An 85,991-nucleotide genomic window follows, 5' to 3' on the forward strand; every position below is an offset into this window, starting at 1 on the left:
ACCCGCCCAGACCGTGGAAGTCACACCATGCGACGAGCCATGACGCTCACCGAGAAGATCCTGTGCCACCACGCCGTGGGGCTTCGTCGGCCGTGGGTGGAACCGGGGGAGGTCGTGCGGATTCGCGTCGACTGGACGCTGGCGTCTGAACTGGCGTGGAACGGAATGAACGCCACCTACGAAATGCTCGGGCGACCTGGTGTGTCTGACCGGGACCGGTTCTATCTGGCCATCGACCATACTGTGGATCCCGTCACGCTGGCCGGAGACAAGCGCACGCGGCGGCTGGTGGATCTGTCTCAGCGATTCGCGAAGGAGGCGGGGCTTCGCCACTTTTACGACTCCAATGTGACCATCTTGCACACCCAGTTCTACCGGGATCTCGTGCAACCCGGGCAGACGGTGATCGGCGCGGACTCGCACTCGTCGAGTCATGGCGGGATGGGCGCCTTCTCGATCGGGCTGGGTGGTGCGGATGTCTGCGTGGCGATGGTGCTTGGCGAGACATGGATTCAGGTTCCCGAGGCCATTCAGGTGGCGTATCGCGGCCGGTTGCCCTTCGGCATGACGGGGAAGGATGTCATCCTGAAGACGCTGGGTGAGTTGGGTCGCAACACGACGGCCATGGAACGCAGCGTGGAATATGTGGGCGACGCGCTGGAGCACTTCTCCATCGACTTCCGCTTCACGGTCGCGAACATGACGGCGGAGTTCGGTGGGCTCAACGGGATCTTCCCGGCGGACGAGCGCACGGCGGCCGCGCTGGCCGGGAGGTCGTCGGAGCGGGACGACGCGCTCTTCTTCCGGGCGGACGAAGACGCCGGGTATGTCGCGCGGCACTCGTTGGAGCTGCCGGGGGTCGGCCCGCAGGTGGCGAAGCCGTACTCGCCGGATCATGTCGTACCCGTGGAGGAAGTGGCGGGGCAGGAGATGGACGGGGCCTTTATCGGCGCATGCACGACCAGCGAGGAGGAACTGGTCCTCGGGGCACTCGTGCTGGACCGGGCAATGGCGGACGGAGCGCGGCCCGTGCCGTCGGACAAGCGTCTCGTCGTGCCGGGGTCCGTCGACATGACGGAGAACCTCCGCGCACACGGGATTCTCGGGATCTACGAGCGCGCCGGGTTCCGAATCGGCGTGCCGGGGTGCTCCATGTGCCTCGGGATCGCCAGCGACAGGGCGGCTCCGGGCGAGAACTGGCTCTCCAGCCAGAACCGGAACTTCCGGAACCGCATGGGACCGGGTTCGCACGCATGGCTCGCGAGCGGCCCGACGGTTGCTGCGAGTTCGCTGGAAATGAAGATCACGGACCCGCGGCCCTGGTTCGAGGGACTCGGGCCGGAGGATGTGGACCGCGTGCTGGGCGGGCGGGGCGGTGCGCCTTCGGTCACTATTGTGGAGCCGAGCGTGGAGAGCGCGGAAGAAGCCGCACCGGAGGGTGTCGCCGTGGACGCGGCGGTGGCGTCGGGGGCTGTCGAAGGCAAAGCGCAACTCTTCGGCGATCATGTGGACACCGACGCCATCATCCCGGGGGAGCACTGCCACCTGACGGACCCGAAGGAGATTGCGGGCGTCGCCTTCTGCCATGTGCGCCCGGACTTTGCGGAGCGGATTGCGCGCGGGGAGAGCATCCTCGTGGCGGGCGAAGGCTGGGGATCGGGGAGTTCCCGAGAGCACGCGGCGTGGGCGCTCAAGTACTCCGGCGTGACGGCGGTCGTGGCGAAATCGTTCGCGTTTATTCACAAGCGGAACCTCGTGAACGAGGCGATTCCCTACCTCGTCGTGACAGATCCCTGCTTCCACGACGCGGTGGAGGACGGAACGCCGCTGGCGCTGGACTTTGCGCGAGGGGTCGTCCGGGTCGGGGAGCGGGAGTTTGAAGCCACCGCCCCATCCGGGATCGCGCGGTGCATCCAGTCGGCGGGGGGGATCGTTCCCGCTGTCCGGGAGCACGGGGCGCACACCTTCGATGTGCTGACTTCCGGGGTGGCTGCCGGGTGACACAACCGGGTGATGTTGACGCTCCGGGAACGGGCGAATAGCTTGGGTCGCCGGTTGCATCGCGGTGGCGAACGGACGCCCCCGCGCCACGATCGGCCATACAGAGCCTGACGCATCACCATCCGGGACCATCCCCATGGACTCCACGGGAAAAGGACGCCTGCTCGCCTGGCTGAGAGGCACCACCGGTCGCCGCCGCCACCGCGTCTTCCGGGCGCGGCGCCTGGTTCAGGGGTTCTTCACCGCGGTCACGCTCTTTGTGGGCTACCGGTTTGCGGTGTTCATCAACGCGGCACGGGATGGCGCGGCATCCATTCCGGAGCGTCCGCCGGGCGTGGAGGCTTTCCTTCCCATCAGCGGCCTCATGGGCGTGCTGGACGCGTTCCATCAGGGCGGGCTGAATCGGATCCACCCCGCCGCTTCCGTGCTCGTGGTGCTCTTTCTGGTGATGGCGCTGCTCCTTCGGAAGGCGTTCTGCTCGTGGGTGTGTCCCGTGGGGCTCCTGTCGGACGGGCTGGCCGTTCTCGGACGGAAACTCGCCGGAAGGAACTTTCGGCCAATCCGGTGGGTGGACTTCCCGCTGCGCGGACTGAAGCACGCGCTTCTCTTCTTCTTCGTGGGGTCCATTCTCGCGATGAGTCCGGAGGCGCTCGTCGCCTTCATCGACTCTCCGTACAACCGTGTTGCGGATGTGAAGATGTACTTCTTCTTCGCGCGGCTCGGGGCCACCGGAGCGTGGGTCATTGCCGCTCTCGCGCTGGCTTCGGTGTTCGTGACCGGTGTGTGGTGCCGCTATCTCTGTCCGTACGGGGCGTTGCTCGGGTACTTCTCGGTCCTGTCGCCGCTGAGGATTCGCCGATCCGCCATGACCTGCACATCCTGCGGGCTGTGCGACGCGGCCTGCATGGCGCGCATTCCCATCTCCGGGAAGCCGGGCATCATCAGTCAGGAGTGCACCGGCTGCTACGACTGCATCGCGGTCTGTCCCGTCCCCGGAACGCTCACGATGGGCACTCGAAAGCGAAGCGCGAGCGTGGCCGCCTTTGCCGCGGCGGTGGTGCTGGTCTTTGCGGTGGGGTACGGCGGAGCACGCGTCGCGGGAATCTGGAAGAACGACATCTCCGACGCGGAGTACGGCGAGCGAATCCGGGAGATCGACGACCCGGCCTATGGACACCCCGGCGGGAGCGGAGAGGTCGAGGGTGAAAGCGGGCGCCGTCAGAGCAGCGTCAGTCCCTGCCCGCGACCCTCTCCATGACGGACACGCGGTAGAGGGCGTCGGCCAGCTCTTCGCCGCGGCCCTCTTCGCTTCGAAGCGCCTCGACGGTTTCCCGCGCCCCCGTGAGATCTACGGCATCCACTTCTGACGCGGAATCCGTCAGCACCGTGACCCGGTTCTGGCGGACCTCTACAAACCCGCCTTCCACGAACCAGCGGGAGACTTCGGAGCCCCGCGCAACACGAAGCTCTCCGATACCAATCCGCGCGAGGAAGCTGGCATGTCCGGGAAGGATGCCGACCTCTCCGTCGTGCGCGGGAACGACGACTCCGTCGACCACTTCATCGAAGAAGGCGCGCTCGGGAGTGACAATGCTGCACCGCAGCGGACTCTCGGTCATGAGTGCATCTCCCGCCTAGTCGGCAGCCTGCAGTGTCTTCGCCTTCTCGACGGCATCTTCGATGGTGCCGACATACATGAAGGCCTGTTCGGGAAGGTGGTCCCACTTGCCGTCCACGACTTCCTTGAACGAACGAACCGTGTCCTCCAGCTTGACATACCTGCCGGGGAATCCGGTGAACTGCTCGGCGACATGGAAGGGCTGAGAGAGGAACCTCTCGATCTTCCGCGCGCGCTGGACGAGGACCTTGTCGTCCTCGGAGAGTTCGTCCATGCCGAGAATGGCGATGATGTCCTGCAGGTCCTTGTAACGCTGGAGCGTCTGCTGGATTTCGCGGGCCACGCTGTAGTGCTCTTCGCCGAGGATGGTCGGGTCCATGATGCGGCTGGTGGACTCCAGCGGATCGACGGCCGGGTAGATTCCCTTCTCGGCGATGGGCCGGGAGAGGTTTGTCGTGGCGTCGAGGTGCGTAAAGGCCGCGGCGGGCGCGGGGTCCGTGTAGTCATCTGCCGGAACATAAATGGCCTGGATGGAGGTCACCGATCCGTGCCTCGTGGAGGTGATGCGCTCCTGGAGGTCACCCATCTCCGTGCCGAGCGTCGGCTGGTAGCCGACCGCCGAGGGCATCCGGCCAAGCAGCGCAGACACTTCCGAACCGGCCTGCGTGAACCGGAAGATGTTGTCGATGAACAGGAGGACATCCGCCCCGGCTTCATCGCGGAAGTACTCCGCCATGGTCAGTGCGGACAGACCTACGCGCAGTCTTGCCCCGGGCGGCTCGTTCATCTGGCCGAAGACGAGCGTCGTCTTGTCGATGACGCCGGACTCCTGCATCTCGCGCCAGAGATCGTTGCCTTCGCGGGTGCGTTCGCCGACGCCCGCAAACACCGACGATCCACCATGGACGGACGCGATGTTGTGGATGAGTTCCTGGATGATGACAGTCTTGCCGACACCGGCCCCCCCGAAGAGGCCCGTCTTGCCGCCCTTCACATACGGAGCGAGAAGATCCACGACCTTGATCCCGGTCTCGAAGATCTGAGTCTTCGGCTCCAGATCCTTGAACTCCGGCGGGGGCTGGTGGATGGGGCGCCGCTCCTTCGCGTCGACGGGACCCTTCTTGTCCACCGGTTCACCGAGGAGGTTGAAGACCCGGCCCAGCGTCGCCTCTCCGACCGGTACCGTCACGGGGCTTCCCGTGTTCAGGATCTTCGTCCCGCGGACCAGTCCGTCCGTCGAGCCGAGTGCGACGGCGCGCACGCGGTTGTCGCCTAGATGCTGCTGAACTTCGCAGGTGAGCCGTGAGGTCTCTCCCGCCGCCTCGAAGTCCACGATCAGTGCGTCGTAGATCTCCGGGAGTTGGTCTTTCGGGTACTCGGCGTCGAGTGTGGACCCGATCACCTGAACGATCTTACCTTCAACCATGCCACTCATCGGCCAGTTCTCCGTCGTCTCAAAGTAGACTTCATTACTTCAATGCTTCCACGCCACCCATGAGCTCCGCGATCTCGTTGGTGATCTGGGACTGGCGTGCGCGGTTGTACATTCCGGTCAGGGACTTGATCAGCTTTTCCGCGGCTTCCGTCGCGTTCTTCATGGCGACCATCCGCGCCAGATGCTCTCCGACGACCGCCTGCAGATAGTCGTTGTAGAGAGTGGTTCGGAAGTACGCCGGGAGTAGTTCTCTCAGTATGGACTCCGGGTCCGGAGAGTAGAGGTAGTCCGTTCCCGCACTGTCGGCCTCTTCGCCGGGCTCTGTCTCCGTCACCGCCGACAGCGGAAGAAGGACTTCCGCCACGGGGGACTGTCTTCCCGCAGACAGGAACTTCTGGTAGATGACCGTCACGCGGTCCACTTCGCCCTCCGTGTAGAGGCGAAGAAAGTCCCCGGCGATCCGATTCACCTGAGCGTATCCGGACTTGTCGTCGAAGTCGTCGTGGGCGGCCGCGAGTTCTCGGTTCCGGTAGCGGAAGAAGGAGATGCCCTTCGTCCCGATGACATGCAGGTCCGTGCGGATTCCCGCGCCTTCCTCTTCGCGAAGGACATCCACCGCCCGGGAGATCAGGTTCGAGTTGTAGCCGCCGCACAGCCCGCGATTGGAGGTGATCAAGAGCACCACCGAGCGCTTCACCGGCCGGGACTCCAGCAGCGGGTGGGAGACCGATTCTCCCGCGCCGCCGAGTCCGGCCATCAGTTCACGGAGCTTCTCCTGGTAAGGGGCGGAGTTCGCGATCCTGGAGTGCGACTGCTTGTACTTGGCGGTCGACACCATTTCCATCGTACGGGTGATCTTCTCCGTATTCCGGACGCTCTTCCGTCTCTTGAGGATGATCTTCGCTTTGGCCATTCCGCTCTCCGGACCCGACCGACCCTATCGGGGGTCGTGGGCCTTGCCTGTCAGCAGGCTGTCGATGATGTCCGTCAACACCGTGCGCAACTTCGTTTCGTTCTCTCCGTCGATGACGCCCGCTTCCGCGATGGCGTCACGCAGACCCGAATGCGTGGACCGGAGAGCGTCCAGAATGAGCCGCTCCGTCTCCAGCACCCGGTTCACGGGAACCTTGTCCAGGAGCCCCTGCGTCCCCGAGAAGATGGAGATGACCTGATCGGTCACATCCATGGGGGAGTACTGATTCTGCTTCAGGAGTTCCACCATGCGTGCGCCCCGATCGAGCTGGGCCTGCGTGGCGTCGTCGAGGTCCGTACCGATCTGCGCAAAGGCCTCCAACTCCCGGAACGATGCCAGATCCAGCCGGAGCGATCCCGCGACCTTCTTCATGCCCTTGATCTGCGCGTTGCCGCCGACCCGGGACACGGAAATCCCGACATCCATGGCGGGGCGAACGCCCGCGAAGAAGAGTTCCGGCACGAGATAGATCTGCCCGTCGGTGATGGAAATCACATTCGTCGGGATGTAGGCCGAGACCTCGCCTTCCTGCGTTTCGATGATGGGAAGCGCGGTCAGGGATCCTCCGCCGTTGTCGTCGGAGAGCTTCACCGCGCGCTCCAGAAGCCGACTGTGCAGGTAGAAGACATCGCCCGGATACGCCTCGCGGCCCGGCGGCCGTCGCAGCAGCAGTGAGAGCTGGCGGTAGGCCTGAGCCTGCTTGGTGAGATCGTCGTAGATGACGAGCGTGTCCTTGCCTTCCCACATGAAGTGCTCGGCCATGGCGCACCCGGAGTACGCCGCGATGTACTGGAGCGGCGCCGGGTCCGAACTGGATGCGTTCACGACGATCGTGTAGTCCATGGCGCCGTGCTCGCGAAGGACATCGACGACGCTCGCGACCGTCGAGGCCTTCTGGCCAATGGCGACATAGACGCAGAGGACCCCCTGGCCCTTCTGATTGATGATCGTGTCGATGGCGATGGTCGTCTTGCCGGTCTTTCGGTCGCCGATGATCAGCTCACGCTGGCCGCGCCCGATGGGCGTCATGGCGTCGATGGCCTTGATCCCGGTCTGGAGCGGAACCTTGACCGGCTGGCGTTCCGCGATTCCGGGCGCGATGACCTCCATCGGCCGGGTCGACTCCGCCTGGATGGGTCCGAGGCCGTCGAGCGGGTTGCCGAGCGGGTCCACCACGCGCCCCACGAGCGCGTTGCCGCTGGGTACGCTGAGAAGGCGGCCCGTGGACTTGACGGACATGCCTTCCTGAATCTCCAGGTAGTCCCCGAGAATCACGGACCCGATGGAGTCTTCCTCCAGGTTGAACACAAGACCGGAGATTCCATTCTCAAACTCCAGCATCTCACCAGCCATGGCACCGGTCAGGCCGTGGATTCGGGCGATTCCGTCGCCGACCTCCAGAACCGTGCCGGTGTCCGACACATCCAGGGTCGAGCGGTAGGTCTCGATCTCCCGGCGTATGACGGAGGCGACTTCCTCAGCCCTGATCTTCATTGCCGTAACTCCTCATGATCCGCTTCCGAAACCGCTGAAGCTGGGATGTGACGCTTCCGTTGTAGACTTTGTCGCCGATGGTGACCACGGCCCCCCCGAGGAGGTCCGGATTCACCTTCCGCTCCAGAACGATCTTCCTGTCCAGCGCACTGCCGAGTGCGCCGGCCATTTCCGACGCGGTGTCATCGGGCACAGGCGCGGCACTGGTCAGCGTGGCCCGGGCCCTTCCCGCGTGTGTGTCCGCGAGTTCACGGAAAGCCTCCGCAACCAGCGGGAGCGACGCGAACCGCCTCTTGTCCACCAGAAGACAGAGGAAGTCGGCGAGCGTGTCGCTTGCGTTTCCTTCCAGAGAGGACCGGATCAGCTCCTTCTTCGACGACTTGTCCACCGTCGGCGAGGTCAGGAACCCGAACGCCTCTTCCTCCCCGGCCAGGATGGCGAAAAATCCGTGCAGTTCCCCGTCCAGGTCGTCGACCGCAGACCGCTCCTTCGCGATTCCGAACAAGGCCTCCGCGTAGACGCGAGCCACGGGGGACGCAGGCATCAGGCCTTTCCTGCCTTTCCGCCGTGGTCTGTCCGCATTTCGGTGATCAGGTTCTCCACCAGACGGCGGTGGTCGTCACCTGTCAGCGACCTTCCGATGACACGGGACGCGAGTTCCGTCGAAAGATCCGCAGCCTGCTCCCAGATCTCACGGACCGCACCGTCCTTTTGAAGCTCAATCTCACGCCGGGCCCGGGCCTTGAACTCGTCGGCCTCCACCAGCGCGGCCTTTCGGATTTCTTCCTGCGCCTGAAGAGAGTCCTTGCGGCCCTCCTCCAGAATGGCGCGGGTTTCGTCCCGGGCCTTGTCGATCATGGTTCGGTAGGTCGCCAGCAGCTCCTCCGCCTCCGACTGGATCCGGCCCGCATCGGCGATGGCTCCCTCGATGCTCTGCTCCCGCTCTTTCAGGGCGCTGAGAATGGGGTTCCACGCGGTCAGGCGAAGCACGATCAGAACCACCACGAAGGTGACGATCGTCCAGATCATCAGCCCCGGATCGACGCTGAAGAGATTGGGCGGGCCATGCGCCGCGCTCTCCGCGGCAGCCCCCCCTTCGTGACCTTCCGTGCCGGTTGCGAGGGCCGCAGACCCCGCCAGCAGAACTCCGGCGAGGGCGGCCGACCATCCGGCTACCGTCTTCTGGATGTCGATGTTCAGCCCTCCCCTTATTCCGAAAGGAGTCGTGGGTCGGCGTGAGCCGAAGGTCAGACCACCTTGCTCTGAATCATGAAGCAGATGGCACAGGCGAACAGCGCGACGCCCTCGATGAGAGCGGCCGTCAGGATCATGCTTCCTCGAATGTCGCCGGTGGCTTCCGGCTGACGAGCGATACTCTCGACTGAACTTGCCGCGATCCGGGAGATTCCCAGGCCCGCGCCGAGCGTGGCGATTCCCGCGCCGATTCCCGCGCCGATCATCGCGAATCCTGCTCCGTCCATGATTCTGTTTCCTCCGTGAATGAGTGGAAGAGCCTCGAAAGGCTAGTGGTCGGGATGGGCAGCCATCCCCATGAAAACCGCCGTGAGAAATGTGAAGACATACGCCTGCAGGACAGCCACAAACAGCTCCAGCATATAGATGGCCGCCGCTCCCGAAACCGAGATGCCGACCACGAACAGATTCTTGAACATGAAGATGAAGCCCAGAAGAACCAGGATCACAATGTGGCCCGCGCTCATGTTCGCCCAGAGTCGGACGGCCAGCGCGAACGGCTTGGCCATGATGCCGACGATCTCCACGACCAGAAGCAGCGGCCAGAGCCACAGAGGGACCGCCGGGACGATCGAGCGCAGATAGCCGAAGAACCCGTTGTTGCGAATGCCCGCCGCGTGAATGGCGAAGAAACTGATGACCGCCAGCGCCGCCGTCACCGAGAGGTTCCCCGTGGCGGTGGCTCCCCCGGGGATGAGTCCGAGCAGATTGCAGAAGAGAATGAAGAAGAACACCGTCCAGAGATAGGGGAGATAGCGGTCCGCGGCATCGTGGAGGTTGGGGACGGCGACTTCGTCACGGATGAAGAGCAGGATGGGCTCCAGGAAGTTGCGGAAACCCCGGGGGACCAGGCCCTTCTGCCGGGACGCCACATTCATCAGGATGATGAGAAGTACCGACGCCAGCCACATCATCCAGACATGCTTGGTGATTCCGTAGCGGCTGAGGTCCAGCCCGAACAGCGTGGGGCTGTCCATCAGGTGGTGCAGGATGTCAATGCGGTCCGGATCCGGCGTGACCAGCAACATCAGTCGAAACTCCTATTCCTCTTCGGTGACTCCCTGTCGGGCAAGGACCCACGCCTCCGCCAGCACCAGCGCCACATAAAACGCAATGAGCCAGAGTACGAATGCCTCCAGCTTCAGCCCGATCTTCGAGAGCCCGATGAGACACAGCACCAGAAGCGCCATTCTCACCATGAACCCGCCAACGACCGTCTGGACCGCCATCCGATCCGGACCTCTGAGTGCCGCGACCACAATCCCGTAGCCGACCAGCACCACGGTCAGCGCGGTTCCCGCACCGACTCCCAACATGGCCAGCCCGTCACGGCCTGCGATCAGGCCCGTCGGGATGGCTGCGACGGCCGCGAGACCCGTCGCCACCAGTGTCAGGATCCTCGGGATCCCGCAGCGAGCCTCCCCGCGTTTCCCGGTAGAGGACATAGAATCCAATCGCCGCTCCAGCAAAGATCGCCAGAAGGGCGATCACGCCGTGACCATCCACGCGTTCATCAAGACGAACGCCGCCGTAGGTGAAGGCGAGGACGATGAGCGCGAACTGAACGCCCACATGGGAATACCGAAATAGGTCTCCGGCTCCCTTTCTCCGCGCGATGGGGCACCTCCCGGTTGTCACCCGGACAGAGTCCGCACCAGGCTTCCCGGCGCATTCCCCAGCTTCACGCAATCGGCAGCGGAGGTTACGGGGACGGCCCGACCCAAGGCAAGCGGTTTTTCTGCGGGGAGGGCGTGTGAAGAGCACCCGGCTTCGGGCCGGATGGGGTAGAATGCGCGGACTGCGAGGAGGTGGCCTGTGCGATGGCAAGGTGCGGCGGTTCTGCTGGGCGCGGTCCTGCTCTGGGCAGGGTGCGAAGGGGACGGCTTCCCGGGTCCCGGCGGGGGCGAGGAGGTCTCGCACCCTTCGTTTACGCTGGATGTTCAGCCGATTCTGGAGTTTCACTGCACCGGCTACAGTTGCCACGCGGGGTCCACCCCCGCTGGCGATCTGCTTCTCGCCGGCGACTCCTACGACCAGCTGGTGGACCAGTATGCCTCCTCCGGGGGCGTTCGTGTGGTTCCGTTCAGTTCGTCGGCCAGCGTGCTCATTCAGATGCTGGAGGGAACCCGGACCCCGCGAATGCCGTTCCTTCAGGACCCCCTGCCGGACGGCACGCTGGCCACGCTGCGCAACTGGATCGACGACGGAGCTTCGGACAACTGAACACCCGTCCGTTTCACGGTGGCGGGGAGCGTGCCCTTCGCGATAGCCTGACGGGTTCCGCAGTCCGCAGAGGGAGAATCATCGAATGACCCACGCCCCATCCGCCGGAGTTTCGCTGGAGGAGCGCTTCGCGGAGAGGCTTCCGGCGCTGTCGCATCGACAGGCCGCCGCTGAAGCGTCCCGCTGCCTGTATTGCTACGATGCGCCCTGTGTGACCGCCTGCCCCACCTCCATCGATGTGCCGTCCTTCATCCGGATGATCGGCTCCGGCAATCGCGTGGGGGCTGCCCGGAAGATCCTCACCCGCAACCCGCTGGGTGGAACCTGCGCGCGGGCCTGTCCCGTGGAGGAGCTCTGCGAAGGCGCGTGCGTCCGCGCCACGGGGGGCGCGCCGGTCGCGATCGGAAGACTCCAGCGATTCGCCACGGATGTCGTCGGGGAGCGCCCGGGGGGGGTCCTGCCCCGTGTGCTGCCAGCCGCGGCGGACCGCCGCCGGGGGAGCGTGGCCATCGTCGGATCCGGCCCCGCCGGGCTTTCGGCCGCCATCGAGCTGGCGCGAGCCGGAGTCCGGGCCACCGTGTTCGAGTCGTCCGCGGAACCGGGCGGCCTCTGCTCCCACGGCATCATGCCTTATCGCCTCCCGCGCGGGGTGGTTCTCGCCGAGTCGGAGGCGGCCCGGGCACTGGGCGTCGAGATCCGCACGGGCGTCACGGTCGGCCGGGATGTGACTCTGCGCGAACTGGCGGACACCCACGACGCGCTCTTCCTCGCGATCGGACTGGGAGCGGCCCGCCCGCTGGGGGTGCCGGGGGAGGATCTCGACGGCGTACTGGACGCTCTGGCGTTCCTTCGCGCGGTGGTGACCCGGCCGAAGGATCAGGTGGCCATCGGCCGGAGGGTCGTGGTCGTCGGGTGCGGGAATACCGCCATGGATACCGCGTGCTCCGCCGCGCTCCTCGGAGCCGAGGTGACGGTCGCCTATCGCCGTTCGGAAGGGGATGTCACCGCCTATGCATCCGAACTGGAACACGCGAAGTCGCTCGGCGTGCGCTTCCTCTGGCACTGTGCCCCGAGGGCGCTGCTCGGAGGCAGCCGGGTGGAGGAAGTGGAACTCCTGCGGATGGAACCGGGCGCTCCGGATGGAAGCGGGCGCCCGTCTCCCGTGCCGGTCCCGGGGTCCGCGTTCCGGATTCCCGCCGACGCGGTGGTTCCGGCGCTGGGGCAAACCCCGGACGATCGCCCCGCCGGGGAGCTGGGCTTCGCCACCGAACATGGACGCCCGCTGGTGGACTCCGAAGGGCGCACCAGCGTGCCGGGGGTCTATGCGGGGGGAGACTGGACAAATGGCGGGAAGGAGGCGGTCCACGCCGTGGCCGCGGGAAGGGACGCCGCCCATGCGATTCTGGCGGACCTTCCGGCGGAGCCTCCCTCCCGCGGAGAGGAATCCACCGAAAGAGGAGGTTGATCATGGGCGAAAAGAGAATCTGCGTTCGGGGAGGGACCGTGGTGAACGCCGCGGACGAGTTTCGGGCGGACATCCTCCTGGAAGGGGAGCGGATTGCGCTTCTCGGCCGGGATCTGGACATGGACGCGGACGAGACCATCGACGCGACCGGGAAGTATGTCTTCCCCGGCGGGATCGACATGCACACGCATCTGGACATGCCGTTCTTCGCGACCGCCACGAGCGACGACTTCCACACAGGGACGGCCGCCGCCTGCGCGGGCGGGACGACCTCCGTCATCGACTTTGCCATTCAGGCCAAGGGGGAGAGCCTCGCGTCAACGCTCGAGACATGGAAGGCCAAGGCGAAGGGGAAAGCGGTCGGAGATTACGGTTTCCACATGGCCGTGACGGACCTCACGGATGCGGTTCTTGCGGAGATCCCGGAGATGGTGGCCCTTGGCGTGCCCTCGATGAAGCTCTTCCTGGCGTACAAGGGAGCGCTCATGGTCTCCGATGAGGACTTCTTCCGGACGCTGGTCACGGCGGGAGAGAACGGCGCGCTGGTCATGGTGCATGCGGAGAACGGGGATGTGATCGATCACCTCCAGCGCAAGTTTCTCTCCGAAGGGAAGACGGAGCCGCGCTACCATGCGCTGTCACGCCCTCCCGCGATCGAAGGGGAAGCGACCGGCCGCGCCATCGCGCTGGCGGAAGTGGCCGGTGCGCCGCTCTATGTGGTCCATGTGACCTGTCGGGAGGCGGTCGAGCGAATCCGTGAAGCTCAGGACCGCGGGCTTCCTGTGCATGGCGAGACCTGTCCCCAGTATCTCTATCTCAGTTACGAAAACTACCTGGAACCCGGCTTTGAAGGCGCGAAGTATGTCATGAGTCCCCCGCTCCGGGACGCATCGAACCAGGCGGTGCTCTGGAAGGCGCTGGGGGACGGCACGCTGGAGATCCTCTCCTCCGACCACGCTCCGTTCCGAATGGCGGACCAGAAGATCCTGGGGAAGGACGACTTTTCGAAGATCCCCAACGGCGCGGGCGGGATTGAATCCCGGCTCTACCTTCTGTGGACAGGCGGTGTCGAGGAGGGTCGGATTTCGCGGAAGAAGTTCGTGGACCTTGTGTCGGCGGCTCCCGCCCGGCGGTTCGGGCTCTACCCCCGGAAGGGGGTCATTGCGCCGGGGAGCGACGCGGACCTGGTCGTATGGGATCCGACGGTGGAACATGTCCTTTCTGCGGAAGCTCACCACATGGCGGTGGATTTCAATCCGTTTGAGGGGATACGCGTGAAGGGGCGCCCGGAATGGGTGTTTCGCAGGGGCGAGACGGTCGGTCGGAGCGGGAATCCCGTCGGAGAGGCAGGATCCGGGGAGTTTTTGCCGAGATAGCGGAGAGCTGGAAGGCTGTCCGGGCTGAAGTCCACCCCTCCTCCGGCCGATCCTCTGACCAGATCCGGGGGTATTCCGGGAGAACCTTGCCGGTTGTGGCTTTCCGGCGTTCTCCGGCTTGACTCACCTGCCCGGATCTGATAAAGTCCGTCCGTACTCGCGGTTTCGGGGTGCTGTGCTCCGCGCGGGTGCTTGGTACATCTCGCAATGTGAGGGAAAAAACATGAAGCGTTTCATGACCATTCTTGCTGTCCTGTCCGTCCTCGTGCTGGCCACCAGCGCCACCGCGGAAGTCTACGGCTGGACCATCTCGGGCAGCGCCACGGATCCTTTTGTGAACACAGGAACGGCGGCTTTTGGCGTGGGTTTCTTCACGCTCCACTTCGTGTGTGACTCTGACGGCATGTCCGCTGCCGAGTTTGACATTGGCGGAACCATGACCGTTTATGCGTTCACCCCGCTGAACGGTTACCTGAACGCCGGTGGCGCCACCAACCTCATGCTTGCCGTGGGTGGCTGCCCGGTGGGTCCGCTGGCTGCCGGCACCGTCATGGCGCTGGACCTCGGTGGAGCGATCTACCCGATGGACTCCGCCGCGAACGCCCTCAATGTGACGGTGAACTGTGCCGCCACGGATATGTTTGACAACAACTACATCGGCTACTCGACCGACGGTTCGGCTCCCGTGTCGAACGTTGCTGACGCTTCCGCTCTCTGCGTCGGAACCGGTGTGGAGCCCTCCAACTGGGGCGCCATCAAGGGTCTGTATCGCTAGTTGATACGCTCTTTTGTGAAGTATTGGGGGCTTCCTTCGGGGAGCCCCTTTTTTTTGAGTTCGGGCGGGATGAGAGGGGGATGCGCGGGGCGCGCCGGGCTGCTGCCATGCGCCGGTGCACTGGACGAAAGGAGGCGACATGAAGCGTTTCGCGGCTCTTTCCGCAACGCTGCTGGTCCTCATTCTGGCAGGCGGCGCGGCAGCCGAGGTCCACGGCTGGACGATCTCGGGCAGAACGGACGATCCCTTCGCCAACACGGGCCCTCCCGCGAACGGAATCGTCTATCTCACCCTCTGGTATGCCTGCCCGTCCGACGGATGGTCGGCAGCGGAGTTCGATCTCAGCGGATCCATGACCGTCCTCGGATTCATTCCGAACAGCGCATTTTCTGTTCTGAACTCGGGGGGCGCCGAGAATCTGTTTCTGGCGGTCGGTGGTTGTCCGAGCGGCCCCATGCCCGCCGGGTCCATCGTGGCGCTGGACTTCGGCGGGACTCTCTGCATCGTGCCGAGTGCGGCGAACGGGCGCAATGTGACCGTAAACTGCGATCCCACGAATCCGCAGGCGTTCAACAACCTCTACACCGGATACGCCAGCGACGGGTCCACTCCCTGCTACAGCGTGCCGCCTCCGCATGAGGTGTGTATTCCGGTCTTCGCGGAGGAGTCCCGCTGGGGGACGATCAAGAGCCTGTATCGCTGACACGGTGCTCTGAAAGAGGTTGTCGGGGAGTGGATTGGTTGTGTTGCAGAGATTGTTGTCGGGGACCAAGGGCCGGGCTTTCGGGCCGCGAAGAGAGCCGCCGGGGCGCACGACAGCCTACTCAGATGTGTATCTCATTATAAGGCCACAGGTTGGACGCTGCAGAACGCGAGCCCCGGCTCTCAGGCGAACCAGAACCCGCCTGGTCCATCCCCCCGGGGAGGGGGCGTGTCTGGGGAATCCAGTGCTATTGGCATTCAATCCGCCGACAAACCGGCCGATCCGGCCGTTCCCCACCGGATTCGCATGCGCGGTCAACCGTGCGCCGGGCACACGAAAGTGTGTCAGAAAGGGAACTTAGCGCGACGGAGACGCCCGGAGGGCGGCGCGGGGCAGAACAACAATCTTCGCGACACAACTTTCGGGACACAACCCCGGGCTATCGGTGGGAGCCGGGCATGACTTCGCGGAGAGCATACGCCAGCAGGCGCGTCATGCGTTCCATTTGCCGGGCGTGGTACGGTTCGTCGGAGGATGCCCACAGGAACACGGCGGCGGCCGGGACGGGTTCGATGGTCTTCCCCCGGTTCACCCGCGCGGTGAGCAACTCCAGGAGATCCTCGACGGCCCACGCGTCGGGGGGGAGCCGGTCGAGATCCTCCCACACTTCGCGAATGTGATAGACGACCTCCTGAATGTCGTGGAGCGCGGCTCCCTTTCGCAACAGATCCCGGGCAACTCGCTCCACTTCCAGCAGCTCCAGAAAGCTCCCTGCAACGGGGGTCGCACGAACCCGGCCCCGCTTCCGGAACGACTTGGGAAGGGCTGCCATGGCGGCTTCCACCCCCTCGAAACCCAGCCACTTGAACGCCCCGCGGATCGGTCCGCCATCGTAGCCGGTGGACCAGGCCTCGGCATACTCGCTCGGGCCGGAACCGGGGGGAGGCGGTGCCCACGGGGGCGAGACCTTCCCGAACCGGGAGAGCTCGCGCAGGTGTCTGGGCAGCGGCTGGCGCAGGAACGCCTCGACAAGCGGAGGCGATGATCCGCGAGGATTCCGGGTTCGAGGCATATTCCGCTCCTTCCGCGAGTCCAGGGGGCGTACCGGGCCCAAGCCCGCAGCACGCCGTCTGCACCAGCAGAAGCCGCCCGATGCTCCCGAGGGCGGATGAGCCACGAACGGGGCCGAGGGGAGGATTGAGATACCCTCAACGCAAGGCACCCCAACGAGTTGCCGAATCTCAACCGGGGTTTCCCTCGAGTTCGGCCGGTCCGTTCGCCTGAATCAAGAATCCCACGCGACTTGGAAGAGGGCAAGGGAAGATCTGCCTCGCTCCGAGGAGGGAGCGGTTGATCGAAGGGGGAAATCCCGCCTGAACGGGCCGGATTGGCCCAAACCATGCTGTTTCGAAGAATGTGGATCTTCCGGGGCGATCCACTCCGCGTCCTATGGACCGCAACGGGGGAATCCCCTAAAGTGCGGCATGGAGAGCTTCATTACCCCGGAGAAACGATCATGGATACGCGCAACCCTGAGAATAGCGGAAAGATCGGCCCTGTAGAGCCCGATCACGGCCCCGGCTACGGTCGCCTGGACGATATGGACCCGGATCTTCGCCCCCGGGCGGAGTGGGTGGAGGCTCGACGGGGGGATCCCGTCCGAACGCAGATGCACTATGCCCGGAAGGGACTCGTCACCGAGGAAATGTGGGTGGTTGCCGGGCGGGAGCGCCTGGAACCGGAGTTTGTCCGGGATGAAGTCGCCCGTGGACGGATGATCATTCCCTCCAATGGGAACCATCTCAATCTGGTCCCCATGGGGATCGGCATTCACGCCCGATGCAAAATCAACGCGAACATCGGGAACAGCGCGGTGACTTCAGACGCCGACGGGGAAATCGAAAAGCTCCGACGCTGCATTCGCTACAAGGCGGATACGGTGATGGACCTCTCCACAGGCGGGGACATTGCTGGAATCCGCGACGCCATCATCCGCCGCAGCCCCATTCCGGTCGGTACGGTTCCGCTCTATCAGGCCATTCAGGAGGTGCGCGCCGTCGGGGAACTGACGCCGGAAGGGCTCCTTGCCGTGATCAGGTCTCAGGCCGAGCAGGGCGTGGACTACATGACGATCCACTGCGGCCTTCTCCGGGAGCATCTCCCGATGGTGTCGGGGCGGATCACCGGCATTGTGAGTCGCGGCGGGTCGCTCATGGCACAGTGGATGATGGAGCACCACCGCCAGAACCCGCTGTTCGATTGCTACGACGAGATTCTGGAAATCTGCCGGGAGCATGATGTTTCCCTCTCGCTCGGGGACGGGCTTCGCCCGGGGTGCCTGCACGACGCTTCCGATGACGCCCAGTTCGCGGAACTCGAGGTCCTCGGGGATCTCACACGGCGCGCCTGGGCGAAGGATGTCCAGGTGATGGTCGAAGGGCCGGGGCACATTCCCATGGATGAAGTGGTGATGAATGTCGAGCGCCAGCAGGAGTCGTGCGATGAAGCTCCGTTTTATGTGCTGGGCCCCATCGTGACCGATGTCGCCCCCGGATATGATCACATCACCTCCGCGATCGGCGCGGCCATGGCGGGGCAGGCCGGTGCGGCGATGCTCTGCTATGTGACCCCGAAGGAGCATCTGGGGCTTCCGGACGCGGGCGATGTGCACCAGGGGATCATCGCCTACCGGATTGCCGCGCATGCGGCGGATGTCGCGCGCAAGCGCCCGGGCGCACGCGACTGGGACGATGCGCTCTCCCGTGCGCGCTACACCTTCGACTGGAACGAGCAGTTTGATCTGTCGATGGACCCGGACACCGCTCGGTCCATGCACGACGAGACGCTCCCCCAGGATGTATTCAAAGGCGCGGAGTTCTGTTCCATGTGCGGCCCGAAGTTCTGTTCCATGCGGATCTCGCAGCAGGTGGATGAGTACAATGCCCGTCAGGCCGGGATGGAAGCGCCCATGCGGTTCCGGGAGTCTGCGGAGACGGCGCCCTGATCCGGCTGCGTGCTGAGGGGAGGCTTCTCGTGAGCAAGATGCGTCACAGGCACCGGCTGTACGCGTGCGCGCTTCTTGCGTGGGCCGCAGTGCCCTTCGCGGCGGGATGCGGCGGAGACACCTTCGACCCCGGGGGGGTTCCCCCGCCGGACATCTCCACGCCCGGCGGGCTGATCCGCGCGCTGGAAGAGCATTACAGCTACCAGAGACCTGACAACGCGCTGGCGCTGCTTCACCCCGACTACACCTTCACCCCGGCGCGCCCGGATTCCATCGACTGGCTGGCCGGTGCGCCCTCCTGGGACCGGGACGCGGAGGAGAACATCCTGGAGGATCTCCTCGATGGTGTCCGTGAAAGCTGGATCGATCAGGTGCTTCTGGAAGTGGCGGTGGACTCCGTGGCTCCCGCGACGGACCCCGATTCACTTCCGGTCGGGGCCACCGTGAGCGTTCACACGCGGGTGGATCTGTCCCTGCTTCTGCCCGGATCGCACTATCAGGCCGGCCATTCGAAGGTGGTCTTCGTCTGTCGCAGAGAGGACAACGGCGACTTCCTTCTTCTGGAGGAGCGCGAATCCGTGGAACTGGAAGCAGACCGGACGGTCGGGGAACTGAAAGCGGTGTACTACGACACTCCGGAGGGGGGTTGAGCATGGCCGGCATGGGGGCCGTGGTCATGCGCGACTTTGGCGGCCCGGAGGTTCTCGAATGGGCGGAGGTCCCGCGGCCCGTCGCGGAAGGTGATCGTGTTCTGGTGCGCGTCGCCGCATGTGGGCTGAACCATCTGGATCTTTGGACCCGGAGCGGACATCGCGGCCGGTCCATTCCTCTCCCGCACATTCTCGGAAACGAGCCGGTCGGTTTTGTGGAAGAGGTGGGGCCGCGCGCGGAAGGGGTTGCACCGGGCGACTTCGTGGTGGTCGCGCCCGGGTTCCTCGATCGATTCCGTGCCGATCGATCCGGCTGGGACACTCGGTACCCGGAATACGGCGTCATCGGGAACCGCGCCCCGGGCGGCTACGGGGAGTACCTCGCCGTTCGGGCGGAGCATGTCGTGCGCGTGTCGGACCGGTGGTCGCCCGAAGAGTGGGCCGCCACGCCGCTCGTCTTCCTGACCGCATGGCACATGCTGGTCGGTCGCGCGCGCCTCCGGCCGGGGGAGACCGTGCTGGTGGTGGGTGCGGGCAGCGGAGTCGGGTCATCCGCCGTGCAGATCGCCCGGCACTTTGCCTGCCGCGTCATCGCGACCGCGGGCACCAGAGAGAAGCTCTCGGCCGCGAAAGAACTGGGAGCGCACGCGGCCGTTCTCCACGGGCAGGACGCGTGGTCCGCGGAAGTTCGGGAAGCCTCCGGCGGGCGCGGCGTGGATGTGGTCGTGGAGCATGTCGGCGAGGCCATCTTCGAGGACGCCGTGAAGACGCTTGCGCACGGGGGGCGCCTCGTGACCTGCGGAAGCACCACCGGGCCGTCGGCTCACCTCAACCTGACGCACCTTTTCGCGAAGCAGCTCTCCATTCTCGGGAGCTACATGGGCGACCATGCGGAACTGCTCGATGTACTGCGGCTTCTGGATGCCGGGAAGCTGAAACCGGTCGTGGACCGCGTGTTCCCGGTTCGCGAAGCCGCGAAAGCCCACGCCCGCATGGAGAATCGCGAACATTTCGGCAAGATCGTTCTGCGCCACGGGGCCTGACCCGGGAGACCGAATGAACCTCGATCGGATCCTGCGGGACGAAATCCTCCCCCGTGTGCAGAAGCCCAGCCGATACCTGGGAAACGAACTGAACGCCGCGCGCGCGGCTCCCGAACCGGGGGATGTCCGGATTGCGCTGGCATTCCCGGACCTCTACGACGTCGGGCTCTCCAATCTCGGCCTTCTCATTCTCTACGGGATCCTGAACCGCCTGCCCGGGGTCTCCGCGGAGCGCACCTACGCTCCCGCGGCTGACCTCGAGGAGAAGATGCGCGCACGCGGATTGCCGCTCTTCTCATGGGAGTCGCGGACCCCGCTTTCGGATTTCGACGCCATCGGCTTCACCATCCAGTATGAACTCTCCGCGACGAACATTTTGAACATGCTGGACCTCGCCGGGCTTCCCCTTCGCGCGGCGGATCGTACGGATTCGCACCCGCTGGTGCTGGCCGGAGGGCCGTGCGTCTGCAACCCGGAACCGTATGCGTACTTCATGGACGCGTTTGTGATCGGCGACGGGGAGGACGCCGTGGTCGAGCTGGCGCGGTTCCTCCGGGAGACGCGCGGGATGAAGCGGGTCGCGCGTCTGGATGCGCTGGCCGGACTCCCCGGCGTCTATGTCCCCGCGGTTCACCCCACCGTGCGCGGGCCACACGGGCAGGTTCTCCCGGATCCATCCGGGCCGACGATTCGAAAGTCCGTCGTGGCCGATCTGGACGCCGCGCCGTATCCCACCGACTACATCGTTCCCTACACGCAGCAGGTTCACGATCGCGCGTCGCTGGAGGTGCTGCGCGGTTGCACGCAGGGATGCCGGTTCTGTCAGGCGGGCATGACCTATCGCCCCGTGCGAGAGCGCAGTCTCCCGACGCTGGACCGTCTGCTGACAGAGACGGTTCGGAAGACCGGCTACGACGAAATCTCCCTCGCCAGCCTCTCTACCTGCGACTACGGAAAGGTGAAGCACCTCCTCGAACAGTCCGTGCGGAGGCTCACGCCGCAGGGAGTGGCGGTGGCGCTTCCATCGATTCGAACGGATTCCTTCTCGGTGGACCTTTCGGACATGGTGGCCGGGGCGAAGAAGTCCGGCATCACCTTCGCCCCCGAGGCCGCCACTGGGCGTCTGCGTGCATTGATCGACAAGTGGATTCCCGACGAGGAGATTCTCGGCACCACCGAAGCGGTCTTCGCGCGCGGCTGGGAACGCGTGAAGCTGTACTTCATGATCGGGCATCCCACCGAGACCGACGAGGATGTGGAGGCCATTGCGCGACTCTCGCGCGAAGTCCTCGCGCGGGGGCGGACGGTTCAACCGCGGGCGCAGGTGAATGTGAGCGTCTCCACCTTCGTGCCGAAGCCGTTCACGCCGTTCCAGTGGGAGCGGCAGATCGACCTGGAGGAAACGCGCCACCGGCAGGAGATTCTCCGGCGCGGAATGAAGGAGCGCGGGCTGCGGTTTCGTCCGCACGATGCATCGACGAGTTGGCTGGAGGGCATTGTCTCCCGAAACGATCGCCGCGTGGGCGACCTCTTCGAGCACGCATGGCGGGAGGGGTGCCGCCTCGACGGATGGAGCGAGCATTTCGACTTCGCGGCATGGCGCCGCGCACTGGAGAAATGGGGCGGGTCCCCGGAGGAGGCGTTGCGCGAGAGGTCCGTGGAGGAGCCGCTGCCGTGGGACCACATCGACATTCTCGTGAAGAAGGAGTTTCTGGCCGGGGAGCTTGAGAAGGCGAAGAGCGGTGTGCGGGAAGAGGCACTCACCGCGGACTGCCGGAGCGGATGTCACTTGTGCGGCGTGATTGATGAGGAGAAGGAACTCTGCAACCGGATGATCCGCACCGCAAAGGCCGGGAAGAAGGAATCCGCCGAGTGGGTGTCGCGGGGTCCGGTCACCGGGCCGTGGACAGAACCGGTCACGGGCACGATCCGGTTCCGTTTTACGAAGGCTCCCGAGGTGGCGCTTCTGTCGCACCTGGAAGTGCAGACGGCGCTGGGGCGGATGCTGCGCCGCGCGGAGATCCCTGTCGCGTTCACGCAGGGGTATTCGCCGCATCTTCGTCTGGCGCTCTCCGACGCGCTTCCCGTCGGTATGGCCAGCGACGCGGAGTACGGGGATGTGCGCCTGCGTCGGTCCATGTCACCGGACCGCTTCGTGGAGCGCATGCAGGCCGCCGCGTCTCCGGGGCTTGGCGTGTCGGCCGCGCGCACGGTGTCCGCCGACGCGCCGTCGCTCTCCTCCCGCATTGCCGCCGCCCGCTACCGTGTGGGCCTCGGGCGGCTCGGCATCCCGGTCGACGACGCGATGGACAAGGTGGCGGCGTTTCTCGCCCGGGAAGAGGTGGTGGTCGAGAAGCTCGTCATTCGGAAGCGGCGTGAGAAGATCGTCCGCGTGGACATTCGTCCGTTCACGCGGTCTCTGGTCGCCGGTGAGTCGGACGGCGAGGCCGTGCTGGATGTCGTGCTGGGCCGCCGGTCCGGGAACCTCGTCCGGCCGAAGGAGATTCTGGCGGCACTTTTCGGGATCGACGGAGACCGGCTACTCGACGCACGGGTTCACAAGCGCGACTCTCTCGTGGAGTTCGACGGGCGGCTCGTATCCGTCGGGCAGGGGTGGGCTGTGTCGGGCCGATACGACCCCTGGGAGAGGCTGCCGCAGGAAGGGGGCGTGGCGTGAGCCGTGCGCGTGTGCTGGGCTTTGACATTGGCGGGACGAATGCGAAGGCGGTGCTGGCGGACAGGACGGGTCGCGTTCTGGCGCGTTCCAGGCGGGAGACTTCCTCGCTCGGAGCGAAGGGGGTGGAGGTGGCGCCCGCGCTGGCCGAGTGGGCGCGCGAACTCACCGCCCGACACGGCATCCGGCCCCGGGCGGTCGGCGTGGCGTGCGCGGGACTGGTGGACGCGCGTTCGGGGCGTGTGGAGTCTTCGCCGAACCTTCCCCACCTTCGGCGGCTTCGACTGGGCGATGCACTGGCCGGGGAACTCGGACGGCCGGTCCATCTTGAGAACGACGCGAACGCGCTGGCCTGGGCCGAGTTCCGCTTCGGTGCGGGAAGGGGCGCGCGGAATCTCGTGTGCCTCGCGCTCGGGACGGGCGTCGGCGGCGGGCTGGTGATGGACGGGCGGCTGCATCGGGGCGCGCACGGGCTCGGCGCGGAGCTTGGACACATGGTGGTAGAGCGGAATGGTCGCCGCTGTGCCTGCGGGCAGCGCGGGTGCCTGGAAGCGTACGCCGGGGCGTGGGCGATCACGCGGTCCGCCCGTCGTGCGCTGGCCCGGGGTGCTCCCGGGAGCCGGATGCTCGCCGTGCGCCTTCGCGGGGAGGACCCCACACCGGCGGCACTCTCCCGTGCCGCGCGTGACGGCAGCGCGCTGGCCACGGCGCTCTTCGCCGAAGCCGGGCGCGCGCTTGGTGTGGCGGTGGCGTCGCTCGTTCACATCTTCGACCCGGACCGCGTGTTGCTGGCAGGAGGCGTGTCGGCTGCCGGTCGGCTTCTTCTGGACCCGGCGCGGGAGGAAGCGCGAAGCCGCGTCATGGATCCGACGGTGCAAAAGCACGGACTGCGACTGCGGAAACTCGGCGACGACGGGGCGGCACTCGGGGCGGCGCTTCTGGCGATGGAGTGATCGCCCACGACAGGGCCCGGGGCCTGTGCTATCCGCCCGTGACAACCGGCGCGAGCAGCCGGAGCGCCATCAGTGCCAGCACCACGCGGAACATCTTGCGGAACAGCGCGTCCGGCATTCGCCCGAGAAGGCGTGTCCCGATCCATGTGCCCGCGATGACGCAGAGGAGAAGCGGCGCGATCCACTGCAGCCGCGGCACATAGTCGAAGCCCACGGAGAGGAACGCGGGGATCTTGAGCAGATGCCCGAACGACTGGATGGCCGCCTTCGTGGCGACGATCTCCCGGCGCTCCAGATCGTCCCGCAGGAAGAACGCCGCCAGAAACGGACCGGTGGCGCCGAGTGTTACGGTCAGCAGCCCTCCGACAAGCCCGGCAGGCAGGAAGACCCACCGGGGGACCACGATGCGCTTGGGTTTGAAGCGGTCCCACAGGAGGAAGGCCAGCACGAAGGCGCCGATGGCGGGCTTGAACCCGGGCAGGCCTTCGCCGCCGGTGATCCGGATTCCCGCCACGACTCCAAGCACCATCCCCGGGGCGTAGAGTGCCACGATCCGCCAGCACACGCGGGGAAGCAGCGCGAGCATCCGCGAGAAGTTGCTGGTCAGCTGCACCACGCCGTGAACCGGCACAACCTCCGCAACCGGCAGGATGGATGCCATGACGGCCAGAAGGACCACGCCGCCACCCATGCCCAGCATGCCCGAAAGAGCGGAGGCGAGGAGGGCGGCAGGGATCAGAACGGGGAGGATCACGAGCGTCTCCAGTGCGTTTCCGTGCAGAATATGCGCATTTCGCCCCCTTCGGGAACCTCGGATTGGCTGCGGGGTATGGAAGCCGGGTCCATCGGGATGCTTGACCCGACCGGTGGAGCTGCCGATACTCGGCAGGAATGTTGGTTTCTTGCGGGAGATGGCAAATGCCCCTGATGGGAAAGGCCTTCATCTTCGTTCTGGTCGCCGGGCTGACGCTCCCGCTCGGACCGGGTGGAATCTGCTGCTGTCTCCTGGCCGATGACTGCCCCGATGCCGCCCCGAAGGCGGCCCCCGTGGAGTCGTGCTGCTCCTCCGGGGCCGGACCCGATGCGTCGGCCTCTTCCGCCCCGGCGGAGCGCGACTGCTGCGCCTGCCCCGAACTCCAGCCTGCACCATCCTCTTCCGCGACGCTTGCCGTGGTGGCCGCCGCCGGGAGTCCCCTCGCCGCTCCGGAGAGTCAGGTCCGGCTTGCCACTCCGGCTCAGGGCACGGAGGGCTTTCGAGAAGAGACCCACCCGCCCCCTGTCCTCGGGGCGGTCTACCGCACCACCTGCTCCCTGCTCTGCTGAGATTCCCCGTCCGGGTTGAGTGACCCTGACGGCCGGGTATGCCTGTGCCCGGCGACCGGTGATGTCCGCGGCGGAGCGTCCGCGAGCGGCCTGTCCCCGGGGAATCCGCACCTGCAGGAGTGATCATCATGACAGCCCGCTTCCTTCCGGGAGTCCGGCGTGCGGCAGTTGTGGCCGCGCTCTGGATACCGGCCGCTCAGACCGGCGCTGCCTTCGCCACTTCCGAACCCATGGCCCCGGGAGCCGTTCTGGACGAACTTCGGCGAGAGGTTCTTGCCGCCAATCCCCGGCTTGCGGCGGCTCGCCACCGATGGGAGGCCGCGGAGTTCCGCGCTTCCGTTCGCGGTTCCTTTCCGGACCCCCGCGTGAACTGGGTTCGCTTTCTGGAGAGCGTGGAGACGAAAACGGGTCCGCAGACCGACCGCATTGGTGTGCGCCAGCGGATTCCCTGGCCGGGCCGTCTCGACGCCCGGGAGGCCGAAGCTTCGTCGCTTGCGTCCGTGCTTCGTGCCGGGGTCGATGACACGCGTGTCGGTCTCCTGCGCGACATCACTCACGCGTGGGCGGACCTCTATCTGCTGGATCGGGAAGTGGACATCACGCGGGAGAACCTCGACATCCTGATCGAACTCGAACGCGTCCTTCGGCAACGCTACCGCACGGGCACCGCGCGCCACGCGGATCTTGTGAAAGTGCAGGTGGAGCTGGGAGAACTGGAGGACCGCCTGCGAAGTCTGGAGGACCGGCGCCGCCCGGTGCTGGCGCGCATCAACGCGCTTCGCCGGAGTTCGCGTTCGGAGGGGGTTCCCTCCGCCGGAGAGCCGCGCGTCTTCCCGGGTGTCCCTTCGCTGGAAGAGGTGTCGGGAGCGCTTCTCGATCGAGCACCCCGCCTGCGCGCTCGAGACAGGGCCGTGGACGCCGCCGGAGAAGCCGAACGCCTTGCGCGCATGGAAGCGTACCCGGACCTCATCGCGGGCGTGGATTGGATTCGCACGGGTACCGAGTCCGCTTCGTCTGCCGGGGACGCCGGCCGGGACCCCGTGGCCGTGAGCTTCGCCGTGGATCTCCCCGTCTTTCGTGGGCGAATCCGGGACGGAGTCCATGCCGCGGAGGCATCGCTGGAGGAAGCGCGGGCCGCGCGCGTCGCGGAAGAGGACCGGCTCTTCGTGGACGCGGAAGACGCGCTCTATCGACTTCGGGATGCGGTGCGCCGCGAAGAACTCTACCGACAGGGGCTTCTTCCGAAGGCTCGTGAGTCGTGGATTGCATCTCTCACCGCATACGAAGCGGCTCGCGGCGGGTTTCTCGATCTGATGGATGCCCGCCGCACACTGCTCGCTTTCGAACTGGCGCATGCGCGCGCCCGGGCGGATCGTTGTCGCGGTCTTGCCGATCTGGAGGCCATCACCGGCGTTGACTGGGCCGGACGGGAGGAGAACCGATGAACGCGAAGAGAACTGGCGGCCGCCCGGTCGGCAAGCTTGTGGGGATTGCACTGGTGCTGTTCGTGGCGGGGATTCTCGTCGGGCGCGCGTGGCTCGCGCCGTCGTCTCCCGCGCCCGGGACGCACGAAGGACACGAGCAGGAGGAAGCCGCTGAGGTCTGGACCTGCTCCATGCACCCGCAGGTGCGGCTTCCCTCGCCGGGGAAGTGCCCGATCTGTCGCATGGACCTCGTGCAGGTGGAGTCGGGCGCGGCAGGAGAGGACGGCGACGCGCCGCGTCTGGAGATGAGCGAGGCCGCACGGGTTCTGGCGGAGATCGAAACGGCGCCCGTCGTGCGGGATCGCCCGCGACTGGAGATCCGCATGACCGGGAAAGCGGAAGTGGATGAAACGCGCGTCCACGCGCTTTCGGCACGCGTGGCGGGTCGGCTGGATCGGATGTTCGTGGACTACACGGGACTGCCCGTGCGTGCGGGAGATCACCTGGCGGAGATCTACAGCCCCGAACTGCTGGCCGCGCAGGAGGAGTTGCTGCAAGTGGTGGCTTCCCGGGGAGCGCTGTCGGGCGAATCGACCGGGCTTCTTTCCGACACCGCCACCGCAACCGTGGAGGCCGCCCGCGAGAAGCTGCGCCTTTACGGACTCACCGAAGAACAGATCAAGGGAATCGAGCGTCGGGGAGAGACCGAAGACCATGTCACGCTCTTCGCCGACCACGGGGGCATTGTCATCGAGAAGAACGCGGTCGTGGGGGACTATGTCCGCACGGGGACGACTATCTACCGCATCGCGGACTTGTCGCGACTATGGGTGGTGCTCGATGCGCACGAGTCCGATCTGGCGTGGCTTCGTTCCGGGCAGGAGGTGGAGTTTGACGCGGAGTCCCTTCCCGGGCGGATCTTCACCGGGCGCGTTTCGTTCATTGCGCCCGCGGTCGAGGAGGCGTCGCGTACGGTTCGCGTTCGAATCAATGTCGACAACTCCGACGGCTTGCTGAAGCCGGGGATGTTCGTCCGCGCAGTGGTGTATGCGGAAGTCGCGTCCGACGGGACCGTGGTCGCCAGCGAGTTTGCCGGACGCTGGGTCTGCCCGATGCACCCGGAAGTCGTGGGGGACGCCGCCGGATCCTGCGACGAGTGCGGGATGGACCTCGTGCCCGCGGAGGAGATGGGACTGGTGTCGGGAAGCCCGGATGGCGACGGGCCGCTTGTGGTGCCGGTGGAGTCGGTCCTTCGCACCGGGCGGCGCGCGATCGTCTATGTGGAAGTTCCCGATGCGCATCGTCCATCGTACGAGGGACGCGAAGTGGGACTCGGTCCGCGCGCGGGGGATGTGTACATCGTGCAGTGGGGCCTGGAGGAAGGGGAACGCGTGGTGTCTCGCGGGAACTTCAAGATCGACAGTGCGCTGCAGATTCAGGCGAAGCCTTCCATGATGAGTCCCGGGGATGGAACGGATGCGATGGAACCGGAAGGGCCCGTCGCGGACGATGCGCTTCTTCGGATTCTGTCGGATGTGTACTCGACCTACTTCGAACTCCAGATGGCGCTGGCCGGAGATGATGCGACCGTCGCCGCTGCGGCATTCGCCCGGATCGGGACGCTGACGAACGGGAACTTCGACGACATCCGCCCCGGAATCCGACCCGACTGGAAGGAGCGGGCCGTGCGTCTCGGGGAAGCGGTTGCGGCCGCTGAGGGTGTGGACATCGCCGCGATGCGCGTCGCCTTCGAAGACGCATCGAAGGCGATGATCGACCTGGAGCGCACCTTCGGGCATGCCGGTGGCGAGCCGCACCATGTGACCTACTGTCCCATGGCGTTCGACTTCCGCGGGGCCTACTGGCTGCAGGATCACGAACGCATCGACAACCCGTACTTCGGTGCGTCGATGCTTCGGTGCGGGTCCGTCGAAGAGACCGTTCCGGGCGCCGCGTACGCAGGAGGGACGCGATGAACCGGCGACCGCCATCCGGCGGCGACTCCCTGCTGGGGAAAGTCGTCGGGGCCTGTCTCACCAACCGCCTGCCACTGTTCCTTGCGGTCGCGGGGATCGTGCTGTGGGGATACTCGGCCGCGCCCTTCGACTGGAACCTGGGTGGAATCCCGCGTGACCCGGTTCCGGTGGACGCCATTCCCGACCTGGGGGAGAACCAGCAGATCGTCTTCACCGACTGGCCCGGGCGTTCCCCGCGCGATGTCGAGGACCAGGTCACCTATCCGCTGACCGTTTCACTCCTCGGGCTTCCCGGCGTGAAGACGGTGCGGAGTTTCTCCTTCTTCGGGTTCTCTTCCGTCTATGTCATCTTCGAGGAGGGCGTGGACTTCTACTGGTCCCGCTCCCGGATTCTGGAGAAGCTCGCCAGCCTGCCTCGCGGAACACTGCCCGAAGATGTTCGCCCCGCACTCGGCCCGGACGCGACCGGGCTTGGACAGGTCTACTGGTACACGCTGGAAGGCCGCGACGAGGAAGGCAACCCGGCGGGAGGCTGGGGGCTGGAGGAGTTGCGTTCGATCCAGGACTTCCTCGTGCGGTACGCGCTGGCCTCTGCCGACGGTGTCTCCGAGGTCGCGTCCGTCGGAGGCCATGTCCGCGAATACCAGATCGATGTGGACCCCGACGCCATGCGCTCGCGGGGGATTGCGCTTCAGGATGTGTTTCGTGCGGTGAAGCGGTCGAATGTGGATGTCGGTGCGCGGACGATCGAAGTGAATCGCGTCGAGTATGTGGTCCGGGGTACGGGCCTCCTGCAGGACATTCCCGAAATCGAATCCACGGTCGTCAAGTCGGTCGGGAATGTCCCCGTCACGATCGCCGACATCGCACGCGTGACGACCGGCCCGGCCATGCGTCGGGGTGCGCTCGACAAGAACGGTGCGGAGGCGGTCGGCGGGGTGGTGGTGGTTCGGACCGGCGAAAACCCGATGGAGGTCATCTCGAACATCCATCGGAAGGTCGAGGAGATCTCTCCGGGACTTCCATCGAAGACATTGCCCGACGGCACGGTCTCTCATGTGACGATCGTGCCCTTCTACGACCGCACGGGACTCATTCACGAAACGCTCGGCACGCTCGGGACCGCGCTCGAGGAAGAAGCACTGGTCACGATTGTCGTCGTTATGGTGATGGTCGCGCATCTGGCGACTTCGCTGCTGGTGTCGCTGGTGCTTCCGCTGGCGGTGCTTCTGGCATTCATCGCGATGAGAGTCGGCGGCGTGGACGCGAACATCGTGGCGCTCTCCGGGATTGCGATCGCCATCGGGACGATCGTGGATGTCGGGATCGTCATTGCGGAGAACATTCTGCGGCGTCTCCGTGAAGCGGAGCCGGATGAGGACCGGGTTGCCGTCATTCGCTCGGCGACCAGTGAGGTCGGGAGTGCGGTTCTCACGGCGGTGTTCACTACCGTGGCCGGGTTCCTGCCCGTCTTCGCGATGGAAGGCCCGGAGGGGAAGCTCTTCCGGCCGCTTGCGTGGACGAAAACCGCGACGCTGATCGCGTCCATTGTCGTGGCGTTGACGGTACTGCCGGCGATCGCGCGTACGCTTCATGCGAGAAGGAAACCGGTGCGCGGCGCGAAGTGGCTGCCCGCGGCGGCGGCGCTCCTCGCGGGAGTTCTTGTGGCGCGGGGAGTGTCCGTGACCGCCGGGTCGCTTCTGGTGCTTGCCGGCGGCGTGGGGCTGTTCAGGGACCGACTCCCCGCCCGCCTCCGGACCCGCGCGGGAGGGACCGTCAACGCGATGGTGGTGGCCGCGGTCGTCGTGCTTCTCGCGGGGCGATGGCTGCCGCTTGGACCCGAGCCGGGCTTCGCGCGGAATCTGGTGTTCGTGGCGGCGCTTCTCTTCGGCTGGCTTGGTCTTTTCCGCGCATTCGCACGGCACTACGAGTCCGTCCTGCGGTGGTGTCTCGGCCACAAGGCGTACTTCCTGGCGGCGCCCGTGTTTCTGGTGCTGCTGGGCGCGACCATCTGGCGCGGCTGGGAAGGGACGGCGGGGATCATCCCGTCCGGGATGAACCGCCTTCACCTTCCGGGTGACACGCTTCGAGAAACCCGCCTCTGGCGATCCGCAATCGAGGCGTTCCCGGGGCTGGGCCGCGAGTTCATGCCCGACCTCGACGAGGGGTCCTTCCTCTACATGCCGACCACCATGCCGCACGCTTCGATCGGCGAAGCGATGGATGTGCTGGCGAAGCTCGATCTTGCGATCTCCGCCGTCCCGGAGGTGGAGTCCGCGGTGGGGAAGATCGGACGCGTGGAGAGCGCGCTGGATCCGGCGCCGGTGTCCATGGTGGAGATGGTCGTCAATCTGAAGTCGGAATACGCAACGGATGCCGCCGGAACGCGTCTTCGCTTTCGCTGGGATGACGAAGCAGCGGAGTTCGCGCGGGACGAGCGTGGAGAACTTGTGCCGGATCCACGCGGACGGGTCTTCCGCCAGTGGCGGGATGATACTCATTCCTCCGGCGACATCTGGGACGCCATCGTCGCGGCCGGGCGGATTCCCGGGACGACCTCCGCGCCCCGGCTCCAGCCGATCGCCGCCCGGATTGTCATGTTGCAGAGCGGGATGCGCGCGCCCATGGGCATCAAGATTCGCGGCCCGGATCTGGAGACTCTGGAGCGTGTCGGGCTGGATCTTGAGCGCATCCTTCAGACAGTTCCCGGGGTGGAACCCGCCACCGTGCTGGCTGACCGGATGGTGGGGAAGCCGTATCTGGAGATCAATGTGGATCGCGAGGCCATCGCGAGGCACGGGATTCTCGTACGGGATGTCCAGGATGTGATCGAGGTCGCGGTCGGGGGACGACGCGCAACCACGATGATCGAGGGGCGCGAACGCTATGCGGTTCGGATCCGTTACCTGCGCGAACTTCGGGACACGATCGAATCGCTGGGACGCATCCTTGTGCCGACACCGTCCGGGGCGCACATTCCGCTGGAGGAGCTCTCGGACATGGTCTATGTGCGCGGGCCACAGGTGATCAAGAGCGAAGAGACTTTTCTGGTGGCCTATGTGACCTTTGACAAGAAGGCGGGTCTTGCGGAGATCGATGTGGTCGAGGAAGCGCGGACGCGTCTTGCGGTGGCGGTGGAATCGGGAGAACTCATCGTTCCGGCGGGCGTGAGCTGGACCTTCGCCGGGAACTATGAGAACCAGATCCGGTCGGAGAAGAAGCTCCGGGTAATCCTGCCGATTGCACTCGGGATCATCTTCCTGTTGCTCCATTTCCAGTTCCGCTCCATGGCGACGACAGCCCTGGTGTTCTCCGGAGTCCTGGTGGCGTGGTCCGGGGGCTTTCTGATGATCTGGCTCTACGGGCGGCCGGAGTTTCTGGACTTCTCCGTCTTCGGAGTCTCCATGCGCGATCTCTTCCAGATCCACCCGATCAACCTGAGCGTCGCGGTGTGGGTGGGATTCCTGGCGCTGTTCGGGATCGCGACCGACGACGGCGTCATCATGTCCACCTACCTGACGAGCGAGTTCCGGAGGGAACCGCCGAAGACGCCCGAAGAGGTCCGTGACGCCACCGTGCGGGCCGGGTTGCGCCGCATTCGGCCCTGCCTCATGACGGCGGCGACGACCATTCTCGCACTGCTCCCGGTTCTGACTTCGACGGGACGCGGCGCGGATGTCATGATCCCGATGGCGATCCCCTCGTTCGGAGGGATGACGGTTCAGCTGATCACGCTTCTGATCGTGCCGACGGTGTGGTGCTGGATGCACGAGCGAAAGCTGCGGCGTTCGTTCCCGGCGCCGGAAGGAGAGGTCGAGTGAGAGCGCTCTTCGGATTGGACCGACCCCTGTTTGCCATGCTCCATGTTCCGCCGTGCCCGGGCGTTCCCGGGTTCCCGGGGGTGGAGGAAGCCGTGGAGGCGATGACGCGTGATCTGGATGCGTGTCTCGCCGGAGGGATGGATGGGGTCGTGCTTGAGAACATGCACGACTTCCCCTGCGTGCGCGAGGCGGAGATGGGGCCGGAGGTGGCGGCGTACATGACCCGCCTGGCCGTGGCGGCGCGAGCGCGGACGGATGAACTGTCCGAAGGCGCCCGCCGCCCGCCGATCGGGATTCAGGTGCTCTTCGCGGCAAACCGCACGGCTCTGGCGGTGGCGCAGGCGGCGGGACTGGACTTCATCCGTGCGGAGGCGTGGACGCATGCGCACATCAGCGACAAGGGATGGATCGATGCGCAGGGAGGGCGCGTCGTGCGTTACCAACACGCGATCGGCGCGAGCGGCATCCGTGTTTTTGTGGATGTGAAGAAGAAACACGCCAGCCACGCGCTGACCGCGGACCTGGCTCCGGGGGAGGTGGCCGCACTTCAGGAACTGCACCGTGCGGACGGCGTGATCGTGACCGGATCGGTCACGGGGGATGCGCCGGACGCCTCGGAACTCCGGGAGATTCGCGGTCAGACGAAGCTCCCGGTTCTTCTGGGAAGCGGGATCGACGCGTCCAACCTGGCGGAGTTCTTCCCCCTTGCGGACGGGTTCATCGTGGGGACGAGCCTGAAGGAAGGCGGGGAGTGGGATGCGCCGGTGGACAAGCGGCGCGTTCGGGAACTGGCGGAAGAGGCCCGGCGGTTGCGCTAGTGGATGCGGACGGACTTGACGGAGGCGCGTCGTCCTCCGCCCGTGATGTTCAGGAAGTAGACTCCCGCGGGAAGCAGGGTGCCGTCGTCTGCGCGTCCGTCCCAGGTCGTGGTCGAAGCGCCTTCCCGGAATGAGGGGGGCACGAGCGTTCGCACGCATCGCCCCGCGATGTCCATGACGCGCACGGTAAGGCGCGTGCCTTCCGTTCCCGAGAGGCACAGAGTCTGTGTCCGGGAAGCGGGCTGTGGCCGGATGCCGAGTACGGCCCACGCGGCAGGGCCGCCGGTCAGGGCTTCCACCGCCGTGGACGACCCCGGGTCATCTTCCCGCATCGTGTACAATCCGGGTGCCACGCCCTTCCAGACAGTCCGGGTTCCGGATGGCCAGTTCACCACGACCGAGTCCGCGCTTTCCGATTCTTCGATGCCGAGCATGACGCGAAGCGGGTTCATGAAGCCGCGCCACGAGTTCGCGAAGACGCGGCGATGCACCTCGTCATCATCGTGGTAGGCGACGACTTTCGCCCCGACAGCGGCGTGGCCGGAGAGCGTTCCAATCAGATCAAGCCGGATCGAGACTCCCCCGGCGCGGGCATTTCGGTAGTACCGGACCACTCCGTTTGCGCTGTAGGTCTGGGGTCCCGCTCCCTCGCTCAAGAACAACTCCGGAAGTCCGTCTCCGGTCAGGTCTCCCCAGACCGCGCCATCGGCCAGTCCGGTGCTTCCTCCGGGAAGGCCTTCGCTTGCGGTCACATCCGTCAGCGTTCCCCGCTGATTGCGGTAGAGGCGGTCGGGCGCGTTCGGTTGCGCCGAGGTGCCCATGTCCACGACATGGAGGTCAAGATCGCCGTCCGCGTCATAATCCACCCAGGTGATGTGTCGCGGATTGACCATGGCTGACAGCCCCAGACTGCTGGTGACCTCCTGGAATGTCCCGCCGTCGTTGCGCCACACCCGAGGGCTCCCCGGGATGAATCCCGAATCTTCCAGATCGACTCCGGTCGCCTGCAGCGTACTTCCGCCAGCGGTGACCCACCCGTCGAAGGTGTCGAAGTTGATGTCGGGCGTGGAACAGCGGATCTGCCACGGGCCCGACGCAGACTCCCGCCACACCCAGGTTCCGCGCTCCACGCCCGGCTGGAAGTCCGGCTGGCCGATGAACTCGGGCGTCAGGAGAATGGTCTCTCCATTGGGGGGGATCAGTTCGTCCGGCCCCAGAAAGATGCGATTGAGGTTCTGGTAGCCGCGCAGCCGGAACTGAGCGTGCAGCGTGTCGGCCGTCGTGGAGACAGTCAGTCCGTCCAGTCCCAGGTCTCCGTATCGTGTATTGAAGAAGTAGGAGAGCGTATCCCCGATGGTATAGGCGTCAAACACGCCGACCATGCCATCGCAAACGGCCAGATCCAGGTCTCCGTCGTTGTCGTAGTCTCCCCAGTCGGCTCCGGAGATTGTGGGAATGGAAGGGGTGAACACCTCCGACGCATCGACAAAGACTCCGCCGTCGTTGCGGTAGAGTCTGGTCGGTCGCGGGAACTCCTCTCCGCCGACCAGGAGATCCGGGTCTCCGTCGTCGTCGTAGTCTCCCCAGATTCCCCCGACGGTGCCGTCGAACTCCTCCAGTCCGCTCCCGTCCGACACATCCACAAACGAGAACCCTCCGCGATTCCGAAAGAGAGCGTTGCCGTAATTCTCGGACGGGGCGGCTCCAGTCCACAGGTCCGGAAGACCGTCGCCATCGTAGTCGGCGGCGGACACGGCCCGGGTCCGCGTGGGCGGGGAGTCCGCGCCTCCCGCGTCGGGAACCGGAGTGAAGGCTCCGTCGCCCTCGTTCACATACAGTTCGTTGGCCTCCGGGCTGCTTCCTCCGCCCCCTCCGTGGGTGTAGAAGATGTCAGGCAGGGGGCTGCCGTCCAGAGGCAGAGCCACGGCGCCATGCCGGTCCATCGGGCCGACCCAGGGCAGTGGATGCAAGAGGCGGGAGAAGACGCCAGTACCGTCGTTCCAGTAGAGAATGGGGGAGTAGAAGTGGTGTCCGGCGCAGAGATCCAGGTCTCCGTCGAGATCGAGGTCCGAAAGGAAAGCTCCCCAGGTCGGCTGCGTCCAGTTCAGCCCGGACGAAACCGTCTCATCGAAAAAGACGGCCCCGGCCGGGCAGCCGCCGAGGGCGATCCATAGGGCCGCACCGACGGCCAGGAAGTGTGGAATGATTGAATGACGCAACGGATGCCCCACAGAGGAGAATGTTCACGGCGAGTTTATCAAATGTGGGGGTCGGACCTCAAGCGGCTCGGCGCGCGCCCGGGGGAGGCTCCGGCCGGAGTTGACAAGCCCTCCTGTGGGAAGTACCTTGCGTGGGCTGTAACCGATTGAAACTCAATGTGTTCCGGACTCCGCACTCCGGAGTTCCGGTCGTTCCCGGAGAGGGCAGGTCATGATTACCGTCACAGAGGTTGCGTCGGGAAAGATGAAGGAGATTCTCCAGGAGGAAGATCAGGCTGAAAAGGGCATTCGGATCTTCGTGGAGGGCGGCGGGTGCTCCGGTTTCCAGTACGGATTTGCCTTCGACGACGCCAAGGAAGCGGATTTCAAGCTGGAAATGCCCGGCGGTTTCGAAGTGCTCGTGGATGCGTTCAGCATGAACTACCTGAAGGGTGCCACGGTGGATTATGTGGAGACGCTGGAGGCATCCGGCTTCAAGATCACCAACCCCAACGCCACCGGAACCTGCGGTTGCGGGCAGTCGTTCGACAGCTGACGCAGGGCTTCGCGCCACGGGGCGCGGGACCGGGAGAGGCTACCCGGTAGAAAGGGCCCCCGCCTGATCGGCGGAGGCCCTTTTCTTGCGCGTGGCACCTTGTCTATCTCCATGCCCAGTGTCCGCGTACCCGGATGCGGCACCCGGGGGCGACGCGCTTCCAGTGTCCCGGAACCCACACCCTGTGATGGCGCGGGGCTCTCGGTCCGGCGACGACCACGACCCGAGCCGGAGCCGGTCGAGGAGTCCGGATGACAAGCCTCCCCCGAACCCGTGCGGATGCGTCAGTCGGGGCGGCGAGTCCGGCGGAGAGAAGGGCGGCGGTGAGAAGTGCGGGAGCGATGAGTCCGGACAGCGTCTTCATGAGGGTCTCCTTATGGCCGAATCTCCGGCCTGTGTGGGTTGCCCGGCGATACCGCAATGCGTGTGCCAATTGCACGCATTGCGGCGTGATCACCCGCAAGTGTCTGTGTCGACACGGGTTCGGTCCCAGATGGCTGGCCCGTGCCGCCCTCCTTCCTGACGGACCTCTGCGTACATGTTGGACCCCTGCGGCCATGTCCGGCATGATCGACGACGACTGACTCCGGAGGATCGCCTGTGTCGCCCCCTGACTCGGAACAGACTCGCCGCTACGCCCGGCACCTTGTCCTGCCGGAGGTGGGGCGCGAAGGGCAGGAGGCGCTGGGGCGTGCGCGGGTTCTCTGCGTGGGCGCGGGGGGATTGGGTTCGCCGCTTGCGCTTTATCTTGCCGCGGCCGGCATCGGGACGCTGGGGATCATCGATCACGATCGCGTGGACGAAACCAATCTCCAGCGGCAGGTGATTCACGGAACGCCGGATATCGGGCTCCTCAAGACGGACTCCGCCGCATCTGCGATTGACCGCATCAACCCCGGCGTCCGGGTAGTTCGCTATCCGGAACGACTGGATGCATCCAATGTGCTGGAGATTCTTGCCGACTACGATCTGGTGGCGGACGGCACGGACAACTTCCCCACTCGGTATCTGGTGAACGATGCCTGCGTGCTCGCAGGCAAGGCGAATGTCTACGGTTCCGTGTTTCGATTCGAAGGCCAGGCGGCCGTCTTCTGCGACCCGGACGGCCCCTGCTACCGCTGCCTCTACCCGCAACCGCCTCCGCCGGGAATGGTGCCCGACTGTGCGACGGGTGGGGTCCTCGGCGTGCTCCCCGGGCTGATCGGGATGATCCAGGCGACAGAGGTGGTCAAGCGCGTGATCGGAATCGGGGAGCCACTTGTGGGACGGCTCATTCTATACGACGCCCTCTCCATGACCTTTCGCGACATGAAGATTCGCCGGGACCCGGGTTGCCCCGTCTGCGGAAAGTCCCCACGGATCACCCGGGCGGAGGATCTGGCGGACGCCTGCGGGGCCGGCGCTGAATCCCCCTCGGCTGGACCGGACACGGACCTGTCGGTGGAGGAAGTCTCCCGGAGGCTGGAGAGCGGGGAGGATCTGGTTCTGCTGGATGTCCGGATGCCGGAAGAGTGCGGCATCTGCTCGCTGCCGGGTGCGGTGGCCATTCCGCTTCCGCATCTCACGGAGAGGGTCGGGGAACTGGACCCCGCGCGTGAGGTGATCGTCTATTGCCATGTGGGAATCCGGTCCGCGCACGCCGCTGGAATCCTGCGAAGTGCCGGTTTCCGGAAGGTGTGGAATCTTGCCGGCGGGATCGATGCCTGGTCGGACCGGGTGGACGCGACGATCCCGCGCTACTGAGGGAGTGGGCTAGTCTTCCTGTTCGGAGCAGGGGTTTTCCCCGGTCGCGAAGTTGAGGCGGCACCGGCCACCCTCGTACGGAATCACTCCGGAACCGGACCCGTCGAGTTCCAGAGTGAAGGGGAGGATCGTCTCCCCGAACAGGAACGCTCCCATCTCCATCTCTCCCGACGGCCATTGGCCGACCGCGCCCGCGCTGTAGGAGAAGGTCAGATCGAGTTCGTGAATCCAGGAGTAGAGGAGGTTGGTGTCTTCCATCCGGAGAGTCCCTTGAGTCCGGATGCCCGTTCCCGTTTCGGAGGGTCGGCAGCGAATCCCCCCGGAGTCCCAGAGCGTGGGGTGCGCGGACATCGTAAAGGTGCGCCCGAGAGAATCAGGGAGCGTCAGAATGAGTTCCGGCACGGACAGAGTCCAGGAGGGGACCGGGGATGTCTCTTCCACCGTGTAGGACATGGATCCGTCCACGGTGTAGCGGATCCACTCTCCGCAGAGAAGCTTTGCATCTTCGAACGAGGCCTCTCCGGTGGACGGATGCAGCACCCAACTGCCAGCGGGCTCTTCGCAGGTGGTTCCCGTGATGGGGGCGGATGATCCTTCCTCCATGCGGGAAAGAAGCGACTCAGCGAGCGAGTTCTGGAACTGCAGGAAGTCCAGGGCCACGCGGGACGCCAGGAAGATGTCGTCCGAATCCAGCCTGCCGGTCCCGGGATCCGCCAGCGATCCTCGATCGTCTTTGCAGGAAGCGAGCGGCAGCGCCACGAGAAGCACGGCGACTGGTGCGAAGCGACGGAAGAACTGGCGATCACGCGACATTCTGGACCCCTCCAGAAAGAAGAATCGGCCGGGAGAGGGAATCTCCGGACCCGGTGACAGACCCGCCTACATCTAGCAGAAGGAGGGCGGAATGTCCAGCGTGAGCCCATCCATCACGGGGCACGGAAGAAGAGCGTGCCTCCCAGATCGATCCACTTGATCGTGACTCGCCCCGCGATCCCGGTCTCTTCACGAGCGCCGATGTTGAACATCTCCTCGAAGACCACCCCGCCCTTGAAAGTCCGATCCTCCGCGATCAGGAAGTCGAGGAACAGAAGGACCGAGGAGTCCTCATTCCCGACGAGGACATCCGCTCCGTCGGAATAGAGGACATAGGCGGCTTTCCCTTCGCGGCCCTTGCTGCGGATCACCTCAGGAAGGACCTTGTCCCTGCGAACATGGAACTCCGTGAGCGTCGTGGGAGATCCGATGAACCGGCGAAGCTTCCTGGTATTGGACGCCTCGGTCTCGCAGAGATGGACATCGGAGAGGAACTCATCGAAAGGAACTTCCGCATGGCCCAGCAGTTCCGGAAGCCGGAGCTGCACTTTGGTTTCTTCGGAGAAGAGTTCGACGACTTCCTTGCCGTTGTAGATCCGATCCAGGACGAGGTGCGTTCGCGGCTGCTTCCTCTTGCGGACACCCAGCATGGTGCCTCGCTTGACATGTTCGCGGAGGTTCTTCTTGAGGTCCGGTCCCATCATGACCAGGAAAATGTTGCCATCGCGGACGAGTGCCGTGTTCTTCCGGGCGGCGGCGATCTTGGGGACAGGAATGCGATAGGTGTGGGTGCTGCTTTGCACCTGGCCCTTCATCATCTCCTCAAGAGACGCTTCCTTGTACGGATCCTGAAAAGACTCACAGCCCACCAGGGCGAAGGCAACCAACAGGGACGGAATCAGGATACGCAGGGGCTTCATCATGGGACCACCTCTCACCGACCGGAGTGAACTCGAAGGAGGGTCCGCTCCCTCCCGACGACCAATGTTCCCTGTTCGCGGCTTTTCGGCAAGCCCTGCGTTGGGGTAGGATGGACTGGTTCACCCACCCGGAGGAATCCATGCCTGATCTTACGACCGAGTTTGCCGGAGTGGTCTCCCCAAACCCCTTCTGGCTGGCATCTGCCCCGCCCACGAATATGGGGTCCATGGTGTCTCGCGCATTCGACCAGGGCTGGGGGGGGGCGGTCTGGAAGACCCTGGGAGACCCCATCGTGAATGTCTCGTCGCGGCTTGCGGCCAGCGACTACGGTCCGCTTCGCATGATGGCGCTGAACAACATCGAACTCATCACGGACCGTTCGGTGGAGACGAATCTCCGGGAAATCGCCGAGGTGAAGAAGGCCTGGCCGGACCGGGCCGTCATCGTGTCGGTGATGGTCAATCCCGAGCGGGAAGCATGGCACGAGATGGTGGAGCGCGTGGGGGATACCGGGGCGGATGGCGTGGAACTCAACTTCGGCTGTCCGCACGGGATGAGCGAGCGCGGTATGGGCTCCGCGATCGGGCAGGTTCCCGAGTACACGAAAATGATCACCGAGTGGGTCGCGGAAAAGGCCGCGGATGTGAAGAAAGACCGGCCCTTTGCGGTGATCGTGAAGCTGACGCCGAATGTGACGGATGTTGTGCACATTGCGCGTGCGGCGCGCGAGGGGGGCGCGGATGCGGTGGCGCTCATCAACACCATCAACAGCATCATGAGTGTGGATCTGGACACGATGGTTCCCGCGCCGAATGTGAACGGCAAGGCGGCGCACGGTGGCCTCTGCGGTCCGGCGGTGAAGCCGATCGCGCTTCACATGGTCAGTTCCATCGCGCGGGATCCGGGCTGGGACTTGCCGATCTCCGGAATCGGGGGGATTGCTGACTGGCGGGACGCCGCCGAGTTCCTCGCGCTGGGCGCGACCAATGTTCAGGTCTGCACGGCAGTCATGCACTTCGGATACCGGATTGTCGAGGAGATGACTGAAGGGCTGGAGGACTATCTCACGGAAAAGGGACTCGCCTCCGTTTCAGAGATGGTCGGCGCCGCCAACGGGCAGGTCGTGGACTGGGGGGATCTGGATCTCGGCTATCAGATTGTGGCGCGGGTTCATCCGGAGAAGTGCATCCGCTGCAACCTTTGCCATGTGGCCTGTCGCGACGGCGCCCATCAGAGTATCGAACTGGTGTCCGCGGAGACCGGGGCCATCGTCCGTGATCGTCAGGGGGTCGGAGAGGAACCCGCCCCGGATGCCCGGGTTTACCCGCGCGTCGTGGACGATGAGTGTGTGGGATGCAACCTGTGTTCGCTGGTGTGCCCGGAACCGGGGGCGATCACGATGGAGCGCGTGGACGACGGCTCCCGTTCGATCACCTGGCGGGAGTGGACGGAGCGCGGACTCCCGGTGGTGCCCAAGCCCTGACGCTACTGGATGTATCCGAGTGCGCGGAGTTCCTCTCGGATTCTCTCGTCGGCGTCGGTCGCGATTCCTTCCGTCGTTGCGCTGTCCCGGGCGCCGTAGCTCTCCACCATGCGCACCCCGTGTTCCTCAGCCCAGGCTTCTGTGAAGAGATCGGTCAGCACCACGCCCTCCATGTCGGCGGCAGCTGGCGCGCCCAGGAGGTGGAGGATCGTCGGAGTCAGGTCGACCGCCCGCGCCCCGCGGACCCACCCGCCCTTTCGAAAGGGAGGCCCCGCCGCCAGCAGGAACCCGTCCATGGCGTGATCGCCGGAGTGCCCGCTCGGGACGATCGCGCTTCCCGCAGGGAGTCGCCCGTTGCCCAGAGAGAGGGCGGCCCCGGCCAGTCCCCGGTGGAATCGGGCCAGAAGGAATGGCCCGTCCTCATCGCGTCCTGTCGAGAGTCGGCGGAAAACCGCCCCCCCCGCATCGGTGCGTGCCTTGCTCAGCGTTCGCTTTGCCTCTTCCAGCGCCACTTTCCCGTTCGCGGCGGCCCTGCCCGGGCGCAACCGTCGCACGGGGTCGGTGAAACGGTCTGCGTTCGGATCGAAGACCCGGCTGGCCCGCTCATCCACGCTCCCCGGTTCTCCCGGCAGCGAAACAGCCAACCCGGCCGCCGCGAGCAGGTGGTTCATGTGGTAGGCGGTGTCGCGTTCGTTGTTTGCGAGGAATCCGTGATCGGACAGGATGACGATGCTGGTGCGCGGATCCACCATCGCGATCACCTCGCCCACGAGTTCATCGGCGAAGTCGTAGTACCGGTCGATGACCGGAGCGAGGGCACGGACTTCGTCGTCGGCCATGGTGCCGTAGAGCGTTTCGGAGAGCCCCCGCCGCCCGCGTTCCGCCATGCGGTACTTCCAGAAGAGGTGCTGCGTATTGTCGGTGCCGCGGAAGTAGAGTGCGGTCAGGTCCGGTTGTTCTTCGCGAAGGAGAAGCCGCGCGGACTCCAGCGTGAAGAGATCATGGCGCACCACCCGATCGAGCACATCCACGGCACGACGGGTCGGCCCCCATTGCTCGCGCCGGAACACCTCCAGCGAATCGCCGACTTGTGTGAACCTCCCGATGCCGCGCCACGGATGGGTGTCCAGCGTCTGGCGCACCGAATCCACCGCCGCCGTGAGGTGCGCGGGATACACGCGGTCCGACAGGCCGTCGAAGTCCGCCCGGTCGGAGACAATCGTGCCCGCCACCTCCTCCGCAGGCCACGACACATACCAGTTCACGAACGCCACCGTGTAGTCCGCCGGCGCGGCGATGTTCCACAGCGCGGGAACTCGTCGCATCCGGCCTGACACCGGAATGGCCTCACCATCGCGCCGCGTGACAAAGTCCCGAATGCCGTGCGTGGTCGGGAGCATTCCCGTCACGACCGAGGTCCACACCACGGGCGACTTCGGCGTGCGGATGGAACGCAGCGGGCCGGTCGTTCCGTCGCGCAGGAGTCGCGCGAAGTTCGGCAGGCGCCCTTCGGCGATGCCCTCGTCGAGGAGGCCTCGCTCGATTCCGTCGATCGCGAGAATCAGGACGCGCTCGTCGCTGCCCGATCGGGCCGCGCTGGCGACGGTCTCCGCGTCCGGGCGGCGAGGTCCCGGAAGCGAGGTCGTCGCCATTCCCGCGAGAAGAAGGAGCGCCATGGCGGGCAGGCCGAACGCAAGCGCGCGAAGAACCTGCGGGGGGGCCACGCGACTCACGCGGGCACTCACCCATGCGACGGCAAACGCCCCGCTCGCCGCCGCAAGAACGATCCACAGTCCGGGTGCCGCGGGCAGACCCCGGTGAAGCCAGAGCCGTCCGAACGCGGCGGCGTCGATGGCAGCCAGGACGCTCGCGATCGCGGCGGCTCGCGCCAATCCCGCCCGGAGCTTCCCGCGAGCGAGAGTCGCCAGCGCCGCGCCCGCGGCGGCCCCGACCAGCGCATGCATGGCGACATAGGCAGCGGTACCCATGGCGGCGGTATCCAGATGCGTGAGTGTCGGCTCCGAGAGAAGAGGACGGAGTCTGCGGAATGCGAAGTTGAGCAGGTCCGCCCATACATGGAGGTCGCGGGATCTCTCGGCCGCGGCGAATACGGCGCCGGCACCGATCCCCGCGAGGAATCCCTCGATCGCTGCACGCGCTCGGTCGATCTCCCGGGCGGGGAGGCGCGCGTCGCTCAACGGCGCGTCTCGGGATGGGTCGATGCGCGCGTGTCCGCTCCAGTGCGACCCGCACCCTGAGATTCGCCCGGTTCGGTCAGAAGCAGGCGATGAATCTCCTCCACATCGGGCCGTGGAAGGCCGCAATCCATCGCGCGGAAGTCCCGTGGGAGGTTCTCGATGGCCTCTTCCAGCATCGGCCGTCTGCGAACGGAGTGGGCGGACTCATGCGGCGTGCGTCCGGCCAGGTCCTTGTGCGGAAGGTAGACCCACGCTTCCTTGAGAAATCGGCGGGCGAAGTGCGCCGCGTCCAGATATGCGTCGCCCTCATCCTCCAGCGGATGGAGCAGCGCGCCGGGGCGGCGCAGCGCTTCCGCCAGCGGGACGATCCGCGTGGCGTCGGCCACCGTCTTTCCGGAACCGAGCGACTCCACTCTTCTGCGAAGCACCTGCATGCGGTCCTCCGACACCGTATCCAGCAGGATTCCGCGCGGCCAGAGGGTCACCAGCCCGAGAGGCGTTCGGGCGGGTTCCTCTTCGGCCGACCAGCGGATCCACTCCGCACGCATTCCCCGTCCGATGCGCACAGCGCGAAAGAGCGGGCTGGCACAGAGCGCATCGGCCAGGCCCTCGCCGGGCGGGGTGGCGGCCCACGCCTGATGGAAGCAGACGGGGGCGGCGGCCAGCGTCCGCGGATCCGCGTGGCTCCCCGCGGTCATGCCTTCGTTCCCGTGAGGCACCGGTGGGCCTCGGGGATCCACGCGGACAGCAGGTTGACGGACGCCCGAATGTCCTTCTCGTGGCACATCTCGATGTGGGAGTGGACATACCTTGTCGGGATGGAGATGCAACCCGCCGGGATTCCGTGCCCGGCCCGCTGAATGCCAGCGGTGTCCGTGCCGCCTTGCGAGAGGATCTCCATCTGATGCGCAATCTTCTTCTTCTCCGCGACACCCCGCAGCGATCCCACGACGCCCGGATCGCAGATCACGCTGGAATCCATGATCTTGATGGCCGCGCCCTTTCCGAACCGGCAGATCCGGTCCTGCGCGGGCGCTCCCGGGACATCGTTCGCCAGAGTGATGTCGATGGCGAGTCCCAGATCGGGATTCAACTGCCTCGCCACCACCTGCGCTCCACGAAGTCCCACTTCCTCCTGAGTGGTTGCGACGGCAATCAGTTCCACGGAGTGGTTCCGCAGCTTCCGGATGGCCTCGATCATCACAAAAAGGCCCATCCGGTTGTCGAGTGACTTCGAGGTGACCGCGTCTCCGATCCGGGCAAACTCCCGCTCACGGGTGATCATGTCGCCGACGGAAACCAGTTTCGTCACCTTCGATTTCGGAAGTCCCAGATCGATGAAGAAGTCCTTCAGCGCCGGCGGCTTCGCCCTTTCCTCGTCCGACATGATGTGGACCGGCTTCGATCCGATGAGACCGAGAAGATCCTTCTTGCCATGAACCAGGACGCGCTGCGCGGTGAGCGTCTTCGGGTCGAATCCGCCGAGTGTCGTGAACCGGAGGAAGCCGTCGTCGTCGATGTGCGTGACCATCAGCGAGATCTCATCCATGTGCGCGGCCAGCATGAGGCGCAGCGGATCCTTCGGGGCGCTCCGACCACGGGGGCTTCGGACCCCGATCAGGTTCCCCAGTCGATCCACTTTCGTGTGATCCACGAGAGGTTCCAGTTCGCGGGACACGACTTCGCGGATGCGCTCTTCGCGACCCGGTCCACCGGGCACGCGGCAGAGTTCGCTCAGCAGGTCGAGGTTCATGATTCCTCCGAAGGAAATATCCGGGCCTCGGCGCGGGGGATTTCCCCTCCGGGGCCGTAGGGGAAAGATGGTAACTTCGGGACAGTGACGACCCAAGGGATTTCCACGGACGCCGCCGGGTTCTTCCGTCTCGGGCGGGGAGACTGGCGTGTGGATGCGTTGCGGGAAGGGAGCTTGAGATGGCCGGTACCGATCCTCTGGAGATCCGGGCACTCTCTGATGTTCTCCACGCTTCCGGCGAAACCTATCTGAAAGACGGGGATTATACGCGCGCGGCGGAGTTCTTCCGCAAGAGCCTGGACATTCGTGAGCGGATCGGCGAACCGCGCCTGACCGCGGATACGCTTGCGGACCTCGGGCGCGTTCTCATGCTGCTCGGAGAGATGGAAGAGGCGGCGGAGCGCGTCCGGAGCGCGCTGAAGCATCGGGAGGACGCCGGGGACTCCGCCGGGGTGGCCGACTGTCACGATATCCTGGGGAACATCGCCCGGGGGCAGGGGCGACCCGACGAAGCGGAGTCGCACTACGGCCGGGCGCTTGCGTTCAAGCAGGAAGCCGGGGACGAGCGCGGGATGGCCACGACCCTCGCGCTGTACGGGATTCTCCACAACGAACGCGGGGATTATCCGGCGGCTGAAGAGCGCTATCAGGCGGCGCTCGCCATCTTCGATCGTGTCGGGGATCGGGAACAGGTGGCGTCTCTCACCAACAACCTCGGCAATCTCTACCTGCGCAAGGGAGATCCTGGCGCCGCAGCCACGGAACTGGAGAAGGCGCGGGACCTGTTCGAGGAACTCGGCGACCCGCGCGGCGTCGGCAAGTGCCTGAACAACCTTGCGGCCATCTACCGCGCCTTGGGCAAGGACAGCCCGGCGGCGGATTCCTACCGGAAGGCGCTGGGCCTTTTCGAGGAGATCGGCGACAAGCGCGGCGCTGCGATCTCGGCGAACAATCTCGCCGTGATCGAGCAGGACTTCGGGCGATATCGGGAGGCGTCCGAGTACCACGAGCGGAGTCTGGAACTGAAGCGGGAGATGGGGGATCGCACGGGTGAAGCCGTGTCGCTGGGGAATCTCGCGGACATTGCCTTCTTCCGTGGGGAGTGGGAGCGGGCGGACCGCCTGCACCGGCAGGCCCTGGCGATTCAGGAAGAGGTAGGCAATCGAACGGGGGAGGCCCGGCTCAGGAACCGTCGCGCCCGATTGCGACTGGTGCGCGGGGGGCGCGAGGCCGCCGCCCGGGAAGCGGCGACGGCGCGCCGACTGGGGCGCGAAGTTCAGTCGCGCGAGATCCAGGCGGAGGCGCTGCTCATCGAGGTCCGCCTTGCATCGGCAGCGGGCGACACCGGCGGGGCTCGCCGTCTTCTGGAGGAGGCCGAGGAACTCGGCCGGGCCATGCGCAGCCGGGAGACGGAGGCCGCCATCCGCGTGGCGCGCGGGGAGGTTCTGGCGTCGGAGGGAGAGGAAGAGGCGGCTTCCACCATCTTCGACGAAGCCTCCCGGGCCTACAAACGGCTGCGGCGCTCCTTCGATCTGGCGGGGGTGGAGCTGGCGCGCGGCGTCTCGCTGGCGCGGTTCGGGCGGGGGGATCGGTGCATCGAACCGTTCGCCCGGGCCGAGGAGATCCTGGACGGCATGGGTTCCTCGGCGCACATGCTCGCGCCGTTGAGGCAGGCGCTGGAGATTCTCGCGAAGGAGCACCCCGGCGAGGGGGTGGAACTGGCGGAGATGGGGACCCGACTCGCCCATCGCCTGGGGGACTCGGATGCTGCCCGGGACTTTCAGGAGGCGCTCCAGACGCGTGAGAGTGGCGGCGGCGAGAACCCGGCGGAGCATCGGCTGGCGGTTCTCTCGGAGGTGACCCGACACCTTCAGGAGACCCGGCAGGCCGAAGGCGTCGCGGGCTGGATTCTGGAGCGTGTGGTAGAGGAGGTCCGTGCGGATCGCGGCCTGCTGCTGTTGCAGGAACTGGCGGGCGACGGGTTTCAGGCGGCGGCGGTCCTTCGGCTGGAGGATCCCGCGTTGACGGATGCGGTCCGCGCTGCGGAGAGGGCCGGGGAGTCGGGGGAGACGATCCGGGACTTCCAGGGCGGAGGGAGCGCGGGGAGCAGATCGAGACTTGTCGTGCCCTTCGGGGTGCGGGGGGAGGAGGGCGTGGCGGGCGTCATGCATCTGGAGGCGTCGGTCGGTGCGCGCGGGTTCTCTCTGGCGGATGCGCGCTTTGTGAGCAGTTGTCTGGCCGCCTACGCGCTCTTTCTGCGGGGCGGATCCCCCCGGGAGTCCCGGGATCGCGTGGCGGTGGGGTCGGGAAACACCCCGGCGGCCTTCTCGACGATCGTGGGAGATTCGAAGCGCATCCGCGAAGTATTCCACGCGGCCACGCGGGTCGCGGCCGGGAACGCCACCGTGCTCATTCTCGGAGAGAGCGGGACCGGGAAGGAGCTTCTGGCGCGGGGGATTCACGACTCCTCTCCGCGCACGGCGGAGCCCTTTGTGGCGGTCAACTGCCCGTCGATCCCGCGGGACCTGCTGGAGAGCGAGCTTTTCGGGTACGAGAAGGGCGCATTCACCGGCGCCGACTCCCCCAAGGCAGGCAGGCTGGAACTGGCCGACGGAGGGACGCTCTTCCTGGACGAGGTGGCGGACCTGTCGCCGCCCGCCCAGGCGAAAATCCTGCGCGTGCTTCAGGAGCGCACCTTTGAGCGACTCGGCGGGCTGGAGACGAAGGCGGTGGATGTTCGCATCCTCGCGGCCACCTCCACCGACCTGGCCGAAGCTGTCCGAGATCGGCGCTTCCGGGAAGATCTCTACTACCGGATCAATGTGGTTCCGCTCGTACTCCCCGCACTCCGCGATCGAAAGGAGGACATCCCCGCGCTGGTGGACCACTTCCTCGCGAAGTACGCGCGGCCCGAGCGGCCCGTCCGCTTCGTCACGCCGGAGGCACTCCGTCGACTGACCGTCTACCCGTGGCCCGGGAACATTCGGGAGTTGGAGAACGCCATTCAGTACGCGGTGAGCCTCATGGACGGAGAGACCCTGGCACCGGGAGATCTCCCCCGGACCGTTCGGTCCCACGGCGGCGGCGATCTCCGGGGGATCGGGAGCCTCCGTTCGGAACTCGAACGCGTCGAGAAGGAGATCATTCTGGAGATTCTGGAAGAGACCGGATGGAACCGGAGCGAGGCCGCCCGCCGTCTGGGAACTCACGAGAGCAAGATCCGTCAACGCATCCGCAAGTATGGCCTGTCTTCCCCGAAGAAGAGCGAAGAATCCGCTCGCGGAACACGCTCAGACGACCAAGGATTCGTCGATTCTGACGAACACTGATCCTGTGCGAAATCAAGGACTTACGGCCCGATTTCGACAAACTCGCGGATTTCGACGAACTCCGTCCGATCGGCGAGGTTTCCTGCGGGAATTGTCGCAGAATTGAGGCGCCGGAACAGACGCCGGGCCAAGGACTTACAGAGACACTCGCGAAAATCGCCGAACCTGCGAAAGTTGGCATCCGGATTGCAGTAGTCCCTCCCCGTACGCCGGGAACGAGTCCCGGCGGTGGAGAGGAAAGCCGAGATGCAAACTCCAGGAAACACACCCCGAGAGCGAATCACACAGGCTCCGGAGAGCCGAGGAAATCATGGGCGGCACCCATTCCTCGCTACGCTCTCCGTTCTGGCCCTGGTGATCGCTCTGGGGATCCTGGGGGGTTCGAGCCGGGTCACTCCGGTCGCGGCGGAAGCGAATGCCCCGTCCCGAACTCTTCGCGGAGACACCTCCATTCTCCACCGCCAGGACGCTGTTTCCGGCGGAGACCGGTATGAGCGACCCGCATGCCCCGTTCCGTCTCGCGTCGCGGGGAGCGTGCGGGTTCGTATTCCGTAAGTGTTCGAGAGGAGAGCAATCCGCCTCTCAAATGCGGTAGAATGGTGGCAGTGTTACCCCCCTTCGATGCGGGACAGGAGGACTTTCGAAATGCAACTCAAAATGCGCTCACACTTTGCGTCGGCGACTCGGATCGCGTCGCTTCTTCTGCTTGCGGGTTCTCTTGCGCTCCCGGCAGAGGCCGCGGTGATGATCAATGAGTTCGAACGCGCGTCGGGTTCGGACTATGTGGAGCTCTACAACGACGGGACGGTCTCGGTGGATCTCTCCGGTTGGACACTGGAGAGCAAGCTGGGCGTGGTCATTCCTCTGTCCGGTGTCATTTCCGGAGGCGGATACACCACGCACAGCACATCCAATGTCGTGCTCGACGGGGGGGAGATCGAACTTTACGACGGCAGTTACCTCAAGCGTGACGAAGTCGCTTTCGGATCCGCCGGGGGGGCGCCCGCCGTACCGCCGATCGGTTCATACTCCTGCGGTCGCGCCCCGAACGGTACAGACACCGGGAACGACGCCGCCGACTGGAACCTGGCGACCAGCAACTCACTCGGTTTTGCAAATACGCACCCGGTCGCGAATCTGAACGGCTGGGTGGCCATGAACGAAGTGGGCTTCCAGAGGTTCCGCTCCTCCGCGGGGTGTGAACTCGGAGCGACCGTGGTGGAACTGTTCAACTCCACCGGAACCTATGTGGATCTCTACGGGTGGTGGGTGACCAACGGCCGCAAGGTGACCGTTCTCTTCGGGATGATTGCCCCGAACGGATTTGCCGTATTCAATGACCTTGCCACGGGGTTCTGCTTTGACGAGACCGAAGTGATCTATCTCTTCGGACCCACCGGTCGACGCTTCGATCAGTTCGGTACGAAAGGCGCCCGGCTCCCCGACGAGAGCTTTACCTTCCAGCGTGTTCCGGACGGCACGGGCGGACAGGGTCCCTTCGACGGGTTCGACTATGTATCGAGCGGCGGGTCGAGGGTGCTGTTCATGCTCCCGCAAACCTGGAACGACACGAACGATCAGGCCACGCCGATGGCGGCGGACGACCCCGCGATCGAGGCCGGAAGCTGGGGGAGGGTCAAGGCCCTCTACCGCTAGGTTGGTGCGGCTGCGGGCGGGCTTCTCTAAGGTGTGGCGGGTTCGTAGGTTGCGACGACGCCCGGGATTCTGTGGCGCAGCGCTTCTTCCAGCGACTCCTGAATCACATCGCCGGCGAGGTCCGCAGCGAGATCCATCTCATTCAGGGCCAGCATGGTGGGCATGAGGTCGAGCAGGTCCGCGTTCTCGAAGTGGGTGCCCGGAGCGACGCGTCTTCCGCTGAGCACGAGCGCGCCCGTTTCCACCGTGCGGGAACTCTCCTGGAACTCCATGGAGCGAACGAGGTCATCCAGCGGACACCGGCCGCCCTGGAACAGGACGACATCTTCGCTTCCCGGCACGACATCCGGGTGGATCGTGACGACCATATTTCCCCACTCATCCAGACGCGTGACGAACGGCTGAATGTCCGCACGCGCCAGTCGAGCCGTCTGGAAAAGGCGGCGCACGCCGTCCAGGTCCGGTTCGTGGCCATCCCTCATCCGCACATAAGTGCGCAGCCCGAGGTTGGTTGCTTCCACCGCGTTCTTGAGGCGCATCTCCCGCAAGAGCGGCTCCGGCCGGAGCGTCAGGTTCCGGTGGGAGTCCCCGGGGACCGCTTCGGCGCCATGATCCGACACGACGACGACCAGCTCGTCCTCCGCCGCATCGGCGAGGATCTTGCCGATGAACGCATCCGCGAGGCGGTAGGCGTCGTGTACGCTGCCGCCGTAGCGCTCGATGTCCTCCCGGGAGACATCTCCGAAGGAGTCGGGTTCGTGGTACTTCCAGAAGTGCGACTGGGCCACATGGATGATGTTCGTGTGATAGGCGGCGAAGTCCGGTTCAAACTTCCGGCGAAGCTCCACGAAGAAGTCCGAGTTCAGCTTCGCCCGGAGCTTTCGCTTCGTGAAGATCTGCGCCGAGTTCAGCGTTCGCCCGTGGAGGGGGTCGGAGAGAATTTCACCCGCGGCTTCGGAGAGCGTACCGAGCCGCACCCCGTAGCGGATCCCGAGAAATGCGTACCGGCAGTACCTTCCCCAGGTGCGTCTTCGGCGGGTCTTCTCGTTCATGGCGAGTTCGCGGATGAAGCCCAGCCGGGGCGGCCAGGTGTCCGGGCCGGGGTCGGATACGGAGGGAACCACGAAGCCGTCCGTGGCGGTCGGCGGCCATGTGACAGGCCATCCGAAGATGCCCACCGACCATGCGCGTTCGGCGAAGATGTCCCAGATCCGCCGCGTCTGTACATCCTGAGTCGTGGATGCGGCCACGCCGAGGATCCCGTGCTCCCTGGCGGGCCTGCCGGTCGCGACGGAGGTCCAGACGGCGGAGGTGGTGTAGGGCTGAACGGAGTGGACATCTCCCCAGGCGCCTCCCCGGCGGAGCACTTCGAGGTTCGGCATCTCCCCTCGCTCGATCAGTTCCTCCGCGACGGTCCACGACATTCCCGGGAAGGCCAGTATCAGCGCCCGCGAACCCGGTGCCAGCCCACGGCCGGAGGGGGTTGCTCCCGCGAGAATCGCCACCACGGGCAGCGCCGCAAGAAGGGGCCAGACCCAGATTCTGCGGTGAGCGCAGACATAGCGCGCGGTGATGGAGGCTAGCCATCCGAGCCCCATGGCGATCAGGGGTCCGACGCCGTAACGCAGCATCTCCGACGAATGGAAAAGGCTGAGGAGCGGCGGAAGGAAGGGGAGCGTCGCGGCGAAGACTGCGATCCCGGCCACCGACGCCCAGAGGAGTTCATACGCGCGAGGGACATCTTCGCTGGAGCCGATTCCGGCGAGCCAGCGGAGGATCCGGCCGAGCACAAGCCCCAACACCCCCCCCCCGAGGACGGGGAGCACCAGGTAGAAGGTCACGCCCAGGCCCGCCCGGTCCACAAAGCGTGGATTCAGTGCGAACGCTACCGTCGCGACGATGGAGATCCAGAAGAGGGAAACGGCCACACCGGTCCGCGGCCCGGAGGAGAGAAGTCCTCGCGGGTCGGGAGGCGTGTGCCGTCTGGGGGTCGATGGCCTCGTGGTCATACTTCCCGAATCGGATGGATCCACCTGAAAGTTCAGCGATAAGCGACGAAGAGCGGGGGAAGCCTCCGGGTTTCACTCTATTGGATGTGCTCCGAGCGGGTCAAGGACCGCTCACAGCGAGGGGAGCGGACATGGGGAATCCTCCCGGATTCTTGCGGTTCCTGACACGCTCCCCGCGCTCTTTACCGAATGCGAAGGGGTTCCCACGCCCACCGGACCGTCTCGGGTGCGACGCTCCTCTGGAGGGCCTGCCCCGCCTCCTGAATGATGGACGCCTTCCCCAGTTCCAGGATCTCGCCCGAGAGAACCATGTCCGCCAACGACTTCCGCTTCGGGAAGTGCGTCAGCGCGGCTCCTTCCGCCGGGTCCGCTTCCGCGAGCTCCAGCGCCACTTCCACCGCGCGGTCGAATCCGCCCAGATCGTCCACCAGCCCCAGACCCAGCGCCTGACGCCCCGTCCAGACGCGCCCGCGGCCGATCTTGTCCACATCGTCAAAGGACATCCCGCGTGCCTTCGCAATCTCCTCCACCCAGCGGCGATAGGATTCCCAGTGCGTCTTCTTGACGATTTCCCACTCGCTGTCCGTGAAATCGTGGAGCCCGGAGTAGAGGAAGGCGTTCGGCCCGAAGGAAATGTGGTCGTGGCGGACTCCGAGCTTCTCCCAGAACCCGGAGGTGTTGAACTTCCCGGTAATCGACCCGATGGATCCCGTGATCCCCTTTGCGGGGCAGATGATCCGGTCCGCGTTCTGGCTCATCATGTACCCGGCCGACGCCGCGACATCGCCCACGGAGACGACGACGGGCTTCTCCGCTTTCGCGCGTGCCACCGCCCGGGCGATCTTCTCCCCGCCGATCGAAGCCCCGCCGCCCGTGTCCCAGCGGAGGATAATGGCGACGATGTCATCGTCCTCCGCCGCCTCCCGGAGATTGTCCACAATGCGATCCGGCCCGAGGGTCATCCCCAGGACCGGGTCGTAACCATCCTCTCCGCCCGCAGCCACAAACCCCTGCGCGTGGATCACCGCCACGCCGTGTTCGCCCGCGATCCCCGCGTCCCGGGGCGGGATGTCGGCGTACTCGGCAGAGGAGACGGTCGGGAGTTCGTCCTCGCCGCCCAGCAGTGTCTCCAGCTCTTCGCGGTCCACGAGCGCATCCACGAGTCCTGCCGTCAGCGCATCCGAGGCCAGAAAGACGGACTCTTTCCGCATCTCATCCAGCGCACCCTCCGGGAGATCCAGGTCGCGCGTCATCTCTTCGTCCACCGCATCCGAGATCTCCTCCACGAGCCACCGGAGGTTCTCGATGGCCTCGCTGGAGGACCGTTCCCGTGTCATCATCTCCGCGGCGCTCTTGTACTTTCCGATCTGGTGGATCTGATCGTTCACATCCAGCTTGCGGAGCGCACCCTTCACATGCAGGATCGATGCGCCCCGCCCGTGCAGGACGACTTCGCCCTTCGGGAAGAGGAATGTGGAGTCGCACACTCCCGAGACATAGAGACCGCCGCCGGTGAGCATCTCCGCGTGCGCGTGGACGGGCTTGCCGGTTTCACGGACACGAAGGATTCCGCTCCGGAGTTCATCCAGCTTCCCGGGTCCGGCGGAGAAGGAACCGATCTCGAAGAGCACGCCGGCGATTCTCTCGTCCACGGCCGCCTTGTCGAGATTCTCCAGGATCTCCGTAAGGCACGGCGCCGCCTCTCCCGTCACCGATCTGAGCGTGGGGGGCGGATAGTATTCGGGCAGGTCACCGGACAGAGAGATGGTGAGCCAGGAGCCCTCCTCCAGCCCGCCGCCGAAATCCATGGACGAGACCGCAAGGAGCAGCAGAACCGGCAGAATCGCCAGGAATGCCGCAGCCAGAATCACGCCGAGAAAAGTCTGGGCAATGGTCTTCATGGAGTCCTCCTTTTGCCCGGGCGGGGCGATGGTTGTGTTCCGGCTGAGATCGCGTCAACCGGACGCGGGGACCTCGGCCGTCCGGAAGTGCAGGAGGTGGATCTCCACCCCGACTCCGTGGATCGTGAGTTCCAGATTGCGGGTTCCGAAAGAGGCGGACCCGGTGACCTCATATACGCGCCCGTCGTCCACCGGGATGCGTGCGATTTCATCCTCGGGGAGCAGATCGGCCCCGGCGTCCTGCGGGCCGGGGGGTGCCCCGTTCAGCGTGACATGGACGGAGGCGTGTTCCCTGGCGGCCGCCACGATGTGAACCCCCGCCGAGGAGTGCACCACCGCCAGTCCCGTCTCTTCAGAGGCAGTGGTGATCGACTCCGCGCCGACATCCCACGACCCGCGAAGGTAGGCGCGGCCTTCCTCCCGGAGTTCCGGCCAGTCTTCGAAGTGGTGCTGTCCGAGGGTCGATTCCTCCGGCCGGGTGGATGCGCCGTCGTCCCCTGCGTCGGCCCGAAACCGGATCTCCGGTGTGGCGCGCCACCGCAGCACTCCGGGACGAATGAGCCCGGGGGGGAAAACGACCGCGGGCGGAAGGTCCGTCTCCCCGGCCTCCCGCAGCAGGGTCCGCACTCCGGCTTCCACCTCCGGGAGTCCGCCCGCGCCGTGGTGCCAGCCACGGATGGCGCCGCCCGAGTCCAGCAGGAAGCGCGCGGGGAGGTTCCGGTTCTCATAGGCGCGCCATGTGTCGAAGCTCCCGTCATGGGCGATCGGCCACGGGATTCCCCGTCGGAGGACCTCCAGCCGGGCGTCCTCCACGCTTCGCTCGAAGGGGTACGCGGGGATGTGGACCCCCACGACGGACAGCCCGACTCCGGCGTAGCCCTTGGCCAGACTCTCCAGCGCGGGGAGTTCAGCCATTCCTGCCGGGTCCCCGTAGGAAAAGAAGTCCAGCAGGACCACCTGGCCCCGCAGTGCCCCCAGATGGGCGGGTTCGTCGCTCAGCCACGCAGTCGGCGTGAGTTCCGGAGCGGAATAACGGCTTTCTCGAAAGAGTTCCAAGGGTCTTCCTCCTGAATGGACCCCCATGCATGGACCCTGGCGCCTTCGGAGTCAAGAACAGGGAAGGATTGGTCGATGTTGACAGAGGACGGGGTCGCGATCCGGCCCCGGTCCCAGGGGAAGTTCATGCCAGAGGGGGAGGGGTGTCATGCATCGATTCGAGTCGTCCACGCGTCGTACCATTCACGGGCCCGGCGTGGCACGGTATCTCCTGGTCATTGCGGCTCTCGTGGCCGTCGTTCTGGCGCTGGTTCCCACGCTCCGTTCCTCTGCGGAGAAGTCACGGCTGTCCCGCGCGGGCGTGGATGCTCAGAATCTCGCGCATGCGCTGGCCGCCGTTCGCGAAGACACCGGACAGTGGCCTTTTACGATGGCCGGACACCCCTCCGAAGGCAGGCCCGTAGACCGCCTTGTGAGTTCCCCCGCCGTCCCGACGAGGGCCGGTGCCGCCGCCGGGGCAGGCGCGGCAAACTGGGGGTCCTTCGGAGCTTCCATGCAACTGGGAAGCGTGCTTCGCCCTGACGACCGTCTTCAGCGCACGCAGGAAGGCCGCTGGCTCGGCCCGTACACCGATTCGGTGGAGACCACCGATCCGTGGGGAAACGCGTATGTCGTGAATGTGCGTTACCTGCCCGGCGGGGGTTACTCCGGCAAGACGCCGCATCGGGTGCTCGTCCTCAGCGCGGGGCCGGACGGCGTCTGGCAGACTTCCTATCGGGACGACACCACCGAAGCGATTCTGGGTGACGACATCGGGTATGAGGTGCCGATGCCTCGTGAGTCCGGCGTCCTCATCCCGCGCTAGCGTTCCCTCGCCCAGCGCAGCGCCTCCGGAAGTGACGGGCGCTTTCCGTACATCAGGATGCCCACGCGGAAAACACGCGCCGCCACAAAGAACATGCCCGCCGCCGCCGCCACCAACACTGTCCACGCGGCGGCGATCTCCGCAGCCGGAAGCGGCCGGATGGAGTGGCGGAAGAGGATCATGCCCGGGGTGAGCGGCGGGAAGAACGAAAGGACCCGGACCAGTATGTGCCCCGGATCTTCCGCGATGAACACGCCCAGCATCACCGGCAGCACAAGCATGAGCGAGATGGGGCTCAGGAAGGGCTGCGTTTCGCGTTCGCTGTTGCAGACCGACCCGATGGCCCCCAGCACTCCCGCGAAGAGGAAATACCCCGGAAGGAAAAACAGGACGAAGAGTCCTGCCGTGCCGGGGTCGAGAGGAAGCGTTCCCATGCGAAGCGAAAGGAGTCCCGCGCAGGCCGCCCAGGTTCCGATCATCGTCAGGCCGACCGCTCCGAGCCCGAGGATCTTCCCGAGCATGAGTTCCAGCGGACTCACGCTGGAGAGCAGTACTTCGATCACCCGGTTGGATTTCTCCTCGATGACGGAACGCATGAGGATCTGACTGGTGGGCAGCAGGGCGAACAGGAGCATCATGACCACGGCGACGGCCCGCAGATAGACGGCGGTGAAGTCGGCTTCGCGGCCCCCGGTGTTCCCGATGAGAAATGTGCGGGATCGGACGGGTTCCAGCAGCGACTCGATCTCCGCGCGGGACATCCCGCGCCCCGCGGCCTTGTGCACGGCCAGCGCGCGCTGGAATCGCCGTTCCACCCGGTGCAGGACCTCCGGATCCGACAGCGTTGCGGCATGATGCTCCACGGTGCCGTCGGCCGCGAACTCCGGCGGCACGAAGATCCATCCCCGAATCTCCTCCCGGCGAACGCGCTCATCCAGTTCTTCGGCGTTCGCCTCGCCGGCAGTCTCCTCAAAGGCGAACGAGATGCGGGGCGTTTCGTCCGCGTCCGGCGCCTCTCTCGCAAGAAGCGGCGCGATCTCCCCCGTGCCGTCCACCACGAGAAACTTGTGCTCGGTGGGACCGGCCATTCGTGTTCCGAAAACCGGAAGGAAGATCAAGAGCATCATGATGGCCGGCGTGGCCACCAGTCCGAAGAGAAACGACTTCTTCCGGACGCTCTCCAGATACTCGCGGCGGAAAACGAGGAGGATCTTCGCTCGGTTCATCGGTCCGCCCTCCCCGCGGCCGGAAGGGGAGAGACCTCCGGTTCGTCCCTCTCCGGCGCGCGCTGTCCCGACACAAGCCGAACGAAGATCCGGTGGAGGCTCGGGCGCCGCATCTCAAACCGCGTCACCGCAAGGCGCGGCGCGATCTCCGCCAGAATGCCGGAGGCCGAAGCTCCCGGCGCGGGTTCGATCTCCAGAGCGCTGCCGGAAAGTGTAGCGGTCCGGACGGAATCCAGATCCGGCACGAACGAAGCGTCGCCCGTGAACTCCATGCGGATGGAGTCTGTGCCGTATCGCTGCTTCACTTCGGAGAGTTCCCCTTCGATCAGCATGGATCCGGAGTCGAGCAGGGAAAGGTGCGTGCACATTCTCTCGACTTCGTCCATCAGGTGGGTGGACAGGAGAATCGTGACCCCGTCGCCCGCGAGCTCCGTGAGGATCTCGCGGAGAAGATCCTGATTCACCGGGTCCAGTCCGGAGAATGGCTCGTCGAGCGCGATCAGTTCCGGGTTGTGAATCACGGCGGAGATGAACTGCACCTTCTGCTGATTCCCGCGGGAGAGTTCCTGCAGGCGAAGCGAGGATGACGCGGCGATTCCCAGCCGTTCCAGCCAGCGTTGCCCGCTCTCCCGGGCGGCGGTCGCAGAGAGTCCCTTGAGACCTCCGAAGTAGACGAGGTTGTCGAGCACCCGCATGGACCGGTACAGCCCTCTCTCTTCGGGGAGGTAGCCGGTTCGTGCCGTGAGCGATCCGCCCGGCGTCTGTCCGAGGACGCGGATCTCCCCTTCGTCGGGACGGAGGATTCCCATGAGCATGCGAATCGAGGTGGTCTTGCCCGCGCCGTTCGGGCCGAGGAGTCCGTAGATGGAGCCTTGCGGGACACTCAGCGAAAGGCCGTCCACGGCCGGGCGGTCGCCGAAGGTCTTGCGAACGCGGTCGAAGTGGACGGCGGGATCGGGCGCGAGCACGGCGACGCTCCTTGCATGAGTACGCGCAGGCTACCAGAGAAGGCGCGTGCCGGGCGTCTCTTTCTTGCGCGGGGCTTGCGTCGGTGCCAGCTTCCCCGCATTCTCTGCGGCGACCGTCGGGAGGGGATCGCATGGCCGGGGTTCGGACGCTTCTGTCCTTCGTGAAGTTCGAGCACACGCTCTTTTCATTGCCGGTGATCGTGGCCGGTGCGGTGCTCGCGTCCGGCGGGGTGCCGGAAGGGGCCGTGCTTGCGTGGGTTCTGGTTGCCGGGACAGGAGCGAGGACGGTCGCGATGGCGCTCAACCGGCTCATCGACCGGGAGATTGACGCACGGAATCCGCGTACTGCATCCCGTGAGATCCCGGCGGGCAGGATGTCCACGCTTGGCGGCTGGGGCGTGGCGATCGCCGGGTTGGTGCTGTACTTCGGGGCGCTGGCGTTTCTCCCGCCGCTGTGCCTTGCGCTGTCCCCCGTCCCGCTGATGGTGTTCGTGATCTATCCGCTCATGAAGCGATTCACTCCGCTCGCGCACTTCGGCGTGGGAGCCGGGCTTGCGCTGGGACCTCTCGGGGCGTGGGTCGCGGTCACGGGTACGCTGGTTCCCTGGGGGCCGGCGCATACGCTGGCGGTCTTCACGCTCCTGTGGGTGGCCGGATTCGATGTGATCTACGCCACGCTGGATGAAGATTTCGACCGCGCGGAGGGACTCCGCTCGCTGCCCGCGTCATTGGGACGGACGCGCGCGCTTCGAGCGGCACGCGGGGTCCATGTCGCCGCGTTCGTCGCCCTTGCGCTGGTCGCGGCACCCGCGATGCCGGGCGCGGGGTCGTGGTTTCTGCTGGCCGCGGTCGGAGCGATGCTCGTGGCTGAACATGTCCTCGCGGCTCGCGTGGACCTCTCGTTTTTCCGGATCAATGCGGCGCTCGGGTTTGTCGTGCTGGCATTCGTCTGGAGCATCCTTCCCGCAGGCTGAATCCGTCGAGGGGAGAGGGATCATGACGACACAACTCTGGCTGCTCGCGGGAGCGATCCTCGTGGTCAATCTTCCCTTCGGATACTGGCGCGCCGCGTGCCGGAGGCGGAGTGCGGCCTGGTTTCTGGCGATCCACATTCCCGTTCTCCTTGTGATCGGGATGCGCGCGCTCCTCGGCGTATCGCTCCACTACACGACCCTTCCCGTGACCGTGGGAGCGTTTGCCGCCGGGCAGTTTCTCGGCAGCCGTCTTCGCGGGCGCGGCTCCCCGCCTCAGCGGTAGAGCGACTTGACCTGTCCCCAGGAACCCGGGGGGCAGCAGTCTTCCGGCGCGGAGACATCCGGCGACTCCAGCGCCCCGGTGTCGATCCACTCGCGAATCACATCGATCACCGGCTGACTCAAGGGCTGTGCGCCGCGAGGCATCCGCGAACCGACCATCCCCTGACAGAACTCCAGCTTGCAGATGAGGTAGCTGTTGTCCGCGGAGAACGGCTCGACCCGCAGCCACGAGGGAGCCTGCGAACTCCCGATGCCCACGAGCGAAGCCCAGGAGTTGCCGTCGCGAAGATCCAGTGAGGCCTGGGCCGCGCTTCCATGACAGAAGGAGGCGGCGCAACCCGGCGTGAAGACATTCGCCTGGATGGCGGGCAACTCGGGAGGAAAGAACTCCCCGCGGGAAGGCGGGGCTTTGGCATGGGGTTCCGCCCCGGGTTGGGCGGCAGGACCGGCGGACGCGGCGACGGGCAGCAGAGCGACGAACGCGAGGATGGCGAGGATCACGAGGCGCACGCGTCTCTTCCCGGGTTGGGCGTTTCGGACTCTCCGGAGTCGATCTTCGGGAGCGGGGATAGCAGAGATACGGGACTTTACCCCCGGAGCGTAGCTTACTCCGTGGCCGGAAGCCAGCCGTTGGGGAGAGGCCCGGGAACGGGGCTTTCCGTCGCGTTGACGCACTTCCGGGAGCAAGCTAGCCTGCACGCTTCATCCGGCCGCCCTGCAGGCGTCCCCTTTCGGGAGAGAGACCTTGCGCACCGTCGTGGTTGTCACCGGAGCCTCCGGGTCCATCTTTGCGGTCGAGTTGCTGCGGCGGCTTCCCGGCGAGAAGTTCCTGATAACGACGAAGTGGGGGAAGGTCGTCCTGCGGGAGGAGACGGGGCTTGCGGAGGCGGACCTTGGCGAACTGGCGGACGCGGTCTTCCCGGATGACGATCTTGCCTCGCCGCTGTCGTCCGGATCCAATCCGTTCGATGCGGTCGTCGTCCTGCCGGGGAGCGCGGGCTTCCTCGCGAAGGTGGCAAACGGAATGGGCGACACGCTGGGCACTCGCGTCTGTCACATCGCGCTCAAGGAACGGCGGCGCCTCGTCTACTGCCTTCGCGAGAGTCCGCTGACGGCCATCGCGCTGGACAACGCCGCGCGACTTTCCCGGGAGGGCGCGGTACTGATGCCGGTGTCCCCGTTCTTCTACGGCAAGCCGGACTCGCTGGAGCGTCTTGTCGGCGACTTCGTGGATCGCGTCGTGCAGGTGGCCGCGGGCATTCCGCCCGCGGACGGATGGCGTCGCGAGGATCTTTCGTGAGGGCGCCGGACCTGCGTTCGTTCCTCGCGGAAGTGGATCGCGCGGGGGAGCTGCGGCGCGTGACCGCGCGGGTGGATTCGCATCTCGAAATCACGGAGATCTGCCAGCGAATCGTTCGGGAGGAAGGCCCCGCGTTGCTCTTCGAGAATGTGGAGGGGGCGGACTTTCCGCTGGCCATCAATCTGTTCGGGTCTCGGCGCAGGATTGCGATTGCCCTTGGCGGGAAGGAACCGGCGGAGGCAGGCGGGGAGCTTCTTGCGATGGCGGGGGCGTTCATGCCGCCTGAGCCGGGGAAGATCCTCCGCGCCGCTCCGCAACTCGTGCGCGCCCTGGGGATGCGGACTCGCGTGCGTCGCGGGGGGGCTGTGCGGGAGGTGGAGGAAGCGCCGGACCTCACGCGCCTGCCGGTATTGACCTGCTGGCCGGAAGACGGCGGACCGTTCGTGACCTTCCCGCTGGTCGTCACGCGCAGCCTGCGCGACGGAACTCCGAATGTCGGCATCTACCGTATGCAGGTGTTCGGGCCCGATGAGACGGGGATGCACTGGCAGATCGGCAAGGGCGGCGGGTATCACTTCCACGACGCGGAAGGACTCGGGCGCCCGCTGCCTGTCACGGTCGCGCTGGGCGGGGATCCGCTGGTGATGATGGCGGCGATGATGCCGCTTCCGGAGGGGCTGTCCGAGTACGCGTTCGCCGGACTGTTGCGCGGGAAACCCGTGATCCTCAGCCGCAGCGGGGGGCGTGCGCCGGATGTTCCGGCCGGTGCGGAGTTTGCGCTGGAGGGCGTCGTGGAGCCGGGTGTGCGCCGCACGGAAGGTCCATTCGGCGATCACTTCGGGCACTACTCTGCCGCCGCGTCCTTCCCCGTGTTTCGTGTGACGCGAATGACGCGCCGCCGCGACGCCATCTATCCGGCGATCGTGGTCGGGAAGCCGCCACAGGAGGACGGCTTCCTCGGGAATGCCGTGCAGGAGCTCCTCGGTCCGCTCATCCGCATCCCGCACCCGGAGATCCGCGATCTCTGGAGCTGGGAAGCCACCGGGTTCCACCACCTCCTGGTGGCGTCGGCGGAGCAGCGGTTCACGCGCGAGGCCATGCGTTCGGCGTTCGGCCTTCTGGGGCAGGGGCAACTGGGTCTGACGAAGGTGCTCTTGATGGTGGGCCCGGGGGTCGATCCCCGAAACCTCGACGATGTGCTGGAAGCCATCGCCACCGACTTCGACCCGTCGCGGGACTTCATGCTTCTGCCCCGGGTTCCTTTCGACACGCTGGACTTCACCAGCACGACGATGAACCTCGGCAGCAAGATGATCCTGGACGCCACCCCGGGTCCGGGGGATGCGGACGAAGCGCGTCCGGCTCCCACGCCGGACGGACTGGCGCTCGTGCCGGATCTGACCGGCGTGGACCGGCGGATTGTCGGGCAGGCGCTTCTCGGCCGGGCGATCCTCGTGGTGCGCGTGGAGGGGGAGAACCCGCGGGAAGTTCTTGCGAAGGTGCTGGACGCGCTGCGCGGGAGCGAATCGGATGCCGACCTCGTGACTCCGCCGAAGATCGTCGCGGCCGTATCTCCCGACATTCCCGAGAACAACCGGGATCTTCTCCTGTGGGGGATCTTCACGCGCTTTGATCCCGCGCGGGATGTCTTCTTCGAAGAATCTTCGCTGCGCGGCGCGTGGCCGGTTCATCGCGGGCGGATGGCGATCGACGCGACATTCAAGACCGGCTACCCGAACCCGCTGGAAATGTCCCCGGAGGTCGTGGCGAAGGTGGATCGCCGCTGGAGGGAGTACTTTCCAGCGTAGGCCTGCACCGGAACCGCATCGACTCCGGCAGGCCTGCGCGGTACCCTGTGACCTTCCCGCACCAGGAGAGAAGGGCCCATGGTTTCCGACATCCAGGCTGATCGCTTCCAGGACCCGGCGCTGGCACGCGTTGCGGAAAAGGTGGCGTGCGGGGAGCGTCTTGATGAAGCCGACGGCCTGGCGTGTCTCACTACCGCGGACCTCTTCGGGCTGGGGAGAATCGCGGACGCGGCGAAGCGCGCGAAGACCGGAGAGCGCGTCTACTATGTTCTCAATCGCCAGCTGAATCCGACGAATCTCTGCATCCTGACCTGTCGGTTCTGTGACTTTGCCGCGCGCCCCGGCGACGACCATGCCTACGAACTCAGCATGGAGGAGATCCTGGCGCACGGCGGCGACGACATCGACGAGATCCATATCGTCGGCGGGCTTCATCCGAAGTGGAAGTTCGACCGGTATGTCGAGATCACGCGCGGGATTCATGAACGATGGCCGCGGCTGCCCATCAAGGCGTGGACGGCGGTGGAGATCGACTGGTTTGCGAAGATCTCGAAGAAGCCGGTCGAGGACATCCTCCGCGAACTGAAGGCCGCGGGGCTTTCCACCATGCCCGGCGGCGGCGCGGAGGTCTTCTCCGAGAGGATTCGCGCGGAGCTTTATCCCCGGAAGATGGGACACGAACGGTGGTTCGAGATTCATCGCGTCGCGCATTCGATGGGCATCCGCTCCAATGCCACGCTTCTGTACGGACACATCGAAACGCTTCCGGAACGCGTCTCGCATATGCTGCAACTCCGTAGCCTTCAGGACGAGACGCACGGGTTCCACTCCTTCATCCCGCTGGAGTATCAGGTCGGGAACTCGAAGCTTGTCGAGCGGGGCGCGTCCGCACCGGACGGCCTCCGCACCATCGCCACCGCACGGCTCCTGCTGGACAACATCGACCATGTGAAGGCGTACTGGGTCATGCTCGGTGAGGAGACGGCGTCCGCCGCGCTGAACTTCGGCGCCGACGACATGGACGGGACCATCGACGAGGAACGCGTCGCCCACTCTGCGCTTGCGGACTCGCCGGTCGGACTCACGGAGCTGCGAATCCGGCAACTGATCCGGGAAGCCGGAAAGATCCCCACGAGGAGGAATGCACACTACGATGTCCTCGAAACCAAGGACCAGACTGACGCTGGCGCTCATTCCGTATCTCAACTGTGAACCCTTCTACGGGGGGATCGGTGAACTCGGATACGACATCGTGAGGGAACCTCCCCGCGAACTCGGGCGAATGGCTCGCGAGGAGGATCTCACCTGCGGCCCGATGGCGGTCGCGGATCTGTTTCGTCTGGAAAGTCGCTACGAACCGCTCGGAGACTTCGGGATCTCCTGCGAAGGCCCCGCGCATTCGGTGCTGCTCTTCTCGCGCACGGAGATCGGAGACCTCTCCGGTGCCCGCATCGGCCTCACTGCGGAGAGTTCCACTTCGGTGCAACTCCTCCGGCTCGTCCTGGAGTGCAAGTACGAACTGACGGACATCGACTTCATTCGCGGCAAGTCCGAGGACGATGTCGCCCGGCTGCTGATCGGGGACGAAGCTCTCGTGGCAGCATGCGACGGTGGTTCGGAGTTCCCGTTCGTCTACGATCTCGGAGAGGAGTGGCACGGCTGGCAGGCGCTTCCCTTCGTGTTCGCGCGGTGGGCGGTTTCCCGCAAGGTGGCGGAGGAAGACCGGCGGAGAGTGACGGACAGCCTGGAGGAATCGCTGGCCGGGTGGAAGCTCCGCATTCCGGAAATCGCGGCGCGTTGCGGCGCGGCGTTTGGACTGAACGCGGCGGGGGTTCTGCGTTATCTGGAGACCTTCCGTTATCGACTCGGGCCCGTGGAGAGCCTCGGCGAGAACCAGTTTCGCGAGATGCTGAGCGGCCTCCCGGTCGGCGGCCCGGGATAGAGCGATGAGCAGCACTCTCCGACAGAAGACGCACATCCCGCGCGGCGACTCCGTGCGCTTCGCCGAAGTGGAGAGGCGCGTTCTTGCTGGAGACCGGCTGGACGCGGCGTCCGCGCTTTTCCTCTTGCGCGACGCGCGCCTCGGGGATCTTGGATCGCTGGCGCACGAGATGCGCGGCCGTCGCGTTCCCGGGAACGCGGTCACCTTCGTCATCGACACGAACCCGAACTACACGAACGCGTGCGAGACCGACTGCCTCTTCTGTGCGTTCTATCGGAAACCGGGACACGAGGAAGCGTATCGGCACCCGGTGGAGCGAATCGTGGAGAGGGTGGGGCGCGCGGTTGAGCGCGGCGCCACCACGGCCCTTCTGCAGGGTGGGCACAATCCGGAGATTCCGTACGAGTACTACCCGGAAGTCGTACGCGCTTTGACGGACGCGTACCCCGGGTTGTGTACGCATCTGTGGAGTCCTTCGGAGATCACGATGATGGCGAAGGTCTCGGGGCACACTGTACGGCGGGTTCTGGAGGATCTCTGGGAGGCCGGGCAGCGCACCATCCCCGGAGGGGGCGCGGAGATTCTTGTGGAGCGGGTGCGGAAGCGCATCAGTCCTAAAAAGCCCACCTCGGACAGCTGGCTGGGCGTCATGCGAGAGGCGCACCACATCGGTTACCGAACCACCGCGACGATGATGTACGGCCATGTCGAGACGGACGAGGAGATCATCGAACACCTGTTGAAGCTGCGGGACCTTCAACACGAGACGGGCGGGTTCACCGCGTTCATTCCGTGGAGCTTCAAGCCGGGGAATACGCTGCTTCGCAAGTGGGTGCCGGAGGGAGCGGGGCCTGTCCGGTATCTTCGGATCATCGCGGTCGCGCGTCTCGTCCTGGACAACTTCGACCACATTCAGGCGAGCTGGTTCTCCGAAGGGCAGAAGGTGGGGCAGATCGCGCTGCACTGCGGCGGCGACGATTTCGGCGGTACCCTCATCGAGGAGAATGTGCTGCGGCTGGCGGATCATCACAACAGGGCGACCACACCCGACTGCGTGGAGCTCATCCGGGACGCGGGCTTCGATCCCGTGCAGAGAACCACGCTGTACGAGCGCGTGAAGGACTGGTAGCCGTGCCGCGCAAAGGGGCGACGCCTCCAGAGAACCGGGTGACGGTCTGGTGCGCGGATCTGGACGGAGAAGCTGCGCGGAGGGTGTCCGGCGCCGGGCTTCTCTCGGCAGAGGAACGCCGGCGGGCGGGGCGGTTTGCCGGTGTGAAGGGGCGTCGGCGGTGGATCGCCGCGCGGTCGATTCTGCGTGCCATTCTGGGCGAGCGACTCGAAGTGGACCCGGCGGACCTCCGTCTGGAATCGGGGACGCACGGGCGACCATTTCTGGCGGACTCGCCCGACCCCGCGCTCGACTTCAACCTCTCGCATTCGGGTTCCCTTCTGTTGGTGGCGCTGGGGCGGCCCGGTCCGATTGGTGTGGACATCGAACGCGTACGGTCGGGAAGCGCGGCGGAGCGGGTCGCCCGGCGGCACTTTCCCGAGGCGGAGGCGGTGGCACTCTCCGCCCTCCCCGAGGCCCGGAGGGCGCGTGCGTTCCACCGTGCATGGGCGGCCCGTGAGGCGTGGGTGAAGGCACGCGGGGAGCGGATCCTCCGCCATCTTTCACGCGTGGAAGTCCGTGTGGACCCGGACGCGTCCCCGGCATTCCTCTCGGTGGACGGGTGCCCGAATGCTGCCGCCGGGTGGCATCTGGAGGAAGTGCCGGTCGGAGAAGAGTATGCGGCGGTCGTCGCTCGGGAGGGGCTTCCGCCCGCGTCCTTCGTCATCGAGTGGGCGTGACCCGCGACCGCCATCACGCAAAGAGGCCCGCCGTCAAACACGCCCCCCGGACGCGCCCGTGCCGATGACCCGGCTCATTCCGAAGTTGACGGGAGAGCCGTCAGTTCCGTGACTCACGCCCCAAAAGACACGGCGCGGGACCGGGTCAAAGACCGACGACGGATGGGTCCTCTACTCGCCCGCGATCCGGATCCTGGCGTCCACGATCCGGCAGGAATCCGCTTCCGGGGAGACCAGAAACGGGTTCAGGTCGATCTCGGCCACTTCCGGAAGGTCCCCCACCAGCGCCGACAGGCGAAGCAGCGCGTCGTGAAGCACCGGCAGCGCAACGGATTCCTCGCCTCGAACGCCGGTCAGCAATGCATAGCCGCGGATTGACTCCACCATTTCCCCCGCCTCCACATCGGTGATGGGGTGGACGCGGAGTGTGACATCCTGCATGACCTCGACATACTTTCCGCCCAGGCCGAACAGGAGCACCGGGCCGATCGCGGGGTCCGTGCTCATCCCCAGAATGACCTCTCGTGACGCCGTCTCCTGATGCTGCACGAGGCACCCTTCCTCCGCGGGGTCCAGCCCCAGCTCTTCCATGGCACGGCGAATGCGCGCGAAGGCGCCTTCCATCTCCAGCGGGTTGCGGATGCCGAGGACCACTCCCCCGACATCCGACTTGTGGACGATCTTGCGGCCAGCCACCTTGAGAACCGCCGGATAGCCGAGTTCGTTGGAGGCGGTGACGGCTTCCTCTACCGTGGTGACGCGCCGCCACGGCGACAGTGGGAACCCGTATGCGCCAAGCAGCCGGAAGGCGGCGTCCGGATCCAGATACTCACCGGGCGTCCCTTCTTCTTCCACGATGCGCCTTGCCGCGCCGCGATCCGCGTCGATCACGGGGATGCGGCCGGGATCACGACGCGTCCACTTCACATGGTTCCACATTTCCGCGGCGGTGCGCGCGGCTTCTTCCGGGTATCGATAGAGGGGGGGCGCGTCGGGGATCTCGCCCGGAATCCGGCGGTAGTAGTGCTCCTCCGCCATCAGCACCATGAAGATGGGCTTCTTCGAACCGCGCGCCGACTCCGCGATGTGCCTCATCACTTCCATGGGGTTGATCATGACCGGCGGCACAAAGCCGACAATGATCTGGTCCACCTCATCGCATTCGATCAGTACCTTGAGGCAGTGCCCGTAGTTCTCCGCCGTGGCGCCGGCGATCATATCCACGGGGTTGGTGGTCGTCGCTTCCGGCGGCAGCTTCTCCCGAAGCTGCGCCTGCGTCTCTTCGGGCAGCGCCGCCACCGAGAGGCCGTGGCCGATGAGGGCATCGGTCGCCATGATGCCGGGTCCGCCCGCGTTCGTGAGGATGGCGACACGCGGTCCCTCCGGCAGCGGACACTTCGTGAAGCCGAGAATCATGGCCAGCATGTCCCCGATGGCTCGCGCGCGGATGACGCCGGTCTGCCGCAGGAGCGCGTCGGTCGCGTTGTCGAGTCCGGCGAGCGCGCCTGTGTGCGACGACGCCGCCCGCGCTCCGGCGGCGGTTCTCCCCGACTTCACCATGATGATCGGCTTCTGTCGGGTCACTCGCCGCGCGAGTCCGAGGAAGCGTCGCGGATCCCCGAAGCTCTCGATGTACAGCCCGATGACCTGCGTTGCGGGATCGTCCTCCCAGTATTCGATGAGCGCATTCCCCGCGACATCCACCTTGTTCCCGATGGACGCGAACTGCGAGAACCCGACGCCCAGGTTCTGCATCTCCGTCCAGATGGCGATCCCCAGCGCACCACTTTGCGAGACGAAACCGACCTTCCCGTTCCCGGGAATCCCGGGCGCAAAGGTGGCGTTGAGGGAGACGGCCGGATCCGCGTTGAACACGCCCAGGCAGTTCGGGCCGACGAGGCGCATCTTGTACCGGAGGGCGATCTTGCGAAGCGCTTCCTCTCTCGCCAGGCCTTCTTCACCGGTCTCACGGAAGCCCGCGGTGACGACCACCAGTCCCTTCACGCCCTTCCGGCCGCACTCGTCCGCGACTGCGTTGACGGCGGCTGCCGGGATGACAAGGATGGCCAGGTCTACCGGGTCCGGGATGTCGAGAATGGACGGGTACGCCTTGATCGAGTGGATGAACTCCGCCTTCGGGTTCACCGGGAAGAGCTTCCCCCGAAAGTCCCCGACGATCAGGTTGTGGACCATCTCCCGCCCGATGGACCCGGGGCGCGTCGAGGCACCGATGACAGCGACCGACCGGGGCCGGAAGATGGCGTCCAGCGTGGAGGGGTCAGGCCTCTCCCGGTCGGCTGGCTGCGCCGTCTGCGTGGCGTCGGGCGTGGTAGCTGCTTCGGACGAGCGGTCCGGATTCGACGAAGCGGAATCCAAGGTCTTCTGCCTCCTCGCGGATTTCATCGAACTCCGCAGGCGTGTAGTACTTCTCGACCCCGAGGTGCTCCGGGGAGGGACTCAGATACTGACCTATCGTCACAATGTCAACGCCCGAGGAGCGGAGATCCGCCAAGGCGTGCAGGAGCTCGCCTGTGGTTTCACCCAGGCCGACCATCATGCCGGACTTGGTGAGCAACCCGCTCTCCCGGTGTTGCCCCGCGCGGGCCAGCAGGTCCAGTGAACGCCGATAGATCGCACGCGGGCGCACGCGCCGGTAGAGTCGCTCGACGGTCTCCAGGTTGTGATTGAGGATGTCGGGGTTCGCATCGAGGACGATGTCGAGTGCATTTTGATTTCCGTCGAAGTCCGGGATCAGCACCTCCGTCCGGCACTCGGGGTTTCGCTGCCGGATGAGGCGAATGGTCTCCGCGAAGTGCGCGGCACCTCCGTCCGGCAAGTCGTCGCGGTTGACGCTGGTGATGACGGCGTGCGCCAGTTCGAGATGGGCCACCGCTGCGGCGACATTCCCGGGTTCCTCCGCGTCCGGCCGCTGAGGATCGCCCTTTCCGACGGCGCAAAACGAACAGTACCGCGTGCAGATATCGCCCAGGACCATGAAGGTGGCCGTGCGATCCTCCCAGCACTCGTAGATGTTGGGGCAGCGCGCCTCCTGACACACCGTGTGGAGATGGAGTCCGTCGACGAGCTTTCGTACATCTCGAAACTCCCGTCCCGTGGCCATCCGCACCTTGAGCCATTCCGGCCGTCGCGGTTCATCCCGGCGTCGGCCGCGCACCCGGGGGAGCGTGCCGGTCTGTCCGCCGTCCGCGAGCGGGAAGGGTCCGGGCGTTCCCGCGGGAGGCTTGCGCGTCACGAGAGAACCTCCCTGGCGGCGGGGGCGTTCCACGAAAGCGAGGGCGGGGGGGCGGTCCGGCAGACGGCGTCGCGGTCGAGGACTTCCGCCAGTTCCCGTGCGAGGACATCGCGGACTTCCCGGACGGCGACCTCTCGCTCCAGCACACGGGAGAGGCTGGTGACGCCGCGATGGCGAATGCCGCACGGCACGATGTGATCGTACGGGCGCAGATCCGTGGCCACATTGAACGCGAGTCCGTGCGTCGTGACCCATCGCGAAATCCTAACGCCGATGGCTGCAATCTTGAGATCCCCGACCCAGACCCCCGTGAGTCCCGGAATGCGTCCCGCCGTCACGCCCAACCCGGCCAGCGTGCGCAGGACGGCCTCTTCCAGGTCGCGGACGAAGCGTCGCACATCGCGCCGGTCGGGATGGAGGTTCACCACCGGGTACGCGACGACCTGCCCGGGACCGTGGTAGGTGACATCCCCGCCGCGGCCCGTCCGGTGGAACGCAATGCCGTGTTCCCGAAGGCCCTCCGGCGTGGCGAGCAGATGCTTCTCCACGCGCGCGTTCCGGCCCGCTGTCACGACAGGCGGATGCTCCAGCACGAAGAGCTGATCGGGGACGCTTCCGGCAAGGACCGCGTGTCGCGCGGAGTCCATGAGATCCAACCCGTCCTTGTAGGGAACGAGTCCCAGTTGCGTGATCTCCAGCGTCCGTCGGTCCATTGCGTCTCCGGCGCTACAGCGCCGCCTCCGTCATGGCCGCGAGACTGTCTCGCGCCGCTCCCATGAACTGCTCGGCCACCGCACCGTCGATCAGCCGGTGGTCGAACGACAGTCCGAGGTAACACATCGGGCGAATGGCGATGGCATCGTCTATGACGACGGGGCGTTTCTCAATCGCGCCCACGCCGAGAATCCCGGACTGCGGCTGGTTGATGACCGGGCAGCCGAAGAGCCCGCCGTAGATGCCGGGGTTTGTGATGGTGAAGGTGCCGCCGGAGACCTCGTCCGGGGAGAGCTTCTTCGACCGGGCGCGTCCGGAGAGGTCCGCGATGCTCTTCGCGAGTCCGGAGACATTCATGTCTCCGGCGTGACGCACGACCGGGACGATGAGCCCCCAATCCAGCGATACGGCAATCCCGAGGTGGATGGCGCCGTGGTAGTGGATCTCCTCACCCGAGAGGGAGGCGTTCAGGATGGGTACGGCTTTGAGCGCGTCGCAAACCGCCTTCGCGATGAACGCCGTGTACGAGAGCTTCACCCCGTTGCGTGAAAGGAATGCGCTGCCGTGCCGTTCGCGAATCGCGACCAGATTGGACACATCCACTTCCCGGAATGTCTGCACATGCGGACTGATCCTCTTGGAGTCGACCATGTGGTCCGCGATCACCTTCCGCATGGTGGACATGGGTTCCACGCGGTCGCCGAGTTGCGGCGCTGGCGCGGCGGCCGTCGCCGGTGTGGTCGGGACGGCTGCGGGTGCGGCGGGTGCGGGCGGCGACGACACCCCGGATTCGAGGTGCGCCAGCAGGTCGCGCTTCGTGACGCGGCCGTGGATTCCCGTGCCCGAAACGAGCGAGAGGTCCACGCCGTGTTCGGCCGCCATCTTTCGTACGAGCGGCGAAGAGAAGACGCGCACGCGTTCCCACTCGGTCGCTTCCGGGGCACCCGCGGGGATCGGCTGCGGGGCCGGTGCCTCGGTCGGTGCGGCGGGATGTGCGGCGTCCGGTTCCGTCGACTTCGGTTCTGTCGGCGCGGGCGCGGGTTCGACCCGGACGCTCGCATCCGTCTCGATTCGAGCAACGACCGTGTTCACCTCGACGGTGTTGCCTTCGTCCACGATGATCTCCGCAATCACCCCCGCCGCGGGCGAGGGGATCTCCGCGTCCACCTTGTCGGTGGAGATCTCGAAGAGAGGATCGTCCTTCGCGACGGGTTCCCCGGCCTTCTTCAACCACTTCGTAATGGTGCCTTCGGCGATGCTCTCGCCCATCTGGGGCATGATGACATCGATCTTCATCGTTCCTCCTAGTACGCGGCCAGTTGCCGGGCGGCCTCCACGAGGTCCGCGACTCCCGGAAGGTACGCCTCTTCCAGAGGTGGGCTGAAGGGGACCGGCGTGTCCGGCGCGGTGACGCGCACCACCGGTCCGTCGAGACTGTCGAAGCACCTCTCCGCGAGGATTGCCGAGAGTTCCCCCCCGATCCCGCCGGTGCGTTGCGCTTCGTGGTAGATGATCACCTTGTTCGTGCGCCTCGCCGTGGCGAGAAGCGCATCTTCGTCGATGGGAAGAAGCGTTCGCAGATCCACGACCTCAATGGAGATTCCCTCCGCGGCGAGCAGGTCGGCCGCTTCGAGCGCGTGGTGGACGCACGCTCCGAAGGTCACGACGGACAGGTCCGTTCCGTCGCGGTGAATGCGTGCCTTTCCGATCGGAACGGTGAACTCTCCGGCCGGGATTTCGTCACGGACTCTCCGGTAGAGGTACTTGTGTTCGAAGAACAGAACCGGATCCGGATCCCGGATGGCGGCCCGCATGAGGCCGTAGGCATCCAGCGCCGTGGCGGGTTCCACGATCTTCAGTCCCGGCGTGGACAGATAGTGGCTCTCCACATTCTGAGAGTGGAACGGTCCCCCGTGCACGCCGCCCCCGCATGGACCGCGCACCACAATGGGCACTCCGGCGTTCCAGCGGTATCGGGCCTTCGCGGCCATGTTCACCACCTGATTGAACGCGCACGACAGGAAGTCGATGAACTGCATCTCCGCAACCGGGCGCAGGCCGTTCATGGCCGCGCCGACCGCCGCCCCCACGATGGCCGACTCGGAGATGGGCGTGTCCACGATCCGCTCCGGTCCGAACTCGTCGAGGAAGCCGCGCGTCGCCCGGAAAGCGCCGCCGTAGGTGCCCACATCTTCGCCGATCACGAAGACCGAGGGGTCGGCGAGGAGTTCCGCGCGGATGCCTTCGCGGACCGCATCGACGAAGGTCAGCGTGGGCATGGTTCGCTCCCTTCGATTCCCCCGTCATCGGCGGTGACCCGCCCGGCGGCATACGACGCTTCCGGCATGGGGGAGGCGACGGCAAAGTCCGCGTCCGCATCGATCTCTTCGCGGAGCGCGGCCGTTCGGTTCTCCCGTTCCTCTGAAGTGAGGATTCCCTCCGACTCCAGAAGCGCGTCGTATCGGAGCAACGGATCCTGAACGCGCCACTCGACCAGGAGCTCGGGCGGGACATACTTCGCGTCGTCGTGTTCGGCGTGTCCCTTCATGCGAAAGGTCTTCATCTCCAGCAGCACGGGGCCGTGGCCGGAACGCGCATGCGCGAGGGCGCGTCTTGTCGCGTCGTACACAGCGAGCACATCGTTTCCGTCCACCATTTCACCGGGGATTCCATACGACTCCGCCTTCACGACAAAACCCGCCGCCTTTGTCTGCCGGGAGGTGGGCGTGGAGTAGGCGTAGCCGTTGTTCTCCACAATGACGACCAGCGGGACTTCCAGTACCGCGGCCATGTTGACGCCTTCGTGGAAGTCTCCGGTGGAGGTGCCACCGTCGCCGATATAGGTCATCGCGGCCAGGTCCTCGCCACGCATTTTTCCGGCCAGCGCGATCCCCGCCATGACCGGAATCACGGCACCGAGGTGCGAGATCGGCGCGACGATCCTCCGGTCCAGATCGCCGAAGTGCGTGTTTCCGTCGCGGCCTCCGGTGGGACCGGTGGCGCGTGCGAGATACTGCGCGAAGACTTCCCGCGGGCGTACGCCCCGCACGAGAAGCGTCCCCAGATTCCGGATGAGCGGCCCCACCCAGTCTTTCTCCTCCAGCGCATAGGCCGTGCCGACGGAGATGGCCTCCTGCCCGAGCGAACTGAAGAGCCCTCCGACCACCTTCCCGGTCCGGTAGAGCAACCCGAGGCGCTCGTCCACCATGCGATTCCGCTGGAGGTGCTGCCAGATTTCGAGCTTCGCCGAAGGGCTGAGGGCGGCGGCCTCGATTCCGGGCGGCGGGCTAGATGTGGAGGGGATTCCCGTCGACGCCATGCGCCGCCTCCTGGATGGCTTCGGAAAGAGTGGGATGCGGATGCATGGTCCGGACGATTTCCTCCGCGGTACACTCGGTACGCAGGAGAATCCCGGCTTCCGCGATGAGTTCGGTCGCGTGAGGCCCCATGATGTGGACGCCGAGCACCTCTCCGTGCGGTTTCCCGGCGACAATCTTCACGAAGCCGTCTGTCGCGCCGAGGATTCGCGCCTTTCCGCTCGCGGAGAAGGGGAACCGTCCGACGGAGACTTCGTGCCCCGCGTCGCGTGCAGCCGCCTCCGTGAGGCCGACCGAGGCCACTTCGGGGTCCGCGTAAGTGCAGGAGGGCGTGGTCGCGTAATCGACCGGATGCGTCTCGGCCCCGGCGATGTGCTCGACGGCGGCGATCGCTTCCGCGCTGGCAACATGGGCCAGCGCAGGCGTGTCGATCACATCGCCGATGGCGCGAATGCCCGGGACGGTCGTGCGATAGTGGTCATCCACCTTCACGAAGCCGCGATCATCCAGACACACACCCGCCTTCACGGCGCCGAGGCCCTCCGTGAACGGGGCACGACCCACCGCCGAGAGAAGCATGGACGCGGACAGGTTCTTTGTGCCGCCGTCTCCATCTTCCACGGCGCAGACGACTCCGTCCTCCGTGGCGGTCACGCGCCCCATCCTCGTGCCGCAGTAGGTGCGGATGCCGCGTTTGCCCAGAGCCTTTGCGAAGGCGTCGGAGATCTCCTCGTCCTCGAAGGGGAGGAGCCTCGGGAGCAGCTCCACGATCGTCACCACCGACCCGAGCCGGGAGAAGACCGACGCGAACTCCACACCGACCGCGCCTCCACCCAGAACGAGAAGGCTCGGCGGAATCTCCTTCAGTTCCAGCATTTCGTTGGAAGTCAGAATGTGCCGCCCGTCCGGCTCGATTCCGGGAACCCCGCGAGGAACGGAACCCGTGGCGATCAGGACTTCCCGGGCTTCGAGACAGACCTCCTCCTGATCGGGCAGCGAGACGGAGACGCTCCCCGGCCCGTCGATGCGGGCGGTTCCGTTCACGACCTCCACGCCGTTTTTCTTCATCAGGTAACGAACGCCGGCGGCCGAGCGGTCCACGACCTTCTTCTTGTTTCGCATGATGCCGGGGAAGTCCACCGTGATGCCCTCCGCCCGGATGCCGTGGGCGTCGGCCCCGCGCATCTCCTGAAGAAGGTCCGCCGAGTGCAGGAGCGCCTTGGTCGGGATGCATCCGCGGAGCAGACAGGTGCCGCCGAGCTGGCGTTCCCGCTCCACCAGCGTGACGGACAGCCCCAGCCGGGAGGCACGGATGGCACCGACATATCCGCCGGGACCGCCCCCGATGATCACGAGATCCTGCTTCGCCACGGTCTGCCGCCTCCTGTGTCCTTCGGTCCCATCCCGCCACACTCTTGACGCGGCGCGGAGTGTAACGCTCCCCGGGCGGGTGGGGAAGACGGCAGTCCGAGGCAATGCGAACGATCGTTCGCTTTGCCGGTCCCTCCCCGGCGATCTCCTCCGGGGCGCTGGCTCGCTCTCAATAGGCCTTCAGTCGAGGCGGGCGCCACTTTTGTGGCGTTTTGCGATTGACGAGTTTGCAATCAACAATAAAATGGAGGTCTGGATCCGGGTTGTCTTGGACGCGGGTTCCCATTGTCCCGAACGAGAGAGGCAGGTCATGTTCTCCCAGACCATGGAATACGCGTTGCGGGCGGTTGTCTGCCTGGCGACCTCGACAGATCAGTCGATCACGACGCACCAGATCGCGAGAGACACGAAGATCCCGGCCAGCTACCTCTCCAAGGTGCTTCAGACGCTGGGTCGGGCGGGAATCGTCCGGTCACGCCGGGGGCTTCACGGGGGATTCCTCCTGGCGAAGGCTCCGGAGGACCTGACCATTCTGGATGTGGTGAACGCGGTGGATCCCATCCAGCGGGTGGGGCGCTGTCCGCTGGAACTGGAAGAGCACAGCGCGGAACTCTGCCCGTTGCACCGGCGCCTGGATGAGGCGCTGGCCGAGATCGAGAAGGGCATGGAACGATCGACCGTCGCGGAGTTGATTCTGGAGGGCAAGGCTCATTCCAGCCGGTGCTGCCTGGACCCGGAACTCCCCGATGGCGGGGACAGTGGTCCGGACACGACGAACGGACAGGATCCCGGGGACCGTTGAGGGACCGTCCCGGCGATTCCCACTCCCACACGCGAGCGGTTCTGCGGTAGCATACGCGCTCTTGTGACCGGAAATGGTGGCGTGGATGCCTCGGAGGAAGACCATGAACCTGAAACTCTCGCGGGCGCTCGTTCTCGCCGCGCTCGTTCTTCCGCTGGCGGGTCTCTTCGTCGTGGGAGCCGTGTTCCGTTTCGTTGAGCCGGAGATGTTTGCGTGGGCGACGCGCCTCATGAGTCACGAGACGGCGTTTTTCGGCGTGATTCTGCTGGCGGTGGCCGCAGGAGCGGCCGGGCTGGCCTCGCGGGCGGTCCGCGTCGGGGCGGACTCCCGGGCGGTCGGGTACCTTCTTCTGGCGCTCGCGGCGGGCGGGGGCTTTCTGGCGGTTTTCGGTGCGGAGCGACAGGCGCTGGAGTCGCGCGGCCTGATCGGCGGACACTTCTTCGACCCCGCGCCCGAGTTTGTAGCGGCTCGCTTTGGCGTGGATCTTCCGGAGGATGCGGGATCGGCGGGACCCTCCGAGCCGGAGATTGCGCTGGAACCCGGAGACGCGGCGGCGGGCGCCGGTCTCTACCTCTCCACCTGCATGGCGTGTCACGGGATGAACGCCGAGGGCGTGCCGGGTCTGGGGCCGGGCATGCGCGAGAACGCGTTCGTGTCCGGGCTGGATGATCGGGCCTTCGTGGAGTTTCTCAAAGTCGGCCGGGCGGCGGATGATCCGGCGAACACCACGGGAATCCCCATGATGCCCCGGGGCGGGAATCCCGCGCTGACGGATCAGGATCTCGCGCACATCGTGGCGCACATCCGCACGCTGGAGGATGCCGGAGGGGCGGCACCTCCTCCGGCAGCGACCGGCGGACTTCTCATTCATGCGTCGGTGCTTCCGTCTTCGGCAGCAGGTCCCGCAGGGCTGGCGGCGACTCCCGGTCCGGATGATGTCCCGCGGACGCCCGCACACGCGAGCCGGTTCTTCCGATTTCACTGGGTGGTGACCGGACTGCTTGCGCTGTTCACGGTTCTCGCGATGGCCACGCTGCTCCGGACGCTCGCGCGCGCTCTGGCCGGGCATACCGCGCCTCGCGATGATACCGTCGTGCGCCTTTGCGGCGCTTGCTGGGGCGTGATGGCCGCCGGATGGCTTGTGCTGTTTCCCCTGTTCTACCTGCACTAGACCGGAAAGGGGAACACCATGGCCAGCGGGCCTTCCTTACGCTTCCTGCCTCTGATGCTGGCGGGGGTCGCGGCGCTTCTGTCCGGCATGTACGCCGGACTGGTGCGCATGGGGTGGATGCTTCCGGGCCTCGGTCCGGGACTGGCCGCGCTCCATGGTCCGCTGATGGTCTGCGGGTTTGTGGGAACGCTGGTGTGCGTGGAACGGACCGTCGGGATGCGGCAGCGCGTCGCGATACTCATTCCCATTCTGGCCGCTCTCGGGATGATCGGGATTCTCGCCGGAGTGCCCGCACCCTGGCCCGCGGTGATCGTGAGTCTGGCCAGCGCAGGACTGATCGTCGCCTATGCCACGGCCATGCGACTCCACGGGGGCGTCCCGCTGACCGTCATGGCGCTGGGTGGTGTCGCGTGGCTCGTGGGGAACCTTCACTGGCTGGCGGGCGTTGCGCTCCACCTGCCGGTTGGCTGGTGGATGGGCTTCCTCGTGCTCACCGTGGCGGGGGAACGCCTGGAACTCAGCCGCATGGCCAACCCGCCGCCTTCCGCGAGGCGTCTATTCACGGCGTGCGTGGTGCTGTTCTGCGGCGGCCTCACCGCGGGGTCCGTCTTCCCCGGGCATGGGCACATTCCCGTGGGGATCGCGCTGGCGGCGCTGGCGCTCTGGCTCTTCCGGTTTGATATTGCCCGCCGCACCATCCGGTCCACGGGCCTTCCGCGGTTTGTCGCGGCAAGCCTTCTCTCCGGCTACGCGTGGTTGTTGCTCGGCGGGGCGGTCATGGCCGGAACCGGAGGAGTCGCCTCGGGCATGACCTGGGACATCATCGTGCATTCCGTGTTCGTGGGCTTCGTCTTCTCGATGATCTTCGGGCACGCCCCCATCATTTTCCCGGCGGTACTGGGGGTCCCGGTTCACTATCGCCCGCTGCTCTATGCGCCGCTCGCGCTGCTTCATCTGTCGCTGATTGTGCGCGTCGCGGGGGATCTTGCGGGAAACCCCGTCGTGCGCCGCGCGGGGGGGCTTCTTGATGCGGCGGCCATCATTCTCTATCTGGCGATGATTCTCGGGTCCGCGCTCGCGGGGCGGGGCCGAGCCGCGGACGAAACCTCCGCCCGCGGCTGATTCACCCTGTCGGTGTGCGCGCCGGCTACTTCTCCGTCAGATTCCGGATGTGTTCGCGCAGTGCGGCCACGATCACCGGCTTCTTCACGAGGTCCGGGTTCGGCGGCATCAGAGGACTCAGGCCGACCGCCGGGCCTCCTTTGAGGATGATCGTCTCGATCTCTTCATCCTTGGCGGTCTTCTGCCACTCCGCATCGAGAAACGAGCGCGGCTTCGGGTTGAGTGCCACCGCCGCAAGCCCGTCACCGGCTCCGGTCGCGCCGTGGCACGCCCCGCAACGGGTGGTGAAGATCTGTGCGGCCTCCTTGCGGGCCTCGTCCGTGATCTCCAGGGCCGTCTTTTCGACCCCCTTGATCTCCTGAACCGTCTCCGCGGCCTTGACCTTTCCGGTTTCGGCCGGGACGAACGACGGCAGTGCAAGGGTCGCGACCACCGCGAAAGCAGGAAGGAACTTCCGAGTCATGATTTCTCCTTGGGATGCGAGTTGTTGAAACGGGGGGGGATTATGGGAGAGTGACCCACGCATTTCCAGCACCGATTCAGCGCGATTCAGACATTTCGTCCGCGATCCACACCGGCGACACCCAGAACCGTTCTCCATCGACCGATTCACCCCGGAGCCACACGGCGGTTCCGTCAGGGAGTGGTCCAATCTCCACCGCGAAGTCGATTTCCGGGTGGCCGTCAGCCTGGAACTGTCGGATGGGCTTTCCACCCGCCATCAACTCCACACGCCGCAGCGCGTGCTCGGCGGCCACGAATCCGCGAACGGGGTACTTCGCGCCCGGTTTCGAGGAGAGCGTCTCGCCCGGGAGGCGGTCCCCGACGCGGAAGTCGAGGAGAAACCGCTCGCCGGAAGTGGCGTAGGTCCGCCCGTCGCGGAGTGCCTCGAAGAGATCCGCACGACCCGAAGACTTCGCGATGACCGCGGTCAACCCGCCGGGGTAGGTGGCGTCGCGGATCGGCGGCGGGGAGGGATTCCCCGGTGTGGAGAGATGCGTATCGCTGAATGCGGCGAAGGAGAGCCGAAGCCCCCGGCGGAGCGCATCGACCGCGGTTCGGCCTTCCGCCGGGTCGGAGGTGGGGCGGAAGTCCGGGTCGCCGTCCATGGTCCCGTGCCCGGAGTAGATCTCAATCAGGCGATCGAATCCACCGACGACCGAATCCCACTGAATCGTGGGGGTCAGGCGCGACCCCACCGGATGCGCGATCACCGAGAACGCGCCGGTTCCGCGGAGCGCTTCTGCCAGTGCCGCGGGCGTGTCGGCTTCCTGATACGAGACGAACCGGCTCCGGTCATCCGGGAAGAAGATCACGCGGTGCCCATGGACCCGAGAGGACCATTCCCAGCCGAGAAAGGTGGTGAATCCGTCGCACCGGGCGGCGCGTGCCTGCGCGGCGATCCGATCCCAGCCGTCCGGGGAGGTGTCGAGTCCTCGGGAAATGAACTGCTGAAAGTCGTGTTCGGAGAGGCAGGTGTAGTTGAGATGCGCGATCTCCCGCGCGTACCAGAAGTAGCGCCGGGGCGGATTGACACCGTCCCCGATGTCGGAGTGGCCGTGCGCGTCTCCCCAGTAGACCCGAAGCGCCGCGCCTCCGCTTCTGGCACGGAGATCCTCCTCTGACGCCACCACGCGCACCGGCCCCACGGATGCGGGGGCCTCGCCCGTGTCGCAGGTGACCGTTCCGCGATGAATCCCCGGCGTATGGAATGTGACCAGGACCGCGGGCTTGCGCGGTTTCGCGGCGGCCTCCGGGGCTGTCAGCTCCGCTCTGGGGTCATCGACCCGGAGAATGGCCTGTCCGGTCCATTCGGGCCCGGGAAGCCCCCTCTCGTCGATCGCGGAGACGAGCAGCGGAACCGGCACCCCCGCCAGTACCACCGAGGGGAGTGTCGCGTGCAGGCGAAACGGGCTTGAGGGGGGCGGCTCGCTCTCCTCCTTGCCGCATCCCGCGAGAAGAAGGAGCGTGATCGGGACGAAGAGGGCGCAGATTCCGGGCTTCGGGAGATTCACGGCGCGCATCCGGTGGAGAGTCGGTGGATCATCGCATCAGCGCGCCCCAGAATACTCCGATTTCACCGGCACGCCCTCGAAAATCGGGAGAATCGCGCCGCCGGACTCTCGGTTGCCCGCGGTCGCCCGGGCGCGTACCCTCCCGGGGCGCGCGCCCGGACTATTGGAGGGTACTCTTGCGAATCTCCCGGCTTCTGCGTTCCGGGTTTCTGGATCTGGACTTCCAGCCCGAGTTGCCCGAACCTCCGCCGGACGAGGACTCCGCGCCGTCCCGGCGTTATCTTCGCGACTGCCGGGAGCAGATCCTGCGCGGACTCGTGGAGCGGCTGGAGCCGGGCGGGGGGATCGCGCACCCGCGGCGCCTGCTGCGGGAGTTGGTGGCCCGGGAGCGGCAGTTTTGCTCGGCCGTCGGCGACGAGGTGGCCATTCCGCACCTGCGGACACTTCAGGTGCGGAAGATGCGGCTCGGCCTTGCCCGATCGCCGATGGGGCTGCCGTTTGGAGAGGGAGGAGAGCCGGTCCGTCTCTTTCTGCTCCTGGTGGGGCCTTCCGGAGAAGAGGCCGCCTACCTCCGGGTCTTTCGCGCACTCGCGGGGACGCTCCGGATTCCGGAAGAGCGGCAGCGACTCATGGAGATGGACGAAGAGTGGGAGATCATGAGGCTTCTTGATGTCGGATGAACGCCGGTCGCCGTCCGCCCGGCGACTCGAGGAACTGAAGCGGCTTCCGGAAACGGTCCGGCGCGGTCCGGTGCGTCCGTGGAAGCGCGCTCCGCTGGAGATCCTCCGTGCGTTTCGTCGCGACCAGTGTTACTTCCTGGCCGCCGGGATCAGCTTCTACTTCATGCTCTCGCTCATCCCCATGCTGATGATCCTTCTTGCGCTCATCGGGAACTTCCTCCGCGGGTCCACTTCCGTCGCAGAGGATCTCCTGGCCGCTGTTCACGCCTACATCCCCTTTCTGACGCAGGAGATCATCGCGAACATCGAAGCCGTCATCGCCAACCCCGCACTTCTCGGGTGGATCGGCGGCGCCGCGCTGTTCCTTTCGACCGACCTGGTCTTCGTGGCGGTGCAGTTTTCGCTCGATCGGATCTTCATCCCCGGGCGGCGCAGTTTCCTTCGCTCGAAGATGCTCTCCGTGCTCCTGGCCGTCATGGTCTTCCTGGTTGTGCTCGGGACGATTGCCGTGAATGCCGTGGACCGAAGCCTTGCCGTGATCGAAATGAACGCGTTTGGCGGGCCGGGGATCGAGGTGGGACTTCACCTGTCCACCTGGGTGATCGGGATTCTCCTGATCGCGTGTTTCACGCTGGCGATCCGGGTTCTTCCCCACGCGATCATTCCCCTTCGGTACGCGTTCTGGGGGGGGATCGCGGGGTCCGTCCTGTGGCTGATGGTGAAGTTCTACTATGTCTGGTATCTGGAGAATGTCTCGAAGGTGGGGCCGCTGTTCGGGTCGCTGTCGGCGGTGATCATGACGCTGCTGTGGGTCTACATGTCCGCGCTTGTCTTCCTGCTGGGGGCGGAGTTCACGGCGTGGCTGGTGAGGACTGATCCGCGAAAGAAGTTTGCGGAGTCCGGTCCCGGAGACGATTCCCGGCACTCCGATCGAGTGGAAACCGGAGAGACGGCCGCGTAGAGATCGGCCCCGGGAGCGCAACATACCGGCCCGCGCCGTCCAGAGGACAACGCGGGCTTGCGTGCGGTCAGTCCAGCCGCGCCAGTTCCGCTCTGGCCAGATGGAACGGGAACTCCCGCCCCTGGGTGGCATCGACAGACCGCGTGTAGTGTCCGCGGGCGATGTCCTCCATCGACTCCATCAGTGCGGCAAAGCCCAGGAAGAAGTGCATGTCGTTTTCGAATCCTTCGAGGAACGCGACATCCTCCAGGTACTTCTCCACCAGAAGATCTCCGGCCAGGTACTCGGCCGACCGTACCGCGACACGCGCCACCGGGTCCGGGTCTTCGCCCGCCCGGCGTGGAATGTCCCGCCAGGTCCGGATGGCCATGTCCCGCATCCCCAGATTCGCGAGCGCAACGCCTTCCCAGAGCTGCGCGACCGCATACTGAGCGCGATTCCCGGAAGCGGGAACGCGGTCGAACGCGCGGACGGCCGCCTTGGGGTCGCCCATCGCCAGGTGCGAGAACCCGCGCCACCCGGAAGGCGACACGGGAACGGGTCCGACGACATCGAAGGAAGTGCCCCCCGGCAGCGTCTCGAACTTGCCGAGGGCGTCTTCAAAGCGCCCCTCTTCGTAATCGATGATCCCGGCCTGAAGCGTGAAGACACGGGAGAAGTCCGGATCATGCCCCAGCGCGCGGTTCGACTCCCGGAGAAGGTAGCGTGCGTCGTCGTAGTCGCGCACTTCCAGCGCCCGGCGAACATCTTCCAGACGGGCGGCGACCCGCTCCTGTGCCGTAATGCGCGGTGCGGGCGCGGGCGCGGAGAGTCTGTCGTTCCGTGCGGTGGTGTGAGTGGCCGGGCGAAGGGCGCCCTCCAGTGTCGGGAGGGAACTTCCCGGGTGCGACACAGCGGCGGTCGTCATGGAAGGCCCGCCCACCGGCGTTTCGGAGGATGTCGTCGTGTGCAGTACCAGCGCGAAGACCGGCAGGAGAAGGGCCGTCGCCGCGATGGCCACGGTTCGGACCGGCATGGATTCCTTGTCGCGAGTGTATCGCGGGATGTACTCGAGTTGCTGCGTGGAGGCAGCGGCGTGCGGTGCCGGAGTCGGCGGGGCGGGAGGTGCGGTCTGCGGGCGCTGGGCCTGGACCGTGGTCACCTGGTGCAGCCCGATCCACGACTGCCCCCCGACCTCGCAGACGCGGGCCGTTTCCGCGATCGCCTGTGCAGCCACTCCCTCGAGGGCCTGTGCCAGAGTCATCGGGCCGAGAACCCGCCCGTCCTGTCCTTCGACATAATAGAGCTTGTCGTTCATCAGGGACCTCTCAACGGTTGCGCGTGGGTGGGCCGGGGTTGAGCGCCGGTCAGGCGGGATCCCGGGTTTCCCTTCTGTCGAGTGGAATCGGTCGTCTCGAGGCCGGACTTGAGCGTGGGCCTCGTGCCGGGCCCGGCGCCACATATCGAGGCTGGAAAGGACGCGTTGTTTCGGCGATTCTCTCCCCCGGTGACAATCGCCCGACGCTCCGCACTTCGATGGACCCTGCCGTGCCGCACGCCAGGGTCCTGGTGGTCGAGGATGAGCCGGACATTCTGGAAGGGATTCGGTACAACCTGGAGAGGGAGGGATACGAGGTCCTGTGCGCTTGCCAGCGCCCATCGGACTTCCGTGGTTCCTTCCCGGAAACTTCACACTCCGGAGGCCATTCCCGCAGCGAACGCGGGTCTTGGCCATCGGGCCTGTTCACTCACTACCGAAGGAAAGGAGAGACAGAATCATGATGAAAGGGGTCTTGATCGGGGCACTGGCCGGGGTGGCCGTCGCGGCTTGCCTTGCACCCGCATTCGCGGGCGAGTCTGCGGTGCAGACGGGCGCCACCTTCTACTTCGACTACTTCGCGTCGCTGTCGGACGCGGACTCCTCGGAGGCGGAGCGCGGGTTCCGGGTGCGCCGGAGCTATCTGACGGTGAAGAAGTCGTGGGACGATCTGATGTTCCGGTTCACCACGGATGTGGACACGAAGTACGGCACGGACAACCTGAATGTGTTTGTGAAGTACGCCTACCTCCAGTGGAAAGGGCTCATTCCCGGCGCGACGGTGCTCATCGGGCAGCACAGCCCGGGGACGAACGCATGGACGGAGAAGCGTTGGGGCCTTCGGTCCGTGTCCATGGCGATGTCGGATGAACGGAAGTGGACGCACTCCGCGGTATTGGGGGTCGGCGCAAAGGGTGAGTGCGGAGAGAGCGGACTCTCCTACGCCGTCAGCATCAACAACGGGAACGGATACAAGAGTCCGCTTGCACGGGACGGTCAGGGATTCGCCGGGCGGATTGCCTGGGCAGGGAACTCCGGACTCATCGTTTCCGGCATGGCATCGTCGAACAACCCGGGTGACGCGGACGACGCGAACCTCTACTTCGAAGGAAGCGGGGGGTTCACGCAGGGGACCGCATCATGTCTCGTACAGTACGGCCGGTTTGAGGATGGTCCGAGCGGCGTGGTGGCGACCGGCATCTCCGCGTTCGCGCGAGTGGGCGCCGGGGATCTCGGGCAGCTCTTCGCACGAATCGACATCGTGGACGAGGACACCGACACCGCAAGTGACGGAGAGACTGTCCTGACGGGCGGATTCGACATCGAACTCAGCCCGGGCTTTCATCTGCAACCGAATGTGCGCGTGGTGAATCACGAGGATGGCAACGAGGACTCCGAGACCGAAGCGCGGTTGACCTTCTTCGCGGGGATCTAGAACGGGAGGGTGGCGGAGTGACCGCCGCTTCCCCTACGGGACGGTGTGCTCCGAGAGCGGGTTCACGGCCAGGAGGTCGCTGAAGCGGCGTTCGGTCACTCGTCGCAGGTAGACCCCCCGCTTCTCGGGAAAGGCGGCGAGCGCTTCCCGGAGAAGGAAGCGGGTGGCGTTTTCCGCAAGCGGTCCCAGGCTCCACGGTTCCGCGCCGGGTTCCGGGTCGTCCCAGGTCAGCACCTCCAGGTAGAGGATCTCCGGGAGTTCCTCGATTCCGTACACATGGCGCTGCCACAACGCCGGGTCGATGGTCGAAGATGCGCCCAGTCTTCGGAGCAGCCGACCCATGGCGGGGACATCCAGCGTGTGGAGCGGTGTGCCGGAGAGCGGGTAGGCGGACAGGTCGAGCGCATCCGCGATGGTCTCCGTCCCTTCAGGCCAGGTGTTTCTCCCAAGCGATCGGTGCAATACACGAAAGGAATCGTTCTCGCCCAGATACACCGCCCCGATGGCGTCTTTCCCCAGCGATTGCGCGTCCATTCGCCCTTCCCAGTCGCGTGGGAGAAGCCACAGCTTGATGAAGGGGTGGTAGGAGAAGCCGCGAGTCTCGTGGAAGAAACTCACGGACGCGTCCTCCAGCCGGATGAGGACGCAGGTGGAGTCTCCATGCCACGAGGCGGGGACGGTGCCTCGTCGGACCTCTTCGATTTTCCAGGTGCCCGGCAGGACGGATTCCACGGTACGCGTGGCGTCATCGATCACGGACGGGCCGGGAGCGTCGTGGTGCGGGGACGCGTGCGCCCCGATCGCGAGTGCCGCTGTCAGAAGGAGAATCGGCCAGCCGCTGTGGACACGCATGGGACCCTCCCGCGTTCGGTGGTGGCCGCTGTCTCCGACGCATGGACACCCCACTGTAGCCCACCATGCGCCGTCCCCGCCACCCGCGCGATTCCTGATGCATCCGCGTTCGGCTTGGGATAGCCTCTCGCGCATGAGACGCTCCGCAATCCTGATTACCGGCGCCAACGGTGAGATCGGCCACGATCTGATCGGGAGGCTCTCCCGTGCGGGGAGTCCCGGCATCGTGGGGCTGGATCTCAATCCGCTGGATCCGGAACTGGCGCGACACTGTTCGGATACGGTCCAGGGATCGGTGCTGGACCGGGCTCTCCTGGACAGACTGGTGTCCGAGTACGAGTTCACCGCCGTCTTTCACCTTGCGGCCATGCTCTCCACGCGCGCCGAGTACACGCCCGTTGCCGCACACGATGTCAATGTTCAGGGGACGCTGAATCTTCTCGACCTTGCGGCCCGCCAGGCGGAGTCGTCCGGACGCCGGGTCAAGTTCATGTTCCCGAGCTCGATCGCGGTCTACGGCCTCCCCGATCTGGAGTCGAAGGACACGACCGGCCGGATTCGCGAGAAGACATGGAATCTGCCGACCACCATGTACGGCTGCAACAAGGTCTATTGCGAGCAACTCGGTCGGTACTTCGCCTCGCACTACCGGCAACTGGAGACGACACGGGATGTTCGCGGCGTGGACTTTCGAGCCATTCGGTTCCCCGGTCTCATCAGTGCCGTGACGGTGCCGTCGGGCGGGACTTCGGATTTCATCCCGGAGATGATCCATGCGGCTGCGGACGGCGTGCCCTATGAGTGCTTTGTGCGCGAGGACACGCGCATCCCGTTCATGACCATGCCGGATGCGGTTCGCGCACTCCTCCTGCTGGAGAAGGCGCCGGAAGAAGCACTCTCGTGGCGCGTCTACAATGTCACCAGCTTCAATCCGTCCGCGGGGGAGTTCCGGGAGACCGTGCGTACCCATTGGCCTTCGGCGGAGATCTCGTTCGTGCCGGATGCCCGGCGGCAGGCCATCGTGGACACCTGGCCCGCCGATGTGAACGACGATGACGCCCGGAGTGAGTGGGGCTGGGCGCCGGAGTTCGACCTGGGCAGTGCCATGCACGACTACCTGGTGCCGGGGATTGCCGGTGAGCGCCCGGAGGGAGCCGCATGACGCCCACCGGAGACGCACCCGCGTTCTTTCAGGCGCTGGGAGATCCCACCCGGCTGGCACTTCTGGC

75 protein-coding genes are annotated in these 85,991 nt (G+C 65.9%); 39 read left to right on the top strand and 36 right to left on the bottom strand.

The window, feature by feature from the left end:
• Positions 1–27 precede the first annotated feature (27 nt).
• Together QF819_04545 and QF819_04550 are read left to right on the top strand one after the other, a co-directional pair.
• The gene (locus QF819_04545; protein MDP6802427.1) at positions 28–2,001 is read left to right on the top strand and encodes an aconitase family protein; all 1,974 of its coding nucleotides are present in this window, start codon (positions 28–30) and stop codon (positions 1,999–2,001) included.
• A gap of 64 nt (positions 2,002–2,065) precedes the next feature.
• A complete protein-coding gene (locus QF819_04550) occupies positions 2,066–3,259 on the top strand; it encodes a 4Fe-4S binding protein (GenBank protein ID MDP6802428.1) in 1,194 nt (397 codons plus the stop codon).
• Here QF819_04550 and atpC read toward each other — a convergent pair.
• The 6 genes from atpC to atpF are packed head-to-tail and all read right to left on the bottom strand — an operon-like array spanning position 3,231 to position 8,550.
• The gene (atpC, locus tag QF819_04555; protein ID MDP6802429.1) at positions 3,231–3,620 is read right to left on the bottom strand and encodes an ATP synthase F1 subunit epsilon; all 390 of its coding nucleotides are present in this window, start codon (positions 3,618–3,620) and stop codon (positions 3,231–3,233) included. The genes QF819_04550 and atpC overlap by 29 nt on opposite strands.
• A 15-nt stretch (positions 3,621–3,635) precedes the next feature.
• Complete coding sequence (gene atpD / locus QF819_04560) at positions 3,636–5,045, bottom strand: F0F1 ATP synthase subunit beta (GenBank protein MDP6802430.1); 1,410 nt, start codon at positions 5,043–5,045, stop codon at positions 3,636–3,638.
• 43 nt (positions 5,046–5,088) lie between these two features.
• Complete coding sequence (atpG, locus tag QF819_04565; GenBank protein MDP6802431.1) at positions 5,089–5,967, bottom strand: ATP synthase F1 subunit gamma; 879 nt, start codon at positions 5,965–5,967, stop codon at positions 5,089–5,091.
• 24 nt (positions 5,968–5,991) lie between these two features.
• Positions 5,992–7,521, bottom strand: coding sequence for a F0F1 ATP synthase subunit alpha (gene atpA / locus QF819_04570; protein ID MDP6802432.1), 1,530 nt, complete (start codon positions 7,519–7,521; stop codon positions 5,992–5,994).
• The gene (gene atpH / locus QF819_04575) at positions 7,505–8,065 is read right to left on the bottom strand and encodes an ATP synthase F1 subunit delta (protein MDP6802433.1); all 561 of its coding nucleotides are present in this window, start codon (positions 8,063–8,065) and stop codon (positions 7,505–7,507) included. Before atpH ends, atpA begins: the two co-directional genes overlap by 17 nt.
• Positions 8,065–8,550, bottom strand: a complete 486-nt coding sequence (gene atpF / locus QF819_04580) for a F0F1 ATP synthase subunit B (protein ID MDP6802434.1) — start codon at positions 8,548–8,550, stop codon at positions 8,065–8,067. The genes atpH and atpF overlap by 1 nt, the downstream gene beginning before the upstream one ends.
• Before the next feature lie 36 nt (positions 8,551–8,586).
• Here atpF and QF819_04585 point away from each other — a divergent pair, with 36 nt between their 5' ends.
• Positions 8,587–8,760, top strand: coding sequence for a hypothetical protein (locus QF819_04585; GenBank protein ID MDP6802435.1), 174 nt, complete (start codon positions 8,587–8,589; stop codon positions 8,758–8,760).
• A gap of 8 nt (positions 8,761–8,768) precedes the next feature.
• Here QF819_04585 and atpE read toward each other — a convergent pair whose 3' ends face one another.
• Genes atpE through QF819_04605 form a run of 4 tightly spaced genes read right to left on the bottom strand, consistent with a single transcriptional unit; the run spans position 8,769 to position 10,413 of the window.
• Positions 8,769–9,002: an ATP synthase F0 subunit C gene (atpE, locus tag QF819_04590; GenBank protein ID MDP6802436.1), complete on the bottom strand. Its 234-nt coding sequence runs from the start codon at positions 9,000–9,002 to the stop codon at positions 8,769–8,771.
• Positions 9,003–9,044: 42 nt separating this feature from the next.
• Positions 9,045–9,803: a F0F1 ATP synthase subunit A gene (atpB, locus tag QF819_04595; GenBank protein ID MDP6802437.1), complete on the bottom strand. Its 759-nt coding sequence runs from the start codon at positions 9,801–9,803 to the stop codon at positions 9,045–9,047.
• A 12-nt stretch (positions 9,804–9,815) separates the two neighbouring features.
• Positions 9,816–10,160: a hypothetical protein gene (locus QF819_04600; protein ID MDP6802438.1), complete on the bottom strand. Its 345-nt coding sequence runs from the start codon at positions 10,158–10,160 to the stop codon at positions 9,816–9,818.
• On the bottom strand, positions 10,102–10,413 hold the full coding sequence (locus QF819_04605) for an AtpZ/AtpI family protein (protein MDP6802439.1): 312 nt from the start codon (positions 10,411–10,413) through the stop codon (positions 10,102–10,104). The genes QF819_04600 and QF819_04605 overlap by 59 nt, the downstream gene beginning before the upstream one ends.
• A gap of 177 nt (positions 10,414–10,590) precedes the next feature.
• On the opposite strand from QF819_04605, the gene QF819_04610 reads away from it, so the two are divergent.
• The 5 genes from QF819_04610 to QF819_04630 all read left to right on the top strand — a co-directional run bounded on the left by QF819_04610 (position 10,591) and on the right by QF819_04630 (position 15,317).
• Positions 10,591–10,998: a hypothetical protein gene (locus QF819_04610; protein ID MDP6802440.1), complete on the top strand. Its 408-nt coding sequence runs from the start codon at positions 10,591–10,593 to the stop codon at positions 10,996–10,998.
• Positions 10,999–11,083: 85 nt separating this feature from the next.
• Entirely contained in the window at positions 11,084–12,463 is a 1,380-nt protein-coding gene (locus tag QF819_04615; protein MDP6802441.1) for an NAD(P)-dependent oxidoreductase, read from the top strand.
• Positions 12,464–12,465: 2 nt separating this feature from the next.
• Positions 12,466–13,839, top strand: a complete 1,374-nt coding sequence (hydA, locus tag QF819_04620; protein ID MDP6802442.1) for a dihydropyrimidinase — start codon at positions 12,466–12,468, stop codon at positions 13,837–13,839.
• 223 nt (positions 13,840–14,062) lie between these two features.
• Positions 14,063–14,614, top strand: a complete 552-nt coding sequence (locus QF819_04625) for a hypothetical protein (protein ID MDP6802443.1) — start codon at positions 14,063–14,065, stop codon at positions 14,612–14,614.
• Positions 14,615–14,753: 139 nt separating this feature from the next.
• Positions 14,754–15,317, top strand: a complete 564-nt coding sequence (locus QF819_04630) for a hypothetical protein (GenBank protein ID MDP6802444.1) — start codon at positions 14,754–14,756, stop codon at positions 15,315–15,317.
• Positions 15,318–15,756: 439 nt separating this feature from the next.
• Here QF819_04630 and QF819_04635 read toward each other — a convergent pair whose 3' ends face one another.
• On the bottom strand, positions 15,757–16,389 hold the full coding sequence (locus QF819_04635) for a hypothetical protein (protein ID MDP6802445.1): 633 nt from the start codon (positions 16,387–16,389) through the stop codon (positions 15,757–15,759).
• A 528-nt stretch (positions 16,390–16,917) separates the two neighbouring features.
• On the opposite strand from QF819_04635, the gene thiC reads away from it, so the two are divergent.
• The 5 genes from thiC to QF819_04660 are packed head-to-tail and all read left to right on the top strand — an operon-like array spanning position 16,918 to position 23,641.
• On the top strand, positions 16,918–18,321 hold the full coding sequence (gene thiC / locus QF819_04640; GenBank protein ID MDP6802446.1) for a phosphomethylpyrimidine synthase ThiC: 1,404 nt from the start codon (positions 16,918–16,920) through the stop codon (positions 18,319–18,321).
• 29 nt (positions 18,322–18,350) lie between these two features.
• Entirely contained in the window at positions 18,351–18,971 is a 621-nt protein-coding gene (locus tag QF819_04645; GenBank protein MDP6802447.1) for a hypothetical protein, read from the top strand.
• Positions 18,972–18,973: 2 nt separating this feature from the next.
• Complete coding sequence (locus QF819_04650; GenBank protein ID MDP6802448.1) at positions 18,974–20,014, top strand: zinc-binding dehydrogenase; 1,041 nt, start codon at positions 18,974–18,976, stop codon at positions 20,012–20,014.
• Positions 20,015–20,027: 13 nt separating this feature from the next.
• Positions 20,028–22,691 (top strand): TIGR03960 family B12-binding radical SAM protein, encoded by a 2,664-nt coding sequence (locus QF819_04655; GenBank protein MDP6802449.1) that lies wholly within the window; start codon positions 20,028–20,030, stop codon positions 22,689–22,691.
• On the top strand, positions 22,688–23,641 hold the full coding sequence (locus QF819_04660; GenBank protein MDP6802450.1) for an ROK family protein: 954 nt from the start codon (positions 22,688–22,690) through the stop codon (positions 23,639–23,641). The genes QF819_04655 and QF819_04660 overlap by 4 nt, the downstream gene beginning before the upstream one ends.
• Positions 23,642–23,669: 28 nt before the next feature.
• Here QF819_04660 and QF819_04665 read toward each other — a convergent pair whose 3' ends face one another.
• Entirely contained in the window at positions 23,670–24,395 is a 726-nt protein-coding gene (locus QF819_04665; protein MDP6802451.1) for a sulfite exporter TauE/SafE family protein, read from the bottom strand.
• Between the two features lie 164 nt (positions 24,396–24,559).
• On the opposite strand from QF819_04665, the gene QF819_04670 reads away from it, so the two are divergent.
• The 5 genes from QF819_04670 (at position 24,560) to QF819_04690 (ending at position 33,003) form a co-directional block, all read left to right on the top strand.
• Positions 24,560–24,964 (top strand): hypothetical protein, encoded by a 405-nt coding sequence (locus QF819_04670; protein ID MDP6802452.1) that lies wholly within the window; start codon positions 24,560–24,562, stop codon positions 24,962–24,964.
• 128 nt (positions 24,965–25,092) lie between these two features.
• Positions 25,093–26,409, top strand: coding sequence for a TolC family protein (locus QF819_04675; GenBank protein ID MDP6802453.1), 1,317 nt, complete (start codon positions 25,093–25,095; stop codon positions 26,407–26,409).
• The gene (locus tag QF819_04680; protein ID MDP6802454.1) at positions 26,406–28,364 is read left to right on the top strand and encodes an efflux RND transporter periplasmic adaptor subunit; all 1,959 of its coding nucleotides are present in this window, start codon (positions 26,406–26,408) and stop codon (positions 28,362–28,364) included. The genes QF819_04675 and QF819_04680 overlap by 4 nt, the downstream gene beginning before the upstream one ends.
• On the top strand, positions 28,361–32,185 hold the full coding sequence (locus tag QF819_04685) for an efflux RND transporter permease subunit (GenBank protein ID MDP6802455.1): 3,825 nt from the start codon (positions 28,361–28,363) through the stop codon (positions 32,183–32,185). The genes QF819_04680 and QF819_04685 overlap by 4 nt, the downstream gene beginning before the upstream one ends.
• On the top strand, positions 32,182–33,003 hold the full coding sequence (locus QF819_04690; GenBank protein ID MDP6802456.1) for a BtpA/SgcQ family protein: 822 nt from the start codon (positions 32,182–32,184) through the stop codon (positions 33,001–33,003). Before QF819_04685 ends, QF819_04690 begins: the two co-directional genes overlap by 4 nt.
• Here QF819_04690 and QF819_04695 read toward each other — a convergent pair.
• Complete coding sequence (locus QF819_04695) at positions 33,000–35,222, bottom strand: FG-GAP-like repeat-containing protein (protein ID MDP6802457.1); 2,223 nt, start codon at positions 35,220–35,222, stop codon at positions 33,000–33,002. The two genes, QF819_04690 and QF819_04695, sit on opposite strands and share 4 nt — an antisense overlap.
• Positions 35,223–35,433: 211 nt before the next feature.
• On the opposite strand from QF819_04695, the gene erpA reads away from it, so the two are divergent.
• Entirely contained in the window at positions 35,434–35,757 is a 324-nt protein-coding gene (gene erpA, locus QF819_04700) for an iron-sulfur cluster insertion protein ErpA (GenBank protein ID MDP6802458.1), read from the top strand.
• 103 nt (positions 35,758–35,860) lie between these two features.
• Here erpA and QF819_04705 read toward each other — a convergent pair whose 3' ends face one another.
• A complete protein-coding gene (locus QF819_04705) occupies positions 35,861–36,121 on the bottom strand; it encodes a hypothetical protein (GenBank protein ID MDP6802459.1) in 261 nt (86 codons plus the stop codon).
• A gap of 236 nt (positions 36,122–36,357) precedes the next feature.
• Here QF819_04705 and moeB point away from each other — a divergent pair, with 236 nt between their 5' ends.
• On the top strand, positions 36,358–37,500 hold the full coding sequence (gene moeB / locus QF819_04710; GenBank protein ID MDP6802460.1) for a molybdopterin-synthase adenylyltransferase MoeB: 1,143 nt from the start codon (positions 36,358–36,360) through the stop codon (positions 37,498–37,500).
• A gap of 9 nt (positions 37,501–37,509) precedes the next feature.
• Here the strand turns inward: moeB and QF819_04715 are convergent, their stop codons facing one another.
• Positions 37,510–38,313: a hypothetical protein gene (locus QF819_04715; protein MDP6802461.1), complete on the bottom strand. Its 804-nt coding sequence runs from the start codon at positions 38,311–38,313 to the stop codon at positions 37,510–37,512.
• Between the two features lie 113 nt (positions 38,314–38,426).
• On the bottom strand, positions 38,427–39,236 hold the full coding sequence (locus QF819_04720; GenBank protein MDP6802462.1) for a hypothetical protein: 810 nt from the start codon (positions 39,234–39,236) through the stop codon (positions 38,427–38,429).
• 137 nt (positions 39,237–39,373) lie between these two features.
• On the opposite strand from QF819_04720, the gene preA reads away from it, so the two are divergent.
• On the top strand, positions 39,374–40,717 hold the full coding sequence (gene preA, locus QF819_04725; protein ID MDP6802463.1) for an NAD-dependent dihydropyrimidine dehydrogenase subunit PreA: 1,344 nt from the start codon (positions 39,374–39,376) through the stop codon (positions 40,715–40,717).
• A 2-nt stretch (positions 40,718–40,719) separates the two neighbouring features.
• On the opposite strand, the gene QF819_04730 is transcribed toward preA, so the two are convergent.
• Genes QF819_04730 through QF819_04740 form a run of 3 tightly spaced genes read right to left on the bottom strand, consistent with a single transcriptional unit; the run spans position 40,720 to position 44,668 of the window.
• Entirely contained in the window at positions 40,720–42,915 is a 2,196-nt protein-coding gene (locus QF819_04730; protein ID MDP6802464.1) for an alkaline phosphatase family protein, read from the bottom strand.
• A complete protein-coding gene (locus QF819_04735; GenBank protein MDP6802465.1) occupies positions 42,912–43,613 on the bottom strand; it encodes a hypothetical protein in 702 nt (233 codons plus the stop codon). Before QF819_04735 ends, QF819_04730 begins: the two co-directional genes overlap by 4 nt.
• Positions 43,610–44,668, bottom strand: a complete 1,059-nt coding sequence (locus QF819_04740) for a M42 family metallopeptidase (GenBank protein MDP6802466.1) — start codon at positions 44,666–44,668, stop codon at positions 43,610–43,612. Before QF819_04740 ends, QF819_04735 begins: the two co-directional genes overlap by 4 nt.
• A gap of 179 nt (positions 44,669–44,847) precedes the next feature.
• On the opposite strand from QF819_04740, the gene QF819_04745 reads away from it, so the two are divergent.
• Positions 44,848–47,997, top strand: coding sequence for a sigma 54-interacting transcriptional regulator (locus tag QF819_04745; GenBank protein ID MDP6802467.1), 3,150 nt, complete (start codon positions 44,848–44,850; stop codon positions 47,995–47,997).
• A gap of 645 nt (positions 47,998–48,642) precedes the next feature.
• The gene (locus QF819_04750; protein MDP6802468.1) at positions 48,643–49,653 is read left to right on the top strand and encodes a lamin tail domain-containing protein; all 1,011 of its coding nucleotides are present in this window, start codon (positions 48,643–48,645) and stop codon (positions 49,651–49,653) included.
• Positions 49,654–49,679: 26 nt separating this feature from the next.
• On the opposite strand, the gene QF819_04755 is transcribed toward QF819_04750, so the two are convergent.
• The 3 genes from QF819_04755 to QF819_04765 all read right to left on the bottom strand — a co-directional run bounded on the left by QF819_04755 (position 49,680) and on the right by QF819_04765 (position 54,619).
• A complete protein-coding gene (locus QF819_04755; GenBank protein ID MDP6802469.1) occupies positions 49,680–51,662 on the bottom strand; it encodes an alkaline phosphatase family protein in 1,983 nt (660 codons plus the stop codon).
• Positions 51,663–51,844: 182 nt separating this feature from the next.
• Positions 51,845–53,563: a S49 family peptidase gene (locus QF819_04760; GenBank protein ID MDP6802470.1), complete on the bottom strand. Its 1,719-nt coding sequence runs from the start codon at positions 53,561–53,563 to the stop codon at positions 51,845–51,847.
• A gap of 54 nt (positions 53,564–53,617) precedes the next feature.
• The gene (locus QF819_04765; protein ID MDP6802471.1) at positions 53,618–54,619 is read right to left on the bottom strand and encodes a hypothetical protein; all 1,002 of its coding nucleotides are present in this window, start codon (positions 54,617–54,619) and stop codon (positions 53,618–53,620) included.
• Between the two features lie 148 nt (positions 54,620–54,767).
• Between QF819_04765 and QF819_04770 the strand changes: the two genes are divergently transcribed.
• Positions 54,768–55,424 carry a hypothetical protein gene (locus QF819_04770; protein MDP6802472.1) on the top strand — a complete coding sequence of 219 codons (657 nt, stop codon included), beginning with the start codon at positions 54,768–54,770 and terminating at the stop codon, positions 55,422–55,424.
• Here the strand turns inward: QF819_04770 and QF819_04775 are convergent.
• Positions 55,421–56,650 (bottom strand): ABC transporter permease, encoded by a 1,230-nt coding sequence (locus QF819_04775; GenBank protein MDP6802473.1) that lies wholly within the window; start codon positions 56,648–56,650, stop codon positions 55,421–55,423. The genes QF819_04770 and QF819_04775 overlap by 4 nt on opposite strands.
• Positions 56,647–57,618 (bottom strand): ATP-binding cassette domain-containing protein, encoded by a 972-nt coding sequence (locus QF819_04780; GenBank protein MDP6802474.1) that lies wholly within the window; start codon positions 57,616–57,618, stop codon positions 56,647–56,649. The genes QF819_04775 and QF819_04780 overlap by 4 nt, the downstream gene beginning before the upstream one ends.
• 131 nt (positions 57,619–57,749) lie before the next feature.
• Here QF819_04780 and QF819_04785 point away from each other — a divergent pair, with 131 nt between their 5' ends.
• Both QF819_04785 and QF819_04790 read left to right on the top strand, forming a co-directional pair.
• Entirely contained in the window at positions 57,750–58,592 is an 843-nt protein-coding gene (locus tag QF819_04785) for a UbiA-like polyprenyltransferase (protein MDP6802475.1), read from the top strand.
• 22 nt (positions 58,593–58,614) lie between these two features.
• Positions 58,615–58,875, top strand: a complete 261-nt coding sequence (locus QF819_04790; GenBank protein MDP6802476.1) for a hypothetical protein — start codon at positions 58,615–58,617, stop codon at positions 58,873–58,875.
• Here the strand turns inward: QF819_04790 and QF819_04795 are convergent.
• The gene (locus QF819_04795; GenBank protein MDP6802477.1) at positions 58,866–59,384 is read right to left on the bottom strand and encodes a hypothetical protein; all 519 of its coding nucleotides are present in this window, start codon (positions 59,382–59,384) and stop codon (positions 58,866–58,868) included. The genes QF819_04790 and QF819_04795 overlap by 10 nt on opposite strands.
• 235 nt (positions 59,385–59,619) lie before the next feature.
• Here QF819_04795 and QF819_04800 point away from each other — a divergent pair, with 235 nt between their 5' ends.
• The 6 genes from QF819_04800 to QF819_04825 all read left to right on the top strand — a co-directional run bounded on the left by QF819_04800 (position 59,620) and on the right by QF819_04825 (position 65,772).
• A complete protein-coding gene (locus QF819_04800) occupies positions 59,620–60,174 on the top strand; it encodes a UbiX family flavin prenyltransferase (GenBank protein MDP6802478.1) in 555 nt (184 codons plus the stop codon).
• Entirely contained in the window at positions 60,171–61,982 is a 1,812-nt protein-coding gene (locus tag QF819_04805; protein MDP6802479.1) for a UbiD family decarboxylase, read from the top strand. The genes QF819_04800 and QF819_04805 overlap by 4 nt, the downstream gene beginning before the upstream one ends.
• Positions 61,983–62,060: 78 nt before the next feature.
• The gene (locus tag QF819_04810; protein ID MDP6802480.1) at positions 62,061–63,194 is read left to right on the top strand and encodes a CofH family radical SAM protein; all 1,134 of its coding nucleotides are present in this window, start codon (positions 62,061–62,063) and stop codon (positions 63,192–63,194) included.
• Complete coding sequence (locus QF819_04815; protein MDP6802481.1) at positions 63,136–63,924, top strand: menaquinone biosynthesis protein; 789 nt, start codon at positions 63,136–63,138, stop codon at positions 63,922–63,924. The genes QF819_04810 and QF819_04815 overlap by 59 nt, the downstream gene beginning before the upstream one ends.
• Positions 63,925–63,928: 4 nt before the next feature.
• On the top strand, positions 63,929–65,053 hold the full coding sequence (gene mqnC / locus QF819_04820) for a cyclic dehypoxanthinyl futalosine synthase (protein MDP6802482.1): 1,125 nt from the start codon (positions 63,929–63,931) through the stop codon (positions 65,051–65,053).
• A gap of 38 nt (positions 65,054–65,091) precedes the next feature.
• Complete coding sequence (locus QF819_04825) at positions 65,092–65,772, top strand: 4'-phosphopantetheinyl transferase superfamily protein (protein MDP6802483.1); 681 nt, start codon at positions 65,092–65,094, stop codon at positions 65,770–65,772.
• Between the two features lie 171 nt (positions 65,773–65,943).
• On the opposite strand, the gene QF819_04830 is transcribed toward QF819_04825, so the two are convergent.
• From QF819_04830 to lpdA, 7 genes are all read right to left on the bottom strand, one after another.
• The gene (locus QF819_04830; GenBank protein ID MDP6802484.1) at positions 65,944–68,148 is read right to left on the bottom strand and encodes an acetate--CoA ligase family protein; all 2,205 of its coding nucleotides are present in this window, start codon (positions 68,146–68,148) and stop codon (positions 65,944–65,946) included.
• Positions 68,051–68,947, bottom strand: coding sequence for a lipoyl synthase (gene lipA / locus QF819_04835; protein ID MDP6802485.1), 897 nt, complete (start codon positions 68,945–68,947; stop codon positions 68,051–68,053). The genes QF819_04830 and lipA overlap by 98 nt, the downstream gene beginning before the upstream one ends.
• Before the next feature lie 74 nt (positions 68,948–69,021).
• Positions 69,022–69,738, bottom strand: a complete 717-nt coding sequence (gene lipB, locus QF819_04840; GenBank protein ID MDP6802486.1) for a lipoyl(octanoyl) transferase LipB — start codon at positions 69,736–69,738, stop codon at positions 69,022–69,024.
• A 13-nt stretch (positions 69,739–69,751) separates the two neighbouring features.
• Positions 69,752–71,035, bottom strand: a complete 1,284-nt coding sequence (gene sucB, locus QF819_04845) for a 2-oxoglutarate dehydrogenase, E2 component, dihydrolipoamide succinyltransferase (protein ID MDP6802487.1) — start codon at positions 71,033–71,035, stop codon at positions 69,752–69,754.
• 8 nt (positions 71,036–71,043) lie between these two features.
• Complete coding sequence (locus QF819_04850; GenBank protein MDP6802488.1) at positions 71,044–72,018, bottom strand: alpha-ketoacid dehydrogenase subunit beta; 975 nt, start codon at positions 72,016–72,018, stop codon at positions 71,044–71,046.
• Entirely contained in the window at positions 72,006–73,058 is a 1,053-nt protein-coding gene (locus QF819_04855) for a thiamine pyrophosphate-dependent dehydrogenase E1 component subunit alpha (protein MDP6802489.1), read from the bottom strand. The genes QF819_04850 and QF819_04855 overlap by 13 nt, the downstream gene beginning before the upstream one ends.
• A complete protein-coding gene (gene lpdA / locus QF819_04860; GenBank protein ID MDP6802490.1) occupies positions 73,027–74,427 on the bottom strand; it encodes a dihydrolipoyl dehydrogenase in 1,401 nt (466 codons plus the stop codon). Before lpdA ends, QF819_04855 begins: the two co-directional genes overlap by 32 nt.
• Positions 74,428–74,737: 310 nt before the next feature.
• Between lpdA and QF819_04865 the strand changes: the two genes are divergently transcribed.
• The 3 genes from QF819_04865 to QF819_04875 all read left to right on the top strand — a co-directional run bounded on the left by QF819_04865 (position 74,738) and on the right by QF819_04875 (position 77,522).
• Positions 74,738–75,229, top strand: a complete 492-nt coding sequence (locus QF819_04865) for an Rrf2 family transcriptional regulator (protein MDP6802491.1) — start codon at positions 74,738–74,740, stop codon at positions 75,227–75,229.
• Positions 75,230–75,332: 103 nt separating this feature from the next.
• The gene (locus tag QF819_04870) at positions 75,333–76,400 is read left to right on the top strand and encodes a cytochrome c (GenBank protein ID MDP6802492.1); all 1,068 of its coding nucleotides are present in this window, start codon (positions 75,333–75,335) and stop codon (positions 76,398–76,400) included.
• A gap of 18 nt (positions 76,401–76,418) precedes the next feature.
• Positions 76,419–77,522 (top strand): hypothetical protein, encoded by a 1,104-nt coding sequence (locus QF819_04875; protein ID MDP6802493.1) that lies wholly within the window; start codon positions 76,419–76,421, stop codon positions 77,520–77,522.
• A gap of 25 nt (positions 77,523–77,547) precedes the next feature.
• On the opposite strand, the gene QF819_04880 is transcribed toward QF819_04875, so the two are convergent.
• Together QF819_04880 and QF819_04885 are read right to left on the bottom strand one after the other, a co-directional pair.
• Positions 77,548–77,985: a hypothetical protein gene (locus tag QF819_04880; GenBank protein MDP6802494.1), complete on the bottom strand. Its 438-nt coding sequence runs from the start codon at positions 77,983–77,985 to the stop codon at positions 77,548–77,550.
• Positions 77,986–78,061: 76 nt separating this feature from the next.
• Complete coding sequence (locus QF819_04885) at positions 78,062–79,537, bottom strand: CehA/McbA family metallohydrolase (protein ID MDP6802495.1); 1,476 nt, start codon at positions 79,535–79,537, stop codon at positions 78,062–78,064.
• A gap of 176 nt (positions 79,538–79,713) precedes the next feature.
• Between QF819_04885 and QF819_04890 the strand changes: the two genes are divergently transcribed.
• Entirely contained in the window at positions 79,714–80,217 is a 504-nt protein-coding gene (locus QF819_04890; protein MDP6802496.1) for a PTS sugar transporter subunit IIA, read from the top strand.
• Positions 80,207–81,178 carry a YihY/virulence factor BrkB family protein gene (locus tag QF819_04895; GenBank protein ID MDP6802497.1) on the top strand — a complete coding sequence of 324 codons (972 nt, stop codon included), beginning with the start codon at positions 80,207–80,209 and terminating at the stop codon, positions 81,176–81,178. The genes QF819_04890 and QF819_04895 overlap by 11 nt, the downstream gene beginning before the upstream one ends.
• 67 nt (positions 81,179–81,245) lie before the next feature.
• Here QF819_04895 and QF819_04900 read toward each other — a convergent pair whose 3' ends face one another.
• A complete protein-coding gene (locus QF819_04900; GenBank protein MDP6802498.1) occupies positions 81,246–82,475 on the bottom strand; it encodes a hypothetical protein in 1,230 nt (409 codons plus the stop codon).
• A gap of 460 nt (positions 82,476–82,935) precedes the next feature.
• On the opposite strand from QF819_04900, the gene QF819_04905 reads away from it, so the two are divergent.
• Entirely contained in the window at positions 82,936–83,910 is a 975-nt protein-coding gene (locus QF819_04905; GenBank protein ID MDP6802499.1) for a hypothetical protein, read from the top strand.
• Positions 83,911–83,943: 33 nt separating this feature from the next.
• On the opposite strand, the gene QF819_04910 is transcribed toward QF819_04905, so the two are convergent.
• On the bottom strand, positions 83,944–84,762 hold the full coding sequence (locus QF819_04910) for a hypothetical protein (protein MDP6802500.1): 819 nt from the start codon (positions 84,760–84,762) through the stop codon (positions 83,944–83,946).
• Between the two features lie 133 nt (positions 84,763–84,895).
• On the opposite strand from QF819_04910, the gene QF819_04915 reads away from it, so the two are divergent.
• A complete protein-coding gene (locus QF819_04915) occupies positions 84,896–85,924 on the top strand; it encodes an NAD-dependent epimerase/dehydratase family protein (protein MDP6802501.1) in 1,029 nt (342 codons plus the stop codon).
• Positions 85,925–85,991 lie beyond the last annotated feature (67 nt).

It is taken from the genome of Gemmatimonadota bacterium (assembly GCA_030747075.1).
Lineage (GTDB): Bacteria > ARS69 > ARS69 > ARS69 > ARS69 > ARS69.

Excerpts from the sequence above, each read along its gene's own strand:
- QF819_04625 (MDP6802443.1), top strand. The coding sequence starts at position 14,063 with ATGAAGCGTTTCATGACCATTCTTGCTGTCCTGTCCGTCCTCGTGCTG.
- QF819_04650 (MDP6802448.1), top strand. The coding sequence starts at position 18,974 with ATGGCCGGCATGGGGGCCGTGGTCATGCGCGACTTTGGCGGCCCGGAG.
- QF819_04675 (MDP6802453.1), top strand. The coding sequence starts at position 25,093 with ATGACAGCCCGCTTCCTTCCGGGAGTCCGGCGTGCGGCAGTTGTGGCC.
- atpC (MDP6802429.1), bottom strand. The coding sequence starts at position 3,620 with ATGACCGAGAGTCCGCTGCGGTGCAGCATTGTCACTCCCGAGCGCGCC.
- erpA (MDP6802458.1), top strand. The coding sequence starts at position 35,434 with ATGATTACCGTCACAGAGGTTGCGTCGGGAAAGATGAAGGAGATTCTC.
- preA (MDP6802463.1), top strand. The coding sequence starts at position 39,374 with ATGCCTGATCTTACGACCGAGTTTGCCGGAGTGGTCTCCCCAAACCCC.
- QF819_04870 (MDP6802492.1), top strand. The coding sequence starts at position 75,333 with ATGAACCTGAAACTCTCGCGGGCGCTCGTTCTCGCCGCGCTCGTTCTT.
- atpH (MDP6802433.1), bottom strand. The coding sequence starts at position 8,065 with ATGCCTGCGTCCCCCGTGGCTCGCGTCTACGCGGAGGCCTTGTTCGGA.
- atpD (MDP6802430.1), bottom strand. The coding sequence starts at position 5,045 with ATGGTTGAAGGTAAGATCGTTCAGGTGATCGGGTCCACACTCGACGCC.
- QF819_04715 (MDP6802461.1), bottom strand. The coding sequence starts at position 38,313 with ATGTCGCGTGATCGCCAGTTCTTCCGTCGCTTCGCACCAGTCGCCGTG.
- QF819_04655 (MDP6802449.1), top strand. The coding sequence starts at position 20,028 with ATGAACCTCGATCGGATCCTGCGGGACGAAATCCTCCCCCGTGTGCAG.
- QF819_04850 (MDP6802488.1), bottom strand. The coding sequence starts at position 72,018 with ATGCCCACGCTGACCTTCGTCGATGCGGTCCGCGAAGGCATCCGCGCG.
- atpE (MDP6802436.1), bottom strand. The coding sequence starts at position 9,002 with ATGGACGGAGCAGGATTCGCGATGATCGGCGCGGGAATCGGCGCGGGA.
- hydA (MDP6802442.1), top strand. The coding sequence starts at position 12,466 with ATGGGCGAAAAGAGAATCTGCGTTCGGGGAGGGACCGTGGTGAACGCC.
- mqnC (MDP6802482.1), top strand. The coding sequence starts at position 63,929 with ATGAGCAGCACTCTCCGACAGAAGACGCACATCCCGCGCGGCGACTCC.
- lipB (MDP6802486.1), bottom strand. The coding sequence starts at position 69,738 with ATGGACCGACGGACGCTGGAGATCACGCAACTGGGACTCGTTCCCTAC.
- QF819_04770 (MDP6802472.1), top strand. The coding sequence starts at position 54,768 with ATGCATCGATTCGAGTCGTCCACGCGTCGTACCATTCACGGGCCCGGC.
- QF819_04745 (MDP6802467.1), top strand. The coding sequence starts at position 44,848 with ATGGCCGGTACCGATCCTCTGGAGATCCGGGCACTCTCTGATGTTCTC.
- QF819_04895 (MDP6802497.1), top strand. The coding sequence starts at position 80,207 with ATGTCGGATGAACGCCGGTCGCCGTCCGCCCGGCGACTCGAGGAACTG.
- QF819_04815 (MDP6802481.1), top strand. The coding sequence starts at position 63,136 with ATGTCCTCGAAACCAAGGACCAGACTGACGCTGGCGCTCATTCCGTAT.
- QF819_04720 (MDP6802462.1), bottom strand. The coding sequence starts at position 39,236 with ATGATGAAGCCCCTGCGTATCCTGATTCCGTCCCTGTTGGTTGCCTTC.
- atpA (MDP6802432.1), bottom strand. The coding sequence starts at position 7,521 with ATGAAGATCAGGGCTGAGGAAGTCGCCTCCGTCATACGCCGGGAGATC.
- QF819_04740 (MDP6802466.1), bottom strand. The coding sequence starts at position 44,668 with ATGAACCTCGACCTGCTGAGCGAACTCTGCCGCGTGCCCGGTGGACCG.
- QF819_04910 (MDP6802500.1), bottom strand. The coding sequence starts at position 84,762 with ATGCGTGTCCACAGCGGCTGGCCGATTCTCCTTCTGACAGCGGCACTC.
- QF819_04735 (MDP6802465.1), bottom strand. The coding sequence starts at position 43,613 with ATGACCGCGGGGAGCCACGCGGATCCGCGGACGCTGGCCGCCGCCCCC.
- atpG (MDP6802431.1), bottom strand. The coding sequence starts at position 5,967 with ATGGCCAAAGCGAAGATCATCCTCAAGAGACGGAAGAGCGTCCGGAAT.
- QF819_04685 (MDP6802455.1), top strand. The coding sequence starts at position 28,361 with ATGAACCGGCGACCGCCATCCGGCGGCGACTCCCTGCTGGGGAAAGTC.
- QF819_04775 (MDP6802473.1), bottom strand. The coding sequence starts at position 56,650 with ATGAACCGAGCGAAGATCCTCCTCGTTTTCCGCCGCGAGTATCTGGAG.
- QF819_04915 (MDP6802501.1), top strand. The coding sequence starts at position 84,896 with ATGAGACGCTCCGCAATCCTGATTACCGGCGCCAACGGTGAGATCGGC.
- QF819_04875 (MDP6802493.1), top strand. The coding sequence starts at position 76,419 with ATGGCCAGCGGGCCTTCCTTACGCTTCCTGCCTCTGATGCTGGCGGGG.
- QF819_04755 (MDP6802469.1), bottom strand. The coding sequence starts at position 51,662 with ATGACCACGAGGCCATCGACCCCCAGACGGCACACGCCTCCCGACCCG.
- QF819_04810 (MDP6802480.1), top strand. The coding sequence starts at position 62,061 with ATGGTTTCCGACATCCAGGCTGATCGCTTCCAGGACCCGGCGCTGGCA.
- QF819_04680 (MDP6802454.1), top strand. The coding sequence starts at position 26,406 with ATGAACGCGAAGAGAACTGGCGGCCGCCCGGTCGGCAAGCTTGTGGGG.
- QF819_04905 (MDP6802499.1), top strand. The coding sequence starts at position 82,936 with ATGATGAAAGGGGTCTTGATCGGGGCACTGGCCGGGGTGGCCGTCGCG.
- QF819_04900 (MDP6802498.1), bottom strand. The coding sequence starts at position 82,475 with ATGAACGACAAGCTCTATTATGTCGAAGGACAGGACGGGCGGGTTCTC.
- atpF (MDP6802434.1), bottom strand. The coding sequence starts at position 8,550 with ATGATCTGGACGATCGTCACCTTCGTGGTGGTTCTGATCGTGCTTCGC.
- QF819_04615 (MDP6802441.1), top strand. The coding sequence starts at position 11,084 with ATGACCCACGCCCCATCCGCCGGAGTTTCGCTGGAGGAGCGCTTCGCG.
- QF819_04545 (MDP6802427.1), top strand. The coding sequence starts at position 28 with ATGCGACGAGCCATGACGCTCACCGAGAAGATCCTGTGCCACCACGCC.
- QF819_04855 (MDP6802489.1), bottom strand. The coding sequence starts at position 73,058 with ATGGCGTCGACGGGAATCCCCTCCACATCTAGCCCGCCGCCCGGAATC.
- QF819_04635 (MDP6802445.1), bottom strand. The coding sequence starts at position 16,389 with ATGCCTCGAACCCGGAATCCTCGCGGATCATCGCCTCCGCTTGTCGAG.
- QF819_04760 (MDP6802470.1), bottom strand. The coding sequence starts at position 53,563 with ATGAAGACCATTGCCCAGACTTTTCTCGGCGTGATTCTGGCTGCGGCA.
- QF819_04880 (MDP6802494.1), bottom strand. The coding sequence starts at position 77,985 with ATGACTCGGAAGTTCCTTCCTGCTTTCGCGGTGGTCGCGACCCTTGCA.
- QF819_04865 (MDP6802491.1), top strand. The coding sequence starts at position 74,738 with ATGTTCTCCCAGACCATGGAATACGCGTTGCGGGCGGTTGTCTGCCTG.
- QF819_04670 (MDP6802452.1), top strand. The coding sequence starts at position 24,560 with ATGCCCCTGATGGGAAAGGCCTTCATCTTCGTTCTGGTCGCCGGGCTG.
- QF819_04790 (MDP6802476.1), top strand. The coding sequence starts at position 58,615 with ATGACGACACAACTCTGGCTGCTCGCGGGAGCGATCCTCGTGGTCAAT.
- atpB (MDP6802437.1), bottom strand. The coding sequence starts at position 9,803 with ATGTTGCTGGTCACGCCGGATCCGGACCGCATTGACATCCTGCACCAC.
- QF819_04785 (MDP6802475.1), top strand. The coding sequence starts at position 57,750 with ATGGCCGGGGTTCGGACGCTTCTGTCCTTCGTGAAGTTCGAGCACACG.
- QF819_04585 (MDP6802435.1), top strand. The coding sequence starts at position 8,587 with ATGCGCCGCGCTCTCCGCGGCAGCCCCCCCTTCGTGACCTTCCGTGCC.
- thiC (MDP6802446.1), top strand. The coding sequence starts at position 16,918 with ATGGACCCGGATCTTCGCCCCCGGGCGGAGTGGGTGGAGGCTCGACGG.
- QF819_04705 (MDP6802459.1), bottom strand. The coding sequence starts at position 36,121 with ATGAAGACGCTGTCCGGACTCATCGCTCCCGCACTTCTCACCGCCGCC.
- QF819_04630 (MDP6802444.1), top strand. The coding sequence starts at position 14,754 with ATGAAGCGTTTCGCGGCTCTTTCCGCAACGCTGCTGGTCCTCATTCTG.
- sucB (MDP6802487.1), bottom strand. The coding sequence starts at position 71,035 with ATGAAGATCGATGTCATCATGCCCCAGATGGGCGAGAGCATCGCCGAA.
- QF819_04750 (MDP6802468.1), top strand. The coding sequence starts at position 48,643 with ATGCAACTCAAAATGCGCTCACACTTTGCGTCGGCGACTCGGATCGCG.